Annotated in this window: 102 protein-coding genes (1 of these 102 running past the window's edge); 31 read left to right on the plus strand and 71 right to left on the minus strand. The window is 30.3% G+C overall.

Features of this window, described 5'->3' with window-relative positions; genetic code table 11:
• The 6 genes from BLS00_RS08340 to BLS00_RS10840 form a co-directional block, all read right to left on the minus strand.
• Entirely contained in the window at positions 1 to 1,770 is a 1,770-nt protein-coding gene (locus BLS00_RS08340; protein ID WP_176759880.1) for an ATP-binding cassette domain-containing protein, read from the minus strand.
• A 29-nt stretch (positions 1,771 to 1,799) separates the two neighbouring features.
• Positions 1,800 to 3,065 carry a radical SAM/SPASM domain-containing protein gene (locus tag BLS00_RS08345; protein WP_091404796.1) on the minus strand — a complete coding sequence of 422 codons (1,266 nt, stop codon included), beginning with the start codon at positions 3,063 to 3,065 and terminating at the stop codon, positions 1,800 to 1,802.
• 485 nt (positions 3,066 to 3,550) lie between these two features.
• A complete protein-coding gene (locus BLS00_RS08350) occupies positions 3,551 to 4,726 on the minus strand; it encodes an MFS transporter (RefSeq protein WP_091404799.1) in 1,176 nt (391 codons plus the stop codon).
• Positions 4,727 to 4,777: 51 nt separating this feature from the next.
• Complete coding sequence (locus BLS00_RS10735; protein WP_218119806.1) at positions 4,778 to 5,773, minus strand: ABC transporter ATP-binding protein; 996 nt, start codon at positions 5,771 to 5,773, stop codon at positions 4,778 to 4,780.
• A 49-nt stretch (positions 5,774 to 5,822) separates the two neighbouring features.
• Positions 5,823 to 6,500, minus strand: a complete 678-nt coding sequence (locus tag BLS00_RS10740) for an ABC transporter transmembrane domain-containing protein (protein WP_205742425.1) — start codon at positions 6,498 to 6,500, stop codon at positions 5,823 to 5,825.
• A gap of 107 nt (positions 6,501 to 6,607) precedes the next feature.
• Positions 6,608 to 6,739 carry a hypothetical protein gene (locus BLS00_RS10840; protein WP_259700000.1) on the minus strand — a complete coding sequence of 44 codons (132 nt, stop codon included), beginning with the start codon at positions 6,737 to 6,739 and terminating at the stop codon, positions 6,608 to 6,610.
• Positions 6,740 to 7,021: 282 nt separating this feature from the next.
• On the opposite strand from BLS00_RS10840, the gene BLS00_RS08360 reads away from it, so the two are divergent.
• Positions 7,022 to 8,614 (plus strand): hypothetical protein, encoded by a 1,593-nt coding sequence (locus BLS00_RS08360; protein WP_091404802.1) that lies wholly within the window; start codon positions 7,022 to 7,024, stop codon positions 8,612 to 8,614.
• Between the two features lie 39 nt (positions 8,615 to 8,653).
• Here BLS00_RS08360 and BLS00_RS08365 read toward each other — a convergent pair whose 3' ends face one another.
• The 26 genes from BLS00_RS08365 to BLS00_RS08490 all read right to left on the minus strand — a co-directional run bounded on the left by BLS00_RS08365 (position 8,654) and on the right by BLS00_RS08490 (position 34,754).
• Entirely contained in the window at positions 8,654 to 10,477 is a 1,824-nt protein-coding gene (locus BLS00_RS08365) for an FAD-dependent oxidoreductase (protein ID WP_091404803.1), read from the minus strand.
• A 16-nt stretch (positions 10,478 to 10,493) separates the two neighbouring features.
• Positions 10,494 to 11,603, minus strand: coding sequence for an NADH-quinone oxidoreductase subunit D (locus BLS00_RS08370; protein ID WP_091404806.1), 1,110 nt, complete (start codon positions 11,601 to 11,603; stop codon positions 10,494 to 10,496).
• Positions 11,596 to 12,123: an NADH-quinone oxidoreductase subunit C gene (locus BLS00_RS08375; protein WP_091404808.1), complete on the minus strand. Its 528-nt coding sequence runs from the start codon at positions 12,121 to 12,123 to the stop codon at positions 11,596 to 11,598. Before BLS00_RS08375 ends, BLS00_RS08370 begins: the two co-directional genes overlap by 8 nt.
• Positions 12,107 to 12,697, minus strand: a complete 591-nt coding sequence (locus BLS00_RS08380; RefSeq protein ID WP_091404811.1) for a NuoB/complex I 20 kDa subunit family protein — start codon at positions 12,695 to 12,697, stop codon at positions 12,107 to 12,109. Before BLS00_RS08380 ends, BLS00_RS08375 begins: the two co-directional genes overlap by 17 nt.
• A complete protein-coding gene (locus tag BLS00_RS08385; RefSeq protein ID WP_091404813.1) occupies positions 12,688 to 13,593 on the minus strand; it encodes a respiratory chain complex I subunit 1 family protein in 906 nt (301 codons plus the stop codon). Before BLS00_RS08385 ends, BLS00_RS08380 begins: the two co-directional genes overlap by 10 nt.
• On the minus strand, positions 13,590 to 15,431 hold the full coding sequence (locus tag BLS00_RS08390; RefSeq protein WP_091404817.1) for a proton-conducting transporter transmembrane domain-containing protein: 1,842 nt from the start codon (positions 15,429 to 15,431) through the stop codon (positions 13,590 to 13,592). Before BLS00_RS08390 ends, BLS00_RS08385 begins: the two co-directional genes overlap by 4 nt.
• A 1-nt stretch (position 15,432) precedes the next feature.
• Positions 15,433 to 16,860 carry a complex I subunit 5 family protein gene (locus BLS00_RS08395; RefSeq protein ID WP_091404819.1) on the minus strand — a complete coding sequence of 476 codons (1,428 nt, stop codon included), beginning with the start codon at positions 16,858 to 16,860 and terminating at the stop codon, positions 15,433 to 15,435.
• The gene (locus tag BLS00_RS08400; protein WP_176759881.1) at positions 16,853 to 17,188 is read right to left on the minus strand and encodes a sodium:proton antiporter; all 336 of its coding nucleotides are present in this window, start codon (positions 17,186 to 17,188) and stop codon (positions 16,853 to 16,855) included. The genes BLS00_RS08395 and BLS00_RS08400 overlap by 8 nt, the downstream gene beginning before the upstream one ends.
• A complete protein-coding gene (mbhE, locus tag BLS00_RS08405; protein ID WP_091404826.1) occupies positions 17,188 to 17,910 on the minus strand; it encodes a hydrogen gas-evolving membrane-bound hydrogenase subunit E in 723 nt (240 codons plus the stop codon). Before mbhE ends, BLS00_RS08400 begins: the two co-directional genes overlap by 1 nt.
• Positions 17,907 to 18,155, minus strand: coding sequence for a Na(+)/H(+) antiporter subunit B (locus tag BLS00_RS08410; protein WP_091404827.1), 249 nt, complete (start codon positions 18,153 to 18,155; stop codon positions 17,907 to 17,909). Before BLS00_RS08410 ends, mbhE begins: the two co-directional genes overlap by 4 nt.
• Positions 18,152 to 18,478: a monovalent cation/H(+) antiporter subunit G gene (gene mnhG / locus BLS00_RS08415; RefSeq protein WP_091404831.1), complete on the minus strand. Its 327-nt coding sequence runs from the start codon at positions 18,476 to 18,478 to the stop codon at positions 18,152 to 18,154. Before mnhG ends, BLS00_RS08410 begins: the two co-directional genes overlap by 4 nt.
• Positions 18,475 to 18,729 (minus strand): cation:proton antiporter, encoded by a 255-nt coding sequence (locus tag BLS00_RS08420; protein ID WP_091404833.1) that lies wholly within the window; start codon positions 18,727 to 18,729, stop codon positions 18,475 to 18,477. The genes mnhG and BLS00_RS08420 overlap by 4 nt, the downstream gene beginning before the upstream one ends.
• Positions 18,726 to 19,211: a Na+/H+ antiporter subunit E gene (locus BLS00_RS08425; protein WP_091404836.1), complete on the minus strand. Its 486-nt coding sequence runs from the start codon at positions 19,209 to 19,211 to the stop codon at positions 18,726 to 18,728. Before BLS00_RS08425 ends, BLS00_RS08420 begins: the two co-directional genes overlap by 4 nt.
• A 968-nt stretch (positions 19,212 to 20,179) precedes the next feature.
• A complete protein-coding gene (locus BLS00_RS08430) occupies positions 20,180 to 20,611 on the minus strand; it encodes a GNAT family N-acetyltransferase (protein WP_091404838.1) in 432 nt (143 codons plus the stop codon).
• Positions 20,612 to 20,644: 33 nt separating this feature from the next.
• Positions 20,645 to 21,082, minus strand: coding sequence for a GNAT family N-acetyltransferase (locus BLS00_RS08435; protein WP_176759882.1), 438 nt, complete (start codon positions 21,080 to 21,082; stop codon positions 20,645 to 20,647).
• 315 nt (positions 21,083 to 21,397) lie between these two features.
• Positions 21,398 to 21,592 carry a hypothetical protein gene (locus BLS00_RS10620; protein ID WP_091404842.1) on the minus strand — a complete coding sequence of 65 codons (195 nt, stop codon included), beginning with the start codon at positions 21,590 to 21,592 and terminating at the stop codon, positions 21,398 to 21,400.
• A gap of 132 nt (positions 21,593 to 21,724) precedes the next feature.
• A complete protein-coding gene (locus BLS00_RS08445) occupies positions 21,725 to 22,855 on the minus strand; it encodes a tetratricopeptide repeat protein (RefSeq protein WP_091404845.1) in 1,131 nt (376 codons plus the stop codon).
• Between the two features lie 48 nt (positions 22,856 to 22,903).
• Positions 22,904 to 24,472: an alpha/beta hydrolase gene (locus BLS00_RS08450; RefSeq protein WP_091404846.1), complete on the minus strand. Its 1,569-nt coding sequence runs from the start codon at positions 24,470 to 24,472 to the stop codon at positions 22,904 to 22,906.
• 14 nt (positions 24,473 to 24,486) lie between these two features.
• Entirely contained in the window at positions 24,487 to 25,416 is a 930-nt protein-coding gene (locus BLS00_RS08455) for a PfkB family carbohydrate kinase (RefSeq protein WP_091404849.1), read from the minus strand.
• A 70-nt stretch (positions 25,417 to 25,486) separates the two neighbouring features.
• Complete coding sequence (locus tag BLS00_RS08460; protein WP_091404852.1) at positions 25,487 to 26,077, minus strand: class I SAM-dependent methyltransferase; 591 nt, start codon at positions 26,075 to 26,077, stop codon at positions 25,487 to 25,489.
• A gap of 18 nt (positions 26,078 to 26,095) precedes the next feature.
• Complete coding sequence (locus tag BLS00_RS08465; protein ID WP_244885747.1) at positions 26,096 to 26,998, minus strand: cation diffusion facilitator family transporter; 903 nt, start codon at positions 26,996 to 26,998, stop codon at positions 26,096 to 26,098.
• A 605-nt stretch (positions 26,999 to 27,603) separates the two neighbouring features.
• On the minus strand, positions 27,604 to 28,848 hold the full coding sequence (locus BLS00_RS08470; protein ID WP_091404854.1) for an HD domain-containing phosphohydrolase: 1,245 nt from the start codon (positions 28,846 to 28,848) through the stop codon (positions 27,604 to 27,606).
• A gap of 2 nt (positions 28,849 to 28,850) precedes the next feature.
• Positions 28,851 to 30,962 (minus strand): FecR domain-containing protein, encoded by a 2,112-nt coding sequence (locus BLS00_RS08475; RefSeq protein ID WP_091404857.1) that lies wholly within the window; start codon positions 30,960 to 30,962, stop codon positions 28,851 to 28,853.
• A 4-nt stretch (positions 30,963 to 30,966) separates the two neighbouring features.
• The gene (locus BLS00_RS08480) at positions 30,967 to 31,617 is read right to left on the minus strand and encodes a DUF3307 domain-containing protein (protein WP_091404859.1); all 651 of its coding nucleotides are present in this window, start codon (positions 31,615 to 31,617) and stop codon (positions 30,967 to 30,969) included.
• Positions 31,610 to 32,776 carry an HD-GYP domain-containing protein gene (locus BLS00_RS08485; protein ID WP_091404860.1) on the minus strand — a complete coding sequence of 389 codons (1,167 nt, stop codon included), beginning with the start codon at positions 32,774 to 32,776 and terminating at the stop codon, positions 31,610 to 31,612. The genes BLS00_RS08480 and BLS00_RS08485 overlap by 8 nt, the downstream gene beginning before the upstream one ends.
• Positions 32,766 to 34,754 (minus strand): CHASE2 domain-containing protein, encoded by a 1,989-nt coding sequence (locus BLS00_RS08490; RefSeq protein WP_091404862.1) that lies wholly within the window; start codon positions 34,752 to 34,754, stop codon positions 32,766 to 32,768. The genes BLS00_RS08485 and BLS00_RS08490 overlap by 11 nt, the downstream gene beginning before the upstream one ends.
• A gap of 136 nt (positions 34,755 to 34,890) precedes the next feature.
• Between BLS00_RS08490 and BLS00_RS08495 the strand changes: the two genes are divergently transcribed.
• Together BLS00_RS08495 and BLS00_RS08500 are read left to right on the plus strand one after the other, a co-directional pair.
• Complete coding sequence (locus tag BLS00_RS08495; protein WP_091404865.1) at positions 34,891 to 35,553, plus strand: histidinol phosphate phosphatase domain-containing protein; 663 nt, start codon at positions 34,891 to 34,893, stop codon at positions 35,551 to 35,553.
• A gap of 148 nt (positions 35,554 to 35,701) precedes the next feature.
• Positions 35,702 to 37,060: a hypothetical protein gene (locus BLS00_RS08500; RefSeq protein ID WP_091404867.1), complete on the plus strand. Its 1,359-nt coding sequence runs from the start codon at positions 35,702 to 35,704 to the stop codon at positions 37,058 to 37,060.
• 24 nt (positions 37,061 to 37,084) lie between these two features.
• On the opposite strand, the gene BLS00_RS08505 is transcribed toward BLS00_RS08500, so the two are convergent.
• The 3 genes from BLS00_RS08505 to BLS00_RS08515 all read right to left on the minus strand — a co-directional run bounded on the left by BLS00_RS08505 (position 37,085) and on the right by BLS00_RS08515 (position 40,589).
• Positions 37,085 to 38,143 carry an outer membrane protein assembly factor BamB family protein gene (locus BLS00_RS08505; RefSeq protein WP_176759883.1) on the minus strand — a complete coding sequence of 353 codons (1,059 nt, stop codon included), beginning with the start codon at positions 38,141 to 38,143 and terminating at the stop codon, positions 37,085 to 37,087.
• A 108-nt stretch (positions 38,144 to 38,251) separates the two neighbouring features.
• The gene (locus tag BLS00_RS08510; RefSeq protein ID WP_167848990.1) at positions 38,252 to 39,310 is read right to left on the minus strand and encodes a carboxypeptidase regulatory-like domain-containing protein; all 1,059 of its coding nucleotides are present in this window, start codon (positions 39,308 to 39,310) and stop codon (positions 38,252 to 38,254) included.
• Positions 39,311 to 39,344: 34 nt separating this feature from the next.
• Entirely contained in the window at positions 39,345 to 40,589 is a 1,245-nt protein-coding gene (locus BLS00_RS08515; protein ID WP_091404874.1) for a hypothetical protein, read from the minus strand.
• A gap of 740 nt (positions 40,590 to 41,329) precedes the next feature.
• Here BLS00_RS08515 and BLS00_RS08520 point away from each other — a divergent pair.
• A complete protein-coding gene (locus tag BLS00_RS08520; protein WP_167848991.1) occupies positions 41,330 to 41,872 on the plus strand; it encodes a 2'-5' RNA ligase family protein in 543 nt (180 codons plus the stop codon).
• On the opposite strand, the gene BLS00_RS08525 is transcribed toward BLS00_RS08520, so the two are convergent.
• The 9 genes from BLS00_RS08525 to BLS00_RS08565 all read right to left on the minus strand — a co-directional run bounded on the left by BLS00_RS08525 (position 41,869) and on the right by BLS00_RS08565 (position 49,535).
• The gene (locus BLS00_RS08525; protein ID WP_091404880.1) at positions 41,869 to 42,615 is read right to left on the minus strand and encodes a LytR/AlgR family response regulator transcription factor; all 747 of its coding nucleotides are present in this window, start codon (positions 42,613 to 42,615) and stop codon (positions 41,869 to 41,871) included. The two genes, BLS00_RS08520 and BLS00_RS08525, sit on opposite strands and share 4 nt — an antisense overlap.
• Positions 42,616 to 42,638: 23 nt before the next feature.
• Positions 42,639 to 43,661, minus strand: a complete 1,023-nt coding sequence (locus BLS00_RS08530; protein ID WP_176759884.1) for a sensor histidine kinase — start codon at positions 43,659 to 43,661, stop codon at positions 42,639 to 42,641.
• Positions 43,661 to 44,317: a tetratricopeptide repeat protein gene (locus BLS00_RS08535; protein ID WP_091404884.1), complete on the minus strand. Its 657-nt coding sequence runs from the start codon at positions 44,315 to 44,317 to the stop codon at positions 43,661 to 43,663. Before BLS00_RS08535 ends, BLS00_RS08530 begins: the two co-directional genes overlap by 1 nt.
• 221 nt (positions 44,318 to 44,538) lie before the next feature.
• Positions 44,539 to 45,177, minus strand: a complete 639-nt coding sequence (locus BLS00_RS08540) for a hypothetical protein (protein WP_091404885.1) — start codon at positions 45,175 to 45,177, stop codon at positions 44,539 to 44,541.
• 12 nt (positions 45,178 to 45,189) lie between these two features.
• Positions 45,190 to 45,906: a hypothetical protein gene (locus BLS00_RS08545; protein WP_091404887.1), complete on the minus strand. Its 717-nt coding sequence runs from the start codon at positions 45,904 to 45,906 to the stop codon at positions 45,190 to 45,192.
• 272 nt (positions 45,907 to 46,178) lie between these two features.
• On the minus strand, positions 46,179 to 46,925 hold the full coding sequence (locus BLS00_RS08550) for a peptidyl-prolyl cis-trans isomerase (RefSeq protein WP_091404889.1): 747 nt from the start codon (positions 46,923 to 46,925) through the stop codon (positions 46,179 to 46,181).
• A gap of 83 nt (positions 46,926 to 47,008) precedes the next feature.
• Positions 47,009 to 47,998, minus strand: coding sequence for a histidinol-phosphate transaminase (gene hisC / locus BLS00_RS08555; protein ID WP_091404891.1), 990 nt, complete (start codon positions 47,996 to 47,998; stop codon positions 47,009 to 47,011).
• Positions 47,998 to 48,630, minus strand: coding sequence for a bifunctional phosphoribosyl-AMP cyclohydrolase/phosphoribosyl-ATP diphosphatase HisIE (gene hisIE / locus BLS00_RS08560; RefSeq protein ID WP_091404893.1), 633 nt, complete (start codon positions 48,628 to 48,630; stop codon positions 47,998 to 48,000). Before hisIE ends, hisC begins: the two co-directional genes overlap by 1 nt.
• A gap of 359 nt (positions 48,631 to 48,989) precedes the next feature.
• On the minus strand, positions 48,990 to 49,535 hold the full coding sequence (locus tag BLS00_RS08565; protein WP_091404895.1) for a glycerol-3-phosphate responsive antiterminator: 546 nt from the start codon (positions 49,533 to 49,535) through the stop codon (positions 48,990 to 48,992).
• 405 nt (positions 49,536 to 49,940) lie between these two features.
• On the opposite strand from BLS00_RS08565, the gene BLS00_RS08570 reads away from it, so the two are divergent.
• From BLS00_RS08570 to oraE, 12 genes are all read left to right on the plus strand, one after another.
• Entirely contained in the window at positions 49,941 to 51,719 is a 1,779-nt protein-coding gene (locus BLS00_RS08570) for an alpha/beta hydrolase family protein (RefSeq protein ID WP_091404897.1), read from the plus strand.
• 111 nt (positions 51,720 to 51,830) lie between these two features.
• Entirely contained in the window at positions 51,831 to 53,255 is a 1,425-nt protein-coding gene (locus BLS00_RS08575) for an NAD(P)/FAD-dependent oxidoreductase (RefSeq protein ID WP_091404898.1), read from the plus strand.
• Positions 53,252 to 54,466 carry an NAD(P)/FAD-dependent oxidoreductase gene (locus BLS00_RS08580; RefSeq protein ID WP_091404901.1) on the plus strand — a complete coding sequence of 405 codons (1,215 nt, stop codon included), beginning with the start codon at positions 53,252 to 53,254 and terminating at the stop codon, positions 54,464 to 54,466. The genes BLS00_RS08575 and BLS00_RS08580 overlap by 4 nt, the downstream gene beginning before the upstream one ends.
• Positions 54,453 to 54,821: a DUF1667 domain-containing protein gene (locus tag BLS00_RS08585; RefSeq protein WP_091404903.1), complete on the plus strand. Its 369-nt coding sequence runs from the start codon at positions 54,453 to 54,455 to the stop codon at positions 54,819 to 54,821. Before BLS00_RS08580 ends, BLS00_RS08585 begins: the two co-directional genes overlap by 14 nt.
• Positions 54,822 to 55,184: 363 nt before the next feature.
• Positions 55,185 to 56,624 carry an alkaline phosphatase gene (locus BLS00_RS08590; protein ID WP_091404905.1) on the plus strand — a complete coding sequence of 480 codons (1,440 nt, stop codon included), beginning with the start codon at positions 55,185 to 55,187 and terminating at the stop codon, positions 56,622 to 56,624.
• 74 nt (positions 56,625 to 56,698) lie between these two features.
• The gene (locus tag BLS00_RS08595; RefSeq protein ID WP_091404906.1) at positions 56,699 to 57,853 is read left to right on the plus strand and encodes a YibE/F family protein; all 1,155 of its coding nucleotides are present in this window, start codon (positions 56,699 to 56,701) and stop codon (positions 57,851 to 57,853) included.
• A 716-nt stretch (positions 57,854 to 58,569) separates the two neighbouring features.
• Entirely contained in the window at positions 58,570 to 59,025 is a 456-nt protein-coding gene (locus tag BLS00_RS08600; RefSeq protein ID WP_091404908.1) for a hypothetical protein, read from the plus strand.
• A 154-nt stretch (positions 59,026 to 59,179) separates the two neighbouring features.
• Positions 59,180 to 60,196 carry a 2,4-diaminopentanoate dehydrogenase gene (ord, locus tag BLS00_RS08605; RefSeq protein ID WP_091404910.1) on the plus strand — a complete coding sequence of 339 codons (1,017 nt, stop codon included), beginning with the start codon at positions 59,180 to 59,182 and terminating at the stop codon, positions 60,194 to 60,196.
• Positions 60,197 to 60,280: 84 nt separating this feature from the next.
• Complete coding sequence (ortA, locus tag BLS00_RS08610) at positions 60,281 to 60,592, plus strand: 2-amino-4-oxopentanoate thiolase subunit OrtA (RefSeq protein ID WP_091404912.1); 312 nt, start codon at positions 60,281 to 60,283, stop codon at positions 60,590 to 60,592.
• Positions 60,585 to 61,988 (plus strand): 2-amino-4-oxopentanoate thiolase subunit OrtB, encoded by a 1,404-nt coding sequence (gene ortB / locus BLS00_RS08615; RefSeq protein WP_091404914.1) that lies wholly within the window; start codon positions 60,585 to 60,587, stop codon positions 61,986 to 61,988. Before ortA ends, ortB begins: the two co-directional genes overlap by 8 nt.
• Before the next feature lie 14 nt (positions 61,989 to 62,002).
• Positions 62,003 to 62,374 (plus strand): ornithine aminomutase subunit alpha, encoded by a 372-nt coding sequence (locus tag BLS00_RS08620; protein WP_091404916.1) that lies wholly within the window; start codon positions 62,003 to 62,005, stop codon positions 62,372 to 62,374.
• Entirely contained in the window at positions 62,371 to 64,557 is a 2,187-nt protein-coding gene (gene oraE / locus BLS00_RS08625; protein WP_091404917.1) for a D-ornithine 4,5-aminomutase subunit OraE, read from the plus strand. Before BLS00_RS08620 ends, oraE begins: the two co-directional genes overlap by 4 nt.
• A 33-nt stretch (positions 64,558 to 64,590) precedes the next feature.
• On the opposite strand, the gene era is transcribed toward oraE, so the two are convergent.
• The 14 genes from era to BLS00_RS08695 form a co-directional block, all read right to left on the minus strand.
• Positions 64,591 to 65,508 (minus strand): GTPase Era, encoded by a 918-nt coding sequence (gene era, locus BLS00_RS08630; RefSeq protein ID WP_091404919.1) that lies wholly within the window; start codon positions 65,506 to 65,508, stop codon positions 64,591 to 64,593.
• Positions 65,509 to 65,995: 487 nt separating this feature from the next.
• On the minus strand, positions 65,996 to 67,102 hold the full coding sequence (locus BLS00_RS08635; protein WP_091404921.1) for a TM0106 family RecB-like putative nuclease: 1,107 nt from the start codon (positions 67,100 to 67,102) through the stop codon (positions 65,996 to 65,998).
• A gap of 27 nt (positions 67,103 to 67,129) precedes the next feature.
• Positions 67,130 to 68,074 (minus strand): hypothetical protein, encoded by a 945-nt coding sequence (locus tag BLS00_RS08640; RefSeq protein WP_091404923.1) that lies wholly within the window; start codon positions 68,072 to 68,074, stop codon positions 67,130 to 67,132.
• Between the two features lie 11 nt (positions 68,075 to 68,085).
• Positions 68,086 to 70,122, minus strand: coding sequence for a glycine--tRNA ligase subunit beta (glyS, locus tag BLS00_RS08645; RefSeq protein WP_091404925.1), 2,037 nt, complete (start codon positions 70,120 to 70,122; stop codon positions 68,086 to 68,088).
• Positions 70,115 to 70,975: a glycine--tRNA ligase subunit alpha gene (locus BLS00_RS08650; RefSeq protein ID WP_091404926.1), complete on the minus strand. Its 861-nt coding sequence runs from the start codon at positions 70,973 to 70,975 to the stop codon at positions 70,115 to 70,117. Before BLS00_RS08650 ends, glyS begins: the two co-directional genes overlap by 8 nt.
• A 26-nt stretch (positions 70,976 to 71,001) precedes the next feature.
• Entirely contained in the window at positions 71,002 to 72,666 is a 1,665-nt protein-coding gene (locus BLS00_RS08655) for a DAK2 domain-containing protein (protein WP_091404928.1), read from the minus strand.
• A gap of 17 nt (positions 72,667 to 72,683) precedes the next feature.
• The gene (locus BLS00_RS08660; protein ID WP_091404930.1) at positions 72,684 to 73,025 is read right to left on the minus strand and encodes an Asp23/Gls24 family envelope stress response protein; all 342 of its coding nucleotides are present in this window, start codon (positions 73,023 to 73,025) and stop codon (positions 72,684 to 72,686) included.
• Between the two features lie 43 nt (positions 73,026 to 73,068).
• Positions 73,069 to 73,851: an AmmeMemoRadiSam system protein B gene (gene amrB / locus BLS00_RS08665; RefSeq protein WP_218119807.1), complete on the minus strand. Its 783-nt coding sequence runs from the start codon at positions 73,849 to 73,851 to the stop codon at positions 73,069 to 73,071.
• 25 nt (positions 73,852 to 73,876) lie between these two features.
• The gene (locus tag BLS00_RS08670) at positions 73,877 to 75,934 is read right to left on the minus strand and encodes a hypothetical protein (protein WP_091404931.1); all 2,058 of its coding nucleotides are present in this window, start codon (positions 75,932 to 75,934) and stop codon (positions 73,877 to 73,879) included.
• Positions 75,931 to 76,485, minus strand: a complete 555-nt coding sequence (locus BLS00_RS08675) for a hypothetical protein (protein ID WP_091404933.1) — start codon at positions 76,483 to 76,485, stop codon at positions 75,931 to 75,933. Before BLS00_RS08675 ends, BLS00_RS08670 begins: the two co-directional genes overlap by 4 nt.
• The gene (locus tag BLS00_RS08680; protein ID WP_091404934.1) at positions 76,486 to 76,887 is read right to left on the minus strand and encodes a hypothetical protein; all 402 of its coding nucleotides are present in this window, start codon (positions 76,885 to 76,887) and stop codon (positions 76,486 to 76,488) included.
• Entirely contained in the window at positions 76,868 to 77,308 is a 441-nt protein-coding gene (locus BLS00_RS08685; RefSeq protein WP_176759885.1) for a hypothetical protein, read from the minus strand. The genes BLS00_RS08680 and BLS00_RS08685 overlap by 20 nt, the downstream gene beginning before the upstream one ends.
• Before the next feature lie 17 nt (positions 77,309 to 77,325).
• Entirely contained in the window at positions 77,326 to 77,769 is a 444-nt protein-coding gene (locus BLS00_RS08690) for a hypothetical protein (protein WP_091404938.1), read from the minus strand.
• Positions 77,756 to 78,889, minus strand: a complete 1,134-nt coding sequence (locus BLS00_RS08695) for a type II secretion system F family protein (protein WP_091404940.1) — start codon at positions 78,887 to 78,889, stop codon at positions 77,756 to 77,758. Before BLS00_RS08695 ends, BLS00_RS08690 begins: the two co-directional genes overlap by 14 nt.
• A gap of 320 nt (positions 78,890 to 79,209) precedes the next feature.
• On the opposite strand from BLS00_RS08695, the gene BLS00_RS08700 reads away from it, so the two are divergent.
• The 4 genes from BLS00_RS08700 to BLS00_RS08715 are packed head-to-tail and all read left to right on the plus strand — an operon-like array spanning position 79,210 to position 84,201.
• The gene (locus BLS00_RS08700) at positions 79,210 to 81,048 is read left to right on the plus strand and encodes an NAD(P)/FAD-dependent oxidoreductase (RefSeq protein ID WP_091404942.1); all 1,839 of its coding nucleotides are present in this window, start codon (positions 79,210 to 79,212) and stop codon (positions 81,046 to 81,048) included.
• Between the two features lie 48 nt (positions 81,049 to 81,096).
• The gene (locus BLS00_RS08705) at positions 81,097 to 82,083 is read left to right on the plus strand and encodes a polyprenyl synthetase family protein (RefSeq protein ID WP_091404944.1); all 987 of its coding nucleotides are present in this window, start codon (positions 81,097 to 81,099) and stop codon (positions 82,081 to 82,083) included.
• 9 nt (positions 82,084 to 82,092) lie between these two features.
• Complete coding sequence (locus tag BLS00_RS08710) at positions 82,093 to 83,040, plus strand: 1,4-dihydroxy-2-naphthoate polyprenyltransferase (RefSeq protein WP_091404945.1); 948 nt, start codon at positions 82,093 to 82,095, stop codon at positions 83,038 to 83,040.
• Between the two features lie 36 nt (positions 83,041 to 83,076).
• On the plus strand, positions 83,077 to 84,201 hold the full coding sequence (locus BLS00_RS08715; protein WP_176759886.1) for an FMN-binding protein: 1,125 nt from the start codon (positions 83,077 to 83,079) through the stop codon (positions 84,199 to 84,201).
• A gap of 53 nt (positions 84,202 to 84,254) precedes the next feature.
• Here the strand turns inward: BLS00_RS08715 and BLS00_RS08720 are convergent, their stop codons facing one another.
• The 3 genes from BLS00_RS08720 to BLS00_RS08730 form a co-directional block, all read right to left on the minus strand.
• The gene (locus BLS00_RS08720; protein ID WP_091404949.1) at positions 84,255 to 85,991 is read right to left on the minus strand and encodes a hypothetical protein; all 1,737 of its coding nucleotides are present in this window, start codon (positions 85,989 to 85,991) and stop codon (positions 84,255 to 84,257) included.
• A 292-nt stretch (positions 85,992 to 86,283) separates the two neighbouring features.
• Complete coding sequence (locus BLS00_RS08725; protein WP_143012953.1) at positions 86,284 to 87,465, minus strand: hypothetical protein; 1,182 nt, start codon at positions 87,463 to 87,465, stop codon at positions 86,284 to 86,286.
• A 410-nt stretch (positions 87,466 to 87,875) separates the two neighbouring features.
• Positions 87,876 to 88,433 (minus strand): macro domain-containing protein, encoded by a 558-nt coding sequence (locus BLS00_RS08730; protein WP_091404953.1) that lies wholly within the window; start codon positions 88,431 to 88,433, stop codon positions 87,876 to 87,878.
• Between the two features lie 525 nt (positions 88,434 to 88,958).
• On the opposite strand from BLS00_RS08730, the gene BLS00_RS08735 reads away from it, so the two are divergent.
• Genes BLS00_RS08735 through BLS00_RS08750 form a run of 4 tightly spaced genes read left to right on the plus strand, consistent with a single transcriptional unit; the run spans position 88,959 to position 94,662 of the window.
• Positions 88,959 to 89,549 carry a thymidine kinase gene (locus BLS00_RS08735; RefSeq protein WP_091404955.1) on the plus strand — a complete coding sequence of 197 codons (591 nt, stop codon included), beginning with the start codon at positions 88,959 to 88,961 and terminating at the stop codon, positions 89,547 to 89,549.
• Between the two features lie 14 nt (positions 89,550 to 89,563).
• The gene (locus BLS00_RS08740; RefSeq protein ID WP_091404958.1) at positions 89,564 to 92,161 is read left to right on the plus strand and encodes a CBS domain-containing protein; all 2,598 of its coding nucleotides are present in this window, start codon (positions 89,564 to 89,566) and stop codon (positions 92,159 to 92,161) included.
• Between the two features lie 40 nt (positions 92,162 to 92,201).
• A complete protein-coding gene (locus tag BLS00_RS08745) occupies positions 92,202 to 93,536 on the plus strand; it encodes a hypothetical protein (RefSeq protein WP_091404961.1) in 1,335 nt (444 codons plus the stop codon).
• 13 nt (positions 93,537 to 93,549) lie between these two features.
• Entirely contained in the window at positions 93,550 to 94,662 is a 1,113-nt protein-coding gene (locus tag BLS00_RS08750) for a hypothetical protein (RefSeq protein ID WP_091404962.1), read from the plus strand.
• A 476-nt stretch (positions 94,663 to 95,138) separates the two neighbouring features.
• Here BLS00_RS08750 and BLS00_RS08755 read toward each other — a convergent pair whose 3' ends face one another.
• Together BLS00_RS08755 and BLS00_RS08760 are read right to left on the minus strand one after the other, a co-directional pair.
• Positions 95,139 to 98,519, minus strand: a complete 3,381-nt coding sequence (locus BLS00_RS08755) for an SNF2-related protein (protein ID WP_091404965.1) — start codon at positions 98,517 to 98,519, stop codon at positions 95,139 to 95,141.
• A 173-nt stretch (positions 98,520 to 98,692) separates the two neighbouring features.
• Positions 98,693 to 100,870 (minus strand): methyl-accepting chemotaxis protein, encoded by a 2,178-nt coding sequence (locus tag BLS00_RS08760; protein WP_167848995.1) that lies wholly within the window; start codon positions 100,868 to 100,870, stop codon positions 98,693 to 98,695.
• Between the two features lie 506 nt (positions 100,871 to 101,376).
• On the opposite strand from BLS00_RS08760, the gene BLS00_RS08765 reads away from it, so the two are divergent.
• A complete protein-coding gene (locus BLS00_RS08765) occupies positions 101,377 to 102,345 on the plus strand; it encodes a potassium channel beta subunit family protein (RefSeq protein ID WP_091404968.1) in 969 nt (322 codons plus the stop codon).
• Between the two features lie 50 nt (positions 102,346 to 102,395).
• Here the strand turns inward: BLS00_RS08765 and alaS are convergent, their stop codons facing one another.
• From alaS to frr, 5 genes are read right to left on the minus strand one after another with little or no spacing between them, the layout of a single operon-like run.
• Positions 102,396 to 105,011: an alanine--tRNA ligase gene (gene alaS, locus BLS00_RS08770; protein WP_091404971.1), complete on the minus strand. Its 2,616-nt coding sequence runs from the start codon at positions 105,009 to 105,011 to the stop codon at positions 102,396 to 102,398.
• Positions 105,012 to 105,026: 15 nt separating this feature from the next.
• Entirely contained in the window at positions 105,027 to 105,422 is a 396-nt protein-coding gene (locus tag BLS00_RS08775; protein WP_091404972.1) for a type II secretion system protein, read from the minus strand.
• Between the two features lie 19 nt (positions 105,423 to 105,441).
• Positions 105,442 to 106,302, minus strand: a complete 861-nt coding sequence (locus BLS00_RS08780; RefSeq protein WP_091404975.1) for a phosphatidate cytidylyltransferase — start codon at positions 106,300 to 106,302, stop codon at positions 105,442 to 105,444.
• On the minus strand, positions 106,283 to 107,008 hold the full coding sequence (uppS, locus tag BLS00_RS08785; protein ID WP_091404978.1) for a polyprenyl diphosphate synthase: 726 nt from the start codon (positions 107,006 to 107,008) through the stop codon (positions 106,283 to 106,285). Before uppS ends, BLS00_RS08780 begins: the two co-directional genes overlap by 20 nt.
• Positions 107,008 to 107,571, minus strand: coding sequence for a ribosome recycling factor (frr, locus tag BLS00_RS08790; protein ID WP_091404980.1), 564 nt, complete (start codon positions 107,569 to 107,571; stop codon positions 107,008 to 107,010). The genes uppS and frr overlap by 1 nt, the downstream gene beginning before the upstream one ends.
• A gap of 217 nt (positions 107,572 to 107,788) precedes the next feature.
• On the opposite strand from frr, the gene BLS00_RS08795 reads away from it, so the two are divergent.
• The 6 genes from BLS00_RS08795 to BLS00_RS08820 all read left to right on the plus strand — a co-directional run bounded on the left by BLS00_RS08795 (position 107,789) and on the right by BLS00_RS08820 (position 113,323).
• Complete coding sequence (locus BLS00_RS08795; RefSeq protein WP_091404983.1) at positions 107,789 to 108,301, plus strand: adenine phosphoribosyltransferase; 513 nt, start codon at positions 107,789 to 107,791, stop codon at positions 108,299 to 108,301.
• Positions 108,302 to 108,341: 40 nt separating this feature from the next.
• Positions 108,342 to 109,715: a glucose-6-phosphate isomerase gene (locus BLS00_RS08800; RefSeq protein ID WP_091404985.1), complete on the plus strand. Its 1,374-nt coding sequence runs from the start codon at positions 108,342 to 108,344 to the stop codon at positions 109,713 to 109,715.
• Positions 109,712 to 110,287 carry a dephospho-CoA kinase gene (coaE, locus tag BLS00_RS08805; protein WP_091404988.1) on the plus strand — a complete coding sequence of 192 codons (576 nt, stop codon included), beginning with the start codon at positions 109,712 to 109,714 and terminating at the stop codon, positions 110,285 to 110,287. The genes BLS00_RS08800 and coaE overlap by 4 nt, the downstream gene beginning before the upstream one ends.
• Positions 110,288 to 110,340: 53 nt before the next feature.
• Complete coding sequence (locus BLS00_RS08810) at positions 110,341 to 111,633, plus strand: extracellular solute-binding protein (RefSeq protein WP_091404990.1); 1,293 nt, start codon at positions 110,341 to 110,343, stop codon at positions 111,631 to 111,633.
• A gap of 158 nt (positions 111,634 to 111,791) precedes the next feature.
• Positions 111,792 to 112,127 (plus strand): hypothetical protein, encoded by a 336-nt coding sequence (locus BLS00_RS08815; protein ID WP_091404993.1) that lies wholly within the window; start codon positions 111,792 to 111,794, stop codon positions 112,125 to 112,127.
• 23 nt (positions 112,128 to 112,150) lie between these two features.
• Complete coding sequence (locus BLS00_RS08820) at positions 112,151 to 113,323, plus strand: GNAT family N-acetyltransferase (RefSeq protein WP_091404995.1); 1,173 nt, start codon at positions 112,151 to 112,153, stop codon at positions 113,321 to 113,323.
• Between the two features lie 36 nt (positions 113,324 to 113,359).
• Here the strand turns inward: BLS00_RS08820 and BLS00_RS08825 are convergent, their stop codons facing one another.
• The 3 genes in view from BLS00_RS08825 to BLS00_RS08835 are tightly spaced (at most 21 nt apart) and all read right to left on the minus strand, a layout consistent with a single transcriptional unit that may run on beyond the window.
• Positions 113,360 to 113,569, minus strand: a complete 210-nt coding sequence (locus tag BLS00_RS08825) for a hypothetical protein (protein ID WP_091404996.1) — start codon at positions 113,567 to 113,569, stop codon at positions 113,360 to 113,362.
• Positions 113,570 to 113,590: 21 nt separating this feature from the next.
• Positions 113,591 to 114,829 (minus strand): metallopeptidase TldD-related protein, encoded by a 1,239-nt coding sequence (locus BLS00_RS08830; RefSeq protein WP_091404999.1) that lies wholly within the window; start codon positions 114,827 to 114,829, stop codon positions 113,591 to 113,593.
• A 15-nt stretch (positions 114,830 to 114,844) separates the two neighbouring features.
• On the minus strand, positions 114,845 to 115,343 hold the end of the coding sequence (locus BLS00_RS08835) for a TldD/PmbA family protein (RefSeq protein WP_091405003.1). 842 nt of this gene lie beyond the right edge of the window; the window shows 499 of its 1,341 coding nt (coding positions 843-1,341); its start codon lies beyond the right edge, outside the window; it ends in the stop codon at positions 114,845 to 114,847.

Genomic DNA, 115,343 nt, shown 5'->3' on the forward strand with positions numbered 1-115,343 from the left:
TCATTCAATAACGTCCTCCCCTTTCTTCATAACCGTCATACGATTTTCTGCATCAAAAAAATCTTTCAATATCGTTTTGTTTTTTAATGCTTCTTCTTTTTCTCCATCTAACACCACTTTCCCATTTTCTATTCCTATTATCCTTTTCGCCATGTTTAATATACTGAATCTATGCGATATTATTATTACTGTTTTATCTTTTGTATATTTTTTTATGTTTTTTATCACTTCTTCTTCTCTTATTTTATCCACTCCTTCAAGTGGTTCGTCCAATATCACTACTTCTGGATCTGATATCATCATTCTTGCAAGAGCTACTCTTACCCTTTGACCTCCAGATAAGTTTTTCCCGTTTTGTCCTACTGTTTTCTCATTTATAAATTTTTCTACTCCTGTTATATGAAGTATATTGTTCAATTTTTCTTCTGATATTTCTCTTCCCATCGTTATGTTTTCTTTTATACTCCTATTGAATATATGACTATTTTGACTTAATACACCTATCTTTTCATATATATTTTTTATTTCATTTGTTGGCTTATCATTTATTAACGTTTCTCCTTTTTCAGGCGTTTCATTTCCTGTTATTAGTTTTATAAATGTGGTTTTGCCTTCTCCACTTTTTCCTATTATTGCTACTTTTTCTCCTTTTTTTATTGTTATATTTACTTTGTTGAATATTTCTTTTTCTCCATATGAAAAATCTAAATCTTTTATTTTTATTTCTTTTATCTCTCCTATATCATATCTCTTCTCTACTTTTTCTTCTGTTTCAATTATTTCTTTCATTTTATTAATAGAAGGAGCATAATAATTTCTGTTTTTAAATAAAAAATTCATAAATGGTTCTATATTCTCACTAATAATATTAATATAAGTAAGAGTGAAAAATATATTTCCAATAGTTATCCCACTATTTAGTAGATTCGATGTATAAAACCATAAAAATATAAAAGTATAATATAAAAATGATAATAACCGAAACGGAAAATGGAAATTCTTAAGTTCTTGTGTCCAAATATTTTTAAACCCAAAATAAAGTTCTTTTGACTTTTCCTTAAAAAAAGACTCTTCTTGATTTATTACATCTGATTCTTTTATAACCTCTCTCCCTTCTAAAGAATCATTCACATAACTCACTAACTGCCTTGAATCTTCCATAAGTTTACTATATTCTTCAAAACCTGGAATTTTACCTTTATGTTTTTTCATTGAAGGTCTTAAAAAAACATAAATATACAAAGAAAAGTATATTATTGAAATTATTGCAGCGCCTAAATTTACAAACCCCAAAATAATTATGGCTATTATAGCAACAAAAATAGAAAGCATACTATTTACAGTATCTATATTAAGCACTTCAGAAGCTTTTTTTATGTCGAATGATATCACTTCTGAAAAATAAGAACTTCCATTTTCAATTATTTCCTTTATATCGTTTAAATATATTTTTTTATATAATTTTTCTTTATAAAATTTTTCTATCTTGTAAGTGATTAGAGATGAAAAATAATTAAAAATATAATTTAAAGAAAGGCTAATGGCATATAATATTGCAAAAAGAATTATTAATTTCACCGCAATTGTTTCTTGTGACATAGCAATAAAGTTTTTATATACAAAAGGAATATAAAGATTTATCCCAAGTATTATTAAAGCCCCAAAAGTTATGAATAACAAAAAAAACCTTTCTTTTATTTCAATATTTTTTATTATCCATAAGATCATATTCACTTCTTTTTTAGTTTTATTAAAAAATTCATTTTTCATTTTATTCCCCCATCCAATAATCATAATCTTTAAAACAATAATTTTACATATTCATCTAAATAATATTTTTGTGGAATACAAACTTTTTTATTTTTAATATTTCTTATATAATCACATCCTTGAAGACAAATAGGTAATACTTTACAATTCAAACATTCATCATCTATATCAATATTTTTATTAAAATTATTTCTCCCACTATAAGTTTCAATAATTCCATTTTTATTTATTTGCCCTATAATATTATTTTTTTCAAAATCTACACCCGTACAAATTATTTGCTCTCTATTTGGTAAAATGAAATATGAGTTTTTCATTCCTGATGTACACGAATTATATTTATTTTCATAAAACCATTCCTTTGTAGAAAACCCTAATTTTTTCACGTACTTATAAAGGTTTATAATTTTTTTTATAATTTTACTTGAATTCTCATTTAATCCAGGATTTTCCCCTGGATTATTATGAATTGGATTTAAACTTACAAAAATATTATTTTTAAACTCTGATAAATAAAATAAAAAGTCTAAATCATTTTCACTCATTTGTGAGTAAATGTTTATCCTTAAATTAACAAATACATTATCTTTATATTTTTTTAAAATATAAATTAGATTATTGAGTATTTGATTAAAAGTATCTATATTTTTATTATTTTTTAAAAACCTTCTTTTGTTGTGTGAACTTTTATTTCCATCTAAAGTTATTTGAAAATTTCTAACTTTTAAATCTCTTATTAATTTATCAGAAATTTTTTCACTTAACAAATATCCATTTGTAATAATTGATGATATAAATCTTTTCTTAGGATATTTTTTTATTAAATAAGAATTTAACTTTTCAATATTTTTAAAATTCATCAACGGCTCTCCACCAAACCAAGATAAATTTATATTATTCTTACTATTAATTTTTCTTTCAATAAATTTAATTATATAATTAATATTTTCACTAGACAAATTACTTTCTTTAATATGATTCTGATAACAATATACACATTTAAAATTACAATCTAATGTTGAAAAAATTGTTAGATTTAAAGTATTTTCATTTAATATTCTTTTTTTCATAAAGTTAATTATAATCTCTTCTTCATTAACTTCATCATTTATTACAAAGTTATTATCAAATAAAATTTTATTTATTTCTGGAAATTTACTAATTCCTTTTAACCCTAATAATATTTTTTCATGTTCATCTTTTTTATAAGAAATTATTGATTTGTATAAAATATTACACAGAATATAATTATCTTTGTTCATTTTAGTAATTACGTTATATTTTGATACTTTCATTTATAAGCTCCTTTTTAAAAAAGCTTATCATATTTTAAAATATGATAAGCATAAATTAATTTAACAACCAAAACAATTACCATTTTTTGGAGAAGGGGATATAGATCCTGATAAAGTTGTAGGTTTTGAAATTATTTTGATTTTTGTATCTTTTTTCATTTTTTCACCTCCTTTTTTATAGTATTTTAGAATATTTTAAAATTCTAAAAAATTTTATTATTAACTTTATTTACGATGAATAATTTAATAATCATTCTGTATTTAAATACCTTAGTGTAGTTGGCGTTATATTAGCTTATTTAAAAGAAGAGATAATAAATTATCTCTTCTTTTTTAACCGGCTTTTTAATATATTATGACTCCTGATACTTTTTAGCATGAATCTATAAATTGTTTGTTGATGATTTATTTTCTATTTTAGTAAAAAAGTGGGCGCTTTATACTTTTTGTCTAATCTTTTTGGGATAGCCTGCTATATAACTTTTTCAGGCAGCATTTTTTTTAATATTTAATATTAATGAATTAAGCATTTTATATACGGAAAGTAAAACAAAACCCGTTCCCATAATTATGAGAGATGTAATTACGCCAAAATATTTTTCTATTACTCCCGCAAAAGGTTTTGAAACAGCTGTTGATGAATCAATTAATAAAGAAAACAGAGCATATTTTTCTTTTATTTCTTCCACGGAATATTTTATATACAATTCAATCGCTAAAACAGTCATAGTATACGATGAAAAAATACCTGAAATAAATAAAATAAAATTGAGTAATATGTATCCAGGTTTAAATATTACGGATAAAATTATTAATCCACTAAAAAGAATAGCAATTGATGTTGTACTGTTTTTATGTTTTTTAAAAAAAGGAATATTTATAGCCAATGAACCTAATACACTTCCCATTGACATACTGGTCATTATCATTCCGTAACTTGCACTGCTCTGATTTAAAAAGTATATTATATAAGAAAGAGTTAAAAGAGATGTAGTACCTCCAAGAAAAGTAATAAATACACTTCCTATAAAAATATAATTATTTTCAAATTTAAATTTTATTTTTTTAATTTTTGAATGTTTTGATTTTTTCATTTTTAAATCTTTGCTTATGAACAAAATTAAAATTCCGGCAATAATATAAGTAATAAAATCTGTTATATAAACAAAATTAACGTTTGTTTTTTCTAATATTATTCCTGCAGTAACCGGACCTACAACAGTAACAGCTGTATTGAATGTTCTGGATAAAGACTGCCTTCGGTGGATGTTATCGTCATTACAGATAACTTTTAAAAACTCAGCCCTGTATATTTCCAAAAAGAAAAAAACTGTTGAAAATACTATATAAAAAATGAGTAAAAGAGGAATAGAATTAATCCAGATTAAATTCAGCATAATTACACCAAGTATCATTTCAAATGTAGAAAAATATTTACGGTAACTCACACCAAAATTAAATTTACCAACAAAAGGAGTTAATACAACCTTTGGTAGTACGGTAAAAAAAGGAAATAAAGATGCAGTCAGTAAATTATTAGAAATTGAAAAAATATAAATTGTTAAAGCAGTTGCAGTTAAACTTGAACCGAAAGAAGATATAATATCCGAAATTAATAGTATTTTAAAGTCCTTTTCGTACATATCCTGTGTAGTATTCATCATAAATCTCCTTTAAATTTTTGCGGGTTTGTAATTAATTCTTTCATAAAATTAAATTATTAGCTGACTTTCTATTATTTTTTTATACTCTGGAGTATTTTCTTTTAACTCTTCGTGTGTTCCTTTTCCAATTATTTGTCCATCTTTTAATACTATTACTTCATCTGCTTTTTTTATTGTGGACAATCTATGAGAAATTATTAATAAAGTCAATTTTTCTTTTTTTATATTTTCAAATATCTCTTCTTCTGTTTGCGAATCTACTCCAGATGTCGCTTCATCTAATATCAATATTTTTGGGTTTCTTATTAATGCTCTTGCTATTGAAACCCTTTGTTTTTGCCCGTCAGACAATTTATTCCCTCTTTCTCCTAATTCAGTTTCATATCCATTTTCTAATTTGTCAATAAATTTATCTATTTTAGCTTTTTTTATCGCTTCTTCAAATTGCTCATCATTAAAATCTTCTCCTAAGGTTATATTGTCTTTTAAAGTCATATTAAATATATAATCATTTTGTTTTACTATGATCACATTTTTTCTCAATCCTTCTAAATCATATTCTTTTAAATTGGTATTATTTATTGTTATTTTCCCTTTTTGAGGTTCATAAAATCTTGTAACCAAATTCACAAGTGATGACTTTCCTGCCCCACTTGTCCCTACAATCGCTACTTTTTCATTACTTTTTATGTTAATATCTATTCCATTTAAAACAGGAACATCTTTATACTTGAAATGAATATTTTCATATTTAATGTCATAGGAGTTCTCAATTATTTTTTTACCTTCACCTTTGTCTTCTTCTGGTAAGTCATGAATTTCAAAAATTCTTTCTGAGACTTGACCTGCTCTCTGCATTTGTATATAAAAATTACTTAGATTTCGAATAGGAGTAAATATCCATCCCAAATAAGCATAAAAACCCATTAAAGTTCCTAATGTTGTGCTACCTGTTAGTATTAAATATCCCCCATATCCTAATACTAATACTGGTGTTAGCTCATAAACAAAAGACATGAAGTCTTCTGCTCCTTGGTTTAACATACTCAGTTTGTTTTGTGTTTTTGCCCATCCTTCTGATTTGTTACTAAATTTATTTGAAAAAAAATATTTCTTTACAAAAACTTTTTATTGAGTTAAGCCCTTCTACTTTTTCTCTAAACTCTTCTGTCAATTCACTAAAGGCTTTTCTTTCAGAATGAGAACTTTTTTGTAGACTTTTGTCAAATGCTCTTAAAGAAAAATAATAAAATGGGATCATGGCAAAAGTTATTAAAGCAAGCTTCCAATTTAAAAATAATAACACACCCGATACAAAAATTAATTGAATTATATTATAAAGTATTACTGAAATCCCTGTTCCTAAAAAAAATGATATTTCAAGAGTATCTGATAAAACTCTTGACATAAAATCTCCAACTTTATTTTGTGAATAGTCTTTTAATGGCATTTTTTGAATTTTTTTAAACATATATATTTGTTCATCTCTCGCCGAAAAATTTGTTGCTCTATAATAACCATAATTTACAAAAAATGATATTACTCTTTCTAAAAAAACAACTCCTATAAATATGAATATAAATGGTAGAATTTTTGAGAAATTGTTTTTCCCAATTATTTCATCTATCAAATATTTAATTAAAAATGGACTAAGTACTGAAACAATCAATAAAAATGGGGAAAGTATAATCGGTAATTTTTGATATTTTATATACTTTTTAGAATAACTCAAGAGTTTTCTTATATTAGAATCCTTTTTATCTTTATTCATTTTTATTTCTTGCCTCCAATTATTTTTTCATTGTATTCTAAGAGTAAATTTTTGTTTGGTTTTATAAACAAACAAAGGTAGTTTTTATGAAAAATAAACTATAGCCCTTATCTTTCGCCCAGCAAATTGTTAATATCTTTCAATCGAACAAAAATTTCTCCGTCTTCTTCTTTTTGAAAAATCCTTTTACTATGGTTATTATGAATTTTTTCTGTTAATGTTTCCAGATATTTCTTCATAAAGATTCCCCCCTTAATATTCAATTAAATATTACTCCTTTCCATATGATTTTCAATTCTCTTTTCAAACTCTAAAAACACTATTAATAGCTACTTTTTAAAAATAGTTATTTCAAAAAAATTTTTAAAAGTAAAAATATTTCTCATTTGTTAACGAGCATAATCATCATAAATAATGTGTTAGAATAAAATTATGGATATAAATATTCATGGTAGTAAATTTTTGTATAGTTTTATAAAAATAAGTAACTTTTAAGATAAAAATAAATGAAGGTGGTTTTTATGAATTTAAAGGTAAGTAATTTACTAAAGGTAATTTCATATGGTAGGTATTCAAAGCCTTTTATAAACTATCTCATAGAAAAAGACAACAGAGAAGATTTTGTTTATTATTATAAATCCCTAATAAATATGTGGAATTCTGAATTTGAGAAAAATCTATTTATTTTAGAGCTTGTTATAAACAACACAAAAAACAAAGCCCTTAAAACCCTTTCTGTTTCTTCTATTTTGGGAAATCATGTTTATTTAAAAAATAATGAGTATATAAAAAAATACTATAATTATTTAATAGATAACTTTGAGAATACCCCTAATTATTTAAGAGGGAGTATTTCAACCAAACTTATGAGTATAAAATTTTCAACCCACGACAAACACTACAAAAAAATAAGGCTATGGAGCAAGATGTATGAAAAAGATTTCGCGAACAAACCTTTTAAGATGTTTGCCCAAGCTAGAAAAAAAGTAAAAGAAGGTAAAAAACAAGAAGCTTTTAGTTACTACCAAGATGCCTATGAATTGGCAAAAAAATATCCACATCCAACCGCCATATCAGTCGCTTTAAACGATTCAACTTGGCATATGAGAGAGCACGATTTTAAACTAGCAAAAAAACAGTGTAAAAAACTAGAATACTATGATGGTTATTACATAGAAGGGTTCAATTTTTTAGACGAAGATTTTGACACGATATGTCACATAAAAAGAAAAGAAAATGACGTTGACTTTTTAGAGTACAACTATCTTTACCAATTTTCCAAAAATATAGTAAAACAATATTCTAATTTTTATGAAAAACTAGATAACTCACTATATGAAAACACAAAAAGTCTCAGAAGTTATCTGGAAAAACATTATAAGAAGGTTGAATCGAGAGAAAATTTCAAGTCATATCAACAATATCTTCGAATAATGAGAGAAAAAGATATGAACATAAAGGGAAAACCGCTACAAAGGTTGTTAAAGAATTTGAGTGTTGAATTCGATGCAAACCAACCAGACGTAATCAACTACGAAATTTTGAAAGAAAAGATCTATGAAGATTTCAACAAACTAAAAGAAAAATTCGCTAATTTGAGTATTATAGAAAAGAAAAAATCTGTTCTCTCAACATACATGTCTCATGTGGAAATACCAGATTTTATAAAACTGAAAAAGATTTTTGATTTAATATATGAAGACGAAAAAGTGCTAAAATATTTTGAAGCATATAACAAAAGAAAAAAATTCTTTATAGACATGTTCAAACCCATTTGTTTTATTGAAGGAAGAAAAGAGCTTATAAACAGTGCATTTAAAGAAATGGCGAAAAAAGAAAAAATAAACAACTTTTTTGATTTGTATTTAACCCTGGATAAAAAACAACAAGAACTAATGAACATATTCATAAGAAACTATTCAAGATACAACATAAATTTCAGGTTTTCACTTAAAGAATATTTCCCGGATTTATTCTACACAGATAATTCTGTTGAATGGAAAAAAATCATTAAAGATTTTTGTGTAACCAATGGTTTATTCTTCAGAACTGCTTACATAGCTTTTTGGTGTTTTAATAAAGTGGAAAGAAAGAATTTTTTAAAAATACTCTAACACTAAAAAGAACGGGCTTTCGCCCGTTCTTGTATTATGTTATCTTCCCATTAAATATTTGTCTATTCCTCTTGCTGCATTATGCCCATCTGCTATACCGTGAATAATATCTGGGCCATGAACAATATCTCCACCAGAAAACAACCAAGGAGCTCCTTTGACCTGGCCCTGATCATTTATTTCAAGCTGGCCTCTTCTTGTTATGTTTATCTTTTCTTTTAAATCATCAGAAAGGTAAACGTAGTCTGGAGCTTGTCCTATGGACTGAACAACTAAATCTGCTTCGACTTCAATCTTTTCATTTTCATCGTATTTAGGGTTGAACCTTCCCTCTTCATCAAAAATAGACAGTACTTTTTTGAATCTAACAGATTTTAACTCTCCGTCTTCTACGATTATTTCTTCAGGACCATAACCAGGATGGAAAATAACTCCTTCTTCTCCACCTTCTTCTTTTTCGTCTATGTCAGCTGGCATTTGATCTAAAGACATTTCAAGAGCCAAAACATGAACTTCTGATTTGCCATATTCAATATTTTGAAGCCTAACCATTGATCTGGCAACGTCCATTGCAACGTTACCTCCACCTATTACCACAAGTTTTTCAGGAATAAATGGTTTTTCTCCTTCGCCTCTAACATAGTCTTTCATTTCTTCAAGAATATCCATTGCTGGAATAACTTTTTCGTGTTCCGCACCTGGAAGTGGTATCATTTTACCTTTTGTGAATCCAGTTGATGCGAAAACAACATCAAAGTTTTTCTGTAACTCTTCCAAGCTGATATCTTTTCCAACTTTTGTGTTATTTTTGAATTCAACACCAAGTGATTTAATATAATTCAAATCTTGTTCAAAGGCATCATCAGGAAGTCTGTATGATGGACCACCGTAATTCAACACACCACCCATTCTGCTTTTTTCTTCATAAATTGTAATCTCGTAACCCATTAACGATAGATAATAAGCCGCTGATAAACCCGCAGGACCTCCACCGATAATAGCCACTTTTTTATTTGCGTGTTTGATTATTTCTGGTTCTAATATCTCTTTGTAGTTTTCTTGTGGCACGTTATCAACTATATATCTTTTCAACCATCTAATTGAAACTGCTTCTCCTCTTTCTCCAATAGTACAAACAGTTTCACATTTATGAGTACACATTCTACCACAAACCGCTGGAAGAGGATTTGTTCTGTACAAGTCTTCCAACCCTTTATTTAAGTCATCATTGTAAATATCTCTTATATAATCTGGTATATCCATATGAGCAGGACATGTTTTTGTACAAATGCCACAATCAACACATCTTGCAGCTTCTTGTTTTGCCTGCTCAGTTGAAAAACCTTTTACTATTTCGATGAAAGAATCTTTTCTTTCTTCTGCTGGTAAAAGTTCCATTTCAACTCTTTCAAGATCAAGCAAATCAGAAACTTCGTCTCTCTTATAACCTTCTGGAAATTCAACTTCGTGAATTCCACCTTCTCTTGGAACAAAAAAGAAATGATTTGGGTCTGGGTCTATATGAATATATTCTTTTGTCATTCCAAGTGAGTTTGTTGTACAAATATCAACACACAAACCGCAGAAAGAACATCTCCCATAATCTATAACAGGCCTTTCTGGTTTTGAGCCCTCTTCATCTGGTAATTCTGAAAACTCTGTCATTACTATAGCATCAGTAGGACAAACCCTTGAACAAGTCCCACAACCTATACATTTATCCCAGTCATTAGTATGAAAACCTCTGTATCTATCCGCTGCTTCTCTTGGTTTATCGAATATATCTGAAAGTTCTATTGTAACAGGTTTTTTAGTCAAGTATTTCCATGCTCTGGCTGGGGAGAAAAAACTTTTCTTTGCCATTATATATCACCTCTGATTATCTATCAATTTCAGGAGCACAAACTCCCATTGTGTCTAACCAAATTGCTGCGTCTTCTATCCTGTGACCCGGTAAGTATTTTTCAACACCCAGTAATCCTTGAGGATAAGAAGCACCTCTAACTGCTATTCTGTATGGCTTGTCTCCACCATCTGAAACCATGTAATAACCATATTCCCCTCTTGTACATTCAATATGGCTATAAACTTGACCTGCTGGAACTTTCCATCTTAAAGCGCTACCTCTAGAAATTCTTGCCCTAACTTCTCCTTCAGGCATTTTATCTATAACCTGTCTTAAAATTCTTATACTTTGAAGTATTTCTTGGTATTTTATGCTTAACCTTGTGTAAGCATCTGAATAAGTAGCTGTCGGAACATCGAATTCAACTTGGTCATACCTTGCGTATGGGTCAACTTTTCTTATATCATAAGGTTTCCCTGTTGCTGACCTCATTCCTATTCCAGTTACCCCCAGTTCCCAAACTACTTCTTCAGGAAGCATAATTTCGTCTTTAGTTCTTTTTTGGATCATTGGGTTTTTAAGGATAAGATCTTCATATTCAGGCATTCTTTTTTCCAAATAATCTAAATATTCTATTATTTTGTTTTCTATGCCTTCAGGAAGATCTTTTCTTACCCCACCAGGAACAATGTACATGTGATATACTCTCGCTCCTGTTATCTCTTCAAAAATGTCGAGGATCAAATCCCTATCAGCCATCGCCCAGTTTGGACCTGTGTAAAGCCCGGTAGGGCCACCGATTCCACCAAGAGACATTAAATGATTTGAAATTCTCGCCAGTTCAAGAATAAGCATCCTTATCCAGTGTGCTCTTTCAGGAATTTCTATATTTCCAAGAGCTTCTATTCCCATTGCATAAACCATTTCGTTTATATCCGGTTCGGGAACACAAATTCTTGGTATCAAAGCAAGATTGTTCATCCACAATCTTCTTTCCATCAATTTTTCAAAACCTCTGTGAAGCATTCCTGGCAAAGGCCTTGTTTTTATTATTTTATCTCCTTCAACATACATGTGAACAGAGAAGTTTCCGTGCATACCAGGGTGGTTTGGCCCTAAATATAATTTTAATTCTTTAGCCATTTGTTTCACCTTCTCCTGTTTTAAAGTCTACTTTGTATTCTCTGTCAGGATATTTTCTTTTTGAGTATTCAAGTGGGTCAAAATCTTTTTTCATTGGAGGCATATCATCCCACAATTCCAAGAAAAGAGGCTTTTCGGATACTTTGTTTCCTTCAAATTTAACACCAAAAAATTCGTGAACATCCCTTTCATAGAATTTTGCACCTGGGTAAAGATGTGTGATAGTCTCAAATTTTGGTTCTTCTCTATCTATCTTTGTCCTAACAATCAAAGTAACTGCGTTTTCCCAGTTCATAAATGTATATGCCAATTCGTATTTATTTTCTTTTATCCAGTCTATACATGTGATTAGAGTCATCTGCCTCCAACCTTCGTTTTTTATAAAACTCAAGACAGCCTGAAAATCTTTTTTATTAATTTCTATGGCAATTTGATTTTTTATAGGAGTTTCTGTTTTAATAAGTTCAAACTTGTTTTTCAAACTTTCAATTATATTTTCTATATTATTCGTGGAATTCATCTTTTACTCGCACCTCCTTAAGAGAGAGGATTTGATTTGGTTTGTAATAATCTTCATAATGATTTTGATACTTTTTCCATCCATTTGCCTCTCCTGATTTAATCATGTCCATGAGTTTTTTAAACCCATTCATAATAGCTTCCGGCCTGGGCATACAACCCGCTATGTAAAGATCAACTGGTATGTAAAAATCCAATTTATTGATTGTTGCATAAGAATCATAATAAATTCCACCGTTTAAAGTACAAGAACCAAATCCAACCACATATTTAGGATCCATCATTTGTTCATAAGTATATATAACCCTTCTAAGAGTTTTTACCGAAAGATAACCTGTTATGAGCAAAACATCTGCCTGTCTTGGAGTAGCCATAGGACCCATACCTATTCTTTCCATATCAAAACGCGAAGTCATGGTTGGTGGTAATTCAACAGCTCCACAGCCAGTACAGTAATGGAGCATCCATACAGACTTACTTCTCATAATATTTTTTATTTTATCCCAGAGATTAAATGAATCGTTTAAATCTCCATCGTTAATATTCAATTCGTTAAAATCATCGTTCATAGCCATATTTTCACCCCCAAACCGGTAAAGATAACAATAGCGGTTTGAATTAATGCAAGTATTAAAGGTACTTTGTAATAATTGAAAACAACTTGATCTACTTTGAATCTTCCGAGTACTGCTGAAATGATTGTGGCAAAAAGATACACTGCTGCGTATTTTATGATGTAAGCCACAATTCCTCCGCCGCCTAAGAAAAGGTTAACAAATAATCCAACTTCTATAAACACAGCATACTCGTGTTGTAACATGAGCATAGCAATATGTTTTCCACCATATTCAACAAGCGGACCAGAAGCTATTTCTGCAGGTGCGATAGGAGTGTCATATGGTTTTTCTGCAAGCATACCCATTAAAGATATAAACCCTGCTATAGCTCCCAACGGCATTCTAAATAGATGCCAGTCTAAAAATCCCCCTGTTTGCATTTCCGCTAAAGCAGAAATTGAAGAAGTTTCGTAAACATGGATCATTCCAAAAACAACAATCATAAAAGGAACTTCATAAGCAAGCATTTGTGTCAATGCTCTCATAACTCCTATTGAAGCCCAAGGATTTCCAGAACCAACAGCACTCATTGCCATTCCAAGAGAACCTATAGCTAATAAATACACAATTATAAAAAAACTGTCCAATCCATCAAAGGCAACTATTCCAGCAAAAGGCATGAAAATAGCAGTTGCCATAGTTCCACCCAAAGCCATGATTACACCAAAATCGTAAATAAATCCATGACTTATAGATGATTTTGAAAATGCTTTGAAAACATCAATAAAAGTCTGGTACCAAGGAGGACCAACTCTTCTTTGAACTCTTGCAGTTACCTTTCTTTGAAAACCTTCAAGAGTCAATTGCCATAAAAAGGCTATTAATAATAATAGTAATCCTATTAAATAACTCATACTATATCACCCCAAAAATAGACGAGAGCAAAGAACAATGTAATCCAGAATATGGAAACGGAAATACTCTTTCCAAAGAACCATGATTTAACCATACTTCCAAATTCATGTACTCTCATTGCTATCGCATCAAATAAGATTTCTACACGTTTTTTGTTACCGTATGAATTTTCAAAAGATGCGTAATAATTTTTCCCATAATGGTACATATCTGGATCATGGATGAATTCTGCTGAAGTATATGTATCCATTTGATCGACTTTCTTCGCTTTTTGGCTCATGAAGAATAATACTGCAGCGACTACAAATCCAAGCCCAAATACCAAAGTAACGACTAACGAATCCCACATACCTGTGCTTGCAAAAATCTTTGTTCCATCAAGTCTAATTCCATCAATACCCAATGTTTCTTGTATTTTACCAATATATTTCAACATGACACCTGGGAAAATCCCGAAGAAAATTGTTAAAAAAGACATAACTATTAAAGGTATTTGCATCAAAAATGGAACTTCTTTTATATCTTTGTGTTTTGGTGAAAGTTGGCCTAAAAATGCAGCAGACAAAGGCCTGAAAACATACATAAAACTACCAACACTACCAAAAAAAGCAGCAAATGCCAAGAACATCATTCCATTAGAAGATAACCCTTGAAATATCAACCATTTTGAAGCAAATCCACTCATAGGTGGTATACCAGCAAGTGAAATGATAGCTATTAAATAAGCCGCAAAAGAAAGAGGCATTCTCTTTATAAGTCCACCAAGCTCAGACATCTTTGTTGTTCCAGTTCTATAAGCAATCCCTGCAAAAGAAAGGAACATAGCTCCAGAAGCCATGGCATGGTTGAAAATATGCATTAACCCTCCTGCAAAGCCCACTTGATCAACCATAGCAATACCTATCAAAATATAGCCTGAATTACTCACTGTTGAATAAGCAATCAACTTTTTTGCATCGTCTTGTTTTATTGCCATTAAAGTACCAACAACAATGCTTATTCCACCCAAAACCATAATTAAATAGTTTTCAAAGGGAACTCCCATAATTTGTAAATGATCTGAAAAAATATTGAACGATGGTATAACTGCTGTCACAATTAAAGCTATAAATCCTCCAACTTTAACAAGTCCTCCAGATAATACTGGTGAAAAAGTGTGTGGAGCACTTCCATGTGCTGCTGGCAACCATGTGTGAAACGGGAAAATTCCAAGTTTTGTTAACCCAGCCATGATCATCAAAAAGAATACAAAAATGTATTCATTAGGATTGGAAATCACAGCACTCGAAATTGTTTCTATATCAAAAGTATTGAAAGAATTGTAAAGATAAAAAATTGCGTAAAGCATTGAAAATGAGCCAATTGAACTTATTGTGTAATAAATAATCGGTGATTTTCTTGATTTCCCCATTGGGATTATGAAAAGAGATGCCCAAACTACGATTTCAAAGAAGATAAACATAGTTAAAAAATCTTTTGCATAAAAAACTCCCAAAGTACCAACCATTGAAAGCATAAACAACAAGTTGTATGCAGCTGGATTGATCAACTTCTTCATCCAGTATGGATTGAAAAAAGAAACCAAGAAATAAGTTAATGATAAAATCATTGAAAAGAACCAGGCATAATTAGAAGTTATAAATGAAATGTCAAACTCTCCAAATTTCACCAAATCAAAAATTTCTCCTGCACTATTTTGGTAACTTAACAATGAAAAAAACAAATAACCTGAAAAAATTATGGTAAAAAACCCTCCGACTTTTTTGTTGAATTTGGTCAAGAAAAATACTATTAGAGAGCTTAATAAACCTTGAATTATTATATTATTTAAAGCCATATTATATTCCTCCCATTACACTGGAAAGATATGTGTTTATATCTCCTAAGCTGTTTGCCGCTTTTTCTATATTTTCTACAAGAAATTCTGGTGTGATTCCAGCAACAACAAAAACAGCTCCAACAACTAAAGCAATAATAGAAACTGTAAATCCATTGAGAATGGTGTAAGACGTTCCCGCTTCTTCTGAGGATTCGTCGCCTTCTTTTCCAGGATTCCATAATTTAACCAATAATCTAATGTAATAAATACCTTCGATTATACTTCCAATCAAGATAAATGCAGGAATCCACATATTTGTTGCAAAAGCTGTCTGCAAAATATTTATCTTCCCGTAGAACCCAAAGAATAAAGGAAGTCCTATCAATGAAAGTGCGGAAATTGTGAATCCTAATCCCATCATATAATGCTTTCTGAAAATACCAGCGAGATTGTCTATATCATCATCTTCATTGCTGCTGTATGTTTTTGTAGCTATTGAAAACATAACCATCTTCGCAAAAGCATTGTTCACAAGTTGTATTAAAGCTGCATAGAACCCACCCAATAAAAACATTGTGATAATCAACCCAGCCTGGCCTATACTTGAAAAAGTCAAAATACTTCTCAAGTTTTTAGAAGCCATAGCTGCACTTTCTGCAAAGATAAACGTCATAAGAGTTAAAGTAATAAAAGCGTAGATTAAATTTGTGTCAATAGTCAAAATCTGCCCAAACACTCTCCCAACTACTGCTGCTGAAACAGTCGCATAGACCGTTGAAAACATTGGCCCTGTTAAAGTATTTGAGTTTCCAAAAATTCCCCTAACCCAAGAATTGAAAGGAAGAATTTTCGCTTCAACTGCCAATCCTGAAAAAATAAAAGTAAAAGCAAGAACTTTTACAGAGTTGCTAATTTCAGGTAATTTTGAAGCAAGATCTGCCATATTCAAAGTCCCCGCTGTTCCATAGAGAATTATTATTCCAAACAAATAAAGGCTAGATCCCACAGTTCCCAAAATCAAGTATTTGAAAACTGAATAATATTTTTCTGTTGAACTCGCTAATATATAGGCACTTATTGCTATTATTTCCATAAATACGAACAAGTTGAAAAAATCACCTGTCATAACGATACCATTAACTCCTGCAAGAGTTACAAGAAGAACTGTTTCATTCTTTTTTAAATCCCACATTCCATTCAAAAGAGTTAAAAAGAAAAGAATGTTCACAATAATCAAAATCAAAAAAGAATAATCGTCAACAACAAGATTGATTCCAAAAGGTGGCTTCCATCCACCAATTACATAAGAACCGTTTTCTATAAAAAAACTTCCTATAGCCGTAAACAAAGAAACACCAAATAAAAATACTCCAGATAGCTTCTTAACCATAATGGATAAAAATGCTGCTAAAAGAGGTATTGCAACCAAAAGAATTGGATTAATCATTGTCTTCACCTCTTATTTCATCTATTTCAAGAGTTCCGTTTTTTTTGTAGATATTTCTCGCAAGCATAAGTGCAACTGCTGTAACACCAAAACCAATAACAATAGCGGTAAGAACAATCGCTTGAGGAAGTGGATCCACAAAATTAGTGTCATTTTCAAAAATGATGATTGGAGCATTTGAGCCGCTAATATAACCAGTAGAAATAATAAAAAGGTTCAACCCCAACTCCAAAATATTCAAAGAAATAATCATTTTAACGATGTTTTTTTGAGACAACAAGCCATAAATTCCAACCAACATCAAAATTATGTATAAATATTGACTCATTATTCTACCTCCCCGTTAAGGAAGTTCCCCAATAAGTTAGATATTTCTGATCCTACTTTTAGACCAACCAAAACATATAATATTGGGACAATTCCAGCTGAAATCAAATCTCCAACATTTCCATTTGGTAAGAAATTGTATAAGAAATATCCACCTATAGACAAACCTGCTAATCCTATTATTAGGATCAAACTTCCCGCAGTACCTTCCATAATTTTAAAAGCTGTGATTTTTGTTTTAAACTCTTCATCACTCAAATACATGAGCAAGAAAGAAGAACCAATCATAGCCCCTCCTGGAAATCCTCCACCTGGTGAAAGATGACCATGGATAAAAATATAAATACCTGTTATTAAAATAATTCCAGAAATAATCTTCATTCCGTTTTTAAGAATAAAACCTGGTTTAACAGAAAAAGTCACCTTTTCCTTCAAAAATCCACCGAGCAAAGCAACTCCAAGAGCAGAAACAAAAAGAACTGTAACTTCTCCCAAAGTATCCAAACTTCTGTAATTAACAACAATAGAAGTCACAACATTGGCAGAACCAGATTCTGGAGATTCTCTATCTGCGTCCACATTTTTATCTACATAACTATTCGCTACAGTATCTGAAATATTCTTTTCACCAAAAGCTTTAAAATCAGAATCTTCGCCATACAACCCGGTAAAAATAAAAATTCCAACCGCTACAGTTAGTAAAATCGCTATTATTCTCTTCATTTAGTATCACCTGTCTTCTTAATTTGAGTTAAAGTGATAACAAACAAGAAAGTAACTAACCCAGAACCAATGACAGCTTCAGTGATGCCTACATCAGGTGCCTTCATAATAATAAAAGAAACAACAGAAAGCAAAGACATCAAAGACATATAAATAACCGAATTAATAAGCTTTTTTGATTCAATCGCTAAAATTGCAAACAAGAGCATCAAAGCTCCCGCAATAATTTCTACAACCTCTATCATTTTTCATCATCTCCATTCAACAGAGACTTCAATTCGTCTTTTTCTACGTCTTTTTTGACGTTAGAAATATATGCTGCCCTTGCAAGAGTCGAACTCCCAACTGGATTGGTAACTGTTAAAAATACGATAATCAAAAGTATTTTTATCATCCAATCTGGATTCAACAAACCTATCCCAAATAAAAGTGCTATAGTTCCAAGAGTCGTAGCTTTTGTTCCAGCTTGTAATCTGTTAAAAACATCGGGCATTCTAAACATACCAAGGCCGCCCAAAGCATAAAACAAAGCACCGATAAAAACAAAAATATATCCTAAAATATTCATTTCTTATTCGCCTCCAAATATCTGGACACAACTACAGTTTCCAAGAAAGAAAGCGCTCCATAAACTATAGCTATATCTAAATAGAGAGAATTTTCAAATATATGTGCTAAGAATACAATCAACCCTGTAATAATTACGTTCATAGTGTCTAAAGCTGCTGCTCTGTCTGCCACGGTTGGTCCCATAATCAACCTAAGAATTGAGAAAAAAGCTCCAAATCCTATAATGGCAAAAACAATAATATCTGTCATTTAAAGATACCCCCTAAGATTTTTTCAAAAGAACCCGATACTTCCTTTGAATAATCCTCAATTCCTTCACCTTTGACATCTATCCAGTGTACATATATATATTGATCATCCACATCAACAGACATTGTACCAGGTGTCAAAGTAATAGAATTAGCAAGAGTTAATTTACCTGTTTTGCTTTTAATATCAGTTTTTATCTTAACAAACCCAGGATTCAATGGTATCTTGGGGCTAAGAACCCTCCTTGCTACATCCAAATTGGACAAAAGCATTTTGTAAAGAAAAACTGGTATATAAACAAAAATAAATACAAATACCCGGTATATAATACTCAAGTTGAACGAAAAATTAAGATATTGTGAAACAACGAAAGCAAGCACAAGCGAAGCAATCGCACCCACAATCATCTCTTGAGTTTCAAAACCGGATAAGGCAGTCCAAATCACCCAAAAAGTCACAAAAGATGATAAAAACTTTTTCATTTGACTCCCTCCTTATACCTAAATATACTTTGTGAATTTTATCTTTTATTAAGCATAGAATAATTCATTCTAATTATTCATTATATTATACCGGTCTATAGTATATATGTCAAAGTCCATATTGAGATACATTCGTTATCATGTTGGGGTATAATCGGACTTTTTTTCGCTTAACAAAGAATAATTAACATTTTTAATAAATTATTATCATATCAACAAAATTATTAACATAAAAAAATCCCTCCAAAATGATAAATTGGAGGGATACTGATTTTTATACCATTTCTCTATTTCATAATGATCACGGAATACATTTTAAGGCTAACACTAGCAAACTTAAACACTATAATAACAGAACAAACCGTCCCGAGAGCAATAGGTAACTATGTCCTTATTCCTTTATTAATAATCATGTTCTTTCTATCGATAAAAACAAAAAGATGATTTGACTGCATGTCAAATCATCTTTTTTGATATAATTATTGGTATTTTTTCGTTTAAATATAGTCATCATTAAAATTTAAACGAACTCTAAAAAACAGTAATATAAACAGTTTCAAAAATTATCTTTTTAATAAAACACTCCATTATTTGTTTAAATAGAAAATAAGCATATAATTTTAAACGAATATTATAAATCAATATTTAATCATTTAAAATCCATTCAGAATTCTTACCAGCTCCAATAATTTTTATTTTATTTTCTTTTTTCATTTTAGTTAATAAATTTTTGAACAGCCCCATGTCAAGTAGACACAAAAATTAATAAAAAACTATATACAAATGAATGCATGGCTTCTGAACTCAACAGGAGACAAGCATCCAATTTTTTTATACTCTCTATAATTTATTAGTTTCTAGTTTTTTCATTTTTGCTGGGACGTTTTTTGTCATTTTTCATTTGTTTTTTACTACCTATTCGGTGTTTTTACACAATTTATTTTACAGACTCGAGTTTTTAAACTCATCTATTTCAAGTTATATACAAATACTTTTTCATTGTCGTATGCTGTTTTTCCACTGTCTTTGAAACCTAAGCTTGTATAGAATTTTATCGCTCTTTCGTTTTCTGGGTTAGTGCCAAGCCAAAGTTGTTTTTCTTCTGGATATTCTCTTAAAACATTTTCTATGACTTTTTTAACAGCTTCTTTTCCATATCCTTTCCTTTGATAGGGAGTATCAATAGACAACCTCCAAATCCATAGTTCATCATCACCATCTAATCCATACATTACAAAACCAGCTACTTCTTTCTCTTCGTTTATAATTGCCATTGGTTTTCCTTTTGGATAGACGTATGCTTGTGCAATAGAATAAACATTTGGAGCTACATGATCTTGTTTTTTCATATTTACCAGTTTATAGAAATTATCCCGGTTTATTTCTTCTAAGAACACCATTTTATCCAACCCCTTATAAAAAGATATTTTTCTTTACTTTTTTAAATCCAGAACATAGACTTTTTCATCATATTCAGTTTTCCCTGTATCTTTAAATCCTAGACTAGTGTAGAGGTTGATTGCTCTGTCGTTATCTGGTAATGTACTAAGCCAAAGTTGTTTTTCTTCTGGATATTCTTCTAAAACATTTTCTATGACTTTTTTAACAGTTGCTCTACCATATCCTTTCCTTTGATAGGGGGTATCAATTGATAGCCTCCAAATCCAGATTTGATCGTTTAGATCTGGGTCAGGACCGTACATAACAAAACCAACCAGTTCATTTTCTTTGTTATATATTGCTCTTGGCTTCATTTCAGGAAATAAATAAGCTTGTGCAATAGAAAATACATTTGGTGCAACATGCTCTTGTCTTTCCATTTTTACTAATTTGTAAAAATTTTCATCGTTAACTTCTTTCAAAATTACCATTTTTACCATCCCCTTTTTCTTTTTAAATCTTTATAAAATAATAAATAGATGCGATTAACTATTGAAAATTATTGTACAAAATTTATCTGAAAGAACGCTGGAAATGCGTTAAAAAAATTGCATGTTTGAACTGTTTTTTGTGAGTTTGCAATTTTTAGCATTTCCAAGTGATTGAAGATACTATTTTTTCAATAATTTGATCTAGTGAAGAGTGCTATTTATTATTTATCTTAATAGCAAAATTAAAGTTTTATAATATCAGTTGCTATGATTTTAACAAAATATCTATCATACTCAATAAAAAGTATTGTTGGGTCATATTTTAATATAGCCTCTTTCAATTATTTTTCTTGTTTGCATGTCAATGTAGTTTAAAGACTCATCCCAAATGTACAAATCATATCCTTTTTTGGCGACTCTATCTTTCGTCAAACAGTTTTGCCATTCAGGGATTTGTTTTAAATGGTTGATTTTTATATTTCCTTTATTTGGTTCTAACTTGTTTAACAACAGATTCAGAAGAGTTGTTTTTGCTGTTTCGCTATTCCACTGTGATAAAGCTGAAAGAAAAAAAGTGTTTTTAAAGTACCAAACAGAGATGAGTAATTCAAAGAATTACCATCTCTATAAAATGCCTTTTTATTAATCTAAATAGTATTTTTCGTATAGTCTTATAAACTCTTTTTGTTCTTCAGTTAGCTCATAATTACTTTCTTTCAATTCTGAATATGTATAATAAGCTTTTTCATAGTTTCCGGAAGCTTCATAAGCTTTTCCAAGTTGTGCTTTTATATTGTTTGAAATTGTTTTTCTTGAATTTAAGAATATTATTGCCAGTTGATATTTTTCTTGCCATATTAAAACGTTGGAATAACCAATGATTAATTCTTCTGTTGTGTAATATTTTAAAAGATTTTGATATATTTCTTCTGCTTTTTTGTATTCTTCGTTTCTTGCAAACTCATTAGCTTCTAAAATAGCTGCAGTATAATTTTCATAATCTTTCATAAAATCCTCATACCAGCTAATAAAATTGAGTTCTTCCGTGGTGAATTCAACTTTGTTTACACAAGTTTCTTGAATATCTGAATAATTCTGGTAAGCGTCGTCAAAGTTTTTGGCTTCATAGTTTATTTCAAACATTTTTATATATACTTCACAATCTTTTGGTTCTATTGCTTCCAAAAAACCAATTGCAGAAGGGTAATCCCCTTTTTCTGCGTAAACTTCGGCCATTTTAATACTGATTTTTTTGTCGTTGACAAAGTATTTCGATAATTGTTCTAACAAATATTCAGCTTTTTCTTCGTCGCCATTGTCTATAAGTTTTTCTACTTCTTGGATAACTCCATTATACGAACCATATGGTTTTATCACTTCTTGGTACCAGTTATAAAAGTCTTTAAAGTTCTGCTCTATCTCATATCCGCTGTTTAAAAGCTCATCATATAACTCGTATGATTTTGAAAAGTTTCCCATCCAAAAATATATTTTCGCTTTGTTTGCTTTTATATCGTTGTTTTCTTCTTCGAATTGATATAATACACTCAGAGCTTGCTGATATTTTTCTTGCCAAGCAAGCATGTTTGAATAGGCTATTACAACATCTACAGTTCTATAAGTTTCCATCAAATCTTTGAATATCTCTTCTGCTTTTTCATACTCTCCATTCCAGGAGTAGTTCAAAGCTTTTTTGAATGTATCTTCGAATATGGACGAAAAAGAAACTGTTATTAAGAGTATTGTTAGCGTTATTATTATAGTTTTTTTCATATCATCACCTCATTTTATTAACCTTAGTTAATAAAATTATATCAAAAATTAATCTTTTATTTGCTGTTTAATGAAATTTTCCATGTAATGTAAGAATATTTGATTGTAGTACCCTTCAAAGTACACGTCGTTAGCATGTCCAGAATACGGGAAATAAAGGGCTACAGCTTTATTATCTTTTTCTTTGTATTTTTCTACAAAATTTTTCGTATTTTCAACGAAAACATATCCATCGTGAGTTCCTTGGTATATAAGAAATGGTGGCTGATTTTCCTCAATCATCAACGAAGGAGAATTGTAAGCTTCTATCCCTTCTAACCCCACGTCATCTGCCAGCGCATTTGCGGGGTAAAATGGGATGACTCCTCTTATTTTGAAATCGTCTAAAAAATCGTTTTTATACTCTGAATTGTTCTTTGCAAGTGAATAGGCTGTAGCAAGGTGACCTCCAGCAGAACCACCAGAAATAAAAACGTTATCCAGATCAATGTTGTAATCTTCTTTGTTTACTGATATGTAGTTGGCGAATAAGCCTATGTGTCTCACCAAATCTTCTATTGTGAAGTTACCTTTTCTTGGATTGTCGCTTTTTTCTCCAAAATTGTATAGCCCATATTGGATGTCGAATACAGCATAACCCTTTGAAGCAAAGTATTTGTTCATCTGCATCATGTTTTCAAAGCCTTTGTTTCCAGATATCCAAGAACCTCCGTGTATTCTCACTATTACAGGTAATTTCTCCTCAGAGTTTTCTGGATAAAAGTAATCGAATTTCAGTTCAATAAAATCATCGTTCCCTTTTTCATCTTTATAAAAGACCACATCTTTTTTATAAGAGTATCCTTCAATTTTTGTTCCCAGAAAATAGTCTGTCAAAGAAAACATATTTTCTCTAACTGGTATTTCAGAATAGATACTGCTGTATTTTTCTGAAAAATCGTCTATTTTTAAAACTGTAGATAACATTGGTATTGAAAATAAAACGAAAAATATCACTCCAATAACAAAACCGGCCTCTCTCAAAACTTTTCTTTTTCTAAAATTGGAATACATAATTAGCCCATAAGAAAGACCTATGAATCCAAAAAAGAATGCAAAATGTGGAAAATAAATTTCAACACTTCCCAAATAAGTTATTGAATATAGCACTACCAAGAGATAAGATAAGATCAAAATATTTATTATCGCAAAAATGTATTTTATAAACCCTAATTTACTTGCTTTTGGCTTTCTAAAATATTTGTTGTAAGACAATGTTTTTATGTTGTTGAAAATAGCCCCACCAAAAACAATTAAAAACCCAGCATATGTCAGAATTCGACTTCTCAAAATTTCTATTGAATTATAATCATAATACATCATTCTAAGTACGTTTCCAACGATCATCATGAAAACACCTATTATGGATAGGTATAAAAACACTTTGGGATATTTGTATGCTTTTAGCTGTTTGTAATTAAAAAAGTAAATACTTAGATAATCTAAAACCAAAACAATACTCATTATTATTCCAAGATAATCATTTATTTTGTAGTCTATAGAAAAATAGTTCAATATTCCAAGTATTATTATCGCTATATTTGAAAATAGTAAAAATGTGTTAGCTTTTCTTCTCACACTATTTACCCCCGTTAACCATTATTTTTTAAAAATTCGTCTATTTCTTCCATGGTTGGAATAGACGTTTGAGCCCCAATTTTTGTTGTAGATAAAGCTGCAGCTGCGGAGGCTTTTTTTATACTCTTTCTTAGATCCTCTGTTTCTAAAAATTCGAGTACCAATGTACCGTTAAACACATCTCCCGAAGCTGTTGTATCTACGGCTTCGACTTTGAATGCCCCAAATTCATTTATTTCTTTATTTTGGTTTATATACAAAGATCCTTTTTTACCAAGTGTTATTATTATATTTTCTATTTTTGTCTTTTCTTTTAGTTCTAATAGTTGATCTTTCAATTTATTTTCATCGTATTTTTTATTTGTTGTTTTTTCGTATATATAAGAAAACTCGTTTAGATTTGGAGTCAAAACAAAGATATGCTCTAAATTACTTAAGTCTGTTTTTTCTTTTGGGGCTGGGTCGTAGAATATTTTTATATTCTTTTCTTTTAACTTAGTCAGTGAATAATCAATTATTTCTTTTGGTAACTCGTTTTGTATAAGAACTATATCTAAATCTTTGTCAAACCTATCCAAAAAGTCATCAACCATTTCTTTTTTCATTTTGTGGTTTGCTCCTGGTGCAGTTATTATTCTGTTTTCACCAGTTTTTTCTACCTCAATAAAAGCCCTTCCAGTTTTTTCTCCTTTTAATATTTGATAACCAATCAAATCGTTTTTGTCGAACTCCTTTTGCAGAGCTGTTCCATAGAAATCATTTCCTATACAAGTTAGAAAAGCTGTTTGTTTATTTGAAATTTTTGAAACTGTAGAAGCCTGGTTTGCCCCTTTCCCACCATAAAATATTTTATAATCCAGTGAATTTTGGGTTTCACCCGGCTTTGTAAAGTGATCTGTTTTTAGATATGCATCAATATTTGTGCTACCGATTATTCCTATCATCTTATCCCCCCTTGTTTATCTATTATAACGTGATAATAAAAAGAGCTGCAAACGCAGCTCCTATTAAAGTTCATTTTGTTACCAAATAATATCTAAAAGAGTAGTTCAGCTTCTCTTTTTCCAAAATTTTAAAATATTTTTCTATTTTTTTGTCTGTTTCTTTGACCATAGAAGATCCGACTGTTGGATATGTAAGAAGGTTTGAAAAATACAAAGGAATATTTTTCAAAAAAAATTCTGTTTTCATGTGCTCCACAAATATTATTCTTCCATCTTTTTTAAGGACTCTTTTAATATTTTTCATTGCTTTGTCCTGATCTTGTACAGAACAAAAGACGTCAATAGAGAGGATTGTATCAAAATAATTGTCTGGTAACTCAAAGTCTTCTAATCTTTGGTTAATGTATTCAAGAGATAAATCTTCCCTTTCTTTTGCTTTTTCTCTTGCAATTTTAAGCATACCTTCGCTTGCATCTAAGAGCGTTACATCAGAATTTTTTGGATAATATTTTATGTTGTTTCCCGTTCCTGCGGCTATATCCAAAACTTTTCCTTTTATTAAAGGGACATATTTTTTTCTATATTTATCTATTGATTTTTCTTCTACTATGGATAAAAATTTATCATAATTTGGGGCGATTTTGTCATAACTAAAAATCATTTAAATCTCTCCTATTTATCATTCACAAAGTTTTTGTTCAAGTTGAATTGTTGAATGGTTTATGGAAAATTTTTCTTCTAATATTTTATTTATTTCTTTAATATAGCTATCCAGTTTATAATCACATTCTTGTACGAGCGATACATGGCCTTCAAAGTAAAGATCAATACCATCAGTTGTCCAAACATGAATATGGTGAACATTTTCAACATAAGATAATTTTTCAATTTCTTCTTTTATTTTAAATGTATCTATATCTGCTGGTTTACCTTGTACAAGAATATTCGATATTTCTTTTATAAGATTAAAGCTTTCAAACAATATATAAGTGCTAATCACAAAAGTAAAAATGGGATCCAGAATATACCAATTATAATTCATTATGAATATTGCCCCAACAATTATCATAACAGAACTAAGTGTATCACTCATTATGTGAATAAATGTAGCTTTTAAGTTTAAATTTTCTTTTGAATCTCTAAACAATAAAATAGCTGTGATTAAATTACCTGCTAAACCCACTACAGAAACCCAAAGCATCAGCTGACCATTTATCTCGCCTGGATTCATTAGTTTATCTATACCTTCAAATATCAGAATGGCAGCTATTGCTATTAAAAATACTGTGTTTAAAAAAGCTGCAAGTATTTCAACCCTTTTATAACCGTATGTTCTTTTTTCGTCTTTTTGTTTTTTTGATATTTTCCTTGCTATATAACTTATTAGTATAGCCATTGAATCGTTTAAATTGTGAGTTGCATCTGACAACAAAGCCAAACTGTTTGAAATAAACCCACCTATGAATTCTGCTGCTGTGATAGTCAAGTTCAAAAATACTGACCAAAAAAGCTTTTTGTCCGTCATGCTACTCGTGTCATGATGATGCTCATGATCATGATTATGACTATTGTTTTGGAACATTATTTTTCCCCCTTGCTTATAAATGAATACCTATTCATATATTCAATTATAACATTATATATTATTTATTTCAATATTTTTTGCTTCCAACCATTAACATACAACGAGCAACTAACAACCGAGAATTTGTTTTACAAATTCTCACTATCTTCCAACAGAAATCTCTGATTTCTATATGAATGTTACAAAACAATTAGTGGAGTGCACCCCATATTTAATTGAAGCTTTACATAAATTACTATGTTTTTACTGTTGACATAAGGTTTACTTCACGAACTATAATAGTAGTGAAAATATAAATACTTACTTCTAAGGAGGAGTTATTATGACTAAAAGAGATAACAAAATACCTAGTGCAAATGAAAACATCATGAACCAATATTCTAACGTTGCTGCTGAATTAATGAGAAGTTTCTAATCACTTTCTTTTAAAGGAGGGATTAACATGTTTAGAAATAATAAAAAGTTAGAAAGAAATTATGATAGCGCCAGAGAAGATTTATACAATAACCATTCTAATATAGTTTTAGAATTAATGAGATACTAACCTCAATAAAATAAATTCATCTAAAAAGACGCCTTTTTTTAAAAAAGGCGTCTTTTATTTATTTCACTTTTCTTTCTAATGCATTTACTATTTCACAGTCAAATTTTGCTGGGCAGCCTTTTTTTAGTATGGTTAAAACTTTTTCTTTTGGCCAGGGATCTTTGTAAACTCTTTTTGCTGTTAATGCATCGTATATGTCTGCAACAGCCAAAAGCTTTCCAAATAAAGATATTTCATCTTCTTTTTTTTGGTAAGGATATCCTGTGCCATCCAACTTTTCATGATGCTCTAAAGCTCCCAACGGGATGTTCTTTGACAAAAAGTCTATTTCAGATAAAAGGTCTCCGCCTATTATAGTGTGTGATTGTATTATTTTATATTCTTCGTCTGTCAATTTTCCTGGTTTGTTTAGTACTTCATCAGGAATCCCTATTTTTCCAACATCATGTAACAAAGCGGAAATTTCCAACTCTTCTAAAATCGAATCATTGAATCCAAGTTCTTTTCCTATTGTTACAGCAACTTTTGATACATTGTTTGAATGAGTATGTGTATATCTATCTCGCAAGTCAATGGCCGTAGCGACTGCAAGAATTATACCTTTTATAGTGCTACTCAAATCTTCATATATTTTGGAATTCAAAAGTTTGTTGGAAATTAGAGATGAAAAAAGTTCTATTACCGATTGATCTTTTGAAATATAATTTCCATTTTTATTCACTGCTTCTATAACCCCAATCGGTTCTTCGTCAACTAATAACGGAGTTGCTATTAAATTAGTTGTGGTATATTTTGCTTTTTTATCCGTTTTTTTAAAGTGTTTTGGATTTTTTTGAGCATCGTTTATTATTATAGTTTCTTTCTTTTTAAAGCACTCTCCAGCTATGGACCCTTCTATGGGAACGTCTATAGTTTCGATATTTCCACTGGCCCCTCCAGAAGTTATGTAGAAGTTTAGCACGTTTTTTTCTTCGTTGAACAATAAAATTGAAGCACCATCTGAATTCAAAAGCTTTCTTAAAGCATCTTCTGTCATTTTTAAAACTGTTTCCAGTTTAAAATTACCATTTATTAGATTTATCAAATCCAAAACGTTTGATTTTTCTTCGTAAAAATCTATTTCTTCAATATCCTGATTATGTAGTGCGTTTTCAACTGCTATCTTGCCAAGTCCTTCCAGCTCTTTTTCTGAAAAAATCAGGTAATCGTTGATTTTATTAACAAAATTTCCTTTCTTGCCATAAACCTTTTCTTCTTTTTCAATTCCAGATATTTTTAGATCATAAAATATCGAATTATACATTTTTAAAATTCTCTTGATTCAAAACTCAAACTATATACAAATTTTCTTTCTCTCATGTTGTAATTCACAGAATATATAACCCCAGAGCTTTCTAAAACTGGGTAATAAATATATCCATTTAGGTTTGTATTGTCGTTTAAAAATGCGTTATCTACAGTATCATCTTCTAAGAAATTGTACTGCATATACGTAAATCCGGCTTTTAGTTCTGGGAAACTACCCATAGCAGGCAAGTTTAACGATAGGTCACCTTTTAACAAGCTATCTCTGCTTTCGCTGAATGGTCTGTTGTAGTTGAATATAACGTTTAGATAAGGGTCTATGTTAAGCGTTGCTTTACCCATCAATCCAAAAGATTTATCTGTATCTAAGTCCATGTATATATCATTTGCTACATTGTATTCATAATATGGATTTAAGTATTCCATATTGAATCTAGCTGAAAGGTAGTTTACCCCAAACATGAATTGGAAATATGGTGGTAAGTTGATCGTTGGTCCTACCAAAGCACCATAAGTCATGCTTCCATCTTCAGTTAATACAACGTCGCCTTCAACTCCCAATCTAAAGAACATAATATCTCTATAGATTGTTGCTAAATAGGCTTGTGAAAATTCGTTGTTTGGTATTTCTTCTCTTAAGTTGAACACTCCAGTTACTTCTGTGTTAAATGCGCCTAAGTTTAAATCTGCGTATCCAAAGAAAACATCAGATGCTTGAGAATAAACAAAAGGTACAAATGAGTTAACCTCATAAGGAACGTGTGCTCCAACTCTAACATTCGCAAGTCTTAACTCGGCATCTAATACTCTTGAATATGGAATGTAATAATTGTTCATAAACAATCCAAGTCCTTTAGTATAAGCCGGACTCTTCCCATATCTTAGATAAAAAGATGAGAAATCGAATTTTAAATAATTTATTGAAAAAGCACTCCAAAGATCTTCAGATGGAGAAGCTGATTGTGTTGGGATCCCATAGTATAATGGGCTATCAATTTCTGTTTGATAAGCGTTAAAGCCTATTCCAAAACCAAATCTACCAAAATCAAATTCTGGTGCAAAAGAGTAAACTAAGTAACTTTCAGATCTTTTCTGTTGTTTCCCAAAAGATACATCCCCTATTGATGCCGATACTCCTGTTGGAGCTGGTGAAGTGGGAACTGATGTCGTTTGCGGCTCTTTTTCATCTTGAGGTTCCTTTGGTTTTTCTGTATCTTCTTCTGGTTGATTTTCCTGTTCATAATTTTCTAAATTGGTATCAATGTCAGAAATATTTGGTTGTTCTCCTTGATTATATGTAAGCATGTTGTTTGCATTAATTGGAAACAATACACCATTTACAGATGTGAACACAGTCCCTTCAAAGGTTCTTACCTTTGTAGTTCCACCAGTTTTTTCAAATCCAAACTGTGTGCCTCTAACTCCAGCTACTACTGAGCCAGAACTCACTATGTATTTTGAACCCGGAGCTAAAATTTCATCAATTTTATTTATTGTTTTACCCTTTTTCAACTCGTATTGAATGTCTATATCTCCATTTTCGGCAGCTCTTAGTCTGGTTATAAAAAGCTGAGTTTCTGGAGAAACATTTATTTCTATATCATTATTTGGTTCTTTCAAAATGATAAATCCATCTTCCAAAGTCATTAATTCTGAATTTTCTTCAATATTTTTGTTGGGATTCAAAGTATCCCAAATTTCTTCGTCTGGTTTTTTATACAGTACATTTCCCTTTTTCTCTAAAATAACCAATGAGGTTTCTGGCTTTTCTGTTGCCTCGTCAATTATATTAATTTTGATAACTTTTTCAACGGTTCTTTCTTCGTTATAAAAAGTAATCGTTGATTCCCCCGATATCAAAGGGGCTAAAAACAATATTTCTGCCTGACCGCTTTCCAAATCAATGCCGTCAAACAAAATAAATGGATCGTCAAACCCCCCATTTGATACATCTACATATAAATAGGTAATTGTTGATTGATCAGTTGTGATTTCAATTGGTACACTTTCACCTACCAAAACATTTTGTGAGTCTAAGTTGATGGTAAGCCCTGCAAAAACAAACGAAAAACTCAATAGTAAAAAAATTAATAATCCCCTTTTTTTAAACATAGTATCACCTCCATATTGATAAATAAGTTATTATAACACTCATCGCCAACGGTCCTAATTCTATTTTTATACTTTCTTCATTCTTTTTCGCAAGATAAATTGTTGTTAGAACAAATATCAAAGAAAAAATAAGAAAGAATGTATTACTATAATATTTTATAATTGGCAGAGAAAATCTGAGCAAATAACCAAGATAATCTCTTTTATATGCCTTTTTTGAACCTTTAAACATATAAAAAAGTAATCCTATAAAATATGCGTTAAACAATCCTAACGAAATTACCTTTGCCAAATCAAAATTTATAAAAAACTCTGTTTGATTGTATATCAAGCTGACAATCATAAGAGACGAAAAATGCATGAATTGATCTAAGACATAGTATTCGCTGGTATTGAACATTTTTTTATCTCTGTTTTTATATTTTAGTATATCGATCAATAAGTGTACAAATGTGAGAATTACCAACAATAATAAATTATACAAATTCAAAGAAGATGGAAGAAATAACAAAAACATAGATATAAATATTATAAAAATATGCAACAATAATACAGATAACTTAGATACTTTGTATTTTGCTATATAACTAGTTTGAAAGACATAATCACCTATCAGATGAGATAATAAAAACAAGAAAAATATATTATTAATCATCGTTAATCACTTCTTTTAGTTTATCGACTAATTTTGGATTATAATATTCTCCTTTGTAGTTTTCTAAAAAATTTAGTGCTTGATCTTTTGTTAGTTTTTCTCTGTAAGACCTTTTTTCAGTCAAAGATACATATTTATCCAGTATCCCTATTATTTGAGCAGATAAAGGAATTTCATCCTTGGATAATTTTTTTGGATATCCACTTCCATCCCATTTTTCATGATGGTATAAAACTATTTCTCTTACTTCTGGCGAAATTGCTGGAATTTTTGAAAGAAGTTCGTATCCATAATTAACGTGTTTTCTTACCTCGTCTTTTTCTTCTTTTGTCAACTTTTCCTTTTTATTGAGTATATTTTCTGGAACCCCAATTTTTCCAACGTCAAAAAGCAGGCTGCCATACTTCAAATTCTCTTTTTGCTTTCTTGTCATTCCAAATTTGTCAGCAATTAATTGAGAGTATTCCAAAACATTTTCACAATGTTTTTCAGCTCCAGGTACTCTGACTTCCAAAATTTTTGTCAGGATTTTTAAGGATTTATCCAATATAATGTTGAACTTGTTTTCTAAAAATGAATTTTCTATATTTTTTCTTACGTGTTCTTCAAGAGTTTTTATAAGATAAATATCGTATAAATCAAAGCTTTGATTTTTGACAAGTTTAAAATATCCTAAAAAACCATCTTCTAAGTTGATAGGTAAGTACAATTCATTTTTCAAACACTTAACAGTTCTTATTTTTTCTGTTGATATAAAATTAAAATCATTTCCTTTCAGCATCTTCAAATCTGGGTTTATGTAAAAATCTATTTTTTCAATATTCATAAATTCCATAAAAATATTTTTTATATTTTCTATGGTATTTTTTAATTGTATGTTTGGTTGTAGCTTTGAAAGGAAATTAACCATAAAATTTTCTTGTTTTTTATCTTCAATTCCACAATATTCTTTAAATAATTTATCCAGGCTCAATAAATAGTAAGAATCAAAATCATCGTATAATTTGACTTCTATTTTACTGTATTCTTTGTATTCAACGTGTATTAAATCATTATCCTTAACGTTATTTTGATAAAGATCATCATCTATCTTAAATTCATAGCTCGAGTTTATTCTTTTTAAAAATTCTATATTTTTTGTTATCAAATCATGCGTCATCTAACTCACCTTCTTTTACTCTATACAGTTTAAGTGGTTTTTCTTTACCCTTTACTTTGTGATCTCCTATATATTCAAAATTATATTTTTTTGATCTTTTGACTATTTCTTCTGAAACAATCAACCATTCGTCTAAACTTCTGGTCAAACTCTCTATTCTGGAGGTTGTGTTAACGGTATCACCGATACACGTATAATCCATTCTAAAGTCTGCACCAATGTTCCCTATTACCACTTCGCCATAATGCACACCTATCCCAGAATTTATCTCAAAGTCAAACCCCTGATTTTTTAACTCTATGTTTATTTCTTTTAACTTCTTTCGCATATCTATTGCACAAGAAATGGCTCTATCTACCTCGTCTCCAAATTCTATTGGAGCACCGAAGATTGCCATTATAAGATCACCGATAAATTTATCTATAGTTCCATAATATTTATTTCTAATGATTACAGCCATTTCAGATAAATAGTAGTTTAAAAATTGAACAACTTTTTCAGGTCCCAATTTTTCCGATTTTTCTGTAAACCCAACTATATCGGACATTAACAATACGACTTCTTTTCTCTCTCCACCAAGCTCTGTCTTTCCTTCCTTCAACAATTTTTCTGCGACAAAATCTGGCACGTATTTGAAAAAGAATGATTTAATCTGCTTTTTCTCTCTTGATTCTTTTAAAATAGCCTGTCCTGTGTCTACAGCTGGAATTATTAAAGACGTTATAACTGGATAAAAAGTGTCTATCCATATATTATTTTTAAACAAAAAGTAAGAGATAAAAATATAAGAAACAGGTATAGCAAAAGAAAAAAGTTTAACTTTGATTTTTTTGAACGAGCTGAAAATCAAAGAAATGGTTAACAGCAATAATAAAATCAACGTTGAGTAAAAAAAATTAAGTCTGTACAACCTATCTTCATTTATTAGATTTTCTACTGCGGTAGCGTGAATATAAACACCTGGTTCATTGTTTGAAAAAGGTGTAACTCTGAGATCGTATAATCCCTTTGCTGTGGCAGAATAACCAAGTATTACAATCTTATCTTCAAAATCATAATCTTCGTAGTCATTTCCATAAACAAAGTCATAGAAAGAAATTGTATCAAACGTATTTTTACCTTCCCCATAATAGTTGAGAAGATATGTCCCATTTTTGTCTATTTTTATTTTTTCATTTTCTAACTCAAGTATGTAATTTTTGGGATCTAATACGATGTTGTTTAAATCATATCCTTTATACAGGGCATATAACATTAAATCCATGTGTGGGAAAAATCCTGTACTTATTCCCTCTTCGTACGACCATGTTTCCTTGAAAAGTAGGGGGATTCTTCTTGCAACTCCATCTGGATCTAATTCCCCAATTTCATATGTAGAGGAAGGCACTAAAGAAGAAAATTCCCTTATAGGTGGAATTATTTTGTAAGCTTCTAAAGATTGAAAAATCGATAAATACTCTGGATTTTTTATCTTTATAGAATAATTGTTGTAATAGTAATTGTTTTTTAAAAAAGCTTTATATTCCTCGTTATAATCTGAATAGTTGTCTTTTTCAACTGTTAAGTAAGAACCCAGAACAACGTTGTTGAACTTTCTCAACATAGCAGCTAATAATGCATCATCTCTTGATTTTCCATTTACCACATTACTTTCAGAAGGTGTTGTAAAAGAAACGTCAAACCCTACAGCTTTTGTATCATTCTCAAACAATTTAATAAGCATTCTGGCATAATGTTCTCTATTCCATGGCCATTCATCGTTGAATTCAGTAGACATCTTTGTCAAAGATTTCTCATCTATAGCGATAACCAAAACTTCTGGAGTGATTTGTTTTTCTCCTCTTATTCTGTATCTCAAATCCAAGGTTTTTAACTCAAAAATCTCTATCCAAGGATTGTTGAAAAAATATGTTATTATGTAAACTGCTATAAAAATGATGAAAAGTAGGTATACCCATTTAAGATTAAATGATTTCACATTATCACCACTGTAATTATATCAAATATTAATATAATTATAACATTCATAACAATAATTACATATGCTTTAAAAACTATTTTTAATAATATGCTATAATATGTGTGCAAAAGTAGATAATAAAGGAGTTTATAATATGAAAAAAAGATACGATTTCCACACTCACACCCTACTTTCAGACGGAGTATTGTTGTTGAGTGAACAGTTGAGTTGGGCAAAGAAGAAAAATTATGGTGCCATTGGAATTACAGATCACGCCGATGCTTCTAACATAGAAGAAATATTGAACAAATTACAACTTTTCATTGAAAAAGAAGAATTGTATTACGATATACAAATTGTGCCTGGGGTGGAACTAACACACTGTCCACCAAAAAGCATAAATAACTTGGCAAGAGAAGCAAAACAAAAAGGGGCTAAAATCGTCATTGTTCATGGAGAAACAATTGTTGAACCAGTCCCTGAAGGGACAAACAAAGCAGCAATTGAGTCGGAGTATGTTGACATTCTTGCTCACCCTGGTTTAATTGAAAAAGAACTTGTAGAACTCGCAGCAAAAAACGGTACCTATTTAGAAATTTCAACAAGAAGAGGGCATTCTCTTACAAATGGATATGTAGCAAAGTTGTCTTTAGAAAAAGGAGCAAAATTATTAGTTAATTCTGATGTACACACACCAGACAATTTTTTAGATTTTGAAGAGGCTAAAACAATAGCTCTTGGAGCTGGCATTCCAGAAGATAAAATAGAAGAAATAATGCAAGGTAACCCGATTGATTTGTTGAATAAAATAGGATGAAACGAAATTGTTTCACAATTCTGTTGGAAGCTGGAAGTTAGAGGTAAAAAACTTTGCATGAGTCATGTTGAATTATGTTGAAACGAAAGAGGGCATAGATTTTTTGTGGTGTTTTTAATAACAAATATATAACTAAGGAGCATAAAAAATGAAAAAAATTTTATTACCTATTTTCTTGTTAGTTGGAATTTTTGCCATTTCAATGAATTTTGAAATAGGATTATATCCAACTTTGGGTTTGGACAAGAACTGGAACGAAGTTAATTTCAAAATCAACCACTTTTCAGAAAATTTTGATTTTCTTGCAGATTTGTCTGCTTTAAACGATGGAAAATATAAACCTTCTCACGGAGAAGAATATTATTTTGGATACTATTTTTTCATGAATGAAGGTGGAATAAAACTTCATTTTGAAGATATTGATTTTTCTTTCGGAAGACTCAGACATCATGACTTGGTTGATTCTCCTTATTCAGTTTTTATTTCTTCAGCAGATAACGCTGCAAATATAATGGACTTGAAGTATGAAAACGATAATATGTTTTATGAAACAAGGTGGATAGGACTAAACCATGATTCCAATGTGGATCTTAGTTATGAAGCTGGCACTAAATACCCAGAAAGAGGGGCGAACTACAAAACTTATGGATTGATATTTGGAAATTATAGGTTTGCTTATCAAGAGTCGGCCGTTTATTTTGGAGAATATTTTGGTTTTGAATACTTTGCAAATCCTATACCAAATTTCTTTGTTCAATATACAACTCATTCTACTGGAAAACCTTGGTCTTATGGAAACAATGCAAATGCCATTATGGGTTTTATGCTTGATTATAAAGATGAAGATAAATATTTATATTCGCAAATTTTGGTCGATGATATCAATATGAACAGGTTTTTGAACCCAGAAGGAAGGCAAAACCCAGATAAATTAGCCTGGTCTATCGGTGGAGATTTTTACACCGAATACGGGAGATTTGGACTCCACCACGGAGGAGCGACAAAATACACTTTTTCTCCTGTTTCGTTGAGCACTCCTTATGGTTACACTTATTATCCTGATGTAGTTTACCCATATGATGGATACAAGGCAATTAATAGAGAAGATAACAATATAGGTTATATCCACGGAGAAAACAACCTCGCGTTTATGGTTGATTATTACAACAAATTTTTTGAAAATTATGAATACTCTGCTTCTGTAGAATATTCTATAACAGGTAGCCAATCTCCAATTGACCCCTGGCATGAGTTAGGAAATACTCCTACAGGTACATATTTATTAGACGAAGAAATTCTCGAACATTCTATGATTTTCACTAACAATATAAATATGAATTTAAAATATTTTGATCTTGGTTTTGGTTTCTCTATAGGTCAAATAAAAAATCAATTAGATTTGGTTTTGATAGAAGACACAGGAAGATTTATGTTTAAACCAGATCCAGACATAGACAAAAACATTTTTTCTTTTAACCTTCAATTTTCAAAACAATTTTCTTTTTAAAAATAACCAACTCAAACGAGTTGGTTATTTTTTATCTATATGTGCATTGTTGTAATTGTTGTTTGCAAATTTTGGCCAAGCTGTATCAGCTAATCCACCGTTTTCATCTTTTATTGCATAAAATATCCCGTCTTCAGAACCAAAATACACTATACCATTTTCTGATATTGCAGGGCTGGAAAATATATTTCCCCCTGTCTCAAAACTCCATTTTTTACTTCCATCAGGATTTATGGCATAAAGTTTGTTGTCATTAGATCCTACATATATAGTTCCATCTTTTGCTAAAGCAGGTTGAGCATAAATACTACCATTTGTTTCAAATATCCAATTAATATTTCCATTTTTATCAAAAGAGTATAAAAAGTAATCGTTAAAGCCTGCATAAAATATATCTTCTCCTGAAAAAACAACACCTGAAAGCATTATCCATTTATCTGTATCAATGACCTGCTTTAGTGTTCCCCATTGGCTGAGTATTTGGATTTCTCCATTTGAAGTTCCAAAATATACTTGTGTTTTTTTATCTATAGATAATTCACTTGTTAATTGTCCTTTGGAATAATATATCCATCTTAACTCGCCTTTACGATTAAGAGAATATATAAATCCACTACTGGTACCAAAATAGATATTATCTTTAGAATCTATTACTGGTGTAGAGTATATAAAACCGTTGGTTAAAAACTCCCAATTCATTTTTCCTTCTTGAGTTATTGAATATAAATAACCATCTTCATTGCCTATATATATCGTTCCTTTGCTGTCTATAGCTGGAGATGCTGATATTTTTCTTATATCTATATTCCAATTCATAAAACCTGTTTGTGTATCAATAGAGTATAAGATATCTTGTCCTATATAAATATTCCCATAACTATCTAGAGCTGGACTATTTAATAATATTTCTTGTGTATTAAAAATCCAGTTTGATTTTCCGTCTTTGTTTAAACAATACAAATACCCATCCTGAGATCCAAAATATATGTTTTCTTTTGAATCTATGGCAGGATTGGTTGATATACTATCTCCTGTATTGTAAGTCCATAAAGGCTCAGAAAAAATATTTATAATAAATAACAATATAATTATTATGAAAAATTTTCGCAAACTATATGCTCCTTAATTTTTAAGTTATTTATATTATAATCTATTTTTAAAAAATGCGGACTAAAGTCCGCACTTTTTTATTTAGTTTGTTGGATAAGGTTCATCATAAGTCATTATATCTTGTCTTATAACAGTTCCACTGGATATTTTAAAAACTTTCCATATTGTTGCTTCTCCAGAAGGTACATTGTACACTGTGTAGTTTCCATTGTAATAAAGTTCTATTTTTGCTGATGAATTAGCTAGTGCATCACTAGTTGTTGTGTCTCCATGATTTGTATAATCTAAAATATAATAATAATAGTCTGCGTCACTATCTAAATTTGTAATAGTTATTGTTTCTGGTCCATAACTTGATGTATCGTCATGATCAAGTTCAGCTTCAGAAGATATTTTAGCACTATAATAAACATGGTATTCTACTGTTCCATCTTTAACTTTTACCAAATGCGAATCTAAATCTTCTGGATTTTCGCCCCAAGTCAAAATAATCCTTGTTTTTCCTTCTTCTAACACAGGAGTCATAGTCAAATCTTGAGTTGTAGTATTGTTTCCAACAACAGTAATATTGTATGAGGTTGTTGTGTAATCCGTTTTTATAAGTTCCAAAGTATAATATCCATATGATTTTATAAAACTAAAGTTTCCAGAAGAATCTGTATTGTATGTATTAATTATAGTTCCCGTAGTATTATTTAATCCTTCTCTTAATTTCAATGTGACATTATCTATTCCTGTTCCGTTTAAAGCATCTTGAACTCTGCCTTGATATGTTCCATCACCACTATAAGAGGTAGAAAGATATAATATTTGAGGATATATCTCTGTTTCATCTTTTTTGATTTCAACTGTTCCATCTGCTTCTAAATATCCAGTTTTTTGAAATGATATAGAATATGAACCTATTGGAGCTTCTGAAAAACTATATTTTCCATTCGAATCAGAGCTCTTTGTTTCTGTATGATGAGAACTATGTAATGTTATTTCTACTCCACTTATTGGATCATTTGTAACTGCGTCTTTTATTGTTCCTTCCAAATTTCCTAAATCTTGTTCTTCTCCTAATAATGTAGTTAAATCACAAGATGTAAAAAGAAAAACTAGAGAAAAAACAGTAAAAAATAATACAATTTTTTTCATTTGTCTCCCCCTTTTTTTTGAAATAATTAATAAATTATTTCGATATATAACCGTATTCATAACCATCTATAGGGTTGAAATACAAATCAAAATTGCTATTATTTGAAGTTATCGCAGAAAAAAAGCTAAATTCTGTGACATTTTCAGGATACCATATATCTTGCCATCCTGATAAGCTAGAAAGATCTGGCATATTATAATTATATAAATTTGAAGAACCTAACCAACCTGTAGTATTAGTTATATACCATTTCCTTAAATAATCACTACTTTGAACTTCAAATTGATACGCTCTTGTTTCATGCGTAGAAATCCCAGAATCATAATTATTCCAAGATAAAGATACTACATTTGAATCATTTGTTAAAACTGGTTCTGCCCAAGTAGATGAAGGTAAGGTGTTCATATATTCCGTTGAATTAACAGAATTTTTATATTTATAAATTCCTGTATATAGATCAGATTCATTTTCTGAAATTACCAAAATATGTAAATCTGAACTATCTAAGATCGAATTTGGAATCTTGGCGCTGTTATAGCCCTCTAGATAAGGGAAAACTAATGTTTCTCCTCCTACCAATATTTCAGACCAAACATTTACACCTTCAAGCGTTGAAGTTGCTGAAAAAGTTTCTAAAGTAACAAAATCACTTACTGATATATTTTTAGTAACTTCTCCTGAAACCTCTAAATCCCTATCTATATAAATACTATCGTGGTAATCATCATAATCCGTTGTAGTTGTTATAACAAAATCTTTTGTGCCATTGACAACAGGAAGTTCATAACTTAAATCATCGTTACCTGATGGAGTATGAAACCCATGATACACTCCATAAAACATAGCTGTATATTTATTCAAAAAATCATATGAGAAATTTACGTTAATTGTTGCTGGATTTGTTTCTACAGTCCAATCTTCAAAATTCATATTTAAAGTTGCTAACTCATCTTTATTTGCATTTATTATTTCTATATCATAACCATATTTATTTTGATATTGGTCATAATATTCATATACAACAAAAACACTGTAGTTTCCATCTTCTGCTTCTGGTGTAAAAGCATATCTTCCTAAAGAACCTGTTAGTTCATTCCAATCCCCTGATTTACCATCTTTGTAAGCAAAAAATTTAACATTTGTCTCTATTTCATTTACAAGCGTATTAATTACTATTTGTTCTGGGCTTCCGTCGTCACCAACATTTTGACCAGGAATACAAGAAACAAATAAAACTGCAGTAGAAATAATTAGTACAAAAAACAAAAATTTTTTCATTTAAATCCCCCTCCTTTGTGTTTTCTTTTTTTTTGTAAATATTATACTCTTTATTTGTTTAATATTCATATATCATTAATTTCATTTTAATTATATAAAAATAAAAATAAACAAAAAAAGAATATAATTAACAATAATGAAATCATTACATTTGGTAATAATCGCCAACAGAAAACGGGCTTGTTAGCCCGTTTTTTTAATACATTTTATTGATTTTTCAACGTCTATATCAAATTCTAAATATGATTCATTTCTTAAATTATAAGGTTCATGATAATTGTACTGAAGTTCTTCAAATGAATTAAGGTTGACTCAACCAACCAATTTTATTATGTTATAATTTTATTTATAGAAGATTGTTAGTTTTTTCATCAAAAATAATAAATAGATGCGATGAACTATTGAAAATTATTGTACAAAATTTATCTGAAAGAACGATGGAAATGCGTTAAAAAAATTGTATGTCTGAGCTGTTTTTTGCGAGTTTGCAATTTTTAGCATTTCCAAGTGATTGAAGATATTATTTTTTCAATAATTTGATCTAGTGAAGAGCTCTTTTTATTATTTAAATAAAAATGAAAATCCTAAACACCCCCATGCTTCGCATGACCCCTCTTAAACATTAATAGGGGATTTATTTTCTTCGAAAATTGACTGATTAGATCCTTACGACTCACTTCGTTCGCTCAGGATGACATAAGTAATTTTTTAAGAAATTAATTATATAGGAGTTGATCATTTTGCAAGCTTTATTAAGCATATTACCAGAGCCATTTTATTCTGAAATTTCAGAATTATGGGAAAAACTTGAAAATAAATTTGATGTCAAATTTATTCAAAACAGCGTTCCTTTTCCACATTTTACCTGGAACGTGGCAGAAGAGTATCTTATAAAAGATAAACTCGAATATTTTAGAAAAGGTTTTAAAAAAGTTGATTCTTTTGTTATTAAAACTTCTGGAATAGGTGTTTTTACAGGAGATAAAAAAGTGTTGTATATACCTATAAAACCTACTGAAGAACTTTTGAATTATCACGAATATATTTGGAATTTGTGCGAAATAAACAAAACTCAAATGAATGAATATTATTCACCAGAAAATTGGTTTCCACATATTACATTAGCTGTTGAGGATATTAAAACTGAAAATATAGGAAAAGTTGTAGAATTCTTGGCGGATACAAAATTCAAATACGAAATAAAAATTGACAATATCTCATTTGTATATAGAGAAGTTGGAAAAGAGCTCAAAGTAGAACGTTCCTATGGGTTGGATTATTAAAGGTCAAATTTTACTTTGAAATTTTGTATATAACTTCTACCAACTTTTAAAATAGTACCTTCTTTGTCGCTAAGCTCTACAATATAATCTCTCAAGAACTGTTTTTGTATTTTGGCAACTTTATCCATTGCCACTATATAACTTTTGTGTATTCTCAAGAACTTTTTGGGATTTAAATTGATTTCTAATTTTTTCAAAGATGCATCATAAAAGTGTTCTTTATCGTGTGTACACAAAAATGTGTACTTTTCTTGTGCTTTGAAATAATATACATCTTCTTCGGGAATTATAGTTATTTCATTATGCCCTTTTATAGAAAACCTCGTAATATACTCTTCTTTTTTAATTAATTCTTTGATCATATCAAGCATGCTTGAATCCAATTTCTGATTTTTATCTATCACTCTGTTTAATGATTTTTCTAATCTACTCTTATCCATAGGTTTCAAAATATAATCCACTGCATTTTCTTCAAAAGCTTTTAGAGCATATTTTTCGTAAGCAGTAACAAAAACAATCATTGGGTCGTATTGGATTTCTTGAAGAACTTCAAACCCATTTTTCCCAGGCATATTTATATCCAGAAAAATCAAATCTGGTCTTTTAGAATTAATCTCTTTTATCGCTGCTTCCCCATCTTCAGCTTCTCCAACTATTTCGATATAATCAAAATCCTCGAGCATGTTTTTTAGTCTATTTAAAGAATGTGGTTCATCTTCGGCAATAATACAACTTATGGTCATTTTTTAGCCTCCTTTAGAGGAAATTATATTTCAACTGTTACACCATTTTTTTCATTTTGTTTTATTTCTAATTTTGCATCTTCTCCATACAAAATTTTTAATCTTTCTTTTACAGACCTCACACCAAAACCGAGTTTGAAATCTTTACTTTCAATTCCTACCCCATCGTCTATAACAGAAATCTTTATTTTTTTATCCACTGTTTTTATAACTATTTGTACTTTACCATTTCCTTTTTTTGGTGAAATTCCGTGTATTATTGAATTTTCCACTATTGGTTCAATACACAAAGGAGGTATTTCTGCATTTTTCAATTCAGGATTACAAATTATTTCGTATTCCATCCTGTTTCCGAGTCTGACTTTTTCAATGTCCAAATATTTTTTTACCAAGTCAATTTCCTGTTCTAAAGTATAATATTCATTTTCAGACGAATACAATATTTTTCTGTAAATTGTAGATAAGTTCAAGATCATTTCTTCCACTTTTTCGGGATGATCGTAAACCAAATCAAGAATTGTATTCAAAGTATTGAACAAAAAATGGGGGTTTATTTTTGATTGTAAAGCAGCTAATTCAGATTTTAAATTCAATTTTTCCAGTCTTTCGTTTTCTTTCATTTCATTTTCTATGTCTGTTTTAAGCTTTTTATATATAAATCCTAAAAACACTACAATAAAAATAAGAATTATATTAGTTATCATCAAAAAATTTTGAACCGCCTCTGATACACTGAACATTTGAATAGGTAATAGAAGTCTGGATAAAAATAAAGATAGCTCTATTCCCAAAAACAACGACAAGAATATCAATAAAAGTTTTGAAAGTCTTTTGAATATCTTTATTTCTATCGTTTCTCTAAGATATCTTTTGAACAGTGAATCAATAACAAAATAAATATACCCAACAGAATTAGTGAAGATAAGCGATATAGCTATATTTATATTGTATCTGTAAAAAGTAGAAGAGATCAGAACTATGATCATGGAAAGGATAAACCCAGATATTTGGTTTATAATAGTTATTTGCAATAATTTTTTTAACATCATTTTACCCTCTGAAGAATATCTATTCTATCTATAATTTCTGTTCTCATTTCTGGGCTTATATCTTCAGAGATAAGATGTTCATAAATTTGAATGGCTTTTTCATATTTTTTTTGTTTTTCATAAACTAAGCCTAACTTATATTTTATTTTTTCTATTTCTTCTTCAATTTCACCATCTTTATAGTTTATTATTATATGATTATAATCTTCAGAAGCTATACCTAAACAAAAAGAATTTGAACTTGTAAAGCAGCTTTCGGCCCTAATAAATCTATATTCTAATTTATCCTCTCTTTCTATAACATCTTCCATTTCGGTATAACCTGAAATGATATACCACATTTTAGAAGGTGGAAACCACTGATAATTGGATATTTTTATCAAAAGAGAACCATATTTTAAATGATAATACGGTTTGTTTTCTATTCTAAAAGCTTCTTCATAAAGTTCTTTTGCCCTATCTAAAGATTCTTTGTCCCCCAAATCTTCATATATCTCTGCGAGCTTTGACCTGGATTGATGATCAGTCTGATCATATGCAACCCATTTTTCTAAAACTTGAATTTGTTTTTTAGTTTGATCAATATTCAAAGAAAAAACAATTGTTATTAAATTTATTATTAAAAATATAGATAGTATTTTTTTTAAACCCATGAGTTAGTCACCCTTTTTGGTAAAATAAATTTATTAAATTTATTTTGTTGTTAGTTGGAAAAGTGAAAAAGTTGAAAACTTTTTCAGATGGAAGTTGGAAGTTGGAGGTTGGAAGAAAAACCAACAACCAGCAACCAGCAACTAAAAACTAACAACAGGAATCGCCAAGCGATTCCTAATCCTCCAACAGAAATTGCCCCCGAAGGGGCTATTTAATTAAATTAAAATCCAAATGTGAATCCAGCCGAAATGTTGTAGAAATAAATATATTGTTGCTCTAAATCACTGACATTATCTCCATTTTCAAATTTCCACCCATCAAATGAAGCACCTACAATATATTGTCCTCTAACATAAACACTCATAAAATCTATTGGAGTTACGGTAATTCCAGCATATGGACCAAAAGTAAATGCTTCAAAACTTATCTGGTTTAGATATGGTGATGTCCCTCCAATGAAGTCAGCTGTTTCTGTTTCTCCATTTTCTTGTTGAACTACTTCAATTATCTGTGTGAATCCCCCAAGTCCTGCGCCTAAATCAAAAGCTACATATTTGCTTGGAGATAGTTGAGTAGAAACATTAAATGCACCATAGCTGGCTGTATATTTATAATCACCTTTTTGGGAATAACCTCCCCATCCTTCTCCTCCCATAAATATAGGAGCTTCTCCAATTCTACCCATTCCGCCTCCACCAAAGGCAAATATTCCGTTAGTAAAATCAAAACCATTATCCAAAGGATCAACTATTTGATCACCCGGTATGAATACAACTGATGGTCCACCGCCACCAAATTGCACAGCAAAACTCATCAAAGCAAATAAACTAACAATAGATAAAACCAATAATTTTTTCATTTTTATTCCTCCTTAATAATATTTTGTATTTGTTCTTACATTTACACTTGTATTAACATCTAAATAATTTCTTGATCCAGAAGGGATTTCGAATTCAAATTCTCCAGCTAAAGAACTTATTGTTATTTCTGTATCATCATTCCATTTTTCAAGAAAAATTATTTCTCCAGATAACCCTGTACTGTTAATAACCAAATTCTCTAAAAATGAAGTTTTAAACCTTAGATCAATGTCTGTACCAGATATGTGCATATTTCCTGTGTTAATCAGCCCTTTAATGCCTATTCCTGTTCCAGATATATCGATATCTTTTGAATTTATATTAGAATTGATGTCGATACCTGTTCCGTCAATGTTTAATTCGTTGGTAGTTACTTCACCTACTAAATTAATTCTAACACCAGAAATATTTATTTCTTCATAGTTATGATCTCTACCTATTTCAACATTCACTTCACTTCTAAAAGGGAAACTCGGTGTTTCAATATCCATTGAGTCATCTTTTATATCTACATTTTTTACATGAGAAATATAAATATTATCCCCTCTTACAAATTCAACGTTTAAATTAACCCCTTTAATATATATTCTATCTTTTGTATCATAAATATTTGAATTATAAACTCCACTATTTTCTGGATAAACAAAATTATTATATTCACTTGTAACGTTTGCAATCCCAAAAGTTAAAAATACTATTATGGGAATAGCTATCCATTTATAATCCATTTTATCACTCCTTTCCCATGTAACTGTTTAAATTATATTATTTTATAAATTATTTAGCAATTGATTTATGATGTTGTGTAATTATTAAGAATTAAACGCCATTTATAGAATTAAAAATATATAAAAAAAACCACCCTTACGGGTGGCATAAATTTTGGGGATTTATATTTTAGTTCAGGGGGGTAAAACTCTTGCTGTCATTATTATTGTATTTTTATAATCTTAGATTATTCTTAAAAACGTTTGTTATAACTTAGAATACCCTTAAAATATTATCCCTTGATTTCTACTTCAAATTTTTCTTTTAATTCATTTCCTTTGTTCATGTATACTTGTGACTGTTTCATTGCCAATAATTGTTGTTTTAGTTGATCTTTTACTTCTTCAAAGTTTGCTTCTTGGGCAGGTTGTCTATCTGTTAATTTTATTACATGGTATCCAAATTGTGTTTTTACTGGGCCACTGATGTTTCCTTCTTCCATATTAAAAGCAACATTTTCAAATTCTGGAACCATTTGTCCTTTAGTAAAGAAACCCAAGTCTCCACCTTGTTCTTTTGAAGGGCAAGTTGAATACTCTCTTGCCAATTCTTCAAAAGATTCTCCATTGTCTAATTTTTCTTTGATTTCATTTGCTTTTTCTTCTGTTTTCAAAAGAATGTGTGAAGCTTTAATGCTTTCTGGTTTTTTGAATTGAGCTTTATTTTCTTCATAATATTTTTTTACCTCTATATCATCAATATCTACATCTTCGAATAGTTTTTTGATTGCATAGTTCTTTAAAATTTCTTTTTTTGCTGACTCTAATTCATCTATAAATTCTTCATCTTTATCCATTTCTGTTTCAATAGCTTCTGCATACATTAATTCCTGATTGATTAATTCTTGTAATAAGTGTTTTTTACCTTCTGGTGATTGAAATTGCTGTCCTCTTTGACCTAATCTTTGAAGTAAAATGTTTACATCTTGCTCTGTAATTTCATTTCCGTTAACTATAGCTAACACTTTGTTTTCTGACATTAAAATACTCTCCTTTTTTTATAGTGATTTTATCCATAATATAAATAATATCATCTATATATTTAATCATTAAATACGCAATATTAAAGCTTTTTTAATATATTTGACAGAGCCTTAATAAAAGTTTTAGTTTCATATTCATTTCCTACTGTAACTCTTATGAATTGTTCTAGCTCTTCATTATATTTTCTCGTAACAATTCCTTCTGAGAATAACTGATTATATACAAAATCAGCATCTTCAAACTTTAATAAAACGAAATTCGTCTTCGATTCTATAGAGTATTTCTTAAAATTTGCATAAATTCTATCTCTATTCTTTTTTATTTCTTCTGTACTTTTTTCAATTTCTTCATAGTTTTCCAATATTTTTTCTATGACTATTTCAGATAACTTATTAAGTGAAAACGGGGATACTAACTTTCTTATTTCTAAACTATATTTAATAGAGGAAATGCTATATCCAGCCCTTATTGCAGCTAATCCAAAGGCTTTTGAAAATGTCCTTGTTATTATTAAGTTATTATATTCCTTTATTAAAAACTTATAATCTTTATCGCTAAAACTGTAATAAGCTTCATCTAAAAGAACATTTACTCCAGTATCTAATATTTCTATTAATCTATCTTCCTGTATTTCTGTTCCTGTTGGGTTATTTGGAGAGCAAATAATCACAAGATCATCTTTTGAATTTATATCCTTTTTATTTATCTGAAACTGAAAATTCTCGTTCAAAGGTATTTTTTTTAATTGTTTTCCATGTTTTTTTGCAAAAAATTCGTACATACCAAACGTTGGGGTGTTAATTATTACTTTCCCTTTGGTATTCAATATAATGAGATCTAATAATTCGTCACTTCCGTTACCAATATTTATATTTTCAGGTTGTAATTTTTCGAAATTAGCTATTTTCGAAATGACATTCTCCGAATTAAAATCTGGATATCTATTAAATTTGGTATTTAAAATTTTTAACGAAATCTCTTCTCTTATCTTTGCTGGAAGATTATACGGACTTTCATTCTTGTCTAAACAAATCAAATCTCCACTGTTGTTTTTATAATCTATATCCATTATTTTCTTCTTCCCTTCAACTCTTTTAAAATTTCAGAAAAAGAAATACCTTCATAACTTAAAACAACCAACAAATGATAAATCATATCAGCTGTCTCGTAAATTCTTCTTTCCCTATTTTCAGCAACCAACACTTCGACGGCTTCTTCTCCAAATTTTTTGAAGATTTTTTCTTTCCCTTCTTTGAATAAAAAAGAAGTATATGATTTTTCGTCTGGATTCTCTTTTCTTGATTTTATAACATTTTCTAACTCTTGTAAAATCGAGTAAGAATAATCTATCCTGTCTTCTTCTTTTGGTAATTCCACTTTTTCAGAAAAACAACTTTTTGTCCCGAGGTGACAAGCTGGACCTATTTGTTCTACAGTTAAAAGTAGAGCATCGTTGTCGCAATCTAATCTAATATCTTTTAAAAATTGAAAATTTCCACTTATCTCACCTTTCATTCTAATCCTGTTTTTTGTTCTTGAATAATAAAATAAATTTCTTGATTTCAAAGTTCTTTCCAAAGCTTCTTTATTCATATAACCTAAAGTTAAAACCTCTTTTTCTTCATCTTGAACTACAATTGGAACTAATCCGTTCCCTTTTTCCCAGTCTATTTTATTTAACAAATCATTTGATAAAATCATTATTTCTCCTCCTATTTTTTTAAAAAATTATAAATTTAAAAATTTTTATTTTTTAATAAAAACATCTTGCTTCATAACACACCTCCTAAAATAAATAAAAAAAACCGATCACGTAAAAACGTGACCGGCATCATTGTTTTTTAATCAGCATGCAAAAATTTGACGTGCTGAGATGCGGCCACGCCAAAGATGATGCATTTTATTTATTTTTATAATACTTATATTATCCATATAAATCATTCCTTTTACTTTTTATTCTCTGAAATCTCCAACTTTCAACATCCAACAGAAATCATTTATGATTTCTCTAAAACTATACCACCATTTATTCTTATTTGTCAATTAATTTTATAATACAATTATAACCACAAATTATTTTTACTTGTAGAAACAGCTTTAACTCCATATTTAATTAAATCATTAACTTGTTCTAAATCTTCAATAAGGCCTCCAGCAATTACATTTATCCGACTACCAAATTTTTGAATAAAATTTTTAGCTGCACATGAAGGTAGCACTTCATAAGCGTCTGGTGATGTTTTTTCTATAAGATTACTTATGGAATTTAAAGAGGTAGAATCAATTACAAAAACTCTTTGTATGGTAATGAATCCCAATTTTTTAGCAATGTTTATTATATTTGATTTTGTAGTGATTATCCCGTCACAAAGGTTTTGAGTTTTTAGAAACTCTAAAAAGCTTTTATCTTTTGCTATACCATTTACCAAATCAATATTTACAAGAAGCTTCTTTTTATTCTGCTCACAAATTTCTTTTATACCTTTCAAATCATTAATATTCCCACTAAGAAGAAACAAAACATCTGAACTTGTATAGCAAGCATTTTTTATCTCATTAATATCTCTTATTCCTGGTATCGTTTTAGAATTAAATTTTATCGACATAGTTACCCCCTTAATAAAATCACAAAGTGATTTTGGCTGTTAGTTGATAGTTGGTTAGTTGCTGGTTTTTCTTCCAACTTCCAAAATACATCTTATATTCGAATATATTTTTAGCGTTTTCTTATACAATTATATCAAATTTATCCACTATAATTAAAAAATTAGTATTCCTTTTCGATATTGTTTGTATTGCTAATTATTAAAGTTAATATTGTGTAATTACCCTAAATCAACTATAAAGGTCAATATTTATAGTTTGGAAGTTTAACTAATAATGATATAATTTTAACATAATTTCATAGGTTGGAGAATAAGAAAAGCCCATTCTAATTTTTAGGCAAGAAGTCTAATTATTTTGGTGGGTATTTTTTATTATTCATTCTAATCAAAAAGGGGGGATTTAGAATGAAAAGAAGTTCCAAATTACTTTTGGCTTTTTCCATCATTATTGTTTTAATTGCTGGGCTATTGGGTAGTATGATTCAGTCTGATTTTTATTCTGTCGATGTGAGGGATGTAAGAATACCCGCTAAGGATGGACAAGTTTTAAGTGGCTTGCTGTTTGTTCCTGAAAATGTGAGTAATGAAAACCCTGCTCCTGCAGTATTAACTATGCATGGGTACATTAACTCAAGAGAAACTCAAAGTGGTTTCAACATTGAATTTGCAAGAAGAGGTTATGTTGTTCTTTCTTTAGATATGGCTGGCCATGGTTATTCAGAACAAATAGCTGGAGATCTTTCCAGAGGTGGTTCTGATGCTTTACGATTTTTACACGATTTGGATTTTGTAGACAGTGATAACGTTGCTGTAGAAGGTCATTCAATGGGTGGGTGGTCATTAGTAAGAGCTGTTAATGACAACCCAGATTTAGTAAAAACAGTTATTTTAGAAGGTTCTTCTCCAGAAACTTACGGTTCTGGTGAAGTTACTGCAACTTCTCCATTTAATTTTGCAGTTGTTTTCAGTAAATATGACGAATTCAGTCAATTGATGTGGGGAGTAGAAGTACCTTCAGATATAGTTAAAACAGAAAAATTAAAAAAAGCTTTTGGGGTTACTGAAGATGTTGTTCCAGAAGAACTATATGGATCTTTTGTAAATAACTCTGCAAGAAAACTATATATCCCATCAAATACTCATCCTGGAGACCATCTATCTACAGAAGCTATTGGTAATGCAATTGAATTTTTACAGGATTCTATAGCTGCTCCAAATGAAATAGACCCTGAAAATCAAATTTGGCCTTGGAAAGAATTTGCAACACTTCTTGGGTTAATTGGTTTTATAATATTCATTTTTGCCGTTTCATCTTTGATTCTTCAAACAAAATTCTTTGGAAGTTTGATTCAACCTTTACCCGATTTTGGTGGAGCTCAAAAATGGGGTTGGTGGATTTCTGCAATTATAGCAACAGCTATTCCAGCAGTCTTCTTCTTTACCTTTCAAGAATGGGGTCAAGCTAATATAGCTGTTACAGCTTTTTGGCCTCAACAATTAACTAATGGTTTTGTTGCTTGGGTAACTTTTGTTGGATTAATTGCATTAGGTCTTTTCATAGTTTGGCACTTTATTTCTGGAAGAAAACAAAATGGCAACACCATTAATTATGGACTTTCGACAAGTACAGAAAACAAAAAATTTAGTTGGAACTATATAGGAAAATCTTTACTATTCTCAGTTATTGTGATGTTCTTTGCTCATCTTTTGGTAGCTATGACACAATGGGCATTTTTAATAGATTTTAGATGGTGGGTATTGGCTGTTAAACCTCTTGACTTTACTCATTTTAGAATAGTTCTCGATTACATACCTCCATTCCTATTCTTCTTCTTGATTAACGGCTTGATATTACACGTTCAATTAAGATATAAAGAAAAAGGAAATAATTTTGGTAGTCTTTTAAAATCTATGCTAACAAACGGTATAGTTAATGCACTTGGTATAGTTGTAATTGTTATTCTTCAATTGGGAAGTCTTTATATGACAGAAACTCTTTTCTTCCCATCACAATCATTATTGGGTATAGTAGCATATCAATTTGTATTTATAACTTTTGTAACTGGATTGTTCTCAACTTATTTCTTTAGAAAAACAGGAAATATATACACAGGTGCTTTTATCAATGCATTTTTTGTAACTTGGTATATTGTTGCTGGACAAGCAACTCATTTTGTATTATAATTAAAGTGTAAATAATAATTTAATATTGGCGGAGATAATAGATAGCCACATTCACTACCGGAGAAATCTGGTGGTTGAATGTGGCTTTTTTATATATTTGGAGGTGTTTGTATGATAGCTGTAATAGGAGGAGGAATTGTTGGTACTCTAACAGCTTTAGAGCTATTAAAATATTATGAAGATGTAGCTCTTTTTGAAAAAAATCCTGCTACTGGTATGGAAACAACAAAAGCAAATTCGGGAATAATACATGCGGGATATGATGATGAGCCTGATACCTTTAGAGCTCAATTTTCTTACAAAGGAAATAAAATGTATGATGATTTGGCAGAATTGTTGAATTTCAAAATAAAAAGACCAGGTTCTCATGTCGTTGCTTACAATGATGATGAGATGGAACAGCTTTACCATCTCGCAGAAAATGCAAAAGCAAATGGGTTTGAAGATGATGAATACGAGATAATTCTAAAAGATAGACTTTTAGAAATGGAACCAAATCTAAATAAAGATGCGATTGGCTCTCTTTGGTCTCCTATAGCCGGAATTGTAGATCCTTGGGAAATTGCCCAAAGAGCTTCTATTGCCATAAGAAGAAATGGTGGAGAAGTATTTAAAAACAAGAAATTTGTCAGCGTAGATAAGAAAAATGATAAATTCACTCTTCATTTTGAAGATGGTACAGAATTTGATGCTGATTATGTTATAAATGCTGCTGGTCTTTATGCTGACGAAGTAGCGAAAGCTTTTGGAGATACAGTTCCAGAAATTACCCCTGTAAAAGGAGAATATTATCTCCTTAACAAAGACATCAAATGGGTAAACTCAGTTATCTTCCCTCTTCCAACTGAAGAAACAAAAGGTTGTTTGGTATTACCTACAGTTGATGGAGGCTTTTTGATCGGCCCAAACGCAAATGAAACAGATTCAAAAGAAGATTACGCAACAAGCGAAGAAGGACTTGCAGAAATCGCAAGAGATGCAAAAAAATTAGTCCCTAATTTAAAGATAAACCCAGGTACAATCATGAAAACCTTTGCAGGGCTTAGACCAGAAACAGAGGAAAAAGATTTTTATATCGAAAAAGGGAAAGATAATGTCATACATATTTCTGGTACCAGATCTCCTGGTTTAACAGCAGCTCCTGCAATTGCAGAATATGTTGCAGATATGTTTCAAGAAAAACTGGAGAAAAAACAGAGAAATATAGAATTGAAAGGTTTAGAAAACAATCTCGAATTGATTAAACAAGATTATGATAAATGGGATGAAATGATTCAAAAAGAACCCGATTTCGGAGAAATAATCTGTTACTGTAATAAAGTTACCAAGGCAGACGTTCTATATGCAATTGCAAATGGAGCTGAAACTATAGACGAAATAAGATTCTTTACCAAATCTGGCTTTGGTGAATGTCAGGGCGGTTATTGTTCATCAAAAATCTTTGAAATATTAAAAGATAAAAAAGATGGCAAACTCAAAAATATAAAAAAATTCACAGATGACTCATGGATTATAGATTCCGAGGTGAGAAAATGAATTATAAAACAGATATAGCAGTAATTGGCGGCGGAGCAGCTGGAATGGCCGCTGCAAAAAAAGCAGCAGAAAATGGTTACAAAGTGATTTTAATTGAAAGAGACAACGCCGTTGGTGGAGTTTTAAACCAGTGTATCCATAATGGGTTTGGTCTTCAATATTTTGGTGAAGACTATACAGGTCCAGAATTCAAAGAAGTTCTGGAAGAAAAAGTTAGAAAAAATCAAGTAAAAATCATATCAAACTCAAATGTTTTAGAACTCTTTGAAGATAAAAGAATCAAGTTTGTCAATAGAGAAGGCATACATGACATAGAATTCAAGGCATTAATATTAACCACTGGAGCAAGAGAAAGACACATCAACTCTCTCGGAATAACCGGAGACAGACCTGCTGGAGTATTTACAGCGGGACTTGCACAAAGATATATAAACCTCATGAACTTGAAACCTGGAAATAAGGCTTTAATAGTTGGTTCAGGAGATATAGGGCTTATAATGGCAAGAAGATTGACCCTTGAAGGCGTAGAAGTCAAAGGGGTTGTCGAAATTAACCCTTATCCAGGTGGTCTCGATAGAAATATCCAGCAGTGTTTAAAAGATTTTGATATCCCTCTATACCTTTCACACAGTGTTAGAAAAATCATTGGAAAAAACAGAGTTGAAAAGGTTATCGTTTCAAAAGTAGACGAAAATTTCAAATTCACTGGTGAAGAAATGGAATTCGATGTTGACACAGTTGTAGCTTCAGTAGGGCTTATTCCAGAAACAAGACCTTTTGACATTGTAGATACACAAAATGGATTTTTGGTCAATAATTTGAATCAAACTAACATAGACTGGATATTCGCTGCGGGAAACTGTACAAGAGTTTTTGACCTTGTAGATTACGTTGCAAAAGAGGGAGAAAGAGCAGCTGAATATGCAAGCCAATATGTTAAAAATTCTGATGAAATTAAAAAAGAAGAGTTCAAAATAATACCAAACGAAAATATAGGGGTAATGTATCCTCAAAAAATAAAAAAAGATTATCCAGTTGAGTTTTATTTAAGAGTTAAAAAACCTATGGAAAAAATAAAAATAGAAATACCAGAATTAAATTATTCAAAAGTTTTCAAAGAAGCAGTTCCTTCAGAAATGATCAAAATAAAGATAAAAGACACATCTAACATTGAGAAAGATGTGGAGGTGAATGTCTATGAGCACAGTTAAAGAACTCACTTGTGTTGTCTGTCCAGTTGGATGCAAGATAAAAATAACACACGATGGTGAAAAAATAGAAAGCGTAGAAGGCTATAGGTGTGATAGAGGTTATAACTACGCTGTACAAGAAATTAAAAATCCATTGAGAACATTAGTAACCAGTGTAAAAGTAAACAATGGGAACTATCCTCTTGCTTCTGTTAGAAGTTCTAAAGAAGTCCCTCTAAACAAAATAAATGATTTGATGGATATTATAAAAAATACAAAAGTAGACGCTCCTGTTAAAAAAGGTGATGTTATTATTAAAAACCCCCTTGATCTTGGAGCTGATATTATTGCAACCAGAAGCGTGGAAAAAATATAAATTTTGTAGCGATGAATGTTGGAAGAAAAAAAGTCCCCTTTAAAATGAAAGTTTAGAGGGGTGTCAGTGAAACTGACGGGGTGTTTTAGAGTTTTTATTTCAACAACAACCAACAACAAAAATTGTTTCACAATTTTTATACTTATATAGCCTAATAGTTTTTGTCATGGTGCTCCCTTATGAGAATGCAGACTAAAAATAGACGGTATCTGAGAAAGATACCGTCTATTTTTATATTATATTTTTTTTAATTCTTACCATATCAGTCTTTTTAAAAACAATTCTTAACACTATTTTTTATTTATCTAAAAAAAGTACTTTATAATCATCTTGATTGTAATTCAAAAATTAGGAGGTGGAACAATGAAAAAAGCTTTTGTTGCTTTATTGGTATTGTTGGTAGGGTTAGTTGGTTTGTCTCAAGCAAAATACGTTTTCATGTTTATAGGGGATGGTATGTCTTTAACTCAAATAAAATCAGCAGAATTATATTTGAGTGAAGTTAACAACAGAGATGTTAATTTGTTAATGACCCAATTTGAAGGAAATGGAATAACAACAACACATTCACTTGACTCAGCTATTACAGATTCAGCTGCAGCAGGTACTGCTTTAGCTACTGGAAACAAAACTTTGTCTGGTGTTATAAATATGGATGAAACTAAAACTAAAAAATATAAAACAGTTGCGGAAGTTGCAAAAGAAAATGGTATGAAAGTTGGAATTATTTCTTCTGTTTCAATCGATCATGCAACACCAGCTTCTTATTATGCTCATCAACCTTCAAGAAATAATTACTATGAAATTGGAAGAGAGCTTGTAGAAAGTAATTTTGATTTTTTTGGTGGTGGAGCAGTAAAAAGTCCTGACGGTGAAAAAGGGAACTTCTATGATTATGCAAAAGAAAATGGATACAAAGTTATATTGACACAAGATGAATTTGAAAATTACGATCCAAATGGTGAAAAGGTTATTATTTTCAATGAAGAACTAACAGGTGCAAAAGCTATGGCTTATGAAATGGATAGAAAAAATACTTTCTCATTAGCTGACATAACAAAAAAAGGAATTGAAGCTTTAGATAACGAAAATGGCTTTTTTATGATGGTTGAAGGTGGAAAAATTGACTGGGCTGGACATGCTAATGATGCTGCTGCTAATATAAAAGATACAATTGCTTTTGATAACGCAATAAAACAAGCATATAACTTCTATTTATCACACCCAGATGAAACTTTAATAATCATTACAGGTGATCACGAAACTGGTGGTATGACTGTTGGTTTTGCAGGAACTGGTTATTCAACATATTTAGGAAGAATAGCAAATCAAAAAATGTCATTTGAATCTTTTGATTCAATATTATCTGATTACAAAGCAAGAAATGCTTCATTTGAAGAAGTTCAAAAAATAATAACAGAAAATTTTGGTATCACTTTCTTAAGTTCAGATGAAAAAGCTTCTTTAAAAGCGCTTGCTGATAATGGCAGTAAAGATGCTTATGATAAACTTGCAATGTCTGTTAATGATCTTGAATATAAAAAATTAGAACAAGCATATAACATGTCTTGGCAAGAAAAAGTTCCAAACACAGAATATTCTTATTTATTGTACGGTGGATATGAACCATTAACTGTTACTATTACCCATATTCTTAACCAAAAAGCAGGTATATCTTGGACTTCTTATTCTCATACAGGTGTTCCAGTTGCAACATTTGCACAAGGAGTTCATTCAGATTTATTCAACGGATTTTATGACAACACCGATATAGCAAAAAAACTTTTTGAAATTATAGGTTAATTAAAGAACTGATTACATATTTATTGGCGGGGGGATAAGAGTCCCTCTGCTTTTTACTCTTTAGGAGGATTACAATGAAATTTAAAATAAATAGTGATATAATATTTGTTCTAATATTGTCTATTTTTATAATAACTCTTATTATATTGCCAGGAATGAATCAAAAAAAAGATTATATTTATTATAAAGCTGAAGTTGTTGAAACAATTAATGATGAAGTTTTTCAATACGGTTTAGTTAAGCAAGGAAGTCAAAATGTATCTTTTAGAATTTTGAACAAAGATTTAAAAGGTGAAGAATTTTCTGTATATAATGATTTAATAGGAAAGATGGAACTTGATAAATTTGTTCAACCGGGAGATAAAGTACTTGTTGAAAGATTTAAAAATCAATTTAATGATAATTTTAGAATAGTGGATTTTTATAGATTTAATTCTGAAATATTATTATTTTCAATTTTCGCAATTATTTTAATTTTAATTTCTGGATGGACTGGTTTAAAATCATTGCTGTCATTTATGAGTACTATACTTGTAATTTGGAAAATCATGATCCCAATGTTTTTAAACGGAGGAAATCCTGTTATAATAGCTTTTTTCATCGTTTCACTTTTAACATTTATTATTATTTTCTTAGTCGCCGGGTTTAACAAAAAAGGTTTTGTTGCATTTATTGGAGCTATTTCAGGTGTTTTGATAACTGTTGTCTTATCTTTATCCTTTGCAAAACCGTTCTATATAAATGGTGCAGTAAAGCCCTTTTCAGAAACTTTGTTATATTCAGGTTATGCAAATTTAGATTTAAACCTTTTATTCATTAGCGGAATCTTTCTTGCTTCTTCTGGGGCTGTAATGGACATAGCTATGGACATATCTGCATCAATGTATGAGGTTAAAATGAAAAAAGATGATATATCAACTTTTGATTTGATGAAATCTGGATTGAATGTAGGCAGGGCTGTTATAGGGACTATGACTACTACTTTACTTTTAGCTTATTCTGGTGGTTTTGCTACTCTTTTAATGGCTTTTATGGCTCAGGGTGTTAATGAAATGGCTCTTTTAAATATAAATTATATTTCATCAGAAATATTAAATATAATTGTTGGGAGTTTTGGCCTAGTATTAACTGCTCCTTTAACCGCTTTTTTAGGGTCTATAATTATAAACCATGAATTTATTAAAGAGAATAAATCTTTAAAAAGTTTGTTTCAAAAAGAAGAATTATAAAATGAGCAGAAATCTGCTCATTTTTTTTGCCAATACATCTTTCTTTTGGTATGACTTGTTTTTAAAACACTTTTTATCCTAAGATGTTATAATTTGAGTAGATGTTTCGACTCGCTAAGCTCGCTCAGCATGACATACGTAAATATTTTCAACATTTTATTAATAATGAAGAAATATAAAAAAGAAAAGTATTGGAGTTTTACTGAGTGAAACAATATAAAAATTGATGTTGAAAAACACGGATGTTTTTCATGCGAATTTATCCACGGATGGATAATATGAGCTGTACATCAATTTTATTGTTGAACGAGGGTTAAAAAACGACCTACTTTGAATTTTTATATTTCGTAATTGGTTTTACTAATAAATTTTCTTTGAAAATTGATTGATTAGATTCTGACACATAGTAGAATTTTGGTTAAAGTCTTTTTTATATTAATCTTGATTTTATATTTTTCTAACAACTAACAACCAAAAACTAACAACCGAGAATTTGTTTTACAAATTCTCACTATCTTCCAACATCCAACTATCAACTAACAACCAAAATCACTTTGTGATTTTACTAAGGGGGTTTTATAATCAAAATTTATATAGCTTATTATTTAGATGATTTATCAGATAACCAGGTTGAATTTTTAGGGCAACAAGGTTTTGAATTCTACGAGAATGAAGGTGTAAACAAATTCAGAAAAGAATTTAAAAGTATAGATGATTTGAAAGAAATTCTGAATATAACAACTAATTTCACCATAGTTCCGTCATATGCCGTTTTGGACGATGAAGGAACGTTTTTAGATTTTGATGAAGACAACACTTATTTCAGAAACGATCTTATAACTAAAGAGCATGGAGAAGATTTTTTAATAGAAATTCTAAAAATGATATTGACTTCAAAAGATATCATAGAAAAAAGAACTATTAAAATAGACAACCTCATAAAAGAAGTGGCTGATGATTTTTTGATAAACTTAAATCTATGGGAAAAATTTGGTTACGCGAGAATTTACGTAAATATAGGGCCCGAAAAAGCTGGGTTTATTGATCTAATAAACTTTCAAAACTTATCCAATGATGGTTTTGAAGAAATTATCAAAACATTAAGTGAAGATGAAAGAATTAAAGAAATCTCAAAATATTATTTATTAAAGAATGGATTTATTAATAATTAACCAATTGAAATTAAAGCCATATAACCGCTATATAAAGCGATTATATGGCTTATTCTTATTTAAAATACTCGATTCTATATTGGGAAAAATTTACTTTTAGTTGTATTATTGTATTATATGAAAAAATTTTCAAAAAATAAAGGAGGAATGAAAAATGTACAGGGTAGCCTTATGGGGTTTTGGAGCAATGGGAAGCGGTATTGCGAGAAGCATTTTAAGTAAATATGAACTTAACCTGGTTGGAGTTCATGATATGAGAAGAGAATATACAGGCAAAGATGTCGGAGAATTGTTAGGTCTTGAAAAAGTCGACGTTAAAGTATATGATAATCCAATGGAAATGATAGATGAAACAAATCCAGACTTAGTTGTAATTGCAACTCATTCTTTTGTAGATGTTGTGAAAGATCAAATTTTATCAGTGATAAAGAAAAACGTAAACGTTCTAACCATAGCAGAAGAAATGTCTCATCCTTTCCACACACATCCAGAAGCAGCAGAAGAAATAGATAATTTAGCAAGAAGACACGGTGTAACAGTTTTGGGAACTGGTGTTAATCCTGGCTTTGTTTTAGATACTTTGATTATTGCATTGACTGGTGCAGCGTTAAACGTTAAAAGTATCAAAGCTGCCAGAATAAATGATTTATCTCCTTTTGGCCCTACAGTTATGGAAACACAAGGTGTAGGAACAACTGTAGAAGAATTCGAAAAAGGAATAGAAGATGGAACAATAGTTGGTCATATTGGATTTGAAGAATCAATATATATGATTGCTGAAGCAATGGGTTGGAATATAGACAGAATTGAACAAACAAGAGAACCTATAGTTTCAAACGTATCAAGAAAAACTAAATATGTAAAAGTGGAACCTGGAATGGTTGCAGGTTGTAGGCATATTGCAAAAGCATATATGAATGACGAACTCATGATTGAATTAGAACATCCACAACAGGTTTTACCTGAATTGGAAGAGGTAGATACAGGAGACTATATTTGGATTAAAGGTAATCCAGATCTTTCATTAGCTATTAAACCAGAAATACCTGGAGGAAAAGGTACTATGGCAATTGCAACAAATATGATTCCAGCTGTTATAGAAGGGCCAGAAGGCTTAATGACCATGTCAGATTTACCAGTACCAAGAGCTTTAATTGGTGAATTATACTAAAAATTTAATAAATTACCCACCCTATTTTCGCTGGGTGGGTTTTTTGTGAATAAGAATAATACTTTATTTTTTGGAGGTGTTAAAATGACAGCTAAAAAAGGAGATTGGGTTCAAATACATTTTGTCGCCCTTGAACCTGGAGAAAGAGCTGAACATTTACCAGAAGAGACAAAAAAAGTGCCTCTTGAAATAAGAATCAAAGGATTTTTGGAAGATGAAAAAGCCAATATTGGAGATACTGTAAAAATAAAAACAAATGTTGGAAGAATTGTCGAAGGAACTCTAAAAGAAATCAATCCAATTTATGAACATAATTTTGGAAAACCTATTCCAGAATTACTTCAAATTGGTAACAATCTTTGGGAAATTCTCGAAGAAGGTGAAAACAATGGATAAATCATACAATTCAGTAATGAACAGAAAAAACGAAATAATGAAAAAATCAGTAGGTGTAGATTATTCAAAATATGAAGTCGAAGGACTGGCCTTTGATTACGAAAAAATGATGGAAGATGCCGGATACAATCTCGAGCAAGTAAGAGAATTACAACTTGAAACCGGCGTTGGAAATACCCCTTTGGTAGAACTTAAAAACATAAACGCTTTGATAAAAAAACTATCCCCAAAGGGAAAAGGGGCAAGAATTTTTATAAAAGATGAAGAAAAAAACCCTTCAGGTTCATATAAAGATAGAAGAGCTTCTGTTTCTGCTCACAGAGCAAAAGAAATGGGGTATAAAGGTATAATGGCCGCAACTAGCGGGAACTATGGGGCAGCAGTTGCTTCACAAGCTGCAAAAAAAGGATTGAGAGCAATCATAGTTCAAGAATGTCAGGATTCAAGAGGAATTGGACAGCCTGAAATACTTGAAAAAGCAAGAGCTTGTGAAGCTTACGGAGCTGAAGTTGTTCAAATTACAGTTGGACCAGAACTATTTTATTATTTTCTAATGCTTTTAGAAGAGACCGATTATTTTAACGCTTCCTTATACACCCCTTTTGCTATTGCAGGAGTTGAAACTCTTGGCTGGGAAATAGCTCATCAAACAAGAGAAATGACAGGTAAATTCCCAGACGCTGTAATCAGCACCCACGCAGGAGGAGGAATAACAACAGGAACAGCAAGAGGGCTTTTAAAAGCTGGAGCAAAAAACACAAAGGTAATTGGTGCCAGTGTGGATTTAAGAGGACTTCATATGGCATCAGATATAGATTTTAATAAAAAATCATTTACAACTGGTCACACAGGTTTTGGTATTCCATTTGCAGTTTATCCAGATAGATCAGACGTCCCAAGAAATGCCGCAAGAGTACTTAGATACATGGATAGATACTTGCTTGTAACTCAAGGGGAAGTATTCTATATGACAGAAGCGCTTGCTAATTTAGAAGGAATGCAAAGAGGACCTGCAGGAAATACCTCTTTAACCGCTGCTTTTGCTTTGGCTCAAGAAATGGACGAAGACCAAGTAATTGTAGTTAATGAAACAGAGTATACCGGAGCGGGTAAACTACCGTCTGCACAATTAACCTTTGCAAAAGAAAATGGCGTAGAAGTTAAAAAAGGCGACCCAAAAGAAAATGAACCTGGTAAAAAAATAGTCATACCCGAACATCCTTCACAAATAAGTTATATGGAATTTGAAATAGAGGATATGAAAAAATCATATGTAAAACAATTACTGAAAAGAGATAAAAAAGAAAAATTCACTCAAAAAGAGCTGGAATTTATAGCCAAAGACACAAGAAGTACAGTGAAAGAAATCAAAAATATAATAAATGAATTTAAATAAAGAGGAGGGAATATATGGAACCCAGAAAAGATGATTTTGAAGTAAGATCAAAAAAACTTCAAAAAATGACAGATGAACAGTTGGACAATTACTTTTGGGAACTGGTGGAAAAAGTGGTAGACCCAATGATCGACATGGCATCTAAAAACACTTCTCAATCAATTGAAAGATCTGTTCTATTGAGAATGGGGTTCAATTCTATGCAAGCTAAAGAATTGGTAAATAAAATATTTGAAAAAAACTTACTTTCAAAAGGTGCTGGACACATTGTGTGGAAAGTTGCTAAAGAAAACAATATATCAGTAAAAGAAGCCGGAGAAAAAATGGTTGATGGCCAACTTTGGGATGAAGTTGATAGAATTTTCAAAGGTGGTGAAAACGTATGAAATTAGACCCTAATAAAAATTTAGACATAGATAACATCTTGAAAGACTTAGATAAATACAGGCCAAGAAGAAAAGGTTGGACTTGGAGAAAAAAACTACCTCCTGGAACAAAAAAAGGTGATTTTGAATTTTATGATATATCAGAAGATTTGAAAAATTCTATACCACTTCCAACTGCACATTATTTTGGAAATATAGACCCCCAACCAGATGCTGTAATAACTTCTGAAATAGCTTCTGGAAGATTTGAAGAAGACATCAGAAGAATGAGAATGGCAGCCTGGCACGGCGCAGACCACATTATGGTTATAAGAACCCTTGGTCAAAGTCATATCGATAGTTTAATTGAAGGTACTCCAGAAGGAATTGGTGGAATACCTATAACCAGAAAACAATTGAGAGCATCAAGAAAAGCTTGTGACCTCATAGAAGACGAAGTTGGAAGACCAATAAATTTCCATTCATACGTTTCTGGAGTTGCCGGGCCTGAAATCGCTGTTTTATTCGCCGAAGAAGGAGTAAACGCGGCTCACCAAGATCCCCAATACAACGTTTTATACAGAGGAATTAATCCTATAAGATCATTTGTAGATGCAGCTGTTGCAAAACACATAATGGCTGAAGAAGGAATGCTTCAAATTGATGGTGCACATAATGCAAATGCATCAGCAAAAAAAGCATGGAACGTTATGCCTGAGCTTTTAGTTCAGCATGGCATTAACTCATTATATTCTGTAAAAGCAGGAATGAAGAAAGAAAATATAGCTCTTTCAACCGTTCCTCCTACAACTGTTCCTTCTCCAGAATTCAGAATGAATTTGATATATGCAATGACATTGAGAGAAGTATTCAAAGATTACAAATTCAGAGCTCAAATGAACACGAGATACATAGAATCTGATTTGTTTGATGCTACAAGAGTTCATGTTTTAAACACAGTATTATCCAAACTAACATCAGCTGATATACAATCAACAATAACACCCGATGAAGGAAGAAACGTCCCCTGGCATATAAACTCAATCAGAGGTGTTGAAACTGCAAAACATACAATGGTTTCACTTGATGACATAAAAGAATACGTTCAAATAAATGAAGAAAAAGTAAGACCACAAATAAGAGATTTAAAAATGAGAGCTATTTTAATGCTCGAAGAAATTATTGAAAAAGGTGGATATTTTGAAGCTGTTGAAGATGGCATGTTTGTTGACAACGGCTATTATCCAGAAAGACAGGGAGACGGTATTGCAAGGCCAAAAGACGGCGGAATAGGAGCTGGATCTGTTGTTCCAAGGGATGAAGACTACATGGCCCCTGTTTGCAATCATTTTGGTTATAACAACCTTCCCAAAGATGAAGAATATGACAAAGTTTGTGATTTAATCGGTGGTTGTACACTACACAATCCAGACAAGATTCAGTACATAGACGAACTTGATGAAACAGATAATGTTGAACAAAGAATGTCTAATTACAGAGAAAATAAGAAAAAAGGATTAATAAAACCAGAAGTAGAATGGAGTCACGATGGTGTTATTCAAATTGATATGACTATACCTGATACACCAGAATATGCAGAAGCTGCGGCCCTTGAAATATGTAAAAAAATGAACCTTGAAGATCCTCAAGTTATATCTAAAACAGTTTTACACCCAAGCGAAGGAACATATGTTGAAATAAAAGCCAAAGTTCCATTCTTTGTAAAAAGAGATGAATTAACACTTCCAAAAAAACCAGATGTTATGGAACCAGAAGAACTTTTTGAATACTTCAAAAACAGAAAAGTAAAAGTGGTAGCTGGTACAGTTGGAAATGACGAACATAACGTTGGCTTAAGAGAAATATTGGATATAAAACACGGCGGAATTGAAAAATATGGTGTTAAATACACATATCTTGGAACATCTGTACCACCAGAAAAAATGATAGATGCAGCCATTGAAATCGGAGCAGACGCTATATTGGCTTCTATGATAGTTACACATAACGATATACACATTGAAAGTATGAAAAAATTACACGAATTGGCTATTGAAAAAGGAATAAGAGACAAAGTTAAGATAATTGTCGGTGGAACGCAAATCAACAACGATATGGCAAAGGCAAACGGTATGGATGCCGGATTTGGAAGGGGAACAAAAGGTCTACACGTTGCTACATATCTTGCGAAAAATTTAGATTAATTAAAAAATCCGGGCTCAAAAGCCCGGATTTTATTATTGTCCTTCTTGTTTGAAATCCATTGTATTTCTTATAAGATTTTCATTTTCTCTCCAATTTTTTCTTACTTTTACAAAAAGTTCTACATATGCCTTTTTCTCAAAAAGTTCTTCTATATCTTTTCTGGCAAGTTGACCAATTTTTTTGATCATCATACCTTTTTTACCTATGATAATTGGTTTTTGAGAATCTTTTTCTATATAAATATCCGCCCTTATATAAAGCATTCCGTTGTCCCTGACTTTAAAATCTTCCACGACAACCCCTGTTGAATGTGGGATTTCTTCCCTTGTTAATTGGAATATCTTTTCTCTTATAAGTTCAGAAACTATAAACCTTGAAGGCTTATCCGAAATAACATCTTCAGGATAATATTGAGGGCCTTGTGGAAGTTGTTCTTTCACCATTGCTTTTAGTTCTGCAAGGTTATATCCGGTAACTGCAGATGTTTCTAAATAGCCTTTCAAATTTGGCAAAGATTCTTTTATTTCAGTTATTTCTCTGTTATAAATTTGCATATTTTTGATCTTATCTCTTTTATTTATTATTAAAAGAGTTGGTATATTAGATTCTGCAACAATTTTTGCAACCCTTCTATCTGAGTTTCTTATTCCATCAGTAGGATCTAATACAAACAGTATCAAATCTACACCACGTAAGGCTCCTATTGCTATATTAACCATATATTTGCCCAATTTATGCAAAGGTTTGTGAATGCCCGGGGTATCAACAAAAACCATTTGAGCATCTTCTTCAGTCAAGATAACATTTATGCTGTTTCTTGTGGTTTGTGGTTTGTCTGATGTTATAACTATTTTTTGATGAACTAAAGAGTTTATCAGTGTAGATTTCCCAACGTTTGGCTTCCCAGCCATAGAAATAAAACCACTCTTATAATTTTCCTTATTTTCCATTAAATGACTCCTTTTTAACATAAAATGCTCTGCATTTTATTTGTTGGTTTCTTGTTGTTGGTTGTTGTTTTTTATCTATTTTAGATGTTTATTCAGTTAAAATAATAAATAGAAGCGATGAACTATTGAAAATTATTGCACAAAATTTATCTGAAAGAACGCTGAAAATACGTTAAAAAAATTGCATGCTCTTATAAGATAAATTGTTTTGCAATTTATCTTGTTGTTAGTTGGAGGATGGAAAGCTAGACCCTTTGGCAAGTTTAGGGTGACATTACGATTTGTCATTCTGAGCGACGGTTTTTTGGAGTCGAAGAATATAAAACTCTATCAATTTGCTTGGCAAATTTACTGAAGAGACCTTTCGACAAGCTCAAGGTGACATACGCAATATTTTCCAAAATATGTTACAAACAACTAACAACCAGCATCTAACAACAGGAATCGCTAAGCGATTCCTACTCTTCCAACCAAAATATCTGATTTTTCAGAATTTTTTTAACGCTTCAAGAACATGCCTTGTTGCTCTACAATCATCTTCATTATAATCATATATCTTTTGCATAACAGATTTATCGCCTTTCAAATACCTCTGATAAACTGTTAAAACTGCAAATCCATTTAAATCAGTTCTCCATTCAAACCCAAAATACTTACTTATATCTTTCAAAGAATAAGAAGTAACAGGAAATGAAAAATCTTTGAGGATTACATCAAATAGGTCTAGAGAATCTTCCAAGATTTTATCTATTTTTGATTTCAATTCTGGTCTGAATTTAGATATTTTTCTCAAGGCTTTTGTATCATGAACGTCGTAATGAACTAATTTCTTATTTCTGTTGTCCAAATATTCTATCATTTCTTCAAAATCATTCTTGTTCTCATCTTCAAAGAAAAACGGAATATATTCATCATTATCCAAAAATCCAAAAAGAAAATCATGATTATCATAGGTTTCCACATCAAAAACTATGTAATCATCAGGTAGGTTTATTTCATTTAATTTTAAAGTTTTATCTTCAAAAACAGATTTCATGTTGAATAGAGCTTTTCTTTGAAATGATCTAAAACCATCTATTTCCTCTCTATTGTTAATAACTTCAAGAGGATCTACATTCATCTTTTCAAAATCCTTTAAAACCTTTTCGCTAATCGATGGAATAACCGTTAAATCACCTTTTTTTAGCAATTCTTTGTGGCATTCGGTTTTTATTTTACAAAACCTACAATGAGAACCAGGATTTCTATATCCTTTTTTCAGTTTTCTCAATTCTTTTAATATATTCGGTTCTCTTATGACAAGTCTATCTAAATTTATATTTTCTTTCTTCCCATCTACAAGCTCTATCATGAATCCCTCAACCTGTTTTCCTTGATCGGTAAAATATTTGTAGGCTAAATAAGCGTGTATCCAGTGGTAAAACCTCAAATTATTACCCGTTCTGACAATGTGGATGATGTTATCTTTGTAGCTTTCATAATTTGCTTCGAGTTCCATCCCTTCTATATTTACCTTAAAATATTTACCAGGTCTTTTAAAAGTTTCCACAAAATCAGGACATTGTTTCAAATTTTCCAAATAAAGTATATCCATGCAACACACCTTTTCTAAACATATAAATTATAATACATGTAAATTTCTTGCTACTTTTTTTAATTCTTCTATCTGGTTATCACCATTAACGATGATATCTAAAAGAATATCTTCTAAAGCGTTCCAGAGATTCTTTTCTTCTCCATCAGCATTTATTTTTTTACCAGTTTCTTTTAAACCAGTAATATATTTAATCAAAAATCGATTTTTCTCATATAATTCCCAAACTTGTTCTTCTTTTATATATAATTTCAATTTTATCGTCTTTAAAAGTCTTTTAAAATCTGATTCTCCAAGAGACTCTATAAACACTCCCATTAAACCTTGCGAAACTAATGCAGGATTATAGGTTTTAAAGTGATTCAAAAGTTTTTCTTTCAAAATGATTTTTAAAATCAACCATAAATACTTTTTTTCATATGAATTGTTCAATTTGTTAGCCATTTTTACATACTCATTCGTGTCTATACCGAATATGAGCATTTTACCTGAGTTTAAAACTGATACTGTAAAAATATTTTCTTTAGAGGTCAACAAGTCTGGTATTTCTGATTTTATTAAACTCATATTTTTAATGGCTTCTTCATATTTTTGAATGTTTATAGAGTGGACTTCTTTTCTATTCTCAAAGTTGTAAGACAGTATATCAAGTTCTCCACTTTCCATAAAAAAATGAGCATAATCCATAAAATCTTCCCAGTTTGTCGGAAGATCTAATTTTTCAATATTATAAGACAATTTGTTATCTTCAAATTCGAGAGTTATATCTTTTTCCATTACTTCAGAAGCCCATATTTCAAGAGCTCTATCATAATCTGCTAAAACAACTTCGCCTTTTCCAAATTCTTTTGATTCACCCTTCAAAAGAATAATAGAAGGAAAAGTTATTTCTTTCAAATCTTCTTCTACAATAAAGTCGTAAACCCCTGAATCCAAGTTATCATAATCATTAATAATATTCTCAAGTTTCATATTTAGCCCCCTTAACCTTGATATAGACGTGCAACATCTCCTATTTCATAGAATAGATTGGCTAATTCTTTCAAAAAACCCAACCTGTTGAGTCTGATATCTTCGTGTTTATCCATAACAAAAACATCATCAAAATATTTATCTATAGATGATTTTAATTCTATTAAATCATTAATTGCCTGTTTATAATTCATAGTTTTGATAGATTTTTCGAATTTCGGTTTTACATCGAGGTATTTTTCAAAAAGATCTTTTTCAGCTTCTTCCTTAAAATTTCTTCCTGAATATTCTGTACTGTTATGATTTTTAGAAATGTTGTTAACCCTTTGAAAGGCTGTAATAAATTGTTTAAAATTTTCATCGTTTATAAACTCATTTAAAGCTTTTCCAGATAAGAAAGCCCTAATAGGTCTATTCCAGTTGATTAAAACTGCATTAATTACCTCTGAATTAATATCCGATTTCGATAATATAGTATGAAGTCTGCTCGATATGAACTCTTCCATCTTTTCTTCATCATATTCTAATTTCAATATTTTTGATGATTCATTGATTATTGCTTTTAGATCCAAATCCCATTCATTTTCTATTAATATTTTTATTACCCCAAAAGCCTTTCTTCTCAAAGCAAATGGGTCTTTTGATCCTGAAGGTATTTTCCCTATACCGAAATATCCCACTATGTCATCTACTTTATCTGATAAAGATACAATGCTTGATTCTATACTTTTTGGCACATCATCAGTTTCGTCAAAAGGCCTGTAATGTTCTGAGGCTGCCATGTATATTTCTTCTGGTTCGCCTTTTTTTTCTAAGTATATTCTTCCCATGATTCCCTGCATTTCAGGAAATTCATATACTACGTTAGAAGTCAAATCTATTTTAGATAATAAAGAAGCTCTTCTAACTTTTTCTAAGTTTTTTAACCCTATCTTATCTCCAATATAAGAAGACAAATCTCTCATTCTTTCTATTTTATCAAAATATGAACCAAGCCCTTTATGGTAAGTTACTCCAGACAATTCTTTCAACCTTTTATCTAAATCAGTTTCTAAATCATCTTCATAATAAAACGCAGCATCATCTAACCTCGCGTTGATAACTCTTGAATAACCATCAACAACATTTTTCTCTCTTCCATAACCATCTTGGAAAGAAACATATTTGTTCGATACTTTTCCGTTTTCTTTGGCTACAAAGCTTCTTTGATGGTGTTTTACAGTTACAGTGATTATTTCTTGAGGCAAACTCATATACTTTTCTTTGAATTCACCTATTACTGCTGTGGGATATTCTGTCAACTCAGCAATTTCTTCTATCAAAGCTTCATCTTTTTCTACATCTAATTTATTTTCTAATTTTATCTTTTCTAATTGCTCTCTAATAATCTGTTTTCTTTCTTCCAAATCAACTATTACATAATTTTCTTTCATTTTTGTGAAATAATCATCAATTGTTTCTACTGTGATTTTTCCACCAAAAAATCTGTGACCAAAGGATACGTTAGATGCTTCTTTTCCAAATGCCTTTATGTTTAAAACTTCATTGTTGAACTTAGACATAATCCAATGAACAGGCCTAACAAATACAAACTCACCCTTTCCCCATTTCATAGATTTTTTGAAAGTCATTTCTTTCAGCATTTTTGGGATCTCTGTTTCTAAAATCTCTTTGGTAGACTTCCCTGGTTTGAAGATCTCTGCAACAACATATTCCGCACCGTTTATTTCTTTGTATTTGACATCATCTTCTGTCAACCCAGCCCCTTTCAAAAAACCTTGAAAAGCCTTTGTTGGATTGCCTTCTTTGTCAAATGCTATGTTCTTTGGCGGTCCCTTTTTTTCTTCTGTAATATCTGGTTGTTTTTCTGCGAAACCTTCTATCAAAGCACCAAATCTTCTTGGAGATATAAAAGTTTTCATATTTTCGTATTTCAAGCTATTATCTTTAAAAATTTTTCCTAATTTTTCTTTTAGTTGATCGATTATGTTTTTATATTCACTTGATGGAAGTTCTTCTACTCCAATTTCAAAAATTGCTTTATTCATTTTTTCCGCCTCCATCAACACTTTCAACGTATTTTTTTGCAACATTTCTGGACATATTTCTTATGTCGAGAATATATTTTTGTCTTTCACTTACAGAAATAGCATTTCTCGCATCCAACATGTTGAACGCGTGGGCTGTTTTTGTTAAAAAATCAAAAGCTGGTAAATACAAGTTTTTTTCTATTAGTCTTTCAAATTCGCTTTTGTATAAGTTATACAAAGATTCATACATTTTTATATCAGCTTCATCAAAATTGTAAATTGAAAACTGCCTTTCATTTTCTTTGTATAAGAGACCATATTTAGTGGTTTCATTCCATTTTGTATCGTACACGTTTTCAATACCTTGGAGATACATTGCTATCCTTTCTATACCATAAGTTATTTCAACGGTTATCTCATCAAGGGGAATTCCACCCATTTGTTGAAAGTATGTAAATTGGGTTATTTCCATTCCGTCTAGCCAAACTTCCCATCCGACTCCCCAAGCTCCAAGAGTCGGTGATTCCCAATTGTCCTCAACAAATCTTATATCGTGCTCTTCTGGTTTTATTCCCAAAGCCTTTAGAGAGTCTATGTATATATCTTGTATATTTTCTGGAGATGGTTTTATTATCACCTGGTATTGATAAAACCTTTGCATCCTGTTTGGATTTTCACCATATCTACCATCAGTTGGCCTTCTACAAGGTTGTACATAACCTACTTTTACCTCATCATTTGACAACGCTCCAAAAAAAGTAGAAGGAGAATAGGTGCCAGCACCCATCTCCATATCATAAGGTTCCTCTATAATGCAATCTTGTTCAGCCCAGAATTGGTGTAGTTTTATTATTAAATCTTGTATAAGCAATTTAGTTAACCTCCATAATCAAAACATTATTCAAGAGATATTAATAGTGGGTAATGTTTTTGTCCACCGTTATGTATTTCTACTTCAACATCTTCATATTTTTCCAGAATATTATTTATCATTTCATCTATTTTATTTTTATCTGAGCCTTCTCCATAGAAAATAGTGATTATTTCGTACCCTTCTTCAAGATATTCTAATAATAATTTTTGAGTTTTTTCGTACATATCTTCGCCATGTTCTTTCAATTCTTTCCCAGAGAATATTAGGTATTCATCTTTTTTTATCTTTTCTCCGTTAATTTCAGAATCTCTTGTGGCGTGTGTAACCTGAATTGGAATAATAGATTTAACATATTCATCCATCGATTCAAACAGTTCATCCTTTTCTAAATTATCATCAAAGCCAAGCATTGAAGAAACGCCTTCTTGGACATATTTTGTTGGTATTACAAGAATATCTTTTTCTGTCATTTCTTGCACTTTTTCAGCCGTCATAATGATATTTGGGTTGTTTGGTAAAATAACAACTTTATCATATGGCAGACTCTCTACAGCTTCAGTCATATCTTTTATACTCGGGTTCATAGTTTGACCACCTGAAATAACCCTGTTGACTCCCAAAGATTTTAATACATTTGATATACCTTCACCAGGTGAAACAGCAACTACACCCCAATTTTTATCTTCGTTATCTTTTACTTCAATTGATTTTACTACATCATCAGAGTTTTCTTTCTGTGCTAAATTTTCTACAACATGTTTGTGTTGTTGTTTCATGTTATCTACTTTTATTTTCATAAGTTCACCGTATTCCAAAAATTTTTCAAAAACACTTCCTGGATGGTTTGTGTGAACATGAGTTTTTAAATATTCGTTTTGATGTACAAGAACAATTGAATCTCCATGTTCTTCTAAAAAAGATCTAATTTTATCCATTTCTTTTTTCGATATTTCTGGTTCATCTAATTTTAAGACACATTCTGTACAATACTGAAACGTTATATCTTCATAAGCGATATTCGCTAATTCATTAGAAGTTGCTTTCTCCAAGGCTTCAATTTTAACGTCTGTATCACCATGAACGGATTGATTAATACCTCTAAATATATAAGCTAAACCTTTTGCTCCTGCGTCAACAACGTTAGCTTCTCTTAACTTTTTGAGATATTTTGGAGTTTCATCAACAATTTCAAAAGCTATAGCTTCTAACTTTTCTGTGAACTCTAAAAAGTCCTTTATTTCAGATAGCTCTTCTTCTGCCCTTTCTGCTAACAATCTGATTAGTGTTAACATTGTCCCTTCAACAGGTTTTATTACTGCTCCATAAGCAACTTCTTTTGCATTTTTAAGAGCATTTATAAAGTCTGTTGTTTTGATTTTTCTTTTTGTTTCCAATGATTCAGTAAAACCCCTAAATATTTGAGATAAAATAACACCGGAATTTCCTCTTGCGCCCATTAATAAACCATCTCTAAGGTTTTTTAAAACATCTTTTGATGAGTTATGGTTTTTTAATTTGTCTAACCATTCAACTGCTTCAAGCATTGCTGAAGACATGTTTGATCCAGTGTCTCCATCTGGAACAGGGAAAACATTTAAAGCATTTATTTCGTCCTTGTTGCTAACTAAGACTTGTGCAGCTTTTTTGATGCCGATATATATATCTTTCCCTTCCAAATACATTTTCATTTAATAATCACCCTTTCTTAAAACTTTAACCCAGAAATATGTACGTTGACGAGTACATCATCATAATTAAGCATAGCTTTAATTCTATGATAAACATTCTCTTGTGTGTTTTCTGCCACTTTTTTAATTGGTAAACCATATTCTAAAACAAGATAAAGGTTGACTAAAAGTTTATCTTCTTGCTCTTCAACAGTTATGCCCTTTGACTCATCTTTTACCCAAAGACTTGCAATTTTGTCAAAAAAACCTTGTTTTCCCATTTCAACTGTTCCATATGACTCTAAAACAGCTTTATAGACTATTTCTCTTACCACATCGCCTTTAATGTTAACTTTGCCATATTCTGTGTCTACAATCATGGCTTTTCCACCTCCACTATTTTTTTATTGGAATATTCCAGGTCTATTCTAATACTGCAGATAAATAACCTACTACTGTTTCGTATTCATCCAAAGTTTCTCCACTTGTTGAATGAGAAACAATTTCAATTTTATTGAAATTTTGCTGAAGAAGTACGGAAGTTGGTCCATATCCACACATACTAATTCTTTCTTTCATTATATGCTCATACAGTTTTTCTATGTCTCTGTTTTTTATATCTTCTATAATTAATTCATCTTTTTCAACGGTAGTTTTTTGACTTTCATAGTGGTTCAAATCAGTAGAAGCAATGATTAAATCTTCTTTTGATGAAACTTGCTCTAATATTTCTCCAAGAGTTTTTGCCGTATGTTTTGATTGATCTTTCATTGCAATCGGAATGATTCTAATATCTTGTTCAAACCAATATTGTAAAAGTGGAAGTTGCACTTCAATTGAATGCTCACTTAGATGAGCTTTATAATCTGGTTCTATACCCAAAAGATTGCATAGCTCGTCTGCTTTAGTTTTATTTATTGGAACATTTCCAAGAGGTGTGGCCCATTCGCTCTTGTCCATAATCGATATATCTTCTCCCAAACCTGTGTGATTTGGACCTATTATGTAAATATTCTTTGGTTTTCCTTTTACCTTTTCTATTGCCCTGGCCGCTATTTTTCCAGAATAAACATAACCAGCGTGAGGTAAAATCAAACCTCTTTTTTGATAATCATTTTTGTTTGATTTTGGTTTTTTCTCAAACAAAAATTCAATTAAACTAAGTAGTTCTTTTTTTTGAGCTTGGGTAAAATCTTCCTGCAGCAACGGGTTTTCTAATCATAGAATCACCTCATAAACTAATATCCTCTGCTTTAGTATCAATTTCTATATTTAAAAATATGATTATGTTATAATTTCTAATGCTGCTTTCGTGATTATAAAAAATCTTACCAAAGACTGGTATGTTTTTTAAAATGCTCAAACCTTCTGATTTTTCTATAACTTTTGAAAAATTCATATTTCCTGCTTTTATAGTAGCACCATTTTTCATCTTTAATTTAGTTATCAATGATCTTTGATTCATAGAATATCCTGACTCTTCTTTTTTATTTTCTTCAGAAAACTCACTTAATAACAATTCAAGTTCGGTATTTATCATATCTGTGTCTCTATCGTAATTACCTTTTATCTTGAGTTTCACTCCTGATTCTATTTTATCTACCACTTGAGATTTACCATCTTTTTCCTCAAAAACTGGTATAGTTAGTACAGAGTTCAACTCACCAACTTCACCCTCTATTACGTATATTTCAGGTTTTGTAACTATATAAGTGTTGTTAAAACTGTCTTTAAAATTGTTTATAACTGAAATATCTTGACTCAAAATTTTGTACAAATCTTTTGTGCTATTGTTTTCCAAGTTATCTCCAGCAATAATAGTCAATTTATATTTTAAGATTTTTTCGTTTTCAAAAAAGCTATAAGTATTTTCTCCGATCTTCTTGTAAAAAATACCTTTGCTTGTTAAGAAAGAGATAACATCGCTAAACTCTAAATTAAAATTGTTATAATCAACTAAGAAATCTTCAAAATCTATAATAACATTTTTGTTTTCAAAAGAGGATAGTTCGGTTATCAACATTTTAATGGATATCTGGTTATTACTATCTTTCTGTTCTGAAAAAATTTTTAATAATTCAAACTGCTTTTCATTTGCTTTTACAAGAACATAATTTTTATTTTCAAGTTTTTCTATAATTTTATAATCTATTTTCTCCTCATTACATATTTTACCAAATATTTCTATTTTTTTAGAATTGATGATAAAAAGATTTGTTTTCAGAACTATATTCTCGTTTTCTTCTACCTTTTTTTCTACTCCTAAAGAGTTTAACAGAGAATTTAGTTCTTCAATTTCTGAAAGAGTTTTTTCGTCAGAATATATCAAATAGAAACCTTCACCTAAACTATGATACTTTAAATTATATATTTCTTCTAAAAATATCATATCAAATTTAGATTTCAATATTGTATAATTTTCGCCGGTTTTTACGGTTTTACTTGCTTGATTTGTCACTAATGTGATATTTTCTTCAGTTTTTATTTCTTCTTGATTAATTTTTTTAATAATTTTTAAAAATTCTTCTTTTTTTGATTCTACTATCTCAACAACATAATGATTATTATAATTTACTATTTTTACATCAAATATTTTTTCCAGAGGGCTAAGATCAACTTTTGATTCGACAAAAAGAATTATCTTTTCTTCAAGTTTTTCTAATTTTTCTGTTTTTGGATTCACTATTGTTTCACTTTCTTCTATTTTTTTAAACTCGATAGGAAGATAATTGTTGAAAATTTGTTCTTTTTTAGTGATTATAATGTTTTTTTCTGTGTAGAAAATTGTACGTAGCCCGTATACATTCTCCATAATCCTCAAAAAATTTTCAAAATAAATTTCATTTAAATCCAGCGAAATTTTTTCAACAGGTATCTCCTCGGATTTCATCCATTTATATCCAGTTTTTTCTAAAAATAAATTTATGGCGTCTTCTAAGAAAATGTTTTTAAAATTTATATTTTTAAAATCTAACTTCTCATTTCCTTTTACTGAAAGAATATCTCTATTAAAACTCAATTTTGAAGGGGTGTATGTGAATATTTTTATATTTACATCTTCAATTATGATCTCTTTAATAGGACCTCTACTGATTTTTATAGTTTGATTTTGATAAACCGCTTTTTCTAACTTTACATGGTGATAAGTGTTTATATCGTTTGAAACAATACTTAAAATTTCTGTATCCAAGTTTATGATGTTTCTATTTTCTTCTTGATCATAAATAACGTTAATAGAAAATAAACCCATCGAAATAAAAATATAAATAAGTAGAAATATTTTTTTCACATGATCACCTCAAATTGATTTTTTGAATTTATGAGTAAAATTCCGTCTTTAAAAATTTTTAAGACCTTCCTATCTCCAAAAAGTTCATTTTCCTTTATAGATAGAAGTGATTCGTAAAAGTAAATATAGGCTATTTTTTCTCCGTTTTCATTAACCACTCCGCTAAAAAATACTTTTTCTGGGTCCATACTTCTAAATTTTTTCTTGTTTTTCCAAATATCTTCTACCTGGATATGGTAATCATCAAAAAAACTATAAGTTTCTCCAGAAGGAATGTCTACAATATTCTCAATATAATCAAGTTCAAAATCTTTTTCTTCTACATATAGTGTAAAATCATCTTTTATATTTAAAAGATTGAAATCATTTCTTTTGATATTCAATTTATTTATTATTTTTTCTGTTTTTAAAATTTTTTCCATATCTAAAACATCCTCATCCATATTATAAGAGTTAATAATTTTTGAGCTTTCTTTTATATTAAAATCATAATTTTTTAAAAACAATAAAAGAATCAGAAGAAATAATAAAATCAGAAATTTATACCTCATCTAATCTCCCCTTATATTCAAAATAGCAATCTGGGAATTTTCAAGAGAAAAATTGGAAACAATATCAAAATCATATTTTGTTTTGAACTCAGAGTTTTCTCCTGTAACTATTAAAACTGTGGCATTCGGTGAAAGAGGATATGTATAATCAAATTCGATTAAATATGAATTCAGGTCATTTTCTAAAAAGTCAAAAAACTCTTTCAAATCCTTTTTTTGTTTTAGTGATTCCACTTTATATTTTTCAAACAAGGTATTTTGGTAGTTAATCTCTCTTTTAGTTTTGAGATATTGATCGAATTGTATATAAGAATTTGTTATCAGTAAAAATATCATGAAGAATATCAAAATATTTAAAAAATAATTTAAAATTTTCCTGACTTTAGATTCTAATAAAATCATTTTCTTCTCTCCCAAAATGTTTGTTCATGTAATCATCCAAGTCTTCTTTTAATATGTTTATATCTTCATCTTCTTCAACTGGTTTTAAAGACGTTATAAAATCAACATCTTTTAAAACTTCATAACTACAAAAGGGAGTTTTTACAACATATCTTCCTGGATTCTTACCTTTTAAAAAGTGCGGAAATAAAGTTTGAACAGGAATTAAAAAATCATATCTAATATTAAATAATATTTTGTTGTAAAACCCTTTATCTATAAGAACAAAGTATTGAAATGACCTTGTACTCTTCACTTTTTTATATTTAATTTTTTTATCTTTGGACAATCTAAAAAGTTGTTTTTTTAACTCAAATTCTGAAGGAAACTTCCATAAAAGCATATCAACATGTGAAATTTTATATTTTTTACGTTTTACCATATATACGAATTCTTTACTCATGGCAACACCAATCCACCCGTTACGGGTACAACGTTTAACAGCTTTTCTTTTTTCGAGTTAATTATTCTACCCCCGATTTTTGTGTGATCTAAAACATAGTTATTCATATAATTGTAAAAAAATAAGTACTCATCAGCTCCATCAGTATAGTCATGTTGAACTTTAAAATAAACTTCTGGATTATAAAATTCGAAATCTACAAAAGCATAAACTTTGTTCGCTCTAAAACCTGGTAACTTATACTTTTCTGAATGGGTACTACTCATTCTTGCTGACACGAAAAGTTCTGAAGCCAAATACTGCTCAGTTAAAAACTTAATTTCATCGATAAAAACAAAGTTGAAAGCAAAAACAAACCCCACAACAACTATCAATTCTATAAACATAGTCAAGCTCAATTCAAAAAGTAAAAATCCCTTTTTATATTTACATGAGTCCACCACTAATCCCCCCAATATAAACTTTTTGAAAAATCTCGTAGGCAATAGACAAAATTATTATCCCTAAAATCGATATAAAAATTGGTTCTATCATCTTTTTTATTTTTTCAGACGAATTGTTGAAATTATTCTTAAACTGTTTTTCCAAAAAATCAAAAACATCTTCATAATTTCCCTTGAATTTGGATAATGTGAGGGCAATAGATATTTCTGATATATTTTTTATGTTTTCAAAAGAATTCTCTAAGCTTTTTCCTCTCTCAATATTTACTATAACTGGCAAAAATCTATCAGTTAAAAATTTTGAATTGATTTTAGAGATAACCTTGTTTAACGCCTTGTCTATAGACATTTCATTTTTTAGAAGTATGTTGATATCTTTTGTAAATTTGTAAAGAATATAGTTTCTAAACAAATTATTTGCAATAGGTAAATATAACAAATAATTATCATTCTTTTTTGATAAAACGGCAAAAACAACAGTGAACAAAAAAATGGAAAAGAACAAATACAACAAAACATTTGTTGTACCCATGTTCAAATCAACATCTAAAAGCGAAGACAATTTTGGAATTATAAAAAAGTTCATGGAAATCAAAATAATCACAATCGAGGAAAGAACAGTCATGGGATAAATAGTCGATTTTTGTAAACTATTTTTAGTTTCGATCATTGAATTGAAATATTCTATAAGAGAGGAAAAAGACCTTATCAGTATATTCTTAGTGGTGGATATGTTCATAATATATACAAAGTATTCATGATAACTATTTGATGAAAATACTTGCTCCGCATTTTTTCCTTTTTTCAAAAGCAAAAAACTCTTTGTTAAAACTCCTCGTGTAAACTTTGAAATTTGTTTGCTCTGAATTAAGAACTTAAGTGAGTCATACAAATTGAGACCAGAATTCAACAAAAGATAGAAATTTTCACAAATAATTTTCATTTCTTCGGTGGATATCTTCTTAACATCAAAATAAAGGTTATCAACCTTTTCGTTGATAACCTTTATATCTATATTCTCTAAAATATTGTAATTTTCATCTTTCTCTTCTTCTAATAAATATGTGTTGATTACATTATTACCTTCCTTGAAAGAAAATTTGTATAATTTTTTCATCAATCACCTACATTTAATATAAAATTAAAATCTTTTTTATTATACAACAGATCCAACAATAAAATCAATTATAAACTATGTATAAGTACGATTGTTTTTGTAAATATAAACGAAAATATTATTCATAATCATTTAATATCTTTGTTTTAGAATATTATTTTTTTATGTTATAATTTATTTAGTTCAATTAATGAACTATGATGTTATTTTTAAATAATTTTTAGTTTTAATAAGTATTTTGTTGCTTTATATGGTGTATGTGAAATTTTTACTAATCAATAAATCTTAATAATCTAAAATCCTAAGGGAAAGGTGATATCATGTCTGAAACTAAAAAGATCGTTGTTTTAGGTGCAGGTTATGGCGGGGTTTTAACTGCCAAGAAACTTGCAAAGAAATTTAAAAAGAGAGACGATGTTTCTATCACTGTGATTGATAAGAATCCTTATCACACAATGTTGACAGAATTACACGAAGTAGCAGCAGGTCGTGCTCCTGAAACAGCAGTAAGAATCGAACTTGAAAAGATTTTTGCTGGAAGAAAAGTCGAACTTGTTATGGATCACATTGGAAATATCGACTTTAAACAAAAAAAGTTAGAGGGTAAAGATAAGACATATGACTATGATTATCTTGTGCTCGGTACTGGTTCAAAACCAACATTCTTTGGTTGTAAAGGCGCTGAAAAAAACGCTTTAACACTATGGTCATTTGACGATGCCGTAAGAATAAAACACCATATTATAAACAGTTTTATTAAAGCTTCAAAAGAAACAGATGTTTGGAAGAGAAGAAAGCTTTTATCATTCATTATTATTGGTTCTGGGTTCACCGGTGTTGAAATGGCTGGTGAGCTTGGAGAATGGGTAAACAGACTATCTGAAGATTACGGAATAGATAGAGCCGAAGTAAAAATCTATAATATGGATATGTTGAAAAAAATTCTTCCTATGTTAGAAGACAGTCTTATAGACAAAACATGCAATAGATTGAGAAAACTCGGTATTGAAATACTAACAGAGTCAAATATCACAGAAGTTAAAGAAGACAGAGTTGTTATTAACGAAGAAAGAGAAATCGAAGCTAACACAATAATCTGGACAGCTGGTATTGAAGGAAGTGAAGTAATTCAAAATTCAGATGATGTTGAAACCGTTGCAAGAGGAAGAGTTGAAACTGATGAATACTTGAGAGCAAAAGGTAAAAAAGATGTATTCGTTGTTGGAGACAACATTTTCTTCATCCCTGAAGGAGAAGAAAAACCTGTTCCTCAAATGGTTGAAAATGCAGAACAATCTTCCGACTTAGTTGCAGAAAACTTAACTGCCACAATAAATGAAAAAGAATTAGAACCTTACAAACCAAAATTTCACGGAGTTATGGTTTCTGTAGGTGGAAGATACGCCGTTGCTCAGGTTGGAAATCCAAATAAACCTTTAAAATTCTCTGGTTGGATTGCCATGTTCATAAAACATTTCATAAACGTTATTTACTTTATACAAATCGCTGGATTCCACAAACCATGGAATTACATAATTGACGAATTTTTTCACGTACCAGATAAAAGAAGTTTCCTTGGTGGACACTTTGCCAAAAGATCACCAAATTTCTGGTTGGTACCTTTAAGAATCTTTGTAGGTTGGAAATGGCTTGAAGAGGGTCTTGCAAAAGTTGGAGATGTAATAAAAGATCCAAGCAACATATTTTTGATACCTGCAAAAGTAACTGACGCTGCCACTGCAGCATCTGGTGAAGCCGCCGAAACCGCTACAGAATGGGGAGAAGCTTTAGGTGTTCCCGGATGGATTCAAAGCATTTCCGACTGGGGTATGAATTTAATGTTCTACACTCCTGAAGGTGACTTTACCGTTATGGCTACAATTTTCCAAACAGCTATGGTATTTGCAGAAATTATTTTTGGTATATTCCTAATAATCGGTATGTTTACAGCTTTCTCTTCATTAGCTACATTTGTGATGAGTTTACTGATCTGGGCATCTGGTACAGCTCCACTTGAAATGGCTTGGTATTTTGTTGCTGAAATAGCGTTAATCGGTGGATCAGGAAGTACTTTTGGTGTAGATTACTACTTATTACCTTGGTTAAAGAAAAAATGGAAAAATATCAAATGGGTCAAAAAGTGGTACTTGTATAGTTAATGAAATTAATGATTTATAGTTTTAAAAATATTAAATTTTGGTGATGTGATGAGTACATTTTGGAGTGAATATCCAGAAATAGAAGAAAAATTAATATTTGTAAAAAACAATATGCTCGAAAAAAGCAAAAGCAGTGAAAAGTATCTTGACCGTTCATTTGAATATCTTTATTCGACGGGCGGCAAGATGCTACGACCTGCGTTCATAATAATTGGTAGTTTATTCATGAAACAAAAACTGAACGAAGAAAAAGATAAACTGATAAAAGATCTTGCTTCTGCAGTAGAAATGCTCCATACAGCAACTTTAGTTCACGATGATGTAATAGACGATTCTTTTTTGAGAAGGGGAAAAGAAGCAATACATTCAAAATATTCCAAAGAATATGCGGTTTACATGGGAGATTATCTTTTTAGTGAATCTTTTTTAATACTTTCTGATTACAACATACCAAGAGATGTGATGAAAAATCTCGCTCAAGGTATTTCAACGATCTGTAAAGCAGAGATGCTCCAAAATCACTATAGATATGATTCAAAAGTTTCTGTTGAAGAATATTTAAAAGTGATATCTGGAAAAACAGCTGCTCTTTTTGGAATAAGTCTTTCTTTGGGAGCCAACCAGGTTGGAATAGAAGAAGAAAAGACAAATAAGTTATATGAAATTGGGAATAACATAGGTTTAGCCTTTCAAATAACTGACGATATACTTGATTTCACAAGTGATGAAAAAACTCTTGGTAAAGAAGTTAAATCAGATATTATAATGGGCTATTATACATTACCACTTTTATTGGCTTTTCATTCAGAAAACAAAGACGAGTTACAAAAAATCTTTGAAAAAGATAATATGAATGAAAGTGATTTAGATCAGGTTTTTGAAATAGTTAGAAAAAGTGGTGCAATAGAAGAGTCAAAAAAACATGCAAAAAAATACATTGATAAAGCTACAAACGAATTAGATAAATTTGAAGATACAAAAGGAAAACAAATTTTAAAAGCCATATTACCGAAAATACTAAAAAGATCTTATTGAGGTGTCTGTATGAATGTAAAATCTTTCTTTAAATTTGTAGAAATACAGACGAAGTTAGCAAGTGTGCTACCTTTTTTACTTGGAATTGTATTTGCAATCTACAGATATGATAATTTTAATATCTTTAACGTAGTCCTTATGTTCATATCGTTGGTATTCTTTGATATGACCACAACAGCTATTAACAATTACATAGACTTCAAAAAAGCAAACAAAAAAGAGGGCTACAATTTCGAAAAGCACAACGCTATGGTGAAATACAATTTGAGTCCAAATCAAGCAAAAATAACTATATTCACAATGTTAACAATAGCTGTAATAACTGGATTAATCCTTTTCTCATTAACAGATTGGTTTGTCCTACTAATAGGAGTTATCTCGTTTATAACCGGAATTCTTTATTCTTATGGACCAATTCCTATTTCAAGAATGCCTTTGGGAGAGATTTTTTCAGGGTTTTTCATGGGTTTTGTAATATTTTTTCTGACAGTATACATAAATATATTTAACACAGAGATTATTTCAATAAGCAACGAAGGTTTTAATATATATCTTTTTCTTAATCTTAAAGAATTTTTAGTTTTGTTCTTTGTGTCTTTTCCTTTAGTGATAACAATCGCAAACATAATGCTTGCAAATAACACTTCAGATCTGGAAGATGACATAGTCAACAATCGATACACCCTTCCTTATTATTTGGGAAGAGAAAATGCTTTAAAATTATTTAAATGGTCATACTACATAGGTTTTATAGATATAATAATTTTAACAATATTGGGAATACTACCTTGGATATCATTATTAATTTTGTTGGTAATTATTCCAGTACAAAAAAACATAAAAAAATTCGAAAAAATACAAACAAAAAAAGACACTTTTGTTGTTTCGGTGCAAAATCATTTTATGATAAGTTTTTCTTTTATAGCAACATTATTGGTACAGATTTTGTTATTATAAAATAGTAAGCAACACATTTATATGGGAGGTTATATTATGAAAAAGTTACTATCATTGGTAATGGTATTTACTCTTGTTGTGTTTTCCTTTGCAGCTGGTCATATTGACTTAGCTAATGGAACATATAGAGCTGAAATGGTAGAAGCATCACACGGCTGGGTTGACTTTGTTGAACTAACCGTTAAAGATGGAAAAATTGCAGATGTGCTAATGGATTCTTATAATGTTGAAGACGGCAGTCTCAAATCAAACGATGCTAACTATGCAAAAAACATGGGTATGGATCCAGAAAAATATTTTGGAGAATTAGCAAAAGATTTAGAAAAATCACAAAATATCGATGAAGTTGACACAGTAACTGGTGCAACTCACTCAAGTGATAATTTCAGAGCTTTAGTAAAAGGTATCTTGGAAAGAGGAGTTACTGATGGAACTATTGCTGTAAATGTATCAGCTTACAACAAGGCAGACGGAACATACAGAGCTGAAGCTACAGAACCAGTACACGGTTGGACTGATTTCTTAGATGTCACAGTAAAAAACGGAAAAATTACAAAAGTTGTTGCAGATTCATTCAATGCTGATGGAGAATTAAAAACAAATGATGCTAACTATGCAGAAAATATGGGTATGGATCCAGCTAAATACTTTGCTACTTTAGCAGATAGATTAGTAAAAGCTGATAGACCATCTGACGTTGATACAGTAACAGGAGCTACAAGTTCATCTAATGCTGTAAGATTCTTAGCTCACGCTATTAAATACAGAGGAATTCCTGGTGAAACAATTAAAGTTAATTTCTCTAACTTTGCCGCTTCAAATTTAGCTGACGGTGAATACAGAGCAGAAATGGCAGAAGCTTCACACGGTTGGATAGATTTCTTAGAAATCACAGTTAAAAATGGAATTATTGTAAACGCTTATGCTGATTCTTTCAATGCCAATGGAGGATTAAAAACAGACGATCCTAATTATGGAAAAAATATGGGAATAGAACCTTCAAGATACTTTTCTGTATTATCATATAGAGTTATCGCTGAACAATCAGCAAGTGAAGTAGACACATTCACTGGTGCAACAAGCACATCAAACAGTGTAAAAACATTATTAAACGGAATTATTGAAAATGGAAAACCTGGAAAAACAATAACAGTAAAATAAGTTTTACATATGAAAATAGGTTGGGAAAATTCCCAACCTATTTTTTATATTATTTATTGGTTTTCAAAATGTTCTATTAACGTTGTCTCATTCAATAAATCGTATATGTACATGTTATAAGAAAAATCGGATCCAAATGCAAATTCAACTTCTACATCATAACCAATATAACTAATTCCGTTAATTTCACCTATTAAATTTTTAATTTCCGGAACAAGATTAGTGTTTACATTAGTCCCGTCATATTTATCCATCAACAATAATTCTGCTAATGGTGAACTAAATCCTGATTCAACATACATATTAAAATCAGCTAAATCCATTCCATCTGAAATACCACCAAAATTAATAGTTATTTCCATATCAGCTAATAAAATTGGATCTCCAGTTGAATCTTCTTCTATAACAACACCATCATCTGAAATAACTAAACTTCCAAAAGGTAAAGCACTTCTCAAAATATCTATAATATCTCCCATATCACCAAAAACAGTTTCATTTAACTTAACTTGTTCTTCGTTGATCATTTCAATTTGTCTCATTTCAGTCATTTTGAAATTTTGTTTTTGTAATGTTGTTGTATCTGTAGCTGATTCCATTATATCCATCATGTGTATGTTAGCTTCCAGAAAATTAACCCTCTCTCTATTTTGAAATCTGTTAGTAGCTTCAAATTGAACTATTTTATGGTAATTTTCTAACACCATATCTATCATTGAAATGATATTGGAAATGTTAGGCGTAAGAACCATGTTATCGTTTATAACATCTGTCATACTTACTTTTGTAGAATCCACATCATTAGGAGAAACTCTATCAAAAATAATAGAAAAATCGCTTTCCAATTCTGAAACTGTAGGGGTAGCACTTCCGCTATCTATTTTATATATAGCTTCAAGATCTCCTGTTCCTTTAATTTCATCCATAAAATATATCAAATCTTCTATGAACTCCGTTTTTACATAATCTGTTTCAAAAGTATAAGTTCCATCTTTAAAATAATATCTTGTATCGCTTAAATCTGTATACTCAAAACCATAAGATATTTGTGCAAACTCTATTATCATATCTTTGTTTTGAGGTGTGAAAATTTGTTCATCTAATAAGTTAATAATTGCATCCACAAAAGATTTTACAGTCATAAAATCACGATAATCAAATGCAATACCATTTGAAGGAATATAATTCAAAGCATCAAAGTCACTTTCAGGATCCATATCAAGATTATCTCCCATTACAATATTCATAAAATATCCTGCTGGGTTTTTTTCCATGATGATATTAATTTCTTGTTCGTTTACAATTTTATTTAACCTTGATGATAAATTAGCCAAATAATTAGCAATTTCTGTACCCGTTACAATACCTTTTATGTCCAATAGATTATCATAAATTACTGTAATTTGTTCTTGTATATCTGCTTTTGGTCCAGTATAATAATCTGATTCACCATAAACTTTATCTCCAAAAATATTACTTAATTCAGAAGCAGCCTCGGAGATATTAGTTAAATATGTTGCAGCATCGCTAAAATCTTCGTCCATACCCCTAACATATGTGGTAAAAAATTCCTCTGTTTCAAAAATAGCCATAGCTGCATTTCCTGCTGGATCATTTGAATTTGCAGTTAATAAAGCTTCTGCTTCTGATTTACTAGTACCGTCAAAATCATTAATGGTAAATTCTGTAGTACCTGCTGTATCTACATCTCCATCATCAGTCACTCCAGTACAAGATATCAATAAAAAAACCAACATAAAAGCTATAGAAAAAAGCAATACTTTTTTCATAAAAAATCCCCTCCCTAAGAATTTATTTTATTATTAAATTCTTGATTTAAAAAACTTGGCAGTTTGAAAATCTTTAGAAGGGCTGGTTTTTCAATAATATAAATTTTTTGAAATCACTATCTTTTTATTACTATAAATAATTAATAGAAGCAATATTAGTAAAATTATATACACCTGCCACAAAATTTAGACAGTTATATTATAACTCTTTTTTCACTTTTTATTCAACTATTATTAATTATTTTTTTGTTATAAAAACAACCCCATTTTCTGAGGTTGTTTGAAAAACAAATTATTTTAAAGTCATTATTTTATTATAGATCAAACTCAAATATGTCAAAGCATACATTGTAGAACCTCTTACAGTTAACAAATCCCAACTTCTAAAAACATTTTCAGCATCATATTTATTCGTGTTTCCAAAGTAAATATATGATATTAAAGAAAAATCTCTGTCACCAATATCCGAAGTTTTTTCATCTACTAGTCCATAATCACCTATATCTATATGCTCTGAAGATATATATATTTTATCTGAATCAATTAATATATGAGCTAAACCAAAAGATAATCCAAATATATATTCAAAAGGTTCTTCATTAATAATAATTTCTGTAACTTCTGCTCTATAAGAAAATGGAACAAAATTAGACTCTTGAAAAAAAACTGCTAAAAGTAACTCTGGAGGTATGTCGTTGAAATTAATATTTTGACCATATACCCAAGGATTGGAATTAGATATATTTTGAGTAAATGAAATATTTGAATCTGTGTATGTAACAGCTATTCTAGCTAAATATTCTGCGTATTCATCTTTTATAGTTGTACTCAAAGTTTCTGTAGAGTCAAATATGGCAGGATATACTGTTGAATCAACCATTTGAGAATTAGCATAAAAATCATACCATCTATCAAAATTGTTTCCATCTTTCATATAATGATCTAAAATTTCGTATATTCTTGGTTTTAATTCAATAACTTTAGTATTATATTTTGAAACTAAATCAGGATTAAAATTAATACTTGGTGGTGCATCAGTGTTATCAACTGGAATTTCATTATCAAAATAATTTATCAACCAATTATTTTGATAATCTGATTCATCATCAGAACCATAACTACTATTCTCTATTACATTTCCTATATAATTTCTAATTCTTATATCAGTTGGTTTCAATATATCCCCCATAGCTTTGGTAAAATGTTGTTCCAAGGTTATTTCACCTTTGAAAAAAGAATATAGAGACATAACGTTATTAGCTCCAGCGTGCGTTAAAGCTAATTCTTCTAATTCTGAAATTGAAAGAGAAGCGCCTTCATTGTAAGCTGTGTATATTAATTTCACATTTTGGTATTCATCTTCTGTCCAATCTATATTTGTTCCAGTGTTTGTATTTGAATCATTAAGCAGCACACAAGAACTAAAAATAAAAATAATCGATAATAACAACGTAAAAAACAAACTTTTTTTCATAGTAACCCCTCCTTTTAAAATGCCCCGCATTTTGTTGTTGGTTTCTTCCCCTCCAACATCCAACCATAAACCCTCAACAGAAATTGTAAAACAATTTCTACTATACAACCTACTTTGAGTTTTTATATTTCGAAATTGTTCTAAAATCAAGTGTCTAAACTCCTCACCAATAAAGTGGTCCCCTCCTCTTAAACATTAAGAGGAGAACAAAATTTTGCAAAGCAAAATTGACTTAACAGATATTTAGACTCGTTATGCTCGCTCAACATGACATATATAAAGCTTTTTACCAATATTTTTAACAAACAATCAACAACCTTCAACCAACGACAGAAATTGTGAAACAATTTCTACTCTTCCAAGAGAAATCTCCGATTTCTTAACCAACTATCAATCAAACTAACTAGTTACTAAATATCAAAATTTTCTATAAACTTATCAACATTCTTATTATCATAAATAACAAAACGTACTTCTGAAAGGTGTTTTGGATTCTTTTTAAAAAAGTCGATAACTGCATCCTTATAAACTTTCACTGCTTTTTCAAAAGGATAACCAAAAATACCGGCACTTATACAAGGCAAAGAAACGCTCGTTAATTCAAGTTCTTCTGCCTTTTTTAATGAATTATAAACTGCTAAATAAAGATAATCTCTCTCATCTTTGTTTCCTCCATACCAAATAGGCCCAACAGTATGAATAACGTACTTAGCGTTCAAATCTCCAGCAGAAGTAACAGCAACCTCTCCTGTTTTTACCTTTCCATATTTTTGAACGTATTCGTTAGATTCTTTCTGCAAATTTGGGCCAGCTTTTCTTGAAATAACTCCCGCAACTCCACCACCGTGAGATAGTGTAGAATTAGCTGCATTTACTATTGCATCAACCTTTTCTTCTGTTATATCGCCCTTAATCAACAAAATCTTATAATTATCAACATCATAACTTTTTAAAATCTCATTTTTCATAGCTAAAACACCCCTTTTTTGAGTTATGAACTTTCAACGTTTATAACTCTGTTTGGTTTATAAATCTCAAAAATATCATAAATAAATAATTATAAAAGATATAAACATTGTGAAAAAATCAAAGTTTATAAAAATGTCGAAAGTCGAGTTATAGACAAAAAATTCGATAACCAGGTTCAAAAATTATCAACATTTGAAAACTATCAACATAGTAATAGTATACAAAGATATGTAAAAAAGTTATCAACAATTTTTCGTCGATAAAAAAATTGCAAGTTTATAACTTATCGACCTGTATAAATCATAACCCATAACAGTTTTAGTGACTTTTAAACTATCAACATCATATCACTATCACTACCACCTTTAAATAATAGGAGAGTAAAAATCTCTATCAACATAAATTATTTTCAAAAAATTATTATGAAAAAATAATCTCATTAACATTATAACTCGTATAACATGATAAAATAAATTGATTGATTTTGATTTGAATATTTTTTAATTGAAAGGGGATTATTAAAAATGAAAAGTGGAAGATTAGTAGTAATTGTAGGACCTATGTATTCAGGAAAAACTTCAGAACTTCTTTCTTACGTAGAAATTTATGATTTAGGCAAAAAGAAATTCAAAGCATTTAAACCCTTAATAGATAATAGATATGAAGATACTTATATAGTTTCCCATAATAAAACTAAAGTAAATGCTATTCCAATTTCAAAACCAGAAGAAATATTAAAAAACATAGATGGAGACGAAAAAGCTATTTTCATAGATGAAATTCAATTCATAAATGAAAACCTAAAAGATGTTGTTATAACTCTAAGAAAAAATGGTGTAGATGTTTATTGTTCAGGACTTGATTTAACCTTCAAAAATAACGTATTTCCAACAACTTCAGTTCTTATGTCATATGCTGATGAAGTCATAAAGAAAAAAGCTGTTTGCCATGAATGTGGCGAATATACAGGAACTATTTCTTATAAAATTGTTGAAGATGAAAAAGGTGAAATAGATGTTGGAGGTTTTGAAAAATATATAGCAGTTTGTAGGGATTGTTATACAAAACTAAATAAGAAAAAAGAAGAATCTAAAAAGATGAATAGATTATTTTAACGAGGAGTATTTTTATGAAAACAGTAATAACCACACATAACAATCCGGATTTTGACGGATTTGCTGCAGCTTTTGCTGCTTCTTTGATATATGAAAATCCTATAATTGTTATTAAAGGGCAACCAGCAAAAAATCTTAACGAATTTTTGCATATATACGAGCTTGAATTCTATTATGAAAATGAATTTCTTGAAGAATTTAAAGAAGATATAGATAATGAAGGTTTTTCTAAAGTTGTCATTGTTGATACTGCTGATATAAATAGAATTCCTAAATCAATAAAAAAATTAATAGAAAATGGAATAGAAGTTGACATTTACGACCACCATCCTAAACTAAGGGATAGAAACATAAAAGGTAACGATTATTCAAAAGAAATGGGAGCTGCTGTCACAATTGTTCTTCAAAAAGTATTTGAAAAAAAAATAGATCTTCCAGATACCTATGAAACTCTTTTTTTAATAGCAATTCACGAAGACACGGGAAATTTTGTATATACCACGACGGAAATAGATGATCATTTAGTAGCTGCTGAACTTATAAAAAACGGGGCAAGATTAGAAGAAGTAGAAGAATTTGTATCACTTGAAATGACAGAAGAACAAAAAGAACTTTTTGATAAACTGTATAACAATATCCATGATTTTTACGTCAACGACTTAAATGTATTTATATCCTATTGGGAAATAGAAAAATTCATAGGTGGCCTAAATGTTATAACACACAAAATCTTTGAAGCATTGATGCCAGATATCCTTTTCGTTGTAGTTAGAATGGGGAAAAACGCTTATATAGTTGGTAGATCAAGAACTGATGAAATTGATTTAAACACAATTTTAAGTGTTTTTGGTGGTGGAGGTCATAAAAAAGCCGGGGCAGCAAAGGCTAAAGAAATTCCTGTCCAAACCATAATAGACAAAATTATTTCTAAATTAAAAGAGAGCTTTATACCAGTGATAAAAGCCTCAAATATAATGTCTTCTCCTGTAAGGACTATACTCTCTGAACAAAAAATAGAAAAAGCTTATGAAATAATGGAACAAACTGGTCATTCCAGCTTACCGGTTGTAGACAAAAACAAACTTGTTGGGTTGATAACTAAAAAAGATGTTGAAAAAGCAAGAAAACATAAATTATCTCACGCTCCAGTGAAATCTGTAATGACAAATAATTTAAAAGTTGTGGATACAGATACTTCGGTTTCACACATAAGAAAAATCATGGCCGAGAATGACATTGGCAGGCTCCCTGTGCTAAAAGATGGTATCCTCATGGGTATAATTACAAGGTCGGATATTTTAAGGGCTTCTAATGGCGTATTAGATTTTTCGCCAAATCCAATAATAAAAGAAAAGTACGATACATTCAACGTATCAAAAAAAATGCAAAAACAACTACCTAAAAGAATAATGAACCTTTTGAGGTTGTTGGGGGCTTATGGTTCAGAAAGAAAAACTCCTGTTTATGTAGTTGGGGGTTTTGTAAGAGACCTTTTGTTAAATGTGGAAAATTTGGACATTGATATAGTAGTTGAAGGTGATGGGCCGGAATTTGGTAAATTCGTTGCTGAGCAGCTAATGATTAAGTATGTCGTCCATGAAAAATTCAATACCTGTTCTCTTTTTTTCAAAGATGGGTTCAGAATAGATGTGGCAACAGCGAGAACTGAATATTATGAATCACCTGCTGAACTTCCAAAAGTAGAAGTTTCTACAATAAAGAAGGATTTATACAGAAGAGACTTTTCAATAAATGCAATGGCAATAAAATTAAATCAAGAAACTTTTGGTACGTTATTAGATTTCTTTAACTCAAAAAAAGATCTTGAAGAGGGAATAATAAAAGTACTATATTCTCTTTCTTTTGTAGAAGATCCAACAAGAATATTAAGAGCAATAAGGTTTGAACAAAGATACAACTTTCAAATAGATGAACAAACATGTGAATACATGAAAAAAACAGTAAAAAATGAATATCTCGAAAAAGTAACAGGTCCAAGAATTAGAGATGAGTTAGAAAAAATATTGAAAGAACCAAAACCGTTGAAATCTATTAGGAGAATGGGAGAGTTCAAAATAATATCTCATCTTTTTCCGTTTTCGTATTATACGCCAACTTTGGACAAAGACGTGGAAAAACTCTTTGAATTATACGGTTATTTTGAAAAAAATTATAAACAATACACACAAAATGTTAGGTTTTTACACCTTTTACTCTTTGTCTTATTACAATACACTCCAGAAGAAACTGTTAAATTCATAGAATATCGATATGGTCTACCGGGGAACTTTTATGATAATTTAGCAGAGGCAAGAGAATCATTTGAAAAGCTAAACGAATTAAAACATCCTCAATACTCTCATTTTTTTGACTGTATAAAAATATTGAACAGCGAACAGATTATCTTTGTGGCTGTTAAATTAAAAGAGAATTTGAGAGAAAAATTGTTTAAATATTTTGATAAAATTGAAAATTTAGAATTATCTGTAAATGGAAAAGAGCTAAAAGACAAGGGGTATTACGGAAAAGAAATAAAAAACAAATTAGAAGAACTGACAAAAAAGTTGTTAAACGATGAAATAAAACCAGGAGAAGAAAGAAAGTATATATAGTAGAAATTGTGAAACAAATTCTACTGGAGGGGCGATTTATTTGAAAAAATATTTTTTATATTTTTTAGTGATATTTTTTTCTATTATTTCTTTTTCATCTGCGAAAATTTTAACAACTGAAGATTCAGATTATTACCTAATTAAAGAGAGCAATAAAATATTTTATCCTTTTTACTCAGAGGATAAAATAAATTATGACAATATCTTTGAAATAGAATTTCCCATAAAATACGAAAACAGATTTTCTTCTGATTTCAAGTTTCCTGCTTCTTGGTATATATCTTCAACAATAGATCAAAACTTACACAGAGAAATAGTCCTTGAAAACAACGACTTAATAAATTTCTATTTTAAAAGCAGTTATGAAGATAAGTTTTATTCTCAATTTACCGGGGATTTTCAAATAGCTGGAACTTCTTATTACGAATATGGAAATTACTCTTTATATAATTTACCCCAAATCACTTATATGAGTCTTGATTTCCCAAAAATATCTTATTTATCTTTAAGAGAGGATAATTTTTCTTTTATTTTAGGTAGAAATAAGGTATCTACAGGCCCTTTGAAATACGACTTACTTCTTTCTGAAGCTTCACCATATTATGATAATTTCACATTTAAATACGATTTTGAAAACAAGTTAAATTATAGATTTTCTTGGTTATCTTCAATACCTTTTATGAGCACAGAAGAATACTCAGAATACTTTGAAAACCAAGAAACTTTGAGTGGGTATAGAAATGATTTTGTGAATACACTAAATTTCAATTACAATAATAATCATTTCGGTTTATCAAATTTAAACCACGTGACAGAAAATTTGCCAAGCCCTTTTCAAGTATTATTTTTTTCAGATAGAGGATTATTATCTTTCTACTATTTAAACGAAAATTATTTTGATATATATTTTGAAGGTGTGGCTAACTATCCAGATTTTTCTAAGGGGTTTGGAGTTGGAATTTCAAAAACTTTCAATTTTAGAAATATAAACATAAGGCCTGGAATTGAGTATTACTATACTCAAAGCGGACTATACAGCGCTGAAAAAGCATATGATGAACTTTTTTACAGATCATTCTCACTTTCAAACACCCCAGGTGCAAGACTTATGTTTGACTATCCTTTTGGCTTGAAATACGGAGATAATTCAAAAATAACGAATATATCCGTGGTTTTATTCGATTCTTATGGGAATGGCTATGTAGATATAAACTATGATTTTGGAATATATGATGAAAACCAAATCAATTATTTTAGTATAAAATCCATATATGATTTAAAATTCACCAAGATCAAACTAACATATAACGATATAAACAATAATACAAAGATATTTAATTTGCATCTTATTTTTGATTTAAAAATAGGAATATAAAGAAGGCTTTTAAATGAAAAAGATTAGTTTGTTATTATTTTTGATAATCACAGTTTTTTCTTTTTCTGAAATTGTAAGAGAAAAAGACATATTAATAAAAAATATAAACCAGGGGATTAATTTTACAAATGTAACCCCTTATCCTTCTTATTTTGGAAACTATTTTGAAGTAGATGATTATACAATTCACTATAATTCAAAACCTTTTTGGATTATGTACGGGAAATATACAACGGATTGGGGAGATTTTGAAAGAAACCTATATCTTTCTGACTCTTTGCCTTATGTAGTTGGATTAACAGGTGGGTTTGAAAACAAGGGAGTAAAAATAATATTTGGTGTGTATGACTTGAATTTTGAACTGAGCAATGAAGAGTGGCTCATTCAAAAAACACCTGGAATAGATGGAAACTCAGATAGACGTGGTTTAGATGGTTACAAAGGATATGCAGAACCATACAAAACGTATATTATTCACAGAATAGAGTTTGACTCTTTACAGTTTTTGAGAGTGTCATTTAGCGAAATCAACCTTGTTGGGGGAAAAATTCCCGACCTTGTAGATGTTAACCCTTTTGGGATATTGCACAATACTTATGGTGAAGGATATTCTAATACAATATTGGGAGCAGACTTTTCATTGATCCCAATAAAAAAATTGCAAATTTATGGACAATTTGCAATGGATGATTTTGTTGTTCCAGATACAGAGGCTGGTGCCACTAATTACAAACCAACATCATTAGCTTATGCCCTTGGAGGTAGATATGTTTATAGGTTAGATGATTATTACCTTGCACCAAAATTTGAGTACTACAAAGTGTACACCTGGATGTACAACAGATGGCAAAAACTCTTGAAATTTACCGCAGAATACGATGGAGTTGAAATTCCGGTTGGTTTTGATTATGGAAATGACATGGAAGGTTTTTTATTTGGATTTGATCTGTTATTTGATTGGAATTTAAAAGTTAAATTCCTGTCAGAATTCTATAAAAAAGGTGCCATAGATTTAAATACAAGTTATTCAGATGAAAGAAAACAAGATTATGAAAATTGGGCAGGCCCCTATCCACCGGTGAGTGATTTTATAAAACTATCACTACATTTTGAAATAAATTACTGAGTAATTTATTTAATTGTTAGTTGGAGGATGACATTCATTTATCATTTTAATAAATATTTTTCTGCTAAAATAATAAATAGATACGATGATCTAGTGAAGAGTGCTATTTATTATTTTTTAATAGTAAATTTTCTTTGAAAATAACTGATGAGTTTTCTCCATCAACTAACCACAGAAATCTTTGATTTCTTCACTTCCAACCTCCAACTTTCAACAGAAATTATGTAATAATTTCTACTTCATGACCTACTTTGAGTTTTTATATTTCGGAATTGTTCTAAAACAAAGTGCCTAAACTCCTCACCACTAAAGTGGTCCCCTCCTCTAAAACATTTAGAGGAGACTCAAATTTTCTTTGAAAATAACTGATGAGTTTTCTCGCCAACTCGCAGCTTCGCTGCATTCCTCGCAAAGCTTTTTTGCATTCTTCGCTTGCTTTGCAAGCACTCTTCCTTCTGAAAAAGTCTCTGTCATTTTTAATACCTATCTCTTAAAGAGAACATTTTTTTCAACTCGCTGTCGTTCATTTCTGTTATCCATTTTTCACCTTTTTGAACTAACTCATTGGATAACTCTTTCTTTTCGTTTATTATTTCGTTTATCCTTTCTTCAAAAGTATTTGTTGTTATTAATCTGTGAACAAAAACTTTTTTATCCTGTCCAATTCTATACACCCTGTCAGTAGCCTGGTTTTCAACAGCAGGATTCCACCACAAATCATAGTGTATAACGTGGTTTGCAGCAGTTAAATTCAACCCGGTTCCACCTGCTTTTAAAGAAACTATCATAACTGGTATATCTTCATCATTGTTGAATTTGTCTATTAAATCTTCTCTTTGTTTTGAATTCAATCCCCCATGAAAGAATAGAATCTTTTTGTTGAATTTATCTTCCAACATCTTTTTTAGAATTTTACCCATTTGAACATATTGGGTAAAAATAAGTGCTTTTTCTTCAATTTCAATTATATTTTCTATTAATTCTACAGTTTTTTCCGATTTTCCAGATATTTTTACGTTGTATTCAAAATCGTTATTATAGTTCAACGGGTGATTACATATCTGTTTTAACTTTGTTATGAGTCTAAATATGTTTCCAGATCTGCTCACACCTTTTTTATTTTTAATGCCATTCAAAGAGTAGTCCAACTCTTTTTGATAAAGTTTTTCCTGCTCTTTTGATAGATAAGTGTATTCGTCTATAACTACTTTATCTGGAAGATCTTTGATAACATTGGTATCGTTTTTCATACGTCTCAACAAAAATGGATTGATCATATTTTTGAGAGATTTTATTTTTGATTTACTTCCAAATTTTTCTATTTTTTCAATAAAATCTTTTTTAAAAAGGTTTTTATCACCAAGATATCCTGGCATTAAAAAATCGTATATACTCCATAATTCTAAAACTTTGTTTTCAATAGGAGTACCAGTTAAAGCAGCCTTATAATTCGCTTTTAATTGTTTTACAGATTTACTTTGAGAAGTTTCTGGATTTTTTATATTCTGTGCCTCATCCAAAATGACAAAATCGAAAAAATAGTTTTTCATTTGATTAATATCATGCCTAATAATTCCGTAAGACGTGATTATTAAGTCTTTATCTATGATCTCTTCCAATTCTCTTTTTGAACCATGGTAAATTTCAACGTCCAAATCTGGAGTGAATTTGTTTGCCTCTCTTTTCCAGTTTACTATTACCGAAGTTGGACAAACAACTAAAGAAGGTTTTTTCAATTTTTTTTCTTCTTTGAATTTTTGAATTATTGTTAGAATTTGTACTGTTTTTCCAAGCCCCATGTCGTCTGCAAGACAGATGTTGAACCCCTTTATTAAGTTGTTGTATATCCATTTATAACCATTTACTTGATACTTTCTCAGATTTACATTTATTTTTTCTGGAAGGGCTACATCTAATTTTTCCAAAAAATATTTTTTAAATTCCAACATTTTATCTGAAAGAATAATTTGTATTCTTTCAAAATATGAGTTAAAAAGGAATTTTAAAAAGTTGACTCTATCTATTTTTTCAAATCGTTTTTTTATATTTTTTATTTCATTCAAAAACTCAAAATCGTTAATAACAAATCTTCCTTCAAACTCAAATATTCCATTGCTTTTTTCTGAAAAATAGTTTAAATATTCATCGACACTTATTGTTATGTCATCTATTTTTATCTGAATTTCAAATTTCAAATTTTCTTTAACTTCCAAGTAAGTATAGGATTTTTTTTCTAAATCAAGAAAAATAAACGGCTCAGGTGTTTTTATATAATCAAGTTCACTTGGAATATCTATTTCTACTCCAAGTTGTTTAAGCATGTTTTTTGAATCTATGAGTATATTTGCGAGGTCAAAAGAATATATTTCAAACCTTTTTTTCTTGGTCATTAAATACTCGTTTATAATTGGAACATATTTCGAAATAAAAGAAACTTTTCTAAGTATCATATTTTTGTAGTTTGAATCTTTTCCCAAATAGTGTCTCAATTCTTCAATGGAAAAAGGGTCTCTTTTATCGAAAACATCTATTTCCAGTGAATATTTTTCTCTTCGGACTATTTTTATAGATAGTAGCATTCTTATGGGAATATTTAAGGAAAGAATTGGCTCAAAATAATTTTTAATGTTTTTATAATGATGTTTATCGTAAAATTTCATCTCATCTATTATAGTGTCAGTTATAAATGATTTTAGAATATTATCGTCCAAATCATTTTCTATATCCGTGCTTTTTAAATTGTATTTTATAACTTTTGAAATCATTATAAGTATTTTAGATAGTGAAGTTTCATTAATTTCTTCTGGAAAGATATTTAACAAATATCCAAAAAATTTAGATATACTGTCGTTTGCAAAATAAGGTAAAAAAAGCATCGAAAAATGCTCTTTGTCAATTTTTATTGGATAAGGTATGTAATAAGAATTATAAATTATAAACATGGCATAGGATATCATGTTTTTCAAAAAAATTCCCATTTTAGAATCTTTTACATTTTCTGTAAGGTTTCCATCTATTACGTCTTCCAAAAAACCTTCAAATATTTTTTTTTCATTATCGAAAATCAAATATAAATTCATCGATTTCAGGTCTAAATCTATTTTAATATCTTTTGTTAATTTAATTTTTTTATTTTCATCCGTGTTTAACTGCTCGATTTTGTGGGCGTTGTTGTCATAAATTTTGTAAAGAAATTTTTTAATATCTTTTTTTGTGAACTGATAGTTGTTGTTTAAAAATTCTATATAATCCAACATGGATTTTTGAGATTCTAATAGTTCTGGTTCTTCATCTTCTGTTGACAAATCTTTGAAAATATCCAAAAAAATGTCTTCTTTTTCTCTTTCTATGATTTCTTCTCTGTCTATACCGTGCATTTCAAAAAGAATTAATGGATCTTTGTCTAATTCTCTTGCAATTATGTAGAAAACACTGGCTATGTGCTTGCAGGGATTAGCCCAATCTGGACAGCTACAGGTAGCGTCTATATCTTCCCATTGCTCTGGAAAAAGATCTATTTTAAGCGATTTCAACATGTCATAAAATTCTTGAGGGAAATCTCCAGCTATTAAAGAGGATAAAAAATCGTATCTGCTCTTTAGAATAGTTTTTATCTGATTTTTTTCTTTATCGGTAAACTCTTTTAAATTTATTCTTTGTTCATAGGGGATATCAACAGATCCCTGTACGTATGAAAATATTTTTCCATTTTTAGGGAAAATATCTACAACATTACCTTTTCTGGCATAAGTTCTTCCTCTTGGTAATCTATTTTTAAACTTCTCAATATTTTCTATAGAATCGAGCCATTTTTTGCTCCACCAGTTCTGCGCAAACTCATTATAGTAGTATTTCATAATATCCTCCAATAATTAAGAAAATCACTTAACTACAATTTTATCATTTTTTTATTATGATTATATGAAAAAACAAAAAAAAGACGTTGAAAAAAGTCAACGCCTTTTGCCATTTAAGGCTTAATTACATATATTTTTACTGGTGTATAAAAACAAAGTCCAGAATCATAATATTATAATTTGAAAAAATTCAACTGTTCTTTCAAAGAATCTGATAGAGATTTCAATTCAGAAGAAATCGTCGAAGTTTCTTTAGTCTTCTCAAGTTGTGCATTTATCTCATCGTACATATCTGATATGTTTCTGTAAATATTGTCCATTGCTTTTGAAGAATTGTTCATTTCTTGATTCATTGTATCGTTCATTTGGCTTTCTTCGTCTATTTTGTCTTTAATAATCTTTGTTCTCTCTTTTAAAACTGCTATATCTGAAGATATTTTTTCAAAATTCTCAGAAATTTCTTTTGAGTTTGTCTTTGTGTTGGTTATTTTTTCATCATTTTTCAATACAGCATCGTTTACCTGTTTAACCAATTTCTTTAATCCACCAGTTATGTTGGATATGTTGGAAGTTAAATCGGAAGTTTGTTCTGCCAATTTTCTTATTTCAGATGCCACAACGGCAAAACCCTTTCCAGCCTCTCCTGCCCTCGCTGCTTCTATAGATGCGTTGAGTGATAAAAGGTTTGTTTGGTCAGTGATACTTTCTATGTTGTTTATTATCTCATCAATCTTATAAATGTCCTTGTTCAAATCTTCTGAATAATCTTTTGTTTTAGAACTTTGTTCTAACGATTCGTTTATTACTTTTGTTATATTTTTTATTTTATTTTTTCCAATTGTTGCTTCTGAATTTAATGTTGATGACATATCGTCTATTCTTTTTATTTCTTCCAATATTTCACTTATACTTTCGTTTATAGTGCTAAGAGATGCTGTTGTTTCTTCTATAGATGAAGATGTTTCCTCTGTTTTTTGGGTTATTACTTTTGAATTGTTGCTCAGATTGTTCATACTCTTTTGATTATTATCACTATGATTTTCTAAATTTGATGAATAATTCATAAGATCATTAGAAAAGCTGTTAATAGATGTGATAACTGTTGTTAGTTTATCTTTCATCAAGTTCAATTCCTCGGATATCTCTCCAATTTCATCTTTTGATTTTATATCAAAATCTGTTTTAAGCTCACCTTCTGAAAAGTTTTTTATCTTCTCTGTAATTAATTTCAAAGGTTTAGTTAAACTTGAAGAAAAAATCAAACTAACAATGATTACTACCACCATAATAGAAATAAGAGTTATTATGATTATTTTGAAAATATCCCCAATTTGATTTTCAACATATTCATAATTTGTTTCTGCGATAAATGCCCAATGAATATTCTCAGAAAAATCAAAAGGAGAGTAAACAGATATAACCTTCTCTTGGTTATGGTTTTGAGTTACGATTTTTCCAGATTCGTTATTAAGAGCATTTTGAACAGGTTCTGTATTTATGGATAATTCTAAAATATTGTAATCATCAAAAGAGCTTCTAAGTTTATTGTCGCTTCCAACTATGTATGTTTTTGAATATTCATTCATTCCTGTAGTATCCAGCATGATGGAGTTTATACTTTCAGAAGAAACTGAGTAAACCAAATATCCCACAGAGTTTGAATATTGATCGGTTAACTTTATTCCAGAAAAAAGAACAGGTTCTTCTGAATATTTGTAGTTGACAAAATCGCTATAATGAACAACAGTCGCAGGTTTAGTTCCCAATTCGGTAATAAAATTATATAAATTTGTATTTTCTTCCTTTATATTAGAACCAAGATCACCTTTTTTCATCGTAGAATAAACCACATCGTATTTGTTTGAAATATATTTTATGTCTTCATAGTTTCTTTCTTCAATTATTCTTTGAAATTCTGGGTGTAATGATTCGTGATACTTGTTGTATCCAGCTAAAGTTGTAAAAATATTTATATCTGAAATTTCTTCAACATCGAATGTACTGACCATTTTGGATCTGTTTTCATAAGGATTTTCTTCTATAAAAATCTGCCTCAAATAATTCAAATACACTTCATCATCTCTGATCATCTGATTTGAAAATTCATATTGCATTTGGTTTAAATCGTCTATCAGTCCTTTTCTTTCAGAAATTAAAATCATATCTGAATTGAGATTATCAAAAAAAGATTTGAAATAATTCTTTTTTAACTGTGTTGCTATTTGCAATTTTTCTTCTGAATCATTAACAATTTTGTCTGAAACTACGTTGTTTATTATGGTAAAAAACACCGTAAAAGCAAGTAAAAATAATATTATATAAGTTAAAGAGATTTTGTTTCCTATCTTCATTTTAAGCCCCCCCGCATAAACAAGTGAATCAGTTCTCATCATAATATTCTACATCCTTTTGATTTTATAAGCAAACGATATATTAAATGGATATACAGATTTAGAAATAAATAAACCTCTATTATACAATAAATCTAATAAATGCTCAATAAAGAAATTATAAGATGATTTAAGGTAAATATAATGTAATATCTTTTAAAAACAGTATTTTTATAGTGTTTTTAAACATTTTTAAATTTGATTTTCTCATACAAAAAGAATAAAATTTAATTGATTTGATTATTTGTTTTTTGATTTTATCCCTATAAAATCGGAGGTGGGGAAATGAAAGATAAAAAGCAAGAAAAGAAAAATAAAAAAACTCCAAAAAAACAAGAAAAGAAATAGTCTTTTAAAAGCGGTTGCCTTTAAGGTAACCGCTTTATTATTATATCATTTTTTTAAATCCGACAAATATGGTATAATATAAAATGATTAGCATGACAAACAATAAAGGAGGGTTAAAAATGCAATATAACAAATTGGGTAAATCTGGATTGAAGATAAGTGAGATGTCTTTTGGATCTTGGTTGACCTTTGGAAACCAGCTTGACGTACAAAAAGTAAAAGACACTATGAGAGAAGCTTTTAATCATGGAGTCAACTTTTTCGACAATGCAGAAGGCTATGCAAACGGTTTATCAGAATCCTTAATGGGAATGGTTTTAAAAGAATACAGAAGAACTGATTTAATAGTTTCTACCAAAATTTTCTGGGGTGGAAACGGCCCAAATGATACAGGAGTCTCAAGAAAACATCTATTAGAAGGAACATGGAACTCTTTAAAAAGATTACAACTTGATTACGTAGATTTAGTTTATTGCCATAGACCTGACCCAGACACTCCTATAGAAGAAACCGTATATGGTATGGATTATTTGATTAGAAATGGCCTTGCAATGTACTGGGGAACTTCTGAATGGGAACCAGAACAAATTGAAGAAGCTTATAAAATAGCAGATAAAAGAAATTTAATAGCCCCAACAATGGAACAGCCTCAATACAACATGTTTGTTAGAGAAAAAGTAGATAAAAAATTTGTTCCTCTTTTTGAAAAATATGGATTGGGAACGACAACATGGTCTCCGCTTGCAAGTGGTTTATTAACTGGAAAATATAATGATGGAATACCTGAAAATTCCAGATTATCAAGATTCTCAAGAATTAAAAAAATGATGGAAGAACAAGGTGTTTTTACTGAAGAAAATATCGAAAAAGTTAGAAAGTTGACAAAAATAGCAAAAGACCTTGATGCAACAATGGCACAATTAGCCTTAGCCTGGATAATCAAAAATCCAAATGTCAGTACAGTTATTACGGGCGCAAGCAGTGTCGAACAAGTAAAAGAAAACATGAAAGCAGCAGAGATAAAAGATAAATTAACCGATGACGTTATGGATAAAATTGAATCTATTTTAGATAATAAACCAGAATAAAGTTTAAATAATAACCCTAATAAAAATAAGGTTGCATAGCAACCTTATTTTTATATGAATTCTTTTATTTTTTGAATAACTTCGTTTACTTTTGAAGGATCTTTTCCCCCAGCTTGGGCGAAATCCGGCCTTCCACCGCCACCGCCACCGAGGTATTTTGCAATAGATTTTGCGATATTTCCAGCGTGGAATTTGTCTGTTGCATCTTTTGAAACTTTCACTACAAAATTTACTTTATCGTGTTTGTTAAAAAGGATAACGACGCTTTTTCCAGCCTTTTGAAGTAAGTTGTCAGAAGCATTTCTCAAAACTTCGTTTTCAACTCCATCAAAAGAACCAGTAACTATTTTAACTCCATCTACTTCAATGGCTTTATTTAGAAAATCATTTAAATCTGAAGAAGCCATTTTTTGTTCCATTTCCCTGAGATTTTTTTCGAGTTGTTTATTTTTTTCGGCTAAATTTGTGAGTTTCTCAAATAAATTTTTATCTGAAGCTTCTAAAAACTCTTTTATTTTGTTATTTGTTTCTTCTAATTTTTTAACGTATTCAAAAGCTGAAAAACCTGTTACGGCTTCAATTCTTCTTACACCAGCAGATACAGAAGTTTCAGTTGTGATTTTGAAAAGCCCAATTTCACCAGTATTAGAAGCATGTGTTCCCCCACAAAGCTCACTTGAATAGTCATCAACGCTAACAATTCTTACCTCGTCTCCATATTTTTCTTCAAAAAGAGCCATAACGTTCATGTTTTTAGCCTCTTCAAGTGATTTTACTTCTGTAATAACTGGTATTGCTTTCATTATTTGTTCGTTTACTGATTTTTCTATTTTTGTGATATCGTCATCAGATAAAGCTTCGTAATGCGTAAAGTCAAATCTTAGCCTTGTAGGTTCAACATAAGAACCAGCTTGTCTAATGTGATTTCCAACAAACTTTTGTAAAGCTGCGTGCAATAAATGTGTGGCAGTGTGATTTCTCTTTATAGCGTTTCTTCTGTCAACATCTATTTGAAGATTTAATTTTTCCCCTACTTTTACATCACCTTGTAAAACTTTTACTTTGTGTGAAATAATATCATTTTTAATTACCCGTACATCGTAAACTTCAGCCTTGAAATCATCATTTTTTATGATTCCTGTATCAGCTACTTGCCCACCTTTTTCAGCGTAGAAAGGAGTTTTAGAAAAGAAGAGTTCGACTTCTTCCCCTTCAAAGGCAGTTTCAACGACTTCATTTCCTTTTACAATATACACAAGTTTTTCTCTTTCTATATTGTTAATGTATCCTGTAAATATGGTTGATTTTATTTGTGAAGCTATTTTTTCATATGCTTGATTTTGCGCTCCGTATTCTTTTGAACCGGTGGCTTTTCTCGCCCTGTTTTTTTGTTGTTCCATAAGGTCGTCAAACAAAGCCCGATCTACAGAAAAGCCTTGCTCTTCTGCTATTTCTTTTGTTATATCAAAAGGAAATCCGTATGTATCGTACAATTCAAAAGCTACTTCACCAGAAATTTTTTTATCTACAGATTTTTTCATTATTTCTTCGAGCTTTTGAAGTCCTCTTTCAAGGGTTTCAAAAAATCTTTCTTCTTCAGAGTCGACTATTTTTAGGATAAAATCCTCTTTTTCTTTCAATTCTGGGTAAAATCCCGACATTTCAGCGATAACTCTTTTAATAATGTTGCTCATAAATTTATTGTTAGTTCCCAACAAGTTTCCATGTCTAACAGCTCTTCTTATGATACGTCTTAAAACGTATCCTCTTCCTTCGTTAGAAGGAAGTACTCCTTCAACAAGGATAAAAGAAATTGCTCTCGAATGGTCTGCTATTATTCTTATTGATATATCATTCTTTTCGTTTTCTCCATATTTGACGTTTAGTGATTTTTCAATTTCTTTTATTATTTTTTGGAAAAGATCAGTATCAAAATTACTGTATACACCTTGAATGGCAGCTGTTAATCTTTCTAAACCTGCACCAGTATCAATATTTTTTCTTGAAAGAGGCTCTAAATTTCCTTCTTCGTCAGAATAAAATTCTGTAAAAACAACATTCCAAATTTCAACGAATCTCCCACAATCACATTCTGGAGTGCAGTTTTCAACATCTGGACAATTTTTCGTTACACCAGTATCATAAAATATTTCTGTGTCTGGGCCACAAGGACCAGAAGGGCCAGGGGGTCCCCACCAGTTGTCGTCTTTTCCCATTTTAATTAACTTATTTTCTGGAATTTTTATCTTATCTTTCCATATGTCATAAGCTTCTGGATCTTCGTTATAAACAGAAACCCATAGCTTTTCTTCTGGAATTTTTAGTTCTTTTGTCAAAAATTCCCAAGCCAATTCAATGGCTTCTTCTTTGAAATAATCTCCAAAAGAGAAATTGCCAAGCATTTCAAAAAACGTCTGGTGTCTCGCAGTTCTACCGACATTTTCTATATCATTAGTTCTCAAACATTTTTGACAAGTTGTTATTCTTGTATGAGTGGGTTCCATCTTACCCCAGAAAATTGGTTTAAAAGGAACCATCCCAGCAACGGTGAACATCAGTTGTGGGTCATTTGGAATTAATGGAGAGCTTTTTATTCTTTTGTGATCTTTTTTTTCAAAAAAACTGAGAAATTTTTCTCTAATATCTTTTGAGGACATCCATTCCATTAAAAAACCTCCTAATTATCTAACTTTAAACTCTATATAAGGATTAGTTGTTTCATCACCCAATATTTGTGTATCTATTTCTTTTAATTTAGATATATCTGGTGAATCTTGTGTGTAAGAAATAGTTATTCTATTAAAACTTACAGCTATATCTAAATCTGGAATTTCAGCTGTCAGCAACCCTGCGTCTATTAATTTTTGAAAGCTTAAGTCGGTTAAGTCGTCGTTATAAATAGAATATTGTACAATACTCGTCTGTAAAGTCCTCATATTTGTCACTACTTTTGTTGCTTTTGCCTGATCGATTAAACCAGAAACAGATGGAATTGCTATTGATGCAATCACTGCAATAACTCCAAGAACGATTATCACTTCTATTAGTGAAAAACCTTCTTTCCATTTTTTGTTCATTTTTTCCCCCTTAATTTTTCTAAATCCAGAAAATTCTAAGCAGAAAATACCATGCCGGGGTAACTATTAAAATCCCGTCTATTCTGTCCAAAATTCCTCCGTGCCCGGGAAGAATAGAGCCAGAATCTTTCACATGATAATGACGCTTGAAGATAGATTCAGTTAAATCCCCCACAGTGTCAAAAGACGCAACCATTAAAGCAAAGAGTATCGCTTTTTTTGGTCCTATAATATTTTCATAACCCAGAAAACCTCTAATAAACTCGTATACTATAATGAATAAATAAGTTCCTAATGCTCCTCCTATCAACCCTTCCCAGCTCTTTTTTGGTGAGAAGTTTGGAGAAATCTTGTGCTTTCCAAAGCTAAGACCCGCAAAATAGGCAAATGAATCGTACATGAATATAGAAACAAGAGCTAAAATACCCATGGTATATCCATAATTTATGTTTATCAAATAGAAATTTGATAAGAAAAAAGAAATATAAAGTATACTTATAGCTCCAGCGCTTATTAGCTTTTTCGCCATTCGAACGTCTTTTATCTTTAGGATTACAAGCCACGAATAAAAGAAGAAAGCAAGGTAAAAGACTATTTCTGCCTCAAAAGGCAATATCCCCTGATACTCTGCTTCTATGGCAAAACCATATAACAATGCAGAAGCACCCACAACAACAGTGAGCATCATTTTGAATATTTTCTTGTTTTTTAGCTCTAAAGAAGATATTTCTATGAATTCCCAAGAAGCAAGCATAACTATAGTTGTTACCAAACCTATAAGAGTGGGATACAATATAAAAGAAAACACGACTACAGGAACTAAAACTACACCACTTAACACTCTAAAAAAGAGATTTTTATTATTTATTCCCAAATTCATCACTCCCGGTTAGCCCGCCAAACCTTCTTTCTCTTTTAGCATAATCTAAAAGGGCTTTATCGAATTCTTTTTCGTCAAAATCTGGCCACAAAACTTCTGTAAAATACAATTCTGCATAAGCTATTTGCCAAAGCAAAAAATTGCTAATTCTCTTTTCTCCGGAAGTTCTGATCAAAAGATCAACGTCTGGAACATCTGGTAAATAAAGGTTGTTTTGTATGTCTTTTTTTGTTATTTCTTTTTTTCCTGAAGAAATGAGTTTATTTACCGCGTCTAAAATTTCCTGTCTGGATCCGTAATTCAAAGCCATTATTAAGTCTAATTTGCTGTTGTTTTTACTTTTTTCTTCTATTCTTTTACAAGCTTTTTGAATATCTTCAGGCATTTTATCTATTCTACCAGAAAATCTCATTCTAACACCCTTGGAAATTATTTTTTCCATTCTACTTTCCAAATATTTTATGAAAAGATTGAACAAAAAGTTGACTTCTTCTTCAGGCCTTTTCCAGTTTTCTGTAGAAAATGTATAAAGGGTGAGATATCTCACCCCTGAATCTGACGCATATTCAATTATTTTTTCGGCTACTTCAGCCCCTTTTTCGTGGCCAAATATTCTTTTTTTCCCCAGTTTTTTAGCCCATCTTCCATTTCCATCCATAATTATTGCTACATGTTTGGGCTGCTTTTCTTTTGCAAGATCCTTCATTAAGATTCCATGATCTCCTTTTCTTTTTGATGGAATATTTCCTCTGATTTTGCTTCATGATTTTTCAACACTTCTTGAATTTCTTCTTCGATTTTTTTAGCTTCATCTTCAGGAATATCCCCATTTTCTTTGAGTTCTTTTACTTTTTTAATATCATCTCTCCTGATATTTCTTAAAGCAATTTTTGTATCTTCCATCATATCTTTAGCATGTTTAACCCATTTTCTTCTATCTTCAACTGTTGGCGATGGAAAATTTACTCTTACGACGGTTCCGTCATTGATTGCGTGAAGTCCCAAATCAGATGAATTTATAGTTTTTTCTATTTTTTCTAACAAACTTTTGTCCCATGGTTGGATTGAAACGCTTCTGTCTTCTCCAACGTTTACCGTGGCTGTTTGATTAATTGGAGTTGGTGCTCCGTAATAGTCAACGACTAATTCTTCAAATAATGATGCTGAAGGTCTTCCCGTTCTTAATTTTCTCAATTCTTCTTTGTAATGTTGTACTGTTTTATCCATTTTATTGTCCGCTTCTGTAACATAAGAGCTTTTTCTTGCCATTATAAATCCACCTCCGTATGTATAATTATTCATTATATTATATCATAAATGGCTATTTTCATTGTAATAAAAATATTCAAAAATTAAATAAAAAATTAAACAGTCAAGTTATTTCATTTACTAAATAATTATAACCATTTATTAACAATTATGTGATAGAATAAATTTTGTGAATTTGGCCTATAATTAGATAAAAATGGCTTGAGGAGGAATCAAATTGAATCTAAAAAATTACGTAAGAGATATTCCAGATTTTCCAAAAGAAGGTATAGTATTCAAAGATATCACACCGGCTCTAAAAAGTCCTGAAGCTTTTAAATATACTATAGATAGCTTCCAAGAGCTTGTAAAAGACTGGGATTTTGACGCAATTATTGGACCTGAATCAAGAGGGTTTATATATTCAACACCAATGGCATACAATTTAAATAAACCTTTCATACCTGTTAGAAAACCAGGAAAACTACCAGCCGAAACGATAAGTTTTTCTTATGACCTCGAATATGGTAGCGGTATTTTAGAAATGCATAAAGACGCAATATCTAAAGGAGATAAAGTCATAATAGTTGATGATATTCTCGCAACAGGTGGAACAACAGAAGCTATTATTAAATTAGTTGAAAAAGCAGGTGGAAAAGTAGTTGGTGCATTATTTTTAGCTGAGTTGACTTCTTTAAATCCAAGAGAAAAATTAACAGAAATTAAAGTCGAAAGTTTGATAAAATACTAAAATAATTTTTTAGAAATATAGTTCTTGAGGAGGAATTATTTTGAAAGGTATTGAATTTGATTTTTCAAATTTATTTGAACCAAATGTGAAAAACGGAATTAAAGAAGAAGAAATAAACGAAAAAAAAGATCAAGTAAAACAAATAATAAATGAAGTTTTAGAAGAAAAACCGGGATTTTTAGAAGTTCCATACACGAGAAAATGGGTAGACAGGGTGTTAGACCTCAAAAGTTGGGTACAATCTTTTGATGCAGTAGTAATTCTTGGCATTGGTGGTTCAGCACTGGGGAATTTAGCTCTTCAATCTTCTTTAAATCCTTTGAATTACAATACATTGGGGGAAGACAAGAGAAAAACTCCAAAAATTTATGTAATAGACAACGTAGACCCGGATTACATTGCTTCAATTTTGGATAGTATAGATGTCAGCAAAACTTTGTTCAACGTTATATCCAAATCTGGAACAACAGCAGAAGCAATGACAAATTATATGATAGTAAGGGGTATTATTGAATCATACGGGTTAAAAGGAAAAGAGCATCTTCTTTTTACAACGGACCCAGAAAAAGGTGTTTTGAGAGAAATAGCCAATGAAGAAGGAATAAAAACTCTTGAAATTCCTCCAACGGTTGGAGGAAGGTTTACTGTATTAACACCAGTCGGACTTTTATCCGCTGTTGCAGGAGGAATAGATATAATAGATCTTGTTAATGGTGCAAAAGATATGTGTGAAAAAGTTAAAAATGATGATGTTTGGGAAAATCCTGCAGCATTAAATGCTTTAATTCATTACATATATTACAACAAAGGATACAACATTTCTGTTATGGTGCCATATTCAAACAGACTTTTCCTATTAGCTGATTGGTACAGACAGCTTTGGGCAGAGAGTTTGGGAAAAAGAACTGATATAGACGGAAAAGAAGTTTTCGTTGGGCAAACTCCTGTAAAAGCACTTGGAGCTACAGACCAACACTCACAATTTCAACTTTACAACGAAGGGCCTTTTGATAAAGTCGTGACTTTCTTAAAATTGGAAAATTTTGATAGAGAAATAACCATCCCACATATTCACGACGACATACCAGCGTTGAAATATCTTGGTGGAAAAAAGGTTTCCGATCTCTTGAACACAGAATTGGCAGGTACAGAATATGCTTTAGTTGAACACAATAGGCCAAATATGAAAGTAATTTTTCCAGAAATAAATCCATACAACATTGGGCAATTCTTTTTTGCATACGAATTTCAAACAGCAGTAATGGGAAAACTCCTTGATATAAACGCATATAATCAACCAGGTGTTGAACTTGGTAAAAACGTTACATATGCTCTAATGGGCAGGGAAGGACACGAAGAAATTGCAAAAGAAGTAAAAGATAAATTAAAAGGGAAAAAAGAAATTAAATTATGATTTTAGGAATAGTCGGTAAAGCAGGTTCTGGAAAATCATATGTTTCAAAACTATTAAAAGAAAATTTTAAAAATTCAATTGTAATAGACGTAGATAGGGTAGGACATTATGTTCTTACCCTATTTCATGTTAAAGAAAAATTAAAAGACATATTTGGCCAAGAAATTTTTGATAAAAATAACGAAATAGATAGAAAAAAGTTAGGTGAAATAGTATTTAGTGATGAATCTAAACTTGAAAAACTTAATGAAATTGTTCATTCTGAAATTTATAAAGAAATAGAAAAAAAAGTTAAAATTTACTTAAAAAAATATGATATAATTGTTTTGGATGCAGCAATGCTCTTTAAAATTGGATTGGACAAAATGTGTCATAAAATAATATTAGTAGATGCTTCTGAAGATTTAAGGTATAAAAGATTAGTTAAAAAAAGAAACATAACCAAAGAAAAAGCTAAAAATATGATACAATCACAAAAAAATTTAAAATTTGATTACTATGATAAAAAAATAACAGCAAATGATAACCCTGAAGAAATTATAGAAGCGCTTGAAAATTTAATAAATTATTAGGACACTTAAGTGTCCATTTTTTTACCTTAAAAATTCTCAGGAGGTGTACTAAAGTGAAAAAACTTTTAACAGTTTTTCTTGCTGTATTAGTTATTGGATTGGCTTTTTCAGAAGCAATTACCATTGAATTTTGGCATTCAATGGGTGGAGGACAAGGTGAAACTCTTGCGGCTTTAGTTGAAAATTTCAACAAAACTAATCCTGACATTCAAGTAGAACCAATTTACGTTGGTGGGTACTCAGATTTAAATAGAAAATTATTATCTACTATCACAGCAGCAAAAGAAGGATCGGCAAGCGACCTTCCAGCAGTTACACAAGCATACGGTAACTGGATTGCAAAATACTTATATTCTGACGTTATAGAACCATTGAATCCATACATAGAAAACGACCCACAAATGAAAAGAGTTTGGGACGAAGAAATATACGAAGTTTTTAAAGAAGGCTCAACATGGGGAGATACAATTTACTCAATTCCATTTAACAAATCAGTTTATGTTTACTACTACAATACAGACTTATTTGACTTATATGGAGTTACACCGCCAGAAACAATGGGCGAATTTATGGAAATAACGAAATACTTAACTGAAGATTTAGACGGAGATGGAAGAACTGATCAATACGGTATTGGTGCGAGAACTTTTATTGATGATTTCCAAATTTTCTTATTCGCATACAATGGTGAAATCTTAGAATACGTTGCAGACGGAAAATACAGAGTTTCTTTAGATAGAGAAACTACTAAAAAAGCTTTATCCGATATAATGGAACTTAAAAAAGGCGGTTACGGTTCATTCGGAACAGGTTATTTGGATGGAATATTTGGTTCAGGAGAAATAGCAGCATACATGGGAACAATCGCTGGAAAATCATATGTTGAAAGATCATCACAAGGTAAACACGGTTGGTCATGGGCAGCTCTTCCATCTGTAGACGGAGTTCCTCATTCGCCAATTGCTGGAACAGATATAGCAATGTTTAATTGGATAACAGATGCACAAAAAGACGCTGCATACAGATTCATTAAATACTTATTAGATCCAGTTAACATGGCTTTCTGGGGAATTAACACAGGATATTTACCTGTAAGAAGAGATGTTAGCGAAACAAAACAATGGCAAGAATATATAGCTTCAGACGAAAAAGCAGTTATCGCACAAGAAACATTGGAAACAGCTATTGCTGATCCAAAACCAGCGGCTTGGAACGATATTAGAAACGAAATTTCTACAATTTTTGCTAACTTTATAAGTGAACAAATTACGGCTGATCAATTCTATGACAGGGCGGTAAAATCTTGTGAAACATTATTAGAAGAAAACAACGAATTAGCTAAATAAATTATAAATAAATGATGGGCTTACACGATTAGTGTAAGCCCATTTTTTTAGAAAATAAAATATAGTAAAGATTTTAATTATTTAAGTGCTTTTTCTATGAATATAAATATTTGTTTTGGTATAATTAAAAAGAAACCTATAAAAAGGAGATATCTTAAATGTCAGAATACAAAAGACCAAAATTTTTATCAATCATGATTGGTGTAGAAATGATCAGATTTATGGTGACTCTTATCTATTATGTCGTTTATAGTGTTACAGAAACTAATATTATGTCAATAGCATTAGTTTTCAACCTTTTGTTGTGGGTTGTTTCGCTTTCCGGTATGTGGATGATGAAAAGATGGAGTGTCATTATATACATAACCATGCAGATTTATTTTGTTTATAACGCGATAATAGCTGGAGGACACAATATAACAAACTATCTAATTTTCATCTTTCCAGCTATATTAATATACCTTGGGTTCAAAAACTATAAATATATGAATTAATAAATACGGGGAGGTATGGGATAATGTTCAAATTTAAAGAAATAGAGGATATTGTAGAATTTTCTGAAATAGCGAGCTTTTCTTTTAGCGTTCCTTATGAAGAAAAAGATAGCTTGTTGAAAGAATTGTCAGAACTTCAAAAATCTGGAGAAAAATTCTTTGGTATATTTGAAAATAAAAAGCTTATATCCGGACTAGTTTTGAGAGATTATACCATGAAAATGAGAGACAACATGGTGAAAATGGGTGGAATAGCTTTTGTTTGTTCAAGAAATGATTCCAGAGGTAAAAGATCAATAAAATTCCTAATGGAAAGAACTGTTGAATATATGAATAAAAATGATTATATTGTATCAGCGCTTTATCCATTTAGCCTGGAGTTTTACAGAAAATATGGATGGGAAATGTTTCAAAATTCAAAAATTTTCAAAATTTCAACAGGCGAAATAATAAAATCGAAACTGAATGAAGATTATGGGTACGAGGAAGTTAGCGTTATCACAGAAGACATTCAAGACTTTTACAACAAATATGCAGCTAAAAATCACAACTTTTGTCTAAAAAGCAGACAATCTTGGGATAATTTTATGATGTTCAAATGGAACCGTCAGATTGACCGAGGAGTTATAAAATTCTCTCATAAAGATGAAATGAGAGGACTGATCATGTACTCATATTCAAAAGATGACAAAGGAAAATCTATTTATACAATATTTAATTTTATATATGAAGACATAAACACAAAAAGGCTTATGTTCAATTATTTAGCCAGCTTGAGTAAACAGATAAGTGAGGTATACGTTTTCTTACCAAATGATTTTGTTCTTTGGCCACATGTAAACGAGAGATATAAAACAGAAGAAGGCCTTGTTAGCCCTATGATCAGAATTATAGACATAGACAAATTAAATGGATTGAAAACAAAAGGCCCAGACATGAACGTAAATATTGAAATAGAAGACAAACAAGCGGAATGGAACAATGGAATATTCAACTTAAAAGTAATAGACGGAGAAATTCAAATAACAGGTGCAGAAGAAGCGGATATAACAATGAATATCGGAACTTTTAGTTCTATTATTTCTGGGTTTACGAATATAGAAGAAATGCTCGATTCAGGAAAAGCTACTATAATAGACAATTACAATGGGACGGATCTCGAAAAATATACAACATTTTTAAACGAATTCTTTTGATAAAAAAACCCCTTGAAAAAATTCAAGGGGTTATTTTTATTTGATTCCATCACTACAACATTCAGAGCATGCCACTACTCTCCATTTTTTATGTTTTCTTTTTGCATCTCTGTAAGCGTCATTATATCCATAAAAATAGCCTAAATCCTCTAAAGTATCAATTTCTGGAAAAATAGAGCATTCGTCTTCATGTATGGTGTGTTCACCATTTTCGTTAGCATGGGTCGTTACGTAATAATGTTTCAATTGAACACCTCTTTTGTGAAACTAAATTTTTGAAACCTTCATATTAATTGCCATTCCGTCTTTATCTCTAAATCCCAAAATACTATCTTTTGGCACTCCTAAAAAGTCTTTTCCATACATATCATAAACATTTGAGCTAATATTTAATTGTGGTAATCTACCTTTAATTTCTCCATCTTCGTATAAATAAGAAAGTTGAACAGGGCTTGCGTATTTTCCGTCTGCTGTGAAATCTCCTCCACCTGCTTCTATAACGATTACTGTTTTTTTGCTATCCAAAATTTCTTTTGCTGTTTTTTGTGATGGTTCAACTACAAAAGTTTCATAACTGAGATTTGGTACTGAATCAAAATCTCCGTCTGCAGAACCAGTTAATTCCAGGTCAAACATTTCAGAGGTTTTTTTATCTGTATAAACTCTTTTTAAAACTCCATTTTCAATTAAGGGAATGGTAAAATTTTCTTGGTAAGTTCCTTCGTTATCAAAAAAATGTTTAATAACTTCATAATTTTCGTAGCTTGCAGATTGCAAAAGCGTAAAATCATCAGAGAACAGTTTTTCCCCTATTTTATCCGAAAATAAAGAGCTTTTAGTTCCATAAACCATACCGTGTAAATCTCTTATAAACTTCATCAAAGGACCTGTTGAATCCATAGTCAAAAACACAACAGGGTATTCGCCATCCTCAAAATCTAACTCATTGTTGTAATTATCCAGCATCATATCTGCCATTTTTTCAATTCTTTTAGTATCAAAAACTATGTCCTCATCTCCGAAAAAACCATCCATAATATTCTTGGAATCTTTGTGTTTAAATACAATTCCAGTTTCATAATAGTTCAATTCAGAAACGAGTTCTGTATTTTCATCATTTCTTAAAAATTTAACGCTTTTTGTTTTAGAAATACTATTTGAAAATGTGAAATCAGGATGTTTTTTATTCAAGCTTTCCAACATTTCTTTTGTTTTTTTCAGAAACACATCATCTGATATCAAATCTTGTCCTATAGAAGAAGTTTTATATCGATTTTTTGTGATTTCATAAGGATATGGTATTTTATTATCCAGGGCTTTAACAGCCTTTTCTTTCAAATCTTCTTCGTCTATTTCACCAAGACTGCCGGCAATACCTATAAAACCATCTTTATATATTCTAAAAGCATTTTTTTGAATGTCTTTCTTTCTCAAAGAAGAAATCTTTGAATTAGCAAGTTTAATACTGAATTCTTCTTTATTTATTTGAAAAATTTCTTTATTCATAATATTTTTCCTCCTTCATTGCACATTGAGATTTCTAACTCTTACATAAGGTCCACCAAAACCAACTGGCAATGGGAATTGTTCCATCTTTCCACAGCCTCCCAAAGTAAAAGAAAGAATCTCTAATTTATCAGATAATCCATCTATTTCATTCAGAGTTTCAAAAACATTTCCTGTAACAACAGAAATTTTAACTGGCTTATCTATCTTTCCATTTTTTATGTAATAAGCCATTCTTGGGGCAATTGTGAAAGTAGACATACCAGAACCATGTGAAATAGTGTCTATTAAAATTCCTTCATCAATTTCTGAAATTAACTTATCAAAGGGTTTATCTCCAGCTTTAATATAAGTGTTGGTCATTCTAACAATCGGTTCAAATTCGAAATTAATGGCTCTTGCATTTCCTGTCAATTCTTCGTTCATATCCACAGCTGTTTCAACAGAATGCAACCTACCTGCTAATTTCCCTTCTTTAATAAGAAAAGTCTCCTGTGCACGAGTACCCTCATCA

Origin of the sequence: Geotoga petraea (genome assembly GCF_900102615.1) — a bacterium.
GTDB lineage: Bacteria > Thermotogota > Thermotogae > Petrotogales > Petrotogaceae > Geotoga > Geotoga petraea.

Excerpts from the sequence above, each read along its gene's own strand:
- BLS00_RS08340 (WP_176759880.1), bottom strand. The coding sequence starts at position 1,770 with ATGAAAAATGAATTTTTTAATAAAACTAAAAAAGAAGTGAATATGATC.
- BLS00_RS08345 (WP_091404796.1), bottom strand. The coding sequence starts at position 3,065 with ATGAAAGTATCAAAATATAACGTAATTACTAAAATGAACAAAGATAAT.
- BLS00_RS08350 (WP_091404799.1), bottom strand. The coding sequence starts at position 4,726 with ATGAATACTACACAGGATATGTACGAAAAGGACTTTAAAATACTATTA.
- BLS00_RS10735 (WP_218119806.1), bottom strand. The coding sequence starts at position 5,773 with ATGTTAAACCAAGGAGCAGAAGACTTCATGTCTTTTGTTTATGAGCTA.
- BLS00_RS10740 (WP_205742425.1), bottom strand. The coding sequence starts at position 6,500 with ATGAATAAAGATAAAAAGGATTCTAATATAAGAAAACTCTTGAGTTAT.
- BLS00_RS10840 (WP_259700000.1), bottom strand. The coding sequence starts at position 6,739 with ATGAAGAAATATCTGGAAACATTAACAGAAAAAATTCATAATAACCAT.
- BLS00_RS08360 (WP_091404802.1), top strand. The coding sequence starts at position 7,022 with ATGAATTTAAAGGTAAGTAATTTACTAAAGGTAATTTCATATGGTAGG.
- BLS00_RS08365 (WP_091404803.1), bottom strand. The coding sequence starts at position 10,477 with ATGGCAAAGAAAAGTTTTTTCTCCCCAGCCAGAGCATGGAAATACTTG.
- BLS00_RS08370 (WP_091404806.1), bottom strand. The coding sequence starts at position 11,603 with ATGGCTAAAGAATTAAAATTATATTTAGGGCCAAACCACCCTGGTATG.
- BLS00_RS08375 (WP_091404808.1), bottom strand. The coding sequence starts at position 12,123 with ATGAATTCCACGAATAATATAGAAAATATAATTGAAAGTTTGAAAAAC.
- BLS00_RS08380 (WP_091404811.1), bottom strand. The coding sequence starts at position 12,697 with ATGGCTATGAACGATGATTTTAACGAATTGAATATTAACGATGGAGAT.
- BLS00_RS08385 (WP_091404813.1), bottom strand. The coding sequence starts at position 13,593 with ATGAGTTATTTAATAGGATTACTATTATTATTAATAGCCTTTTTATGG.
- BLS00_RS08390 (WP_091404817.1), bottom strand. The coding sequence starts at position 15,431 with ATGGCTTTAAATAATATAATAATTCAAGGTTTATTAAGCTCTCTAATA.
- BLS00_RS08395 (WP_091404819.1), bottom strand. The coding sequence starts at position 16,860 with ATGATTAATCCAATTCTTTTGGTTGCAATACCTCTTTTAGCAGCATTT.
- BLS00_RS08400 (WP_176759881.1), bottom strand. The coding sequence starts at position 17,188 with ATGAGTCAATATTTATACATAATTTTGATGTTGGTTGGAATTTATGGC.
- mbhE (WP_091404826.1), bottom strand. The coding sequence starts at position 17,910 with ATGAAGAGAATAATAGCGATTTTACTAACTGTAGCGGTTGGAATTTTT.
- BLS00_RS08410 (WP_091404827.1), bottom strand. The coding sequence starts at position 18,155 with ATGATAGAGGTTGTAGAAATTATTGCGGGAGCTTTGATGCTCTTGTTT.
- mnhG (WP_091404831.1), bottom strand. The coding sequence starts at position 18,478 with ATGAATATTTTAGGATATATTTTTGTTTTTATCGGTGCTTTGTTTTAT.
- BLS00_RS08420 (WP_091404833.1), bottom strand. The coding sequence starts at position 18,729 with ATGACAGATATTATTGTTTTTGCCATTATAGGATTTGGAGCTTTTTTC.
- BLS00_RS08425 (WP_091404836.1), bottom strand. The coding sequence starts at position 19,211 with ATGAAAAAGTTTTTATCATCTTTTGTGACTTTTTGGGTGATTTGGACT.
- BLS00_RS08430 (WP_091404838.1), bottom strand. The coding sequence starts at position 20,611 with ATGGTGTTCTTAGAAGAAATAAACCGGGATAATTTCTATAAACTGGTA.
- BLS00_RS08435 (WP_176759882.1), bottom strand. The coding sequence starts at position 21,082 with ATGGTAATTTTGAAAGAAGTTAACGATGAAAATTTTTACAAATTAGTA.
- BLS00_RS08445 (WP_091404845.1), bottom strand. The coding sequence starts at position 22,855 with ATGAAAAAAACTATAATAATAACGCTAACAATACTCTTAATAACAGTT.
- BLS00_RS08455 (WP_091404849.1), bottom strand. The coding sequence starts at position 25,416 with ATGATAGGAATAATCGGTAGCACAAATATTGATGCATATCTAAAAACA.
- BLS00_RS08460 (WP_091404852.1), bottom strand. The coding sequence starts at position 26,077 with ATGATTTTTAGTTATGACAAAATCGCCCCAAATTATGATAAATTTTTA.
- BLS00_RS08465 (WP_244885747.1), bottom strand. The coding sequence starts at position 26,998 with ATGTTCCAAAACAATAGTCATAATCATGATCATGAGCATCATCATGAC.
- BLS00_RS08470 (WP_091404854.1), bottom strand. The coding sequence starts at position 28,848 with ATGTATAATTCGATATTTTATGATCTAAAAATATCTGGAATTGAAAAA.
- BLS00_RS08475 (WP_091404857.1), bottom strand. The coding sequence starts at position 30,962 with ATGTTTAAAAAAAGGGGATTATTAATTTTTTTACTATTGAGTTTTTCG.
- BLS00_RS08480 (WP_091404859.1), bottom strand. The coding sequence starts at position 31,617 with ATGATTAATAATATATTTTTCTTGTTTTTATTATCTCATCTGATAGGT.
- BLS00_RS08485 (WP_091404860.1), bottom strand. The coding sequence starts at position 32,776 with ATGACGCATGATTTGATAACAAAAAATATAGAATTTTTAAAAAGAATA.
- BLS00_RS08495 (WP_091404865.1), top strand. The coding sequence starts at position 34,891 with ATGAAAAAAAGATACGATTTCCACACTCACACCCTACTTTCAGACGGA.
- BLS00_RS08500 (WP_091404867.1), top strand. The coding sequence starts at position 35,702 with ATGAAAAAAATTTTATTACCTATTTTCTTGTTAGTTGGAATTTTTGCC.
- BLS00_RS08510 (WP_167848990.1), bottom strand. The coding sequence starts at position 39,310 with ATGAAAAAAATTGTATTATTTTTTACTGTTTTTTCTCTAGTTTTTCTT.
- BLS00_RS08515 (WP_091404874.1), bottom strand. The coding sequence starts at position 40,589 with ATGAAAAAATTTTTGTTTTTTGTACTAATTATTTCTACTGCAGTTTTA.
- BLS00_RS08525 (WP_091404880.1), bottom strand. The coding sequence starts at position 42,615 with ATGACCATAAGTTGTATTATTGCCGAAGATGAACCACATTCTTTAAAT.
- BLS00_RS08530 (WP_176759884.1), bottom strand. The coding sequence starts at position 43,661 with ATGTTAAAAAAATTATTGCAAATAACTATTATAAACCAAATATCTGGG.
- BLS00_RS08535 (WP_091404884.1), bottom strand. The coding sequence starts at position 44,317 with ATGGGTTTAAAAAAAATACTATCTATATTTTTAATAATAAATTTAATA.
- BLS00_RS08540 (WP_091404885.1), bottom strand. The coding sequence starts at position 45,177 with ATGAAAAAATTATTGGTTTTATCTATTGTTAGTTTATTTGCTTTGATG.
- BLS00_RS08545 (WP_091404887.1), bottom strand. The coding sequence starts at position 45,906 with ATGGATTATAAATGGATAGCTATTCCCATAATAGTATTTTTAACTTTT.
- BLS00_RS08550 (WP_091404889.1), bottom strand. The coding sequence starts at position 46,925 with ATGTCAGAAAACAAAGTGTTAGCTATAGTTAACGGAAATGAAATTACA.
- hisC (WP_091404891.1), bottom strand. The coding sequence starts at position 47,998 with ATGGATATAGATTATAAAAACAACAGTGGAGATTTGATTTGTTTAGAC.
- hisIE (WP_091404893.1), bottom strand. The coding sequence starts at position 48,630 with ATGATTTTATCAAATGATTTGTTAAATAAAATAGACTGGGAAAAAGGG.
- BLS00_RS08565 (WP_091404895.1), bottom strand. The coding sequence starts at position 49,535 with ATGTCGATAAAATTTAATTCTAAAACGATACCAGGAATAAGAGATATT.
- BLS00_RS08570 (WP_091404897.1), top strand. The coding sequence starts at position 49,941 with ATGAAAAGAAGTTCCAAATTACTTTTGGCTTTTTCCATCATTATTGTT.
- BLS00_RS08575 (WP_091404898.1), top strand. The coding sequence starts at position 51,831 with ATGATAGCTGTAATAGGAGGAGGAATTGTTGGTACTCTAACAGCTTTA.
- BLS00_RS08580 (WP_091404901.1), top strand. The coding sequence starts at position 53,252 with ATGAATTATAAAACAGATATAGCAGTAATTGGCGGCGGAGCAGCTGGA.
- BLS00_RS08585 (WP_091404903.1), top strand. The coding sequence starts at position 54,453 with ATGAGCACAGTTAAAGAACTCACTTGTGTTGTCTGTCCAGTTGGATGC.
- BLS00_RS08590 (WP_091404905.1), top strand. The coding sequence starts at position 55,185 with ATGAAAAAAGCTTTTGTTGCTTTATTGGTATTGTTGGTAGGGTTAGTT.
- BLS00_RS08595 (WP_091404906.1), top strand. The coding sequence starts at position 56,699 with ATGAAATTTAAAATAAATAGTGATATAATATTTGTTCTAATATTGTCT.
- ord (WP_091404910.1), top strand. The coding sequence starts at position 59,180 with ATGTACAGGGTAGCCTTATGGGGTTTTGGAGCAATGGGAAGCGGTATT.
- ortA (WP_091404912.1), top strand. The coding sequence starts at position 60,281 with ATGACAGCTAAAAAAGGAGATTGGGTTCAAATACATTTTGTCGCCCTT.
- ortB (WP_091404914.1), top strand. The coding sequence starts at position 60,585 with ATGGATAAATCATACAATTCAGTAATGAACAGAAAAAACGAAATAATG.
- BLS00_RS08620 (WP_091404916.1), top strand. The coding sequence starts at position 62,003 with ATGGAACCCAGAAAAGATGATTTTGAAGTAAGATCAAAAAAACTTCAA.
- oraE (WP_091404917.1), top strand. The coding sequence starts at position 62,371 with ATGAAATTAGACCCTAATAAAAATTTAGACATAGATAACATCTTGAAA.
- era (WP_091404919.1), bottom strand. The coding sequence starts at position 65,508 with ATGGAAAATAAGGAAAATTATAAGAGTGGTTTTATTTCTATGGCTGGG.
- BLS00_RS08635 (WP_091404921.1), bottom strand. The coding sequence starts at position 67,102 with ATGGATATACTTTATTTGGAAAATTTGAAACAATGTCCTGATTTTGTG.
- BLS00_RS08640 (WP_091404923.1), bottom strand. The coding sequence starts at position 68,074 with ATGAAACTTGAGAATATTATTAATGATTATGATAACTTGGATTCAGGG.
- glyS (WP_091404925.1), bottom strand. The coding sequence starts at position 70,122 with ATGAATAAAGCAATTTTTGAAATTGGAGTAGAAGAACTTCCATCAAGT.
- BLS00_RS08655 (WP_091404928.1), bottom strand. The coding sequence starts at position 72,666 with ATGAAAATGTATTTGGAAGGGAAAGATATATATATCGGCATCAAAAAA.
- BLS00_RS08660 (WP_091404930.1), bottom strand. The coding sequence starts at position 73,025 with ATGATTGTAGACACAGAATATGGCAAAGTTAACATTAAAGGCGATGTG.
- BLS00_RS08675 (WP_091404933.1), bottom strand. The coding sequence starts at position 76,485 with ATGAGGTATAAATTTCTGATTTTATTATTTCTTCTGATTCTTTTATTG.
- BLS00_RS08680 (WP_091404934.1), bottom strand. The coding sequence starts at position 76,887 with ATGATTTTATTAGAATCTAAAGTCAGGAAAATTTTAAATTATTTTTTA.
- BLS00_RS08685 (WP_176759885.1), bottom strand. The coding sequence starts at position 77,308 with ATGGTAAAACGTAAAAAATATAAAATTTCACATGTTGATATGCTTTTA.
- BLS00_RS08695 (WP_091404940.1), bottom strand. The coding sequence starts at position 78,889 with ATGAAAAAATTATACAAATTTTCTTTCAAGGAAGGTAATAATGTAATC.
- BLS00_RS08700 (WP_091404942.1), top strand. The coding sequence starts at position 79,210 with ATGTCTGAAACTAAAAAGATCGTTGTTTTAGGTGCAGGTTATGGCGGG.
- BLS00_RS08705 (WP_091404944.1), top strand. The coding sequence starts at position 81,097 with ATGAGTACATTTTGGAGTGAATATCCAGAAATAGAAGAAAAATTAATA.
- BLS00_RS08710 (WP_091404945.1), top strand. The coding sequence starts at position 82,093 with ATGAATGTAAAATCTTTCTTTAAATTTGTAGAAATACAGACGAAGTTA.
- BLS00_RS08715 (WP_176759886.1), top strand. The coding sequence starts at position 83,077 with ATGAAAAAGTTACTATCATTGGTAATGGTATTTACTCTTGTTGTGTTT.
- BLS00_RS08720 (WP_091404949.1), bottom strand. The coding sequence starts at position 85,991 with ATGAAAAAAGTATTGCTTTTTTCTATAGCTTTTATGTTGGTTTTTTTA.
- BLS00_RS08725 (WP_143012953.1), bottom strand. The coding sequence starts at position 87,465 with ATGAAAAAAAGTTTGTTTTTTACGTTGTTATTATCGATTATTTTTATT.
- BLS00_RS08730 (WP_091404953.1), bottom strand. The coding sequence starts at position 88,433 with ATGAAAAATGAGATTTTAAAAAGTTATGATGTTGATAATTATAAGATT.
- BLS00_RS08735 (WP_091404955.1), top strand. The coding sequence starts at position 88,959 with ATGAAAAGTGGAAGATTAGTAGTAATTGTAGGACCTATGTATTCAGGA.
- BLS00_RS08740 (WP_091404958.1), top strand. The coding sequence starts at position 89,564 with ATGAAAACAGTAATAACCACACATAACAATCCGGATTTTGACGGATTT.
- BLS00_RS08750 (WP_091404962.1), top strand. The coding sequence starts at position 93,550 with ATGAAAAAGATTAGTTTGTTATTATTTTTGATAATCACAGTTTTTTCT.
- BLS00_RS08755 (WP_091404965.1), bottom strand. The coding sequence starts at position 98,519 with ATGAAATACTACTATAATGAGTTTGCGCAGAACTGGTGGAGCAAAAAA.
- BLS00_RS08760 (WP_167848995.1), bottom strand. The coding sequence starts at position 100,870 with ATGAAGATAGGAAACAAAATCTCTTTAACTTATATAATATTATTTTTA.
- BLS00_RS08765 (WP_091404968.1), top strand. The coding sequence starts at position 101,377 with ATGCAATATAACAAATTGGGTAAATCTGGATTGAAGATAAGTGAGATG.
- alaS (WP_091404971.1), bottom strand. The coding sequence starts at position 105,011 with ATGGAATGGATGTCCTCAAAAGATATTAGAGAAAAATTTCTCAGTTTT.
- BLS00_RS08775 (WP_091404972.1), bottom strand. The coding sequence starts at position 105,422 with ATGAACAAAAAATGGAAAGAAGGTTTTTCACTAATAGAAGTGATAATC.
- BLS00_RS08780 (WP_091404975.1), bottom strand. The coding sequence starts at position 106,302 with ATGAATTTGGGAATAAATAATAAAAATCTCTTTTTTAGAGTGTTAAGT.
- uppS (WP_091404978.1), bottom strand. The coding sequence starts at position 107,008 with ATGAAGGATCTTGCAAAAGAAAAGCAGCCCAAACATGTAGCAATAATT.
- frr (WP_091404980.1), bottom strand. The coding sequence starts at position 107,571 with ATGGCAAGAAAAAGCTCTTATGTTACAGAAGCGGACAATAAAATGGAT.
- coaE (WP_091404988.1), top strand. The coding sequence starts at position 109,712 with ATGATTTTAGGAATAGTCGGTAAAGCAGGTTCTGGAAAATCATATGTT.
- BLS00_RS08815 (WP_091404993.1), top strand. The coding sequence starts at position 111,792 with ATGTCAGAATACAAAAGACCAAAATTTTTATCAATCATGATTGGTGTA.
- BLS00_RS08820 (WP_091404995.1), top strand. The coding sequence starts at position 112,151 with ATGTTCAAATTTAAAGAAATAGAGGATATTGTAGAATTTTCTGAAATA.
- BLS00_RS08830 (WP_091404999.1), bottom strand. The coding sequence starts at position 114,829 with ATGAATAAAGAAATTTTTCAAATAAATAAAGAAGAATTCAGTATTAAA.